This window comes from Staphylococcus sp. FSL K6-0223, assembly GCF_038008285.1.
The window spans coordinates 2,076,175-2,191,517 of record NZ_JBBOYX010000001.1 but is presented as its reverse complement, the minus strand read 5'-3'; the positions used below and the strand labels follow the sequence as shown (position 1 = coordinate 2,191,517).

Annotated in this window: 91 protein-coding genes, 10 tRNA genes, 10 rRNA genes, 1 other RNA gene and 1 other annotated feature (2 of these 113 only partly in view); of the genes, 104 read left to right on the top strand and 8 right to left on the bottom strand. The window is 34.8% G+C overall.

The annotated features are described in order from the left end of the window. Positions 1 to 301, top strand: partial view of a glutamine-hydrolyzing GMP synthase gene (gene guaA, locus MHI13_RS10870; RefSeq protein WP_017175183.1) — the final stretch only. Its footprint begins 1,241 nt before the window's first position; the window shows 301 of its 1,542 coding nt (coding positions 1,242-1,542); the start codon falls outside the window, past its left edge; its stop codon occupies positions 299 to 301. A 100-nt stretch (positions 302 to 401) separates the two neighbouring features. On the opposite strand, the gene MHI13_RS10865 is transcribed toward guaA, so the two are convergent. Further along, on the bottom strand, positions 402 to 929 hold the full coding sequence (locus MHI13_RS10865; protein WP_228451900.1) for a phosphatase PAP2 family protein: 528 nt from the start codon (positions 927 to 929) through the stop codon (positions 402 to 404). A gap of 788 nt (positions 930 to 1,717) precedes the next feature. Between MHI13_RS10865 and MHI13_RS10860 the strand changes: the two genes are divergently transcribed. The 7 genes from MHI13_RS10860 to MHI13_RS10830 all read left to right on the top strand — a co-directional run bounded on the left by MHI13_RS10860 (position 1,718) and on the right by MHI13_RS10830 (position 9,789). Continuing rightward, positions 1,718 to 3,217: an NADH dehydrogenase subunit 5 gene (locus tag MHI13_RS10860; protein WP_049420435.1), complete on the top strand. Its 1,500-nt coding sequence runs from the start codon at positions 1,718 to 1,720 to the stop codon at positions 3,215 to 3,217. A gap of 15 nt (positions 3,218 to 3,232) precedes the next feature. Next, positions 3,233 to 5,794 carry a DUF2309 domain-containing protein gene (locus tag MHI13_RS10855; protein WP_017175186.1) on the top strand — a complete coding sequence of 854 codons (2,562 nt, stop codon included), beginning with the start codon at positions 3,233 to 3,235 and terminating at the stop codon, positions 5,792 to 5,794. Positions 5,795 to 5,862: 68 nt separating this feature from the next. After that, positions 5,863 to 6,225, top strand: coding sequence for a DUF2294 domain-containing protein (locus tag MHI13_RS10850; RefSeq protein ID WP_002447992.1), 363 nt, complete (start codon positions 5,863 to 5,865; stop codon positions 6,223 to 6,225). A 363-nt stretch (positions 6,226 to 6,588) separates the two neighbouring features. Next, positions 6,589 to 7,260, top strand: coding sequence for a phosphatase PAP2 family protein (locus MHI13_RS10845; RefSeq protein ID WP_017175187.1), 672 nt, complete (start codon positions 6,589 to 6,591; stop codon positions 7,258 to 7,260). Between the two features lie 44 nt (positions 7,261 to 7,304). After that, entirely contained in the window at positions 7,305 to 8,036 is a 732-nt protein-coding gene (locus MHI13_RS10840; protein ID WP_017175188.1) for an alpha/beta hydrolase, read from the top strand. A 12-nt stretch (positions 8,037 to 8,048) separates the two neighbouring features. After that, positions 8,049 to 8,297: a hypothetical protein gene (locus MHI13_RS10835; RefSeq protein WP_017175189.1), complete on the top strand. Its 249-nt coding sequence runs from the start codon at positions 8,049 to 8,051 to the stop codon at positions 8,295 to 8,297. 163 nt (positions 8,298 to 8,460) lie between these two features. Next, positions 8,461 to 9,789, top strand: a complete 1,329-nt coding sequence (locus MHI13_RS10830) for a sodium-dependent transporter (protein ID WP_054105590.1) — start codon at positions 8,461 to 8,463, stop codon at positions 9,787 to 9,789. Between the two features lie 74 nt (positions 9,790 to 9,863). Here MHI13_RS10830 and MHI13_RS10825 read toward each other — a convergent pair whose 3' ends face one another. Continuing rightward, the gene (locus MHI13_RS10825; protein WP_017175191.1) at positions 9,864 to 10,394 is read right to left on the bottom strand and encodes a pentapeptide repeat-containing protein; all 531 of its coding nucleotides are present in this window, start codon (positions 10,392 to 10,394) and stop codon (positions 9,864 to 9,866) included. Between the two features lie 255 nt (positions 10,395 to 10,649). Here MHI13_RS10825 and MHI13_RS10820 point away from each other — a divergent pair, with 255 nt between their 5' ends. The 6 genes from MHI13_RS10820 to MHI13_RS10795 all read left to right on the top strand — a co-directional run bounded on the left by MHI13_RS10820 (position 10,650) and on the right by MHI13_RS10795 (position 16,949). Beyond that, entirely contained in the window at positions 10,650 to 11,546 is an 897-nt protein-coding gene (locus MHI13_RS10820; RefSeq protein ID WP_017175192.1) for a PLP-dependent cysteine synthase family protein, read from the top strand. Between the two features lie 2 nt (positions 11,547 to 11,548). Next, entirely contained in the window at positions 11,549 to 12,697 is a 1,149-nt protein-coding gene (locus MHI13_RS10815; protein ID WP_049379445.1) for a bifunctional cystathionine gamma-lyase/homocysteine desulfhydrase, read from the top strand. Positions 12,698 to 12,916: 219 nt separating this feature from the next. Beyond that, positions 12,917 to 13,939, top strand: a complete 1,023-nt coding sequence (locus MHI13_RS10810; protein WP_054105589.1) for a methionine ABC transporter ATP-binding protein — start codon at positions 12,917 to 12,919, stop codon at positions 13,937 to 13,939. Then, positions 13,940 to 14,599 (top strand): methionine ABC transporter permease, encoded by a 660-nt coding sequence (locus MHI13_RS10805; RefSeq protein WP_054105588.1) that lies wholly within the window; start codon positions 13,940 to 13,942, stop codon positions 14,597 to 14,599. It abuts the gene before it with no gap. A 41-nt stretch (positions 14,600 to 14,640) separates the two neighbouring features. Continuing rightward, positions 14,641 to 15,483, top strand: a complete 843-nt coding sequence (gene gmpC, locus MHI13_RS10800) for a dipeptide ABC transporter glycylmethionine-binding lipoprotein (RefSeq protein ID WP_054105587.1) — start codon at positions 14,641 to 14,643, stop codon at positions 15,481 to 15,483. 476 nt (positions 15,484 to 15,959) lie between these two features. After that, the gene (locus MHI13_RS10795) at positions 15,960 to 16,949 is read left to right on the top strand and encodes a LysM peptidoglycan-binding domain-containing protein (protein WP_049379447.1); all 990 of its coding nucleotides are present in this window, start codon (positions 15,960 to 15,962) and stop codon (positions 16,947 to 16,949) included. Positions 16,950 to 17,178: 229 nt separating this feature from the next. On the opposite strand, the gene MHI13_RS10790 is transcribed toward MHI13_RS10795, so the two are convergent. Then, positions 17,179 to 17,457 (bottom strand): hypothetical protein, encoded by a 279-nt coding sequence (locus tag MHI13_RS10790; protein WP_048762529.1) that lies wholly within the window; start codon positions 17,455 to 17,457, stop codon positions 17,179 to 17,181. A gap of 150 nt (positions 17,458 to 17,607) precedes the next feature. Here MHI13_RS10790 and MHI13_RS10785 point away from each other — a divergent pair, with 150 nt between their 5' ends. Beyond that, positions 17,608 to 17,991, top strand: coding sequence for an NUDIX hydrolase (locus MHI13_RS10785; protein ID WP_017175197.1), 384 nt, complete (start codon positions 17,608 to 17,610; stop codon positions 17,989 to 17,991). A gap of 66 nt (positions 17,992 to 18,057) precedes the next feature. Here MHI13_RS10785 and MHI13_RS10780 read toward each other — a convergent pair whose 3' ends face one another. The 3 genes from MHI13_RS10780 to gltC form a co-directional block, all read right to left on the bottom strand. Then, complete coding sequence (locus MHI13_RS10780) at positions 18,058 to 18,864, bottom strand: YibE/F family protein (RefSeq protein WP_049379448.1); 807 nt, start codon at positions 18,862 to 18,864, stop codon at positions 18,058 to 18,060. After that, the gene (locus tag MHI13_RS10775; protein ID WP_049379449.1) at positions 18,861 to 19,982 is read right to left on the bottom strand and encodes a YibE/F family protein; all 1,122 of its coding nucleotides are present in this window, start codon (positions 19,980 to 19,982) and stop codon (positions 18,861 to 18,863) included. Before MHI13_RS10775 ends, MHI13_RS10780 begins: the two co-directional genes overlap by 4 nt. A gap of 116 nt (positions 19,983 to 20,098) precedes the next feature. Continuing rightward, positions 20,099 to 20,995: a glutamate biosynthesis transcriptional regulator GltC gene (gene gltC / locus MHI13_RS10770; protein ID WP_054105586.1), complete on the bottom strand. Its 897-nt coding sequence runs from the start codon at positions 20,993 to 20,995 to the stop codon at positions 20,099 to 20,101. Positions 20,996 to 21,145: 150 nt separating this feature from the next. On the opposite strand from gltC, the gene gltB reads away from it, so the two are divergent. The 64 genes from gltB to rrf (MHI13_RS10450) all read left to right on the top strand — a co-directional run bounded on the left by gltB (position 21,146) and on the right by rrf (MHI13_RS10450) (position 85,235). Next, positions 21,146 to 25,654, top strand: coding sequence for a glutamate synthase large subunit (gltB, locus tag MHI13_RS10765; protein WP_070547804.1), 4,509 nt, complete (start codon positions 21,146 to 21,148; stop codon positions 25,652 to 25,654). An 18-nt stretch (positions 25,655 to 25,672) separates the two neighbouring features. Next, complete coding sequence (locus tag MHI13_RS10760) at positions 25,673 to 27,136, top strand: glutamate synthase subunit beta (protein WP_049382436.1); 1,464 nt, start codon at positions 25,673 to 25,675, stop codon at positions 27,134 to 27,136. Positions 27,137 to 27,194: 58 nt separating this feature from the next. Next, positions 27,195 to 27,287, top strand: a tRNA-Ser gene (locus MHI13_RS10755). A gap of 234 nt (positions 27,288 to 27,521) precedes the next feature. After that, positions 27,522 to 27,791, top strand: an RNA gene (gene ffs, locus MHI13_RS10750) — signal recognition particle sRNA large type. A gap of 316 nt (positions 27,792 to 28,107) precedes the next feature. Beyond that, a complete protein-coding gene (locus tag MHI13_RS10745) occupies positions 28,108 to 28,626 on the top strand; it encodes a GNAT family N-acetyltransferase (RefSeq protein WP_054105584.1) in 519 nt (172 codons plus the stop codon). A 72-nt stretch (positions 28,627 to 28,698) separates the two neighbouring features. Further along, positions 28,699 to 30,408, top strand: a complete 1,710-nt coding sequence (gene dnaX / locus MHI13_RS10740; RefSeq protein WP_017175207.1) for a DNA polymerase III subunit gamma/tau — start codon at positions 28,699 to 28,701, stop codon at positions 30,406 to 30,408. Positions 30,409 to 30,534: 126 nt separating this feature from the next. Further along, positions 30,535 to 30,852, top strand: a complete 318-nt coding sequence (locus MHI13_RS10735; RefSeq protein WP_002447964.1) for a YbaB/EbfC family nucleoid-associated protein — start codon at positions 30,535 to 30,537, stop codon at positions 30,850 to 30,852. Between the two features lie 7 nt (positions 30,853 to 30,859). Beyond that, positions 30,860 to 31,456 carry a recombination mediator RecR gene (recR, locus tag MHI13_RS10730; protein ID WP_002447967.1) on the top strand — a complete coding sequence of 199 codons (597 nt, stop codon included), beginning with the start codon at positions 30,860 to 30,862 and terminating at the stop codon, positions 31,454 to 31,456. A gap of 525 nt (positions 31,457 to 31,981) precedes the next feature. Next, a 16S ribosomal RNA gene (locus MHI13_RS10725) occupies positions 31,982 to 33,532 on the top strand. Between the two features lie 300 nt (positions 33,533 to 33,832). Next, positions 33,833 to 36,754 (top strand): 23S ribosomal RNA (locus MHI13_RS10720). Between the two features lie 67 nt (positions 36,755 to 36,821). Continuing rightward, positions 36,822 to 36,936, top strand: a 5S ribosomal RNA gene (gene rrf, locus MHI13_RS10715). Together the 16S, 23S and 5S rRNA genes form the textbook arrangement of a ribosomal RNA operon. Positions 36,937 to 37,130: 194 nt before the next feature. Beyond that, the gene (locus MHI13_RS10710; RefSeq protein ID WP_070519375.1) at positions 37,131 to 38,468 is read left to right on the top strand and encodes an aminotransferase class V-fold PLP-dependent enzyme; all 1,338 of its coding nucleotides are present in this window, start codon (positions 37,131 to 37,133) and stop codon (positions 38,466 to 38,468) included. Position 38,469: 1 nt separating this feature from the next. After that, complete coding sequence (tmk, locus tag MHI13_RS10705) at positions 38,470 to 39,087, top strand: dTMP kinase (RefSeq protein ID WP_049415672.1); 618 nt, start codon at positions 38,470 to 38,472, stop codon at positions 39,085 to 39,087. Between the two features lie 27 nt (positions 39,088 to 39,114). Beyond that, positions 39,115 to 39,444, top strand: coding sequence for a cyclic-di-AMP receptor (locus tag MHI13_RS10700; protein ID WP_002455851.1), 330 nt, complete (start codon positions 39,115 to 39,117; stop codon positions 39,442 to 39,444). Positions 39,445 to 39,621: 177 nt separating this feature from the next. Then, on the top strand, positions 39,622 to 40,548 hold the full coding sequence (locus MHI13_RS10695) for a DNA polymerase III subunit delta' C-terminal domain-containing protein (protein WP_019835402.1): 927 nt from the start codon (positions 39,622 to 39,624) through the stop codon (positions 40,546 to 40,548). Next, positions 40,549 to 41,352 (top strand): PSP1 domain-containing protein, encoded by an 804-nt coding sequence (locus MHI13_RS10690; RefSeq protein WP_017176431.1) that lies wholly within the window; start codon positions 40,549 to 40,551, stop codon positions 41,350 to 41,352. A gap of 16 nt (positions 41,353 to 41,368) precedes the next feature. Then, complete coding sequence (gene yabA, locus MHI13_RS10685; protein ID WP_017176430.1) at positions 41,369 to 41,761, top strand: DNA replication initiation control protein YabA; 393 nt, start codon at positions 41,369 to 41,371, stop codon at positions 41,759 to 41,761. A 121-nt stretch (positions 41,762 to 41,882) separates the two neighbouring features. Then, on the top strand, positions 41,883 to 42,608 hold the full coding sequence (locus tag MHI13_RS10680; protein WP_019835400.1) for a tRNA1(Val) (adenine(37)-N6)-methyltransferase: 726 nt from the start codon (positions 41,883 to 41,885) through the stop codon (positions 42,606 to 42,608). Next, a complete protein-coding gene (locus tag MHI13_RS10675) occupies positions 42,601 to 42,849 on the top strand; it encodes a GIY-YIG nuclease family protein (protein ID WP_017176428.1) in 249 nt (82 codons plus the stop codon). The genes MHI13_RS10680 and MHI13_RS10675 overlap by 8 nt, the downstream gene beginning before the upstream one ends. Before the next feature lies 1 nt (position 42,850). After that, positions 42,851 to 43,693 (top strand): 16S rRNA (cytidine(1402)-2'-O)-methyltransferase, encoded by an 843-nt coding sequence (rsmI, locus tag MHI13_RS10670; protein ID WP_019835399.1) that lies wholly within the window; start codon positions 42,851 to 42,853, stop codon positions 43,691 to 43,693. Between the two features lie 238 nt (positions 43,694 to 43,931). Then, positions 43,932 to 45,908 (top strand): methionine--tRNA ligase, encoded by a 1,977-nt coding sequence (gene metG, locus MHI13_RS10665; RefSeq protein ID WP_017176426.1) that lies wholly within the window; start codon positions 43,932 to 43,934, stop codon positions 45,906 to 45,908. A 23-nt stretch (positions 45,909 to 45,931) separates the two neighbouring features. After that, positions 45,932 to 46,702 carry a TatD family hydrolase gene (locus MHI13_RS10660; protein ID WP_017176425.1) on the top strand — a complete coding sequence of 257 codons (771 nt, stop codon included), beginning with the start codon at positions 45,932 to 45,934 and terminating at the stop codon, positions 46,700 to 46,702. A gap of 148 nt (positions 46,703 to 46,850) precedes the next feature. Then, entirely contained in the window at positions 46,851 to 47,399 is a 549-nt protein-coding gene (rnmV, locus tag MHI13_RS10655; RefSeq protein ID WP_025987191.1) for a ribonuclease M5, read from the top strand. A gap of 2 nt (positions 47,400 to 47,401) precedes the next feature. Further along, positions 47,402 to 48,292, top strand: coding sequence for a 16S rRNA (adenine(1518)-N(6)/adenine(1519)-N(6))-dimethyltransferase RsmA (gene rsmA, locus MHI13_RS10650; RefSeq protein WP_019835397.1), 891 nt, complete (start codon positions 47,402 to 47,404; stop codon positions 48,290 to 48,292). Between the two features lie 99 nt (positions 48,293 to 48,391). Then, positions 48,392 to 48,655: a biofilm formation stimulator Veg gene (gene veg / locus MHI13_RS10645; protein WP_002449940.1), complete on the top strand. Its 264-nt coding sequence runs from the start codon at positions 48,392 to 48,394 to the stop codon at positions 48,653 to 48,655. Positions 48,656 to 48,931: 276 nt separating this feature from the next. Next, positions 48,932 to 49,780 carry a 4-(cytidine 5'-diphospho)-2-C-methyl-D-erythritol kinase gene (gene ispE, locus MHI13_RS10640; RefSeq protein ID WP_054105268.1) on the top strand — a complete coding sequence of 283 codons (849 nt, stop codon included), beginning with the start codon at positions 48,932 to 48,934 and terminating at the stop codon, positions 49,778 to 49,780. Positions 49,781 to 49,794: 14 nt separating this feature from the next. Then, a complete protein-coding gene (purR, locus tag MHI13_RS10635) occupies positions 49,795 to 50,619 on the top strand; it encodes a pur operon repressor (RefSeq protein WP_002449943.1) in 825 nt (274 codons plus the stop codon). Between the two features lie 15 nt (positions 50,620 to 50,634). Then, entirely contained in the window at positions 50,635 to 51,015 is a 381-nt protein-coding gene (locus MHI13_RS10630; RefSeq protein ID WP_002449962.1) for a RidA family protein, read from the top strand. Positions 51,016 to 51,084: 69 nt separating this feature from the next. After that, a complete protein-coding gene (gene spoVG / locus MHI13_RS10625; protein WP_002449945.1) occupies positions 51,085 to 51,396 on the top strand; it encodes a septation regulator SpoVG in 312 nt (103 codons plus the stop codon). A gap of 262 nt (positions 51,397 to 51,658) precedes the next feature. Then, on the top strand, positions 51,659 to 53,014 hold the full coding sequence (glmU, locus tag MHI13_RS10620; protein WP_054105267.1) for a bifunctional UDP-N-acetylglucosamine diphosphorylase/glucosamine-1-phosphate N-acetyltransferase GlmU: 1,356 nt from the start codon (positions 51,659 to 51,661) through the stop codon (positions 53,012 to 53,014). A 211-nt stretch (positions 53,015 to 53,225) separates the two neighbouring features. Beyond that, the gene (locus MHI13_RS10615) at positions 53,226 to 54,191 is read left to right on the top strand and encodes a ribose-phosphate diphosphokinase (RefSeq protein WP_002449951.1); all 966 of its coding nucleotides are present in this window, start codon (positions 53,226 to 53,228) and stop codon (positions 54,189 to 54,191) included. Between the two features lie 172 nt (positions 54,192 to 54,363). Next, positions 54,364 to 55,029 (top strand): 50S ribosomal protein L25/general stress protein Ctc, encoded by a 666-nt coding sequence (locus tag MHI13_RS10610; RefSeq protein WP_054105266.1) that lies wholly within the window; start codon positions 54,364 to 54,366, stop codon positions 55,027 to 55,029. Between the two features lie 542 nt (positions 55,030 to 55,571). Beyond that, positions 55,572 to 56,144 carry an aminoacyl-tRNA hydrolase gene (gene pth / locus MHI13_RS10605; RefSeq protein WP_002449969.1) on the top strand — a complete coding sequence of 191 codons (573 nt, stop codon included), beginning with the start codon at positions 55,572 to 55,574 and terminating at the stop codon, positions 56,142 to 56,144. Continuing rightward, the gene (gene mfd, locus MHI13_RS10600; RefSeq protein WP_054105265.1) at positions 56,141 to 59,650 is read left to right on the top strand and encodes a transcription-repair coupling factor; all 3,510 of its coding nucleotides are present in this window, start codon (positions 56,141 to 56,143) and stop codon (positions 59,648 to 59,650) included. Before pth ends, mfd begins: the two co-directional genes overlap by 4 nt. Next, on the top strand, positions 59,634 to 61,208 hold the full coding sequence (locus tag MHI13_RS10595) for a polysaccharide biosynthesis protein (protein WP_054105264.1): 1,575 nt from the start codon (positions 59,634 to 59,636) through the stop codon (positions 61,206 to 61,208). Before mfd ends, MHI13_RS10595 begins: the two co-directional genes overlap by 17 nt. 2 nt (positions 61,209 to 61,210) lie before the next feature. Next, positions 61,211 to 62,401 (top strand): MazG nucleotide pyrophosphohydrolase domain-containing protein, encoded by a 1,191-nt coding sequence (locus tag MHI13_RS10590; RefSeq protein ID WP_054105263.1) that lies wholly within the window; start codon positions 61,211 to 61,213, stop codon positions 62,399 to 62,401. After that, entirely contained in the window at positions 62,398 to 62,679 is a 282-nt protein-coding gene (locus tag MHI13_RS10585; protein ID WP_017176416.1) for an RNA-binding S4 domain-containing protein, read from the top strand. The genes MHI13_RS10590 and MHI13_RS10585 overlap by 4 nt, the downstream gene beginning before the upstream one ends. Positions 62,680 to 62,714: 35 nt before the next feature. Beyond that, the gene (gene divIC / locus MHI13_RS10580; protein ID WP_017176415.1) at positions 62,715 to 63,110 is read left to right on the top strand and encodes a cell division protein DivIC; all 396 of its coding nucleotides are present in this window, start codon (positions 62,715 to 62,717) and stop codon (positions 63,108 to 63,110) included. A 134-nt stretch (positions 63,111 to 63,244) separates the two neighbouring features. Continuing rightward, positions 63,245 to 63,646: a S1 domain-containing RNA-binding protein gene (locus MHI13_RS10575; protein WP_017176414.1), complete on the top strand. Its 402-nt coding sequence runs from the start codon at positions 63,245 to 63,247 to the stop codon at positions 63,644 to 63,646. A gap of 207 nt (positions 63,647 to 63,853) precedes the next feature. Continuing rightward, positions 63,854 to 65,155, top strand: coding sequence for a tRNA lysidine(34) synthetase TilS (gene tilS / locus MHI13_RS10570; RefSeq protein WP_048683369.1), 1,302 nt, complete (start codon positions 63,854 to 63,856; stop codon positions 65,153 to 65,155). Continuing rightward, positions 65,156 to 65,695, top strand: coding sequence for a hypoxanthine phosphoribosyltransferase (gene hpt / locus MHI13_RS10565; RefSeq protein WP_017176412.1), 540 nt, complete (start codon positions 65,156 to 65,158; stop codon positions 65,693 to 65,695). A 283-nt stretch (positions 65,696 to 65,978) separates the two neighbouring features. Then, positions 65,979 to 68,111 (top strand): ATP-dependent zinc metalloprotease FtsH, encoded by a 2,133-nt coding sequence (gene ftsH, locus MHI13_RS10560; protein WP_070548252.1) that lies wholly within the window; start codon positions 65,979 to 65,981, stop codon positions 68,109 to 68,111. A 214-nt stretch (positions 68,112 to 68,325) separates the two neighbouring features. Continuing rightward, positions 68,326 to 69,210 carry an Hsp33 family molecular chaperone HslO gene (gene hslO / locus MHI13_RS10555; RefSeq protein ID WP_017176410.1) on the top strand — a complete coding sequence of 295 codons (885 nt, stop codon included), beginning with the start codon at positions 68,326 to 68,328 and terminating at the stop codon, positions 69,208 to 69,210. 196 nt (positions 69,211 to 69,406) lie between these two features. Then, positions 69,407 to 70,339, top strand: a complete 933-nt coding sequence (cysK, locus tag MHI13_RS10550) for a cysteine synthase A (RefSeq protein ID WP_002449949.1) — start codon at positions 69,407 to 69,409, stop codon at positions 70,337 to 70,339. A 181-nt stretch (positions 70,340 to 70,520) separates the two neighbouring features. Next, positions 70,521 to 71,324 carry a dihydropteroate synthase gene (gene folP, locus MHI13_RS10545; protein WP_002449966.1) on the top strand — a complete coding sequence of 268 codons (804 nt, stop codon included), beginning with the start codon at positions 70,521 to 70,523 and terminating at the stop codon, positions 71,322 to 71,324. After that, entirely contained in the window at positions 71,302 to 71,667 is a 366-nt protein-coding gene (gene folB / locus MHI13_RS10540; protein ID WP_048762009.1) for a dihydroneopterin aldolase, read from the top strand. The genes folP and folB overlap by 23 nt, the downstream gene beginning before the upstream one ends. Then, on the top strand, positions 71,667 to 72,146 hold the full coding sequence (gene folK / locus MHI13_RS10535; RefSeq protein ID WP_017176407.1) for a 2-amino-4-hydroxy-6-hydroxymethyldihydropteridine diphosphokinase: 480 nt from the start codon (positions 71,667 to 71,669) through the stop codon (positions 72,144 to 72,146). The genes folB and folK overlap by 1 nt, the downstream gene beginning before the upstream one ends. A gap of 161 nt (positions 72,147 to 72,307) precedes the next feature. Then, complete coding sequence (gene lysS / locus MHI13_RS10530) at positions 72,308 to 73,798, top strand: lysine--tRNA ligase (RefSeq protein WP_017176406.1); 1,491 nt, start codon at positions 72,308 to 72,310, stop codon at positions 73,796 to 73,798. 334 nt (positions 73,799 to 74,132) lie between these two features. Beyond that, a 5S ribosomal RNA gene (gene rrf, locus MHI13_RS10525) occupies positions 74,133 to 74,247 on the top strand. 10 nt (positions 74,248 to 74,257) lie between these two features. Then, positions 74,258 to 74,333, top strand: a tRNA-Val gene (locus tag MHI13_RS10520). A gap of 11 nt (positions 74,334 to 74,344) precedes the next feature. Beyond that, positions 74,345 to 74,420 (top strand) — tRNA-Thr (locus MHI13_RS10515). 5 nt (positions 74,421 to 74,425) lie between these two features. Then, positions 74,426 to 74,498: transfer RNA gene (locus tag MHI13_RS10510), tRNA-Lys, on the top strand. A 22-nt stretch (positions 74,499 to 74,520) separates the two neighbouring features. Further along, a tRNA-Gly gene (locus MHI13_RS10505) sits at positions 74,521 to 74,595 on the top strand. 7 nt (positions 74,596 to 74,602) lie between these two features. Then, a tRNA-Leu gene (locus tag MHI13_RS10500) sits at positions 74,603 to 74,691 on the top strand. Between the two features lie 11 nt (positions 74,692 to 74,702). Beyond that, a tRNA-Arg gene (locus MHI13_RS10495) sits at positions 74,703 to 74,779 on the top strand. Between the two features lie 23 nt (positions 74,780 to 74,802). Then, a tRNA-Pro gene (locus tag MHI13_RS10490) sits at positions 74,803 to 74,876 on the top strand. Positions 74,877 to 74,891: 15 nt separating this feature from the next. Then, positions 74,892 to 74,967 (top strand) — tRNA-Ala (locus MHI13_RS10485). Positions 74,968 to 75,089: 122 nt separating this feature from the next. Next, positions 75,090 to 76,640: ribosomal RNA gene (locus tag MHI13_RS10480) — 16S ribosomal RNA — on the top strand. A 300-nt stretch (positions 76,641 to 76,940) separates the two neighbouring features. Further along, positions 76,941 to 79,862: ribosomal RNA gene (locus MHI13_RS10475) — 23S ribosomal RNA — on the top strand. 67 nt (positions 79,863 to 79,929) lie between these two features. Further along, positions 79,930 to 80,044: ribosomal RNA gene (gene rrf / locus MHI13_RS10470) — 5S ribosomal RNA — on the top strand. Between the two features lie 215 nt (positions 80,045 to 80,259). Beyond that, positions 80,260 to 81,810: ribosomal RNA gene (locus tag MHI13_RS10465) — 16S ribosomal RNA — on the top strand. 99 nt (positions 81,811 to 81,909) lie between these two features. Further along, positions 81,910 to 81,986, top strand: a tRNA-Ile gene (locus tag MHI13_RS10460). A 145-nt stretch (positions 81,987 to 82,131) separates the two neighbouring features. Beyond that, a 23S ribosomal RNA gene (locus MHI13_RS10455) occupies positions 82,132 to 85,053 on the top strand. A gap of 67 nt (positions 85,054 to 85,120) precedes the next feature. Then, a 5S ribosomal RNA gene (gene rrf, locus MHI13_RS10450) occupies positions 85,121 to 85,235 on the top strand. Between the two features lie 199 nt (positions 85,236 to 85,434). Here rrf (MHI13_RS10450) and pdxR read toward each other — a convergent pair. Then, complete coding sequence (gene pdxR / locus MHI13_RS10445) at positions 85,435 to 86,805, bottom strand: MocR-like pyridoxine biosynthesis transcription factor PdxR (protein ID WP_019835672.1); 1,371 nt, start codon at positions 86,803 to 86,805, stop codon at positions 85,435 to 85,437. 95 nt (positions 86,806 to 86,900) lie between these two features. On the opposite strand from pdxR, the gene pdxS reads away from it, so the two are divergent. Next, entirely contained in the window at positions 86,901 to 87,788 is an 888-nt protein-coding gene (gene pdxS, locus MHI13_RS10440) for a pyridoxal 5'-phosphate synthase lyase subunit PdxS (RefSeq protein WP_017175298.1), read from the top strand. 3 nt (positions 87,789 to 87,791) lie between these two features. Then, positions 87,792 to 88,346, top strand: a complete 555-nt coding sequence (gene pdxT, locus MHI13_RS10435) for a pyridoxal 5'-phosphate synthase glutaminase subunit PdxT (RefSeq protein ID WP_017175299.1) — start codon at positions 87,792 to 87,794, stop codon at positions 88,344 to 88,346. Positions 88,347 to 88,383: 37 nt separating this feature from the next. Here pdxT and MHI13_RS10430 read toward each other — a convergent pair whose 3' ends face one another. Then, positions 88,384 to 89,598 (bottom strand): NupC/NupG family nucleoside CNT transporter, encoded by a 1,215-nt coding sequence (locus MHI13_RS10430; protein WP_049419862.1) that lies wholly within the window; start codon positions 89,596 to 89,598, stop codon positions 88,384 to 88,386. Positions 89,599 to 89,752: 154 nt separating this feature from the next. Here MHI13_RS10430 and MHI13_RS10425 point away from each other — a divergent pair, with 154 nt between their 5' ends. The 23 genes from MHI13_RS10425 to rpoC form a co-directional block, all read left to right on the top strand. Further along, entirely contained in the window at positions 89,753 to 90,214 is a 462-nt protein-coding gene (locus MHI13_RS10425; RefSeq protein ID WP_002449017.1) for a CtsR family transcriptional regulator, read from the top strand. Between the two features lie 31 nt (positions 90,215 to 90,245). Continuing rightward, on the top strand, positions 90,246 to 90,809 hold the full coding sequence (locus MHI13_RS10420; protein WP_017175301.1) for a UvrB/UvrC motif-containing protein: 564 nt from the start codon (positions 90,246 to 90,248) through the stop codon (positions 90,807 to 90,809). Then, positions 90,802 to 91,809, top strand: coding sequence for a protein arginine kinase (locus tag MHI13_RS10415; protein ID WP_017175302.1), 1,008 nt, complete (start codon positions 90,802 to 90,804; stop codon positions 91,807 to 91,809). Before MHI13_RS10420 ends, MHI13_RS10415 begins: the two co-directional genes overlap by 8 nt. Positions 91,810 to 91,824: 15 nt before the next feature. After that, positions 91,825 to 94,296 carry an ATP-dependent Clp protease ATP-binding subunit gene (locus tag MHI13_RS10410; protein WP_017175303.1) on the top strand — a complete coding sequence of 824 codons (2,472 nt, stop codon included), beginning with the start codon at positions 91,825 to 91,827 and terminating at the stop codon, positions 94,294 to 94,296. Positions 94,297 to 94,429: 133 nt separating this feature from the next. Next, positions 94,430 to 95,803: a DNA repair protein RadA gene (gene radA / locus MHI13_RS10405; RefSeq protein WP_017175304.1), complete on the top strand. Its 1,374-nt coding sequence runs from the start codon at positions 94,430 to 94,432 to the stop codon at positions 95,801 to 95,803. 22 nt (positions 95,804 to 95,825) lie between these two features. After that, positions 95,826 to 96,899: a PIN/TRAM domain-containing protein gene (locus tag MHI13_RS10400; RefSeq protein ID WP_070548012.1), complete on the top strand. Its 1,074-nt coding sequence runs from the start codon at positions 95,826 to 95,828 to the stop codon at positions 96,897 to 96,899. 277 nt (positions 96,900 to 97,176) lie between these two features. After that, the gene (gene gltX, locus MHI13_RS10395; RefSeq protein WP_017175306.1) at positions 97,177 to 98,631 is read left to right on the top strand and encodes a glutamate--tRNA ligase; all 1,455 of its coding nucleotides are present in this window, start codon (positions 97,177 to 97,179) and stop codon (positions 98,629 to 98,631) included. A 386-nt stretch (positions 98,632 to 99,017) separates the two neighbouring features. Then, complete coding sequence (cysE, locus tag MHI13_RS10390) at positions 99,018 to 99,647, top strand: serine O-acetyltransferase (protein WP_170999993.1); 630 nt, start codon at positions 99,018 to 99,020, stop codon at positions 99,645 to 99,647. Then, entirely contained in the window at positions 99,631 to 101,031 is a 1,401-nt protein-coding gene (gene cysS / locus MHI13_RS10385) for a cysteine--tRNA ligase (RefSeq protein WP_070519070.1), read from the top strand. Before cysE ends, cysS begins: the two co-directional genes overlap by 17 nt. A 1-nt stretch (position 101,032) precedes the next feature. Further along, the gene (locus MHI13_RS10380; protein WP_061544332.1) at positions 101,033 to 101,419 is read left to right on the top strand and encodes a Mini-ribonuclease 3; all 387 of its coding nucleotides are present in this window, start codon (positions 101,033 to 101,035) and stop codon (positions 101,417 to 101,419) included. An 8-nt stretch (positions 101,420 to 101,427) separates the two neighbouring features. Continuing rightward, positions 101,428 to 102,177 carry a 23S rRNA (guanosine(2251)-2'-O)-methyltransferase RlmB gene (gene rlmB, locus MHI13_RS10375; protein ID WP_037541103.1) on the top strand — a complete coding sequence of 250 codons (750 nt, stop codon included), beginning with the start codon at positions 101,428 to 101,430 and terminating at the stop codon, positions 102,175 to 102,177. Continuing rightward, positions 102,174 to 102,704, top strand: a complete 531-nt coding sequence (locus MHI13_RS10370; RefSeq protein WP_017175311.1) for an NYN domain-containing protein — start codon at positions 102,174 to 102,176, stop codon at positions 102,702 to 102,704. Before rlmB ends, MHI13_RS10370 begins: the two co-directional genes overlap by 4 nt. Before the next feature lie 67 nt (positions 102,705 to 102,771). Further along, the gene (locus MHI13_RS10365; RefSeq protein ID WP_017175312.1) at positions 102,772 to 103,362 is read left to right on the top strand and encodes a sigma-70 family RNA polymerase sigma factor; all 591 of its coding nucleotides are present in this window, start codon (positions 102,772 to 102,774) and stop codon (positions 103,360 to 103,362) included. A gap of 80 nt (positions 103,363 to 103,442) precedes the next feature. Next, positions 103,443 to 103,586: a 50S ribosomal protein L33 gene (rpmG, locus tag MHI13_RS10360; RefSeq protein WP_049336738.1), complete on the top strand. Its 144-nt coding sequence runs from the start codon at positions 103,443 to 103,445 to the stop codon at positions 103,584 to 103,586. Between the two features lie 43 nt (positions 103,587 to 103,629). Continuing rightward, a complete protein-coding gene (secE, locus tag MHI13_RS10355; protein WP_017175313.1) occupies positions 103,630 to 103,830 on the top strand; it encodes a preprotein translocase subunit SecE in 201 nt (66 codons plus the stop codon). Positions 103,831 to 103,847: 17 nt separating this feature from the next. Then, positions 103,848 to 104,396: a transcription termination/antitermination protein NusG gene (gene nusG / locus MHI13_RS10350; protein ID WP_017175314.1), complete on the top strand. Its 549-nt coding sequence runs from the start codon at positions 103,848 to 103,850 to the stop codon at positions 104,394 to 104,396. Positions 104,397 to 104,582: 186 nt separating this feature from the next. Beyond that, positions 104,583 to 105,005 carry a 50S ribosomal protein L11 gene (gene rplK / locus MHI13_RS10345; RefSeq protein ID WP_001832298.1) on the top strand — a complete coding sequence of 141 codons (423 nt, stop codon included), beginning with the start codon at positions 104,583 to 104,585 and terminating at the stop codon, positions 105,003 to 105,005. 206 nt (positions 105,006 to 105,211) lie between these two features. Continuing rightward, positions 105,212 to 105,907, top strand: a complete 696-nt coding sequence (gene rplA / locus MHI13_RS10340; RefSeq protein ID WP_017175315.1) for a 50S ribosomal protein L1 — start codon at positions 105,212 to 105,214, stop codon at positions 105,905 to 105,907. 128 nt (positions 105,908 to 106,035) lie between these two features. Continuing rightward, positions 106,036 to 106,189, top strand: a sequence feature (ribosomal protein L10 leader region). Between the two features lie 30 nt (positions 106,190 to 106,219). Then, positions 106,220 to 106,720 (top strand): 50S ribosomal protein L10, encoded by a 501-nt coding sequence (rplJ, locus tag MHI13_RS10335; RefSeq protein ID WP_002449049.1) that lies wholly within the window; start codon positions 106,220 to 106,222, stop codon positions 106,718 to 106,720. 39 nt (positions 106,721 to 106,759) lie between these two features. Next, on the top strand, positions 106,760 to 107,128 hold the full coding sequence (rplL, locus tag MHI13_RS10330) for a 50S ribosomal protein L7/L12 (RefSeq protein WP_002488409.1): 369 nt from the start codon (positions 106,760 to 106,762) through the stop codon (positions 107,126 to 107,128). Between the two features lie 171 nt (positions 107,129 to 107,299). After that, positions 107,300 to 107,908, top strand: a complete 609-nt coding sequence (locus MHI13_RS10325; RefSeq protein WP_017175316.1) for a class I SAM-dependent methyltransferase — start codon at positions 107,300 to 107,302, stop codon at positions 107,906 to 107,908. A 203-nt stretch (positions 107,909 to 108,111) separates the two neighbouring features. Continuing rightward, complete coding sequence (rpoB, locus tag MHI13_RS10320; protein ID WP_002449020.1) at positions 108,112 to 111,663, top strand: DNA-directed RNA polymerase subunit beta; 3,552 nt, start codon at positions 108,112 to 108,114, stop codon at positions 111,661 to 111,663. A 189-nt stretch (positions 111,664 to 111,852) separates the two neighbouring features. After that, positions 111,853 to 115,343: the 5' portion of a DNA-directed RNA polymerase subunit beta' gene (rpoC, locus tag MHI13_RS10315; protein WP_161795359.1), read on the top strand. Its footprint extends 103 nt past the window's final position; the window shows 3,491 of its 3,594 coding nt (coding positions 1-3,491); the start codon lies at positions 111,853 to 111,855; its stop codon lies off the right edge, out of view.

Genomic DNA, 115,343 nt, shown 5'->3' with positions numbered 1-115,343 from the left:
ATCTGATGCGATTTTACGTGAAGTGATTCGAGAAGAAGGTCTTGAAAGAGAGATTTGGCAATACTTCACAGTACTACCAGGTATTCAATCTGTAGGTGTTATGGGTGATTATCGTACGTATGATCATACAGTAGGTATTCGTGCTGTAACATCAATTGATGGTATGACAAGTGATTTTGCACGTATCGATTGGGAAGTATTACAAAAAATTTCTAGTCGTATAGTTAATGAAGTAGACCATGTAAACCGTGTCGTCTATGACATTACTTCTAAGCCACCAAGCACTATAGAATGGGAGTAGCCCATTAAAAAAAGCGAGCATTTTCGTGAGAAATGCTCGCTTTTTTTTATTAAATTCAATAATTTGGACGTTTATGATATTTTCTTTTTGATTGAAATGATTATCGTCTTTGTTGTAATGATGTTCTATGGTGTACTTTTTGAAGAATATATTGATACACCATCAATGATATGAATAACCATGAAAAACTAAAAAATATGCCGCCAACTACGTCAGTGAGATAGTGAGCATGGAAGTATAATCTTGAAAATAAAATACCTAACCATACTACAATTAACACCGTATTTATTATGCGTTTTACCCAGATAGTTCCTAATTTAGGGATAAGTACAAAAATAAGAGCAAAAATAACAATCGTACTTGTTAAAGCATGTCCGCTTGGGAATGAAAATCCTGCATCAATTGTTAAGTGATCATAAGGTCTTGAATGATGAATGATGTCTTTTAACGCAATACCTATGATACCTGCTGAAGCTACTGTTGTCGGTAACCATATTGCTAATAAGAAGCGTCGCTTAATTAAAACAATAGTTGCGATGATAAGGGTCAGGGTAATAAAGGTTGCAATATCACCGTATGATGCTAGAAACGTCATAAAGTCATTGAACCAATTACCTTTGAAATTCATTTTTGGTTCGCCAAATGTGTTTAAGAACCAATAGAATGATTGTAAATCTAATATATGTGTCCATAACGACTTAGTAAAAACCGAAAAAATAGTTATTAAAAAAATGAGACTACTTATTATAAATGAAATGGTTAATGTATATTGTTTATTTTGCATCAGTACTATACCTTTCTTTATTTTAATCTAGTTTAACTTGTTAAAGCGCTAAAGTTATCGATACAAAGAATGATTTAATATTAAAATAAATTTAAAGACAAAAAAGCTAAGGTAATCACAAAAATATGATAGTCATCCTTCATTATTCAAAAAAAGCAAATAAAATATTAAAAAACTTTACAAAAAAATTAAGCGTTTTCACAGAATTGTTACATGAATATTGAACAAAATATGTTATTTTATAAGTAATGAAGTAAATTCATTTTATCCGTGAGAGTTTGGGACATACTTTATCGTCTCAAACTCTTTTTATATATTAGAAATTTGACTTTTAGTTGATATTTTCATATATTATATTTAATATGCATTAAATTATACATAGGTTTATATCAAGCAATGAGACAAAAAGTATCATTCACTTTATTGTTTAATTGAAGGGTAAAACTGATGTACTTAAATCTAAATTATAGGTTGCTTAAAGAGCATTAATAAATATATTGAATGAGCATAAAAGAAGCCTACAATAGATAGTCGTCCTTTTTAATGGGATAAAACTAAACTATTGTAGGTGTTTTATTATATTATAAGCAATAGTTATATATAGGTTACAGTTTAAAAGTGGAGGAATGATAATGTTAAGTATGAGTAGTTTACTTATATTATTTTTTATAACGCTTATTATGGCAGCGTTAAGTGGGTTGATTGTTTTAATCCCCTCAGTTCCAGTTAAATACATAAGATTTCACTTAGCTTTACTTCTATTGCCAGTTATTGTAGGTATTGTAGGGTTAGTGACTATAAATGAAAGAGAAGTTATTGGCATATTTGCCTTAGATAAACTTGCTTGGTTAGTAGGTGCTTTTGTTTTAGCGTTAGGTTTTATTATTCAAAAGTTTTCAACGCGTTATTTATTAGGAGATCACAATTATCGTAAGTATTTTCCTTTATATACATTTATAACTGTTTTTGCTTCACTAGGATGGTTAAGCAATGACTTACGTTTAATGACTTTATGCTGGGGATTAACGTTATTTTGTTTAACGCAACTAATTAGATTGAATAAAACTTGGAAAGTTCCAGCGGAGGCAGCAAAAGTTTCTGCACGTTCCTTTATTATTGGATGGTTAGCGCTATTAATTGCGGTTATTTTGCTATACATAGGAACAGGAGAATGGACAATCGATCCTTCTCAAAATTATGACTATGCTCTAAATCATGGTCTAAAATTAGTTATTGATTTATTGCTTGTTGTTGCTGTTATTATTCCAGCTGCGCAATATCCATTTCAGAGTTGGTTAATTGAATCAGTTGTTGCGCCTACACCTGTATCAGCTATTATGCATGCCGGTATAGTTAATGCGGGGGGCATTATTTTAACGCGTTTTTCACCGATATTTGATAATTCTATTGCTCTTACAATATTATTAATTATTTCTAGTATGTCAGTATTGATTGGTTCGGGCATTAGTTTAGTACATGTTGATTATAAACGACAACTTGTTGGATCAACGATGAGTCAAATGGGTTTTATGCTCGTTCAATGTGCAATGGGTGTTTATTCAGCTGCGATTATCCATTTAATATTGCATGGTATATTTAAAGCTACATTATTCTTACAATCAGGCTCAGTTGTCAGACGATTTAATATACCAACTCCACCTAATATTAAGAAATCATATGGATGGATAATACTTGGAAGAGCTCTTGCATTGATTATTGCAATTGTATTTTTTATGACAAGTAACCATAGCCCATATATTTTGATTAGTGCATTTATCTTAGCTTGGTCTATCTCTGTATCATGGAATCAACTTGTAGCATTAAATAAAGGAGTAATGGGACGCTTTATAGGTATTACAATGATTGTAGTTGTTGCAATGGTTTATATTGTGACTCATCAAGTATTTGTTAATATACTCCATCATGTATATATGGCTCCTGCCCATCCACCGTTAATTAGTATTATCATTAGTATTGCAATTTTAGTGCTAGGTAGTATTTTTAGTATTTGGGTCGCTCGCCATCGTACATCTACAGCCTTTGCTAAAGTTTACTTATGGTTAATTAAAATTGGAGAAGCTAAATTTAAATCTGTAGAAAGCCATCCAAATTATTTAAAGAAATATTTATAAGAGGTGAACATTTACATGACTATTAATATAGAAGACGTTGTTCAATCTGCACGTCGTGTGATTACGCCACTTTCACCAATTTCAATCTTTGCAGCACGTAATCCATGGGAAGAACTTGAGTATCAAACCTTTGATCAAGTTGCACAATGGTTTAAACATGTGCGTGATATTGATTTATATCCAAGCCATGCTTCTGTAATGACGGCGCTTGAAAATGGTGAGATTGATAAACATATCGTTGAAGAAGAAGTACAACAAGCTATTCAATCTTATAAGACGGATATTCCTAAGACTCATGTGGATACGTACTGCAAAAATGCTATGAATATTAAAGATATTCCGAGAGATTTAATTACTAAAGAAGCCTATCTGAAATTAGAAGTCTCAAAACTCAAAAAAGTATTCGAAAATGAGTCATTTGCTTATGCACGTTCAAAAAGTGCAAATGCATTTAATGCTAAAGGCGAATCTTTAATGGATGAGTTAAATACTCATATTATTAAATGGTCAAAATTATATTTAGATACTTTCCAATCAAGTTGGACAATGCCTAAACGCGAAGAAGGGTTCTATGTAGCCTGGTTACATTTAGCGAAATATGATCCAATGTTGACTAAAACTCAACGTAAAATGATTAAGATGTTGCCACACAACTATGAAGACGCATTAATCATGGCACTTAATCATCTAGATATTGCTGAAGATGAATATGAATTTTATTTAACTGGACATCTTTTATCGTTACCAGGTTGGGCAGGTATGATGTATTATCGTGCTGAAAAACATGAACATGAAAAAGACTTATTAACTCAATATCTTGCAATACGCCTTACAATGGAATGTATTCTATTAGATACTGAAAAAATGAGCCGTCCGGCAGTCTTAAATGTTGAAAAAAGAATAAAAGAACTTGTGAGTAAATGGTTATATTATGGTGAAATGACGATTGATGAATGGGCTGAGATGTCTATTGAGGGTCAAATTGAACACTTGAAGTTTGCTCATGATTTTAATCCATTATACTTCAAGAAATTATGGTTAGAGGCTTGGGAAGAAACTCACGAACGCAAACTTGTTGAGATGATTTACGATAAATCGGTCAAGCGTGACAAACAACCTACAAAAGTACAACTTGCATTTTGTATCGATGTACGTTCTGAACCATTTCGTCGTCATTTAGAAAATCAAGGGCCATTTGAAACTATAGGAATTGCAGGTTTCTTTGGTTTACCTATACGAAAAAAAGCATTAGATGAACAGTTTAGTCATGATTCTTTACCAGTGATGGTACCTCCTGCATATACTATTAAAGAATATGCAGAGCGACATGCATTAAATACGTATAATCAACAGCAACATTCCATTACATCCATGTTTTATACTTTTAAATTAATGAAGAATAATGTGCTACCTAGTTTATTATTGCCAGAATTAAGTGGGCCATTTTTAAGTTTAAATACACTTGCAAGTACATTAATGCCAAAGAAAACAGGCGTATTTATTCGTAAATTGACTAAAAATTGGTTAAAAAAACCGAATGCTAAGCTAACGATTGATAGAGATCATCATGTACATAGTGATTTGCCTGTTGGATTTACTGAAGAAGAACAAATTGCTTTTACGAAACAAGCGTTACAATTAATGGATTTAACTACAAATTTTGCGCCATTAGTAGTACTTGGAGGGCATGGAAGCGAAACAAACAATAATCCCTACCATGCATCATTAGAATGTGGTGCTTGTGGAGGAGCTTCAAGTGGATTTAATGCGAAATTACTTGCCATGATGTGCAATTTACCTTTAGTACGTCAAGGGTTAGCCGCTGAAGGCATTCATATTCCGGATGAGACAGTATTTGTTGCTGCAGAACATAAAACATCAATTGATGAATTAGAATGGATTTACGTTCCCTCATTAACATCAGAAGCAAAGAAAGCATTTGATATTTTAGAAGAAGCCATGCCACGTGTAAGTTATCATGCAAATTTAGAACGTCTTGCTCAATTACCTCGTTTAAGCGATAGAGAATTGAAACATCCAATTGCGGAAGCACATCGCTTTGCAAATGATTGGAGCGAAATCCGTCCAGAATGGGGCTTAGCACGTAATGCAGAATTTATTATTGGGCAACGAAGTATTACAGAAGGTAGTAATTTAGAAGGACGTGCATTTTTACATAATTATGATTATGCGAAAGATCCTGATGGTCAATTACTAAATACAATTATTTCTGGTCCAGCACTCGTTGCACAGTGGATTAACCTACAGTATTATGCCTCTACAGTGGCACCACATTTTTATGGTAGCGGTAATAAAACAACACAATCTGTCACTTCTGGTGTTGGCGTTATGCAAGGGAATTCAAGTGATTTATTAGCTGGATTGCCATGGCAGTCTGTGATGGCAGGGGACAATAAAATTTATCATGCTCCAATTCGATTATTAGTCGTGATTCAAGCACCAGATCGTTATATACAACGTTTACTTAATGATAATATTAAGTTTAAACAAAAAGTCGATCATCAATGGGTACGTCTTGCAAGTATTGATGAAAAGGGTAGTTTTAAAGATTGGTAAGCTATTCGATTTTAATTTAAAAAATGATACACTAATGTTAATTAAACATTAGGAGATTTGTTATAGCAATGACGAAATCGAAAGGTATGTATGAAGCAGAAATTAGTAAAGCAATTACGCAATGGGAAAAAGATTTTCTTGGACGTGGTTCGTTGTCAGTAAAGACAGATATTCTACGAGATATGATTATCGTTAACTTACAAGGTATTTTGACGCCTGCGGAGTATCGTGTATGTGAAACTCAAGAGGGATTACTTAACATTAAACGTACACGCTCAGAACTGGTGGAATCTGGACAAGATGATTTAATGCAACTTGTTTTCAAAATCACAGGTACTGAAGTTAAAAGCTTCCATAGTGATTTAAGTACAATTACTGGTGAACGTATTATTGTTTTTAAATTAGATAAGAACCTTGAAAAATCACTTTAAAATAAAATGTTATAAGTACGAGAAGAGATTAGGAAATGTTATACAAAAAATAATTCCTAATCTCTTTTTTTACAAGCGAATTTTTATCATTTATTGTAAAATCTAACTAACATTAAAAGAGAGATAGAGATGCGAACGAATCAATTCAATCAGAACCTCTTACTCATTATCATTTGTCCGACTATTCTGATGCTAGAGGTATAAAAGGGCAATACGATCAATGAGTTAAGTTAAGTAGTCAACATATTGATGAATGAATGGTGTGATACATCTTCAAACTTTAATGAATATGAAGAACGGATATATTATTTGAAAGAGTTTTCATAAAATATTAGGATCAAATGTAGTAAAGGAAAAACAAATATGAAAAATAAATTAGAAGTATCGCCAACTAAAACTATTTCTATGTTTGTTGTTGGATTAATTATTTTTATAATAACGGCAATGAATGTCATTTATCATACCACACTAATGCAAAAATTAGATTTAAACTCATTACATGAGTTGACCAACTATTTTGGTAAACCTAGAAGACACTATGACGGTACAATTTGGCATAAAATGATGACGTTTTGTGCTAATTTTGGAGAAGTAAAATCCATTCTCTACATAACGTTATTTTTAGCACTTATCTTAATTTTTAAAAATTATAAACTTTCATTGTGGTTATTAGTTACGATTTATACAGGTACTTATGTTAATTTTTTAATTAAACAAATAATAGCTCGTCCTCGTCCGTATAACCATCTTTTAGTAGACCATGGATATTCATTTCCAAGTGGTCATTCAAATGCCAGTACATTATTTGCTTTAGCTATACTCTTAGTTGTTATTCCACTTATTAAAAACAAAGCGATACGATATAGTATTGCTATAGTTGTCGTTATATTTTGGATAGGCGTATTAAGTTGTAGGTTATATTTCCACGCTCACTATCTAACTGATGTCATTGGTGGTTTTTCGTTAGGAATGATTTGGGTTGCTTTATTTTCAATGACGTTACCACTCTTTAATATTAAATTAAGAAAGAAGTAAAGCTTAAGTTTCATAACATAAGTATTTTAAAAGGGGAGAATACTATGAAAATCAAATCACCACATCCGATTTATTTAGAAGGTTCAAGAAAAGAAGCGATATTATTACTTCACTCATTTACAGGAACTGTTCGTGATGTAAAACCATTAGCTAAGGCGCTTAATGAAGAAAACTTCACATGCTTTGCACCAAATTATCAGGGACATGGCTTACCTTTAGACCAATTTACTCAATTTACGATTCAGGATTGGTGGAATGATGTATTAGAAGGGTATCAATTTTTAAAAAATAAAGGGTTTGACACTATTTTTGTAACGGGGATCTCACTAGGGGGACTATTTACATTAAAGTTAGCTGAGTTATTTGATGTTTCTAAAATAGCAGTGATGTCTGCACCAAGTGAAAAAGAAGAAAAAAGTATTGCGTGGCGTATGGAACGTTATGGTCAGCGCATGAATCAATTATTGAAATTTGATGAAACTACTTCACAACAACAACTTGGAACAATTCAAGACTATCAACCACATATCGCAGAATTTAAAGCATTTATTGAGATAATTTCTAATGAATTAGAACGTATACATGTTCCCGCTCGTATTTTGTATGGTGGTAATGATGATGCCTTTTATCAAAATAGTGCCCATTATATTTTTAATCATATTGATAGTAATAACAAAGATTTAACATGTCATCCGTTAAGTCGTCATTTAATGACTTATGGAGATGGACATGAAGACGTTATCACTCAAGTTGTAACTTTTTTTAAATCTGAATAAAGGAGTAATAAGATGAAACGTACATTCTTACTTATATATACAACGGTTTCTGGAACTACTTATAAAGAATTTAAAACGTTCCAAGATGGTCCAGACTATGACACATGCATACAGCGTATTATTGATGAATTTGATGAATTGGCCTATTTATTTCTAAAAGATGACTCACAAGTTCATTACATTAATGTTGATCATATCGAAAGTTTGAATATTCAAGAAGTAGATGAAGGTCAATCCATAATATATGATTTTGAAAAATAAATGGAACAGTAAGTTTAAACGATAAGAATAGTTGAGAGATGTCATTTACATCTATTCTTATCTTTTTAATACTCATTTATATGCATATTGCACTATTTAGTCAGACATGTTAGAGTAGAACTTAATCGCACACATGCTTTAACGCGTTAAAGGGAGATAGAAAATGAGTAATCAATCACAATGGAAAACATCAACCGGATTTATTCTAGCAAGTGCTGGTTCTGCTATAGGATTAGGCGCAATGTGGAAGTTTCCATATATGGCTGGCATTTATGGTGGTGGCGCTTTTTTATTTTTATTTTTAATCTTTACTATTTTTGTAGGATTACCGTTACTGATTATGGAATTTACGGTAGGAATAATGGGGCGCACTTATACGACTCGAATTTATAGTAAATTAACAGGAAAAAAATGGTTAAATATTATTGGGTGGAATGGAAATTTAGCTGTTTTTATTTTATTCGGCTTTTATAGTGTTATCGGTGGCTGGATTGTTATATATATTGGGAATGTGTTTTTACAATTATTATCTGTTGAACATACGTCATTAACTCAAATTAAATTTGAAAAAATAATTAGTAACCCGTGGTTAACTGTGTTGGGACAGGGTATTTTTATTCTTTTAACAATGATTATCGTTATGCTAGGTGTAGAAAAAGGTTTAGAGAAAGCTTCTAAAATTATGATGCCCTTATTATTTATTTTTCTAATTATTGTTGTTGCTAAATCATTGACATTAGACGGAGCATTAGAGGGCGTTCGTTATATATTACAACCGAGAATAGAAGATATTTCAGTTAAGGGTGTCTTATTTGCATTAGGTCAATCGTTCTTTACACTATCCTTAGGCACGACAGGTATGATTACATATGCGAGTTATGCGCCTAAGGAAATGACGATTAAATCTTCCGCCATTTCAATTGTTATTATGAATATTTTAGTTTCTGTATTAGCAGGACTTGCAATATTCCCAGCTTTAAAAACATTTGGTTATGCACCTCAAGAAGGACCAGGACTCTTATTTAAAGTGTTACCGTTAGTATTTAATCAAATGGGCTTTGGTATTGTATTTTATTTAATTTTCTTAATTCTATTTTTATTTGCGGCATTAACGTCTTCTATTTCTTTATTGGAATTAAATGTCTCAAATTTCACTAAAAATGATAATACTAAACGAAAAGCTATATCAGTTATTGCAAGTATATTAGTATTTATTATTAGTATCCCAGCAACACTATCATTTAGCAGTTTAAGTGGAATTAAGTTTGGAGCGGGTACAATTTTTGATAATATGGATTTTATCGTATCGAATATCTTGATGCCATTAGGAGCATTAGGAACGACATTAGTTGTAGGTCAATTATTAGATAAACAAGCATTAAAAGAGAGCTTTGGGAAAGATAAATTTAAACTTTTTGTTCCATGGTATATTTTAATTAAATATATGATGCCCGTTATTATTATATTAGTTTTTATTGTTCAATTATTTTAACATTAACAAAAATAAACAGAGTCTAGAATACAAATCGTTGTTCTAGACTCTGTTTAGTATAAAGATAATTTGAATTACATATTTTCAAACGTAACATCTTGTTTATGTAATTCTTTTAATATTTTTTCAGGAATTGAAGAATTATTAATAGTGACATGTTTAAATATACAATCTTTTATTTTTACATTTTCAAAATGACACAAATCCATAGTGACATTTTCAAAAATCACTTTTTTAAACGTGACGTTATCAAATTTTACATTACGTATATTGCTATTTTTAAAAATAGAATGTTCAATCGTTAATGTATTAAAATGATTTTCATCAAATGAGGTAACAGTTAAATTTGATTTACTAATAAGCGTCTTGAAAAAATTTACATTTTCAAAGATACTTTTATCAAAATTACAATTGATCATTTTTGAATTTGAAATAGTGCTTACATTCCTAAAAATACCTTCGCTAAAATCACAATGTTTAAAGTGACTTTTATTTACTTCAATTTCGTCGTACATTGAGTTTCTAAATGTACTATTTTTATAATTTAAATTTTTATAATCATCCTTAGTAAAGACGGATAAAGATAAGTCTGCTTTAGATGTCATCATCGATTCTCCTTTGTACGTTGATTCATCGTAAAATTTAATTCATTTCCAGTAGTTCACTTTTATCATAATATGAGTACTTAAACGCAATAACTAATTACATTTTACATAAAGAATCTAGCTTTTTGCAATAAGATATAAGTTAGCGTATAATTCGTAGCGGTTGAGTAAGAATTAAAATTAAATATTGGAAATGAATATGATTATAGAAAGTAGGTATGTTCAGACATTACATGAGTGTATTGAACGAAAGATATGATTACTTATGATTTAATAGGACAAACGCCACTAGTATTATTAGAAAGTTTTAGCGATGAACATGTACAAATTTATGCGAAGTTAGAACAATTTAATCCTGGTGGAAGTATTAAAGATCGACTAGGGAAATATCTTGTAGAAACTGCGCTAAAAGAAAAACGTATTGTAAAAGGAGATACCATCGTTGAAGCTACAGCTGGTAATACAGGAATTGGATTAGCAATGGCCGCTAATCGTTATCATTTAAAGTGTGTGATTTTTGCCCCAGAAGGATTTTCAGAAGAAAAAATTTCAATTATGCGAGTATTGGGTGCTGAAATCAAACGAACACCTAAAAATAAGGGAATGATTGGTGCACAAAAAGAAGCGCGTCATTATGCTGACAAATACGATGCAGTATATATGAACCAGTTTGAAACTGAACATAATCCAGAAGCCTATACGCATACACTTGGAAAAGAAATTACAGAGGCATTACCACACATTGATTATTTTGTAGCTGGTGCTGGATCTGGAGGAACGTTTACCGGTGTAGCTAAACATTTACAACAATTTAATGTTAAAAATATTATTGTTGAACCTGAAGGCTCAGTCTTGAATGGTGGCAAAGCACATGCTCATGATATTGAAGGTATTGGCTCTGAAAAATGGCCGGTATTTTTAGAAAAATCTATCGTTGATGATATTATTACAGTTAGTGATAATCAAGGATTTGAAAATGTAAAACGATTAGCTAAACAAGAAGGACTACTTGTTGGTAGCTCATCTGGTGCAGCATTACAAGGTGCTTTAGATATTAAACGTCGTATTGATAAAGGTATTATTGTAACAATTTTTCCAGATGGCAGTGATCGTTATATGTCAAAAAAAATATTTGAATACAAAGGAGAATAATAATGAAGAAAAAAACACAAATGATTCATGGTGGACATACGACGGATGATTTTACTGGAGCAGTAACGACACCAATTTATCAAACAAGTACTTATTTGCAAGATGATATTGGTGATTTAAGACAGGGTTATGAATATTCACGTACTGCAAACCCAACACGTGCTTCTATTGAAAGCGTCATTGCGAATTTAGAAAATGGTAAACATGGATTTGCATTTGGTTCAGGTATGGCTGCGATTAGCGCTGTTATAATGTTATTAGATAAAGGTGATCATTTAATTTTAAATTCTGATGTGTATGGTGGAACTTATCGTGCTTTAACAAAAGTCTTTACACGATTTGGTATTGATGTTGATTTCGTTGATACTACAAATATTGAAAACGTAAAAGATTATATTAAACCAGAAACAAAAATGTTATATATCGAAACGCCGTCTAATCCTTTATTACGTGTGACAGATATTCGACGTGCAGCAGAAATTGCGACAGAAAATCAACTCATTTCTGTAGTCGATAACACATTTATGACACCGTACTATCAAAATCCGTTAGATTTTGGAATCGATATTGTATTACATTCAGCAACAAAATATATTGGTGGACACAGTGATGTTGTTGCAGGTTTAGTCGCTACATCTAATGATGAATTAGGTGAACGCTTAGCATTTATTTCTAACTCCACAGGTGGTGTATTAGGACCACAAGATAGTTATTTATTAATTCGAGGAATTAAAACACTAGGGTTACGTATGGAACAAATCAATCGTAACGTAGAAGGTATTGTGAAGATGTTACAAGAACACCCATCAGTACAACAAGTGTTCCATCCTAGTATTGAAAGTCATCTTAATCATGATATTCATATCGCTCAAGCAAGTGGTCATACTGGCGTTGTTGCATTTGAAGTCAAAGATACAGAAGCAGCTAAACAATTAATTCGTGAAACACACTATTTCACCCTTGCTGAAAGCTTAGGTGCGGTGGAAAGCTTAATTTCTGTACCTGCTTTGATGACACATGCATCTATTCCAGCAGATGTGCGTGCTAAAGAAGGAATTACAGATGGTTTAGTTCGATTATCAATCGGTATTGAAGACACTGAAGATTTAGTACAAGATTTAAAACAAGCGATAGATACGCTAAATAAATAGAATATAGTGAAAGTATTAATGCAAGAGTGCAATAGAAATTGAAACGATATTTATTGTACTCTTGTATTTTTATTATGATATTTGGAACTAAAAGAGTAATTCAATACTAAAAATATCTGAAATTTTCAATTTTTTAAAAAACTATATTGACGCATCCTCAACTTTTGCCTATACTTCATATCATACGAATTTAATCAGAATTAGATAAGGGTGAACATAGTGATTGAATTTCAGGGTGTAAATAAAGTATTTCGAAAGAAACGAGAAACCATCCATGCTTTAAAAGATGTTTCTTTTAAAATTGATGCGCGTGATGTGTTTGGTGTGATTGGTTATAGTGGTGCTGGTAAAAGTACACTAGTACGTTTAGTTAACCAATTAGAACAAGCTACAGAGGGCCATGTTATTGTAGATGGACATGATATTAATACATATAGTGAAAAAGAACTTCGCAACGTAAAAAAAGATATAGGAATGATTTTCCAACATTTTAATCTTTTAAATTCTAAAACCGTTTTTAAAAATGTAGCAATGCCATTGATACTGAGTCACAAAAGTAATTCTGAGATTAAAGAGAAAGTTGAAGAAATGCTAGAGTTTGTGGGACTTGCAGATAAGAAAAATCAATTTCCTGATGAGCTTTCCGGAGGACAAAAACAACGTGTTGCAATTGCAAGAGCACTTGTAACAAATCCTAAAATATTATTATGCGATGAAGCGACAAGTGCATTAGACCCTGCGACAACAAGTTCTATTCTTCAATTACTTAAAAATGTGAATGAAACATTTGGGGTTACGATTATGATGATTACTCACGAAATGAGCGTGATTCAAAAAATTTGTAATCGTGTAGCTGTAATGGAACACGGGGAAGTTGTAGAAATTGGTACAGTAAAAGATGTGTTTAGTCATCCAAAAACGAAAACAGCACAAAATTTTGTATCAACAGTTATTAGTACAGAGCCTTCTAAAGCATTACGTGCCTCATTTGAAAGAGCAGATAATCATTATACAGATTACAGACTTTTCTTAGATAAAAAGCAAATTGATTATCCATTAATGAACGAGTTAATACACCAATATGGTTTTAATGTAAATATTCTATTCTCATCTATGTCAGATATTCAAGATGAAACGATTTGTTATTTATGGTTACGCTTTGAACACGATGCACAATTTAGTCGTGACACGGTAGAATCATATTTTAATGAGCGACATATTCAATATGAGGAGGTGCGTTAAATGTTTGGTTCAAGCATAGAGTCATCTCAATTAATGCAAGCATTGTATGAAACACTTTATATGGTAACAGTATCATTAATTATTGGTGCATTGATTGGTATCCCATTAGGTATTTTACTTGTAGTCACTCGAAAACATGGAATCTGGCCTAATGTCGTTATTCACCAAATTCTTAATCCAATTATTAATATTTTAAGATCTATTCCATTCATCATTTTATTAATTGCAATTGTACCTTTTACTAAATTAGTTGCAGGTACGTCAATCGGTACAACAGCTGCAATTGTTCCACTTACAGTATATGTAGCACCATATATTGCGCGTTTAGTAGAAAATTCACTTTTAGAAGTAGAGGATGGCATTATTGAAGCAGCAAAAGCTATGGGAGCATCACCACTTCAAATTATTCGTCATTTTTTATTGCCTGAAGCATTAGGTTCACTTGTACTAGCTATTACTACAGCGATTATTGGTTTAATTGGTAGTACAGCTATGGCCGGTGCTGTAGGTGGCGGTGGTATTGGAGATTTAGCGCTTGTTTATGGTTACCAACGCTTTGATACATTGGTCATTATTATTACAGTTGTCGTTCTAGTTATTATCGTACAAATTATTCAGTCATTAGGTAACTTTATTTCTAGAATAATTCGCAGAAATTAGTTATTTAAATAAATTATTTTAATATTGGGAGGCAGTTTTTAATGAAGAGAATAATCGGTTTATTATTAGCATCTATTATTGTCCTTGCGGCATGTTCAGGCGGAGGAAATAGTAAGAAAGTAACAGTTGGCGTAGCATCAAATGATACTGTTGCTTGGGAAAAAGTAAAAGAATTAGCAAAAAAAGATGATATTGATTTAGAAATTAAGCACTTTTCAGATTATAACGTACCTAATAAAGCATTAAGTGATGGAGATATCGATATGAATGCATTCCAACACTTTGCTTTCTTAAATGAATATAAAAAAGCACATAAAGATGCAAAAATTGAAGCAATTAGTACAACCGTATTAGCACCTTTAGGCATCTATTCTAAAAAAGTAAAAGATATTAAAGATGTTAAAGATGGCGCGCAAGTGATGATTCCAAATGATGTTTCTAACCAAGCGCGTGCTTTAAAATTATTAGAATCAGCAGGACTTATTAAATTAAAAGATAACTTTGGTTTAAGTGGTACAACAAAAGATATTAAAGATAACCCTAAACATTTAAAAATTAAAGAAGTAGATGCTCAACAAACTGCACGTGCATTAGATGATGTTGATATTTCAGTTATCAACAATGGTGTAGCAACGAAAGCAGGCTTAGATGCTAAGAAAGATCCAATTTATTTAGAAAGTTCTACTTCAGATGCAGTTAAACCATACATTAATTTAATTGCCGTTAACTCAAAAGATAAAGATAATAAAACATACAAAAAAATTGTAGATCTATATCATAGTAAAGAAGCACAAGAAGCATTGAAAAAAGACACTAAAGATGGCGAAAAAGCAGTCGATTTATCTCAAAAAGAAATTAAAGACATTGAAGATAGCTTAAAATAGTGAGTTAAAAATTGTAGAATATCAATCGTTGTTTAGTCGTTTAGCATGTATCGTAGGTTAGTGAATTAAAAATACACATATATCAAGCTTTTTTCGACTCTTGGAGTGGGACAGCTAATTCAAACATGAATTCTGTCTCGCTCTTTTTTTATATCATTTTCAATAGTATCATAAATTTTTGATTAAATATAATCACATTAAAAAAATCCTTATTTGCGTTATGCAATAATTAGACTAAAGAAATTGATTTTTATAAAGTTTTAAATTTATAAGTATCGTACTAAAATTTCATCATTATGTAATCAAATTGAAATGGAATATTATGATGAAATATATTAATTTATATAAGTAGACTACTTGAGTAGAAAAAATTAAAGTTAAAGCACTAGAATTAACGTAATAAAACTAAGCGTTAATACAACAATTGTCATGAGGACATGTCAAAGATAAGCATAAAATTAAGGAGGCGCTTATTTATGAATAAAAAAGTTCTTGCAACAGCAATTATTGGAACTGGGGCATTTAGTACAATATTTGCACATCAAGCAGAAGCAGCAACAACTCACACCGTAAAAAGTGGAGAATCATTATGGTCTATTTCAAATCGCTATGGTATAACAATAGCTAAATTAAAATCATTAAATGGTTTGACATCAAATCTTATTTTTCCAAATCAAGTATTAACTGTTTCAGGCTCTAGTTCATCCCATTCTTATAGTAATAACTCAAGCAGTACATATACAGTAAAAAGTGGAGATAGTTTATCATCAATTGCTAGTCGCTATGGTACAACGTACCGCCATATTATGGAATTAAATGGACTTCATAGCTTTTTAATTTTTCCAGGTCAAACATTAAAAGTTTCAGGGACAGCACGTTCGAGTAGCCACACACAAAGTAGCTCAAATTCATCTAGTTCTTCAAGCTACTATACTGTGCGTTACGGTGATTCATTATCGGGCATCGCTTGGAAATATAATACGACATATCAAAATATTATGCGTTTAAATGGGTTAAATAATTTCTTTATTTACCCAGGTCAAACATTACGCGTAAGCGGCACAGCATCATCAAGTAGTAATACAAATAGTACAAGTTCATCATCAAATTATTATTATCATACACCGATTTTTAATCATAGAAATTTATATGATTGGGGTCAATGTACATGGCATGTCTTTAATCGTCGTGCTCAAATCGGTAAAGGTATTAGTACATATTGGTGGAATGCAAATAACTGGGATAATGCAGCTGCAAGAGATGGCTATAGAATTGATTATCATCCTACTGTAGGATCAATTGCTCAATCAGATGCTGGCTACTATGGTCATGTTGCATTTGTAGAACGCGTCAATAGTAATGGAAGTATTTTAGTATCTGAAATGAACTTTAGTGCAGGTCCAGGAATTTTAACATATCGTACAATTCCAGCCTATCAAGTTAGACAATATAAATTTATTCATTAGTAAAAAAATGAAGGAAATGGGACAGAATTCATTTTGAATCCGTCGTCCTACCTTGGCAACGTATCCCTAATTTGCGTTGGACATAGACTTTCTTATTGAAAGTCTTTATGTTGGGAATCCGGGACTAGAATTGAAAAAAGCTTGATACAAGCGTATTTTTACTTCAGTCATCGACTGCCAATATATTAAAAATGCCTAAGACAATTCATTATGTCTTAGGCTCGTTTTTTTATTCGAAATGATAATCTTCTTTCACTTTTCTAAAGCTTGAAGCTAAGCGTGTCACATTAACAATAAATGAGATAAATGATGTGAATTTACGGAATTTACGTGGTGATCTCATAGAAACTATAAAATCGAACACAGTACCCGCTGTGCTAAGTGCTAGTGATAGATAAACTAAATTTTTATTTTTTGCACTATATTTAAGTCCATTATATCCATCCACAATAAATCCTGCTGTACTTACTAAACTAGATAAGCGTGAAAGTTTTGATTGTTTTGCCATCATACAAGACCTCCATAAAAATAAAAAACAAATCTGAATGTTATACCACTCATTAAGAATTTGTCCCAATGTTTGTTTTAATGTATGTTAATATCATACTAAATTAAATTATTTTTTTGAAGTGAGAATATTTTAATAAGGATGAATAGAATGATTAAATGTGTATGTTTAGTGGAAGAAACAGAGGACCAAATTTTACTGGTACAAGTGCGTCACAGAGAAAAATATTATTTTCCTGGTGGGAAAATTGATGAAGGTGAAACGCTCTTAGAAGCTATTCAAAGAGAAATTGAAGAAGAACTACAACTTCATTTTTCTCAAGATGATTTTACATATATTGGAAAAGTGATTGGTGAAGCCTATCCTCAACCAAATACTTTGACCGAATTAAATGGATTTAAGGTTAATCGAAGTATTAATTGGAATGAAGTTCAAATTGATAATGAAGTTACTGATATTCGTTGGTTCAATAAATTTGATACACAATATATCGCACCAGCTGTAATTAAGTGGATTGAAACATTTTCAACATAAGTATTGAATAAATAAAACAGTGACATTTGATGCTTTCAATCATTAAATGCCACTGTTTGGTCTTTACTATTTTATATCTTCGTTTAAGGATGAAGTAGTAATGTGGTGATCTGTTTGTTTAAGTTGATGATATTTAATCAACCGAGCACTAACCCAAGCCGTGATAGGAATACTTAACGCGACTGCAATGCCACCTAATAAGATTGAGATAAACTCTTGAGCAAAAATTTTAGAATTTAAAATATGCCCAAATGAATAATGAAGTTGAAAAAACCAAAAGAATAATGTTAATTGTCCACCAAAATAAGCTAAATAAATTGTATTAGCGGAAGTAGCAAGAATTTCTCTGCCCACACGCATACCAGATTGAAATAATTCTTTACGAGAAAGATTAGGATTGGTTTCATTCAACTCATACATTGGTGAACTTATTGTAATCGTTAAATCTATTACAGCAGCGATGACAGCCAACATAATAGTAAAAACAGAGAATTGTAGCATATTTATATCAATATTCATTGAAAATATATAGGTTTCATCTTGTTGTTCTGTAGCAAAACCTTGTAGATGACCAAATTTTACAGATAAATAGACGCCTATGATAAGAAGCACTGTTGTTACTATCGTTCCGATAAATGCGGCTTGTGTTTTGATATTGTAACTATTTAAAATAAAAAGGTTACAAGCAGCAATCACAAGACAAAAAGTAAAGGCTATTAGGTAGATTGGCATGCCAAACAGAATGAAAACAATACTAATAATAAGAATAATAAAATTTAAAAATAAAGTGAGATAGGAAATGAGTCCTTTTTTACCGCCAAGCAAAACCATTAAAATAAAAAGTAATAGTGCGAGTAAAAAAATTGTAGTCATCGACTTACTCCTTTCCACTTAAATATAGTGACCATAAGTCCTATGGTTATAGGAATGGTCAATACAATACCGATACCACCAGTCAGTGCACGTGTCATTTCTAGAGACCAGTTCATAGATATTGTGTAAGTAAATGTATTCGCATTTTTTAAGTAAATTAATACCATAGCTAGACTACCTGATAAATATGAAAATAATAAGATATTGGTCATGGTACCCATAATATCTTGGCCAATATGACGTCCAGCTAAAGCCCAACGAGCCATTGAAATGTGAGGCGTACGCTGGAGAATTTCGTACATTCCACTAGAAATTGTAATGGCTACATCCATCACCGCTCCTAATGTTCCTATAAGAACAGAAGACATAAAGACATCTTTTGGAGGTAGCGTTAAAAAACTCATTGTTTCATATTTGATGCCATTACCACCTGTAAACTGAATTAATAATTCAGTAATCCCTACACATAAAAACGTTCCAGATAAAGTAGCAACTATCGTAACCCAAGTTCGTTTTTGCCACCCAGTTACTAATACTAATGTAAGAATAGTTGATAAAATAATGGCTATACTCATTAATAAAAATAAATTTGTACCTGAAAAAGTATTATGAATGCCTATGGAAACAATAATAAACGCAGTGTTAAATAGTAGAGATAGAATTGATTGTAACCCTACATTTTTGCCTACAATTAAAAGTGTCACGATAAATATGCCTACAATCGCCACAGTAAGGCCATCGCGTTTTTTTTCTAGAATGGTAGCGTCAGATGGACCTTTTTGTATATGTAATAATACTTTTTCGTTTTTAGCAAATTGCTCTGAATCTGCTTGAGATTTTACAAAATGATTATTAACAGTTGTGATCTCGTTTTTATACTTACCGTTTAGAATGCGTATAGTTAATCGTTGATTATATTTTGTGTCAGTATTATGATGCTCGTCTGTGACTTTTTGACCATGACTTGTTTCGATATTTGTGATTTTACCAATAGGTATTTGATAAAATGAAGCATTAAAAAATGTAAAAATAAATAATCCAATCATTATGAAAGTAACAATAATAATTAGACGATGAGTGTTTTTAATTTTAGAAACATGAAGTGTCTTTATATTCATTAAACCTAAACCTCTTTTTAATTATATAATTTACCCCTTTATTGCAATAAAGTAAATATATGCGTGTTCAAAATGATATTCAATCACATGTTATGTGTTAGTGTTCGTTACAAGACCTAGTGATATGTTGAAACTTTATTTAGCAATGTTTGAATGAGATGAAATAGATTAAAGATATCTACTTTTTTATTGTCTTTTTTAAATACCACACAAAATGAACGTTTTAATTCTGTATGTGATAAAGAGATATCCTCTAATTGTTCAGATGAATGATCCAACGATATATAATCAGGTAAGAGTAGATGGCCACGACGTTGTTTTAATAGATACTTACCAAGAGACTTTGTACCTAGTGTATATATAGGTACTTTAATTACAGATTCTAATCGTTTTTTAATAGAATCAGGAAAATCGTGAAGTGTATATAAAGGATTTTTTTCAAATTGTTTAAGTTGTGTTAAGGGCGGATTAAATGATAAGGCAATAGCATCGTCTTTAGGTACGTATAAATGATATGTTTCTTCATATAAAGACGTAATTGAAAGAGTTGAGTTTGCTTGTAGTTCAGGTGTATTCTCAACAATAGCTATATCAATTTTTCCTGAATTTAAATAGTCTACTATCTGAGTATGATTCATTAAACTAGGTATAATGTGACTATCATATTCTCTTTCAAACGTTTGAATAATAGGTGTAATCATATGAGAAGCATAACTTTCTTCAAAACCTAAATTGATATGATGAGCGTTTTTAAGTTGTTCTTGTTGAAAAAGTGCAACTGTTTCATCAAGTTGTTCTAGTATGTGAGTTGCTTGTGTTAGTAACGCTTTACCGTGCGAAGTAAGATATATATTGCGACCTTGTCTATCAAATAATGGGACTTGTAATTCTTTTTCAAGTAAATTGATTTGGCGACTAATTGCAGATTGAGCAATATTAAGTTCCAATGCAGCCTCAGAAATATGTTCACGGCGAGCCACTTCAACAAAGTATCGTAATTGTTTAATTTCCATATTTTACCTCCTTAATCTAAGTATATCGTAAATATTCTAATTATTAGAATGATATCATCTATTTAATATATTGTTCAGATAAATATTTTACATTATATTAATTGTTATTAACAGTAAATTTTCTGAAAATTCTCAAAAGGAGTGGGCATCGTGTTTAAAGATAGACTAAAAAGAGGATTATATGATTACCGTGAGGAACATGATGCATGTGGAATCGGTTTTTATGCCAATATGGATAATTTAAGATCTCACGATATTATTGAAAAGTCATTAGAAATGTTGCGTAGATTAGACCATCGAGGCGGTATTGGAGCTGATGGTATTACTGGTGATGGCGCAGGAATTATGACAGAAATTCCCTTCGAATTTTTTAAAAAACATACTCATTTCGACTTACCTAATGAAGGTGAATATGCGGTAGGTCTTTTTTTCTCTAATCAAAAAGTTTCAGGTACACAGCATGAAACTGTATTTAACCAATACTTTAACGATGAAGGATTGAAAGTAATTAGTTATAGAGATGTACCTGTAGATACACAAGCATTAGCAGAACATGTTGCTTCTACAATGCCTTATGTACAACAAGTGTTTGTAGATTTAAACCAACATGAAACGCCTGTTAAACAGCTTTATTTAGCACGTAAACAAATTGAACAATATGCAGAACGCGAACATTTAGATTTATATTTTACAAGTTTATCTCATAAAACGATTGTCTATAAAGGTTGGTTACGTTCAGATCAAATCAAGACGTTATACCTAGACTTAAACAATGAGGATTATCAATCAAAATTAGGACTTGTTCATTCTAGATTTAGTACGAATACATTCCCTAGTTGGAAACGTGCACATCCTAACCGACTTCTTATGCATAACGGAGAAATTAATACGATTAAAGGTAATGTTAACTGGATGCGTGCTCGTCAACGTCAACTTATTAATACTTTATTTGGTAAGGAAAGTGAAAAAATTCAAAATATTGTTGATGAAGACGGAAGCGACTCAGCTATTGTAGATAACGCGTTGGAGTTTTTAAGTTTAGCAATGGAGCCTGAAGAAGCGGCGATGTTACTTATACCAGAGCCATGGTTATATAATAAATCCAATGATGAACATGTACGTGCATTTTATGAATTTTATAGCTATCTAATGGAACCTTGGGATGGCCCAACAATGATTTCATTCTGTAATGGCGATAAAATTGGCGCATTAACGGATCGAAATGGATTACGACCAGGACGCTATACAATCACTAAAGATAATTTTATTGTTTTCTCATCTGAAGTGGGTGTGATTGATGTTCCAGAAGAAAACGTTGCTTTTAAAGGACAATTGAATCCTGGGAAATTATTGCTCGTTGATTTTAACTCTAATAAAGTCATCGAAAATAACGAACTTAAAACTCATATTGCACATAAATATCCTTATAAAGATTGGATTGATCAATACAAGATTGATTTAGAATTAGACAAAGTTCAATATCAACGTCAATTATTAGATGAAGCAACACTGTTTAAAGTACAAAAGCAGTTTGGCTACACTAAGGAAGATATTCATAAATATATGACAGATCTTTTGATAGGAAAAAAAGATCCTATTGGTGCCATGGGGTATGATGCGCCGCTCGCAGTACTAAATGAACGACCAGAATCATTATTTAACTATTTTAAACAACTATTTGCTCAAGTAACGAATCCACCTATCGATGCTTATCGTGAAAAAATTGTAACAAGTGAGTTATCTTATCTAGGTAGTGAAGGAAATTTACTTCATCCAGAACCGAATGTCTTAAATCGTATACAGCTTACTAAACCAGTTCTTACATTAAATCAATTAGATAAAATTGAACAAAGTAAGTTTAACGTGAAACATTTATCGACCCTGTATCAAGATATTTCACTCGAAGAAGCTTTAAATCATATAGGGGAAGAAGCGGTTCAATCTACAAAAGAAGGTTACACAATTTTAGTGTTAGATGATAGCGCACTTATCAATACAACTCAATCGTTGCATTATGCTATGCCGATGTTATTAGCTGTAAGTCATATTCATCAATTACTTATTAAAGAAGATTTACGTATGAGTACAAGTATTGTTGCTTTATCAGGTGAAACACGTGAAGTGCATCATGTTGCTTGTTTACTTGGATATGGTGCTAATGCAGTCATTCCCTACTTAGCACAACAAACGATTGCTCATTTAACTGATAGTCATCATCTTGAAGGTTCGATTTCTGAAAATGTTGAAACATATACAAATGTTTTATCAGAAGGCGTTATTAAAGTTATGGCTAAAATGGGTATTTCTACCGTTCAAAGTTATCAAGGCGCACAAATATTTGAAGCAGTAGGCTTATCTCAAAATGTGATTGACACTTACTTTACAGGAACACAATCTAAATTATCAGGATTAAGTATTGAACAAATTGATGAAGAAAATAGAAAACGTCAAAGTAATGAAGAAGAATATCTAGCTTCTGGTAGTAACTTCCAATGGCGTCAACAAGGACAACATCATGTATTTAATCCAACCACGATTCATTTATTACAACATGCCTGTCGTGAAAATGATTACGAGCAATTTAAAACATTTACTAATGCTGTCCATGAAAATAGACACGACCATTTACGTGATTTACTAGAATTTAAATCTCAATCATCAATTCCTATTGAGCAAGTAGAATCTGTAGAATCGATTGTAAAACGTTTTAACACAGGTGCTATGAGCTATGGTTCTATTTCTGAGGAAGCACATCAAACTTTAGCAAAAGCGATGAATAAATTAGGAGGAAAAAGCAATAGCGGTGAAGGAGGGGAAAATCCTAAACGATATGTCATTCAAGAAGATGGCAGTTATTTATCAAGTGCGATTAAACAAGTTGCATCAGGACGATTTGGTGTAACTAGTGAGTATTTACAACACGCTAAAGAATTACAAATTAAAGTGGCTCAGGGTGCAAAACCTGGTGAAGGTGGACAACTTCCTGGCACTAAAGTATATCCATGGATTGCTGAAACACGTGGATCTACACCAGGTATTGGGCTTATTTCTCCACCACCACACCATGATATTTATTCAATTGAAGATTTAGCGCAATTGATTCACGATTTGAAAAATGCAAATAAAGATGCTGATATTGCTGTTAAACTTGTATCTAAAACAGGTATAGGAACGATCGCTTCAGGGGTAGCTAAAGCATTTGCAGATAAAATTGTAGTCAGTGGTTATGACGGTGGTACGGGTGCATCTCCTAAAACAAGTATTCAACATGCCGGATTACCATGGGAGCTTGGTTTAGCAGAAACACATCAAACATTAAAGTTAAATGATTTACGTAGCCGTGTACGTTTAGAAACAGACGGTAAGTTATTAACAGGTAGAGATGTAGCATTAGCGTGTGCATTAGGAGCAGAAGAATTTGGTTTTGCAACTGCACCTCTTGTTGTTCTCGGATGTATTATGATGAGAGTGTGTCATAATGATACTTGTCCAGTAGGAATAGCAACGCAAAATAAAGATTTACGTGCGCTTTATAGAGGTAAAGCGGATCATGTTGTCAATTTTATGCATTTCGTCGCTGAAGAATTAAAAGAAGTTCTCGCGGAACTTGGCTTGAAAACAGTCGAAGAACTAGTAGGACGTACTGACTTATTACAACGTTCTCGTCATATTAATCCTAAATCTAAAGCTGCATCACTTGATATTGAGAAATTACTTCATGCAGTTGATGGACCGAACACAAAAGAAATAGCTCAAAATCATCATTTAGATATTGGGTTCGATTTAAATTATTTATATAAAGAGGCAAAACAAAGTATTGAAAATGGTGAAACATTCAAAGGACAATATACAATTAATAATACTCAACGAAATGTTGGTGTAATTACGGGTAGTTATATTACGAAGCAATATGGTAGTAAAGGTTTACCTGAAGAAACGATTATTGCAGAAACGATGGGCCATGCCGGTCAAAGTTTAGGTGCATTTGCTCCTAAAGGACTATTAATACATCATACTGGAGATGCTAATGATTATGTAGGTAAAGGGTTATCTGGTGGAACAGTCGTTGTGAAAGCACCAAAGCATGCTCGTGAAAATGAAATTATTGCAGGTAATGTATGCTTCTATGGAGCCTCTAGTGGTAAAGCCTATATTAATGGTAGTGCTGGAGAACGTTTCTGTATTCGTAATAGTGGTGTTGATGTAGTTGTTGAAGGAATTGGAGATCATGGTTTGGAATATATGACAGGTGGACATGTTGTTATACTTGGTGATGTTGGCAAAAACTTTGGCCAAGGTATGAGTGGTGGAGTATGTTATATCTTCCCAAGTGATATCGAAGCATTTAAAAAAGCGAACCAACTTCCAACATTAGCATTTAAACGCGTGCAACATGATGAAGAAAAGCAGTTACTTAAATCAATGTTAGAAGAACATTATCGTTATACAGAAAGTACAAAAGCTAAAGATATCTTAAATCAATTTGAGAATGTCACTGAACATGTCATAAAAGTAATTCCAAAAGATTATGAATTAATGATGCAAAAAATCGAGTTACAACATCGTCATTTATCAGAAGATAACGAAGCAAAATTAGCTGCATTTTATGATCATCGCACATCGATTGAAAAAGACTTGCAACCAGCTGTGATTTATTAAAGAAAGGAAGGAAAAGTTATGGGTGAGTTTAAAGGGTTTATGAAATATGAGAAACAATCATTAGCAGAATTGTCACTCATTGAACGTTTAGAAGGACACGAAGCGTTCCAACAACGATTTTCTAGAGAAGAAGCCTCTATTCAAGGGGCAAGATGTATGGATTGTGGAACGCCATTTTGTCAAACTGGACTTCCTTTCGGACGAGAAACAATTGGTTGTCCAATAGGAAATTATATACCTGAATGGAATGATTTAGTTTATCATCAAGACTTTAAAGAAGCATACGAACGTCTAAGTGAGACGAATAATTTTCCTGAATTTACAGGACGTATTTGTCCTGCACCATGCGAGCAATCATGTGTTATGAAAATTAATCGTGATTCTGTAGCAATTAAAGGTATCGAACGCACGATTATTGATGAAGCTTATGACAATGGATGGGTAAAACCAAAATATCCAAAAGAACACAAAAATCAGAGCGTGGCAATTGTTGGAAGCGGTCCTGCGGGATTAGCAGCTGCGGAAGAATTAAATCATTTAGGCTATCAAGTTACTGTCTTTGAAAGAGCAGCTGAGCCAGGTGGTTTATTAATGTATGGTATTCCAAATATGAAGTTAGACAAAACTGTGGTTCGACGTAGAATTGAAATCATGCGTGAGGCAGGTATTACTTTCAAGACAAATACTAATATCGGTGTAGATATAACACGTGATGAATTAGAAGAACAATTTGATGCGATTATATTATGTACTGGTGCTCAAAAAGCACGTGACTTGCCTTTAGAAGGTAGAATGGGACAAGGTATTCATTTTGCTATGGATTACCTTACCGAGCAAATGCAAGTTCTAAATGGTGAGATTGAAGAAGCTTCAATTACGGCTAAAGATAAAAATGTAATTGTTATAGGAGCAGGGGATACTGGAGCAGACTGCGTAGCAACTGCTTTACGCGAAAATTGTAAATCTATTGTACAGTTTAACAAGTATACAAAAGCACCAGAAGAAATTACATTTGAAAGTAACACGTCTTGGCCTTTAGCATTACCTGTATTTAAAATGGATTATGCTCATAAAGAATATGAAGCACGATTTGGAAGAGAGCCTCGTGCATATGGCGTTCAAACTATGCGATATGATGTAGATACGATGGGTAATATTCGCGGTGTTTATACCCAAATTTTAGAAGAAACACCTGAAGGTATGGTAGTGGTTGATGGTACAGAAAGACACTGGCCAGCAGATTTAGTATTATTATCAATCGGATTTGAAGGAACTGAAACAACAGTACCACGATCATTTGATATTAAAACTAAACAAAATAAAATTGTAGCAAATGAGCAGGATTATCGTACAAATCAAGAAAAAGTATTTGCTGCAGGAGATGCACGTCGTGGACAAAGTTTAGTTGTGTGGGCAATTAAAGAAGGACGAGCTGTAGCTAAATCAGTAGATCAATATCTCAAACAAAAAGTTTTAGCATAATAACATAAAAATATTGACTTCCAATGAATAATATTATATGATGGTTATTGTGTTCATTGGAGGAATACCCAAGTCCGGCTGAAGGGATCGGTCTTGAAAACCGACAGGGCCTTAACGGGCCGCGGGGGTTCGAATCCCTCTTCCTCCGCCATTATCATTAAAATCCAAGACTAATCAATATAAAGAAGATAAGCACTCAGTAACTTACTGAGTGCTTATTTTTATGTACTAAATTTTTAAAAAATCAAATCATTCAATGAATGAATTTTCTCGTCGACAAAATAAATAGTAATATTTTTGAATTGGTTTTTAACTTGAATGATTTATAAATAAATATACTATTTTACTTGCAACGTTAATACGTTTTATAGTATTATAAAACTTACCGTGCTAGGTGGGGAGGTAGCGGTTCCCTGTACTCGAAATCCGCTTTATGCGAGACTTAAATCCTTCGTTGAGGGTGTACTTTTGTGAAGTCTGCCCGAAGCACGAGGTGTTTGAAGATTTCGGTCCTATGCAATATGAACCCATGAATCATGTCAGGTCCTGACGGAAGCAGCATTAAGTGGACACTCATATGTGCCGTAGGGTAGCCGAGATTTAGCTATCGACTTCGGTAACGTTTATGATGTACACTCGATTCGAAGGTGCACGGTTATTTAATTTAAAATTAATCATTTCTATAAATAGATATACTTTACGAGTGACTTTAATTTAAAGTCACTCCTTTTTTATATAAACTATAGAAGAACTTAGAATACAGATAAAGATTCTTAAATCATTTAAATAAGTTGTTATCGAACAACTATAAACATCATACTTATATACAGATATTCAAAATAGGCATGTTGAGAAAAACAAACACCCTAAATTATTTTTATAATGAGGGTTATGGGTGTATACACTGATACATTTACTCAATTCATTTAATAGAAATATGATTAGAAACATGTTAATTATAGGGGGAAGTTATGCAAGTTTATTTAAGTACTTTAACTGAAATGGATTATATCGAGACTTTAGAAAAACTTGAAAAACATTATACTAATAACAAAGGTTTAGATGGTAAATCACATAGTAAAATAATTTCTAATTTAAGAAAACAATCTACATATAATTATGAATTAGAAGTTATTGCGAAAAAAGAAGATGGGGACATTATAGGGCACATCATGCTAAATGAAGTGAATCTCATTGATAATGAAGATACATTTAAAGTATTACAATTATCTTCTTTGATTGTAGCAACATCTTATCGAAACCAAGGTATAGGAAAAGCTTTAGTGCAAGCTGTAGAAGAGCGTGCGAAAGCTCATCATTATACTGCTATTATTGTAGATGATTGTCCTGAGTATTTTACAGCGTTAGGTTATGTATCAGCGGCACAACATCATATTATATCGAAAAATGATGATAAGTCTCTTTATGTGAAATTCTTGTGGGATCAATTAAGTGAATATCCACATGGGAAACTACAACCAATATCATAGAAGTATAAAAAATTAATATATCAAAGATATTGCATGATATAATTGATAAGTAATTGTATTGGAGGTGCGACTGTGAATTATCAAGCTTTATATCGAATGTTTAGACCTCAAAGTTTTAATGATGTTGTAGGTCAAGAACATGTCACTAAAACATTGAGAAATGCTATTTCAAAAGGAAAGCAATCTCATGCATATATTTTTAGTGGCCCAAGAGGAACTGGTAAAACAAGTATAGCTAAAGTGTTTGCTAAAGCTATTAACTGTTTAAATCCCCATGATGGTGAACCTTGTAATGAGTGTGCAGTATGTAAAGGCATTACACAAGGAACAAATGGTGACGTTATTGAAATTGATGCTGCTAGTAATAACGGTGTTGATGAAATTAGAAATATTAGAGATAAAGTTAAATACGCACCTAGTGAATCAAAATATAAGGTTTATATTATAGATGAAGTTCATATGCTTACAACAGGTGCTTTTAATGCTTTATTAAAAACATTAGAAGAACCTCCAGCACACGCTATTTTTATTTTAGCAACAACAGAACCGCATAAAATACCACCTACGATTATTTCACGTGCACAACGTTTTGATTTTAAAGCGATTAGTACCGAACAAATTGTCGAACGATTACGTTTTGTTGCACAAGAACAATCACTAGATTATGAGGAAGCGGCATTAGAATTTATTGCTAAAGCATCAGAAGGTGGTATGCGTGATGCATTAAGCATTATGGACCAAGCAATTGCTTTTGGAGATGAGCATCTTACCTTACAAGATGTATTAGACGTAACGGGTAGTGTAGATGAAGCATCGCTTAATGAATTATTTAACGATATCGTTAATGGAAATGTAAAAGAAGCATTTTCTCGTTATCATCACTTTGTATCTGAAGGTAAAGAAGTAAATAGACTTATTAATGATATGATTTATTTCGTAAGAGATACGATTATGAATAAAACAATCAATGAACAAACAAGTTACGATGCCTTAACTCAATTTGATTTAGAAACGTTATATCATATGATAGATATTATAAATGATACGCTCGTTTCTATTAGATTTAGTGTGAATCAGAATGTACACTTTGAAGTGTTATTAGTTAAATTAGCTGAAATGGTGAAAACAAATCCTACGAAAGTAGAAAATGTAGCAACAACGCCTGTTGCTACAGAACCTAATAATGAAGTGTTATTACAAAGAATGGAACAACTTGAAAATGAGTTAAAAACTCTAAAAGCACAAGGTATTTCACAGAGTAATAAAAAGCACACACAAACAAACACACATTCTAGAAATAAACGTCAAAGTAAAGCGGCATTTTCTATGACGCAGATAGCTAAAGTGTTAGATGAAGCAAATAAAGAAGATATTCAACTACTTAAAGAACATTGGCAAGAAGTAATTGATTATGCTAAAAGTAATGATAAAAAATCTTTAGTCAGCTTATTGCAAAACTCAATTCCAGTAGCAGCAAGTAGAAAACGTGTATTAATTCAATTTGATGAAGAAATACATTGTGAAATTGTTAATAAAGATGAAGAAAAAAGGAAAAACATTGAAAACGTCGTTTGTAATATCATTGATAAAAACGTTGAAGTAGTAGGTGTCCCTTCAGATCAATGGATGAGAGTGAGAAGCGAGTATATTAATCATAGAAAACAAAATGATCATCATTCTTCTGAAAGTACAAAAGATAATACTAAAGAGGAAACGTCTGATATTGCTCAAAAAGCGAGAGATTTATTTGGTGAAGATACTGTGAATATTATAGATGAATAATAAAATATATCAGTTTGTTTATAAGGTAAGTTGAATGAGTCATACATGACAATAAATATAAACGTATGTATAATGAAATATAAATTATAATAAAATTAATGTGAAAATTTAAGGAGGAAATGAATGATGCGCGGTGGCGGAAATATGCAACAAATGATGAAGCAAATGCAAAAAATGCAAAAGAAAATGGCACAAGAACAAGAAAAACTTAAAGACGAACGTATTGTAGGAACAGCTGGTGGCGGTATGGTTGCCGTAACTGTAACTGGTCATAAAGAAGTTGTAGATGTAGAAATTAAAGAAGAAGCAGTAGATCCAGATGATATCGAAATGTTACAAGATTTAGTTTTAGCTGCAACAAATGAAGCAATGAATAAAGCAGATAATTTAACGCAAGAACGATTAGGTAAACATACTCAAGGCTTAAATATTCCAGGAATGTAGGTTAAGTATGCATTATCCTGAACCGATTTCAAAACTTATAGATAGTTTTATGAAACTGCCAGGCATTGGTCCCAAGACGGCTCAACGTCTGGCTTTTTATACATTAGACATGAAAGAAGACGATGTCGTAAAATTTGCTAAAGCCTTAGTAGATGTTAAGCGAGAACTTACCTATTGTAGTATTTGCGGTCATATTACTGAAAAAGATCCGTGTTACATTTGTGAAGATAAACAAAGGGATCGTTCAATTATTTGTGTGGTTGAAGATGATAAAGATGTTATTGCAATGGAAAAAATGAGAGAGTATAAAGGCCTTTATCATGTATTACATGGATCTATCTCTCCAATGGATGGTATAGGACCTGAAGATATCAATATACCCACACTTATTGATAGATTAAAAGATGAAGAAGTTAAAGAACTTATATTAGCTATGAATCCAAACTTAGAAGGTGAATCGACCGCCATGTATATTTCAAGACTTGTAAAACCTATTGGAATAAAAGTAACGCGTCTTGCACAAGGATTATCAGTTGGTGGCGATTTAGAGTATGCTGATGAAGTAACGCTTTCTAAAGCAATTGCTGGTAGAACCGAAATGTAAATTTTTATGTGCTATTTATAGTAGATGAGTATTGAATAGCGAGGATATTCCGCCTTCAACAATACTAAATCACACTGTAAATAGCTTTTTTTAAAATTATTTTAAAAAATGTAAATTTTTAAAAGTTTGTTTTATGAGATAAAAGTAATGTAAAAAAAGTTATAAACTGAAAGAAAACAACTTTAATATTAACTATTAACAAATTATTTTATATAATGTTCGTGTTTTGTGGGTTAGTCTCTATCTTTCGCTCTTTGTAGTGTAATTTTTACCGTTGTACATTTGGGAGAAACCCTGTATAGTATTTATTTGTTGAGCGAAACAAATCAACGAACATTAAACACACAAAAAAATTAATTTAAAAAAGTTGTTGACTTTCATATCGATAGCGAGTATAATTAATTCTTGTGTTGAAGAAATGAACATTGAAAACTGAATGACAATATGTCAACGTTAATTCCAATAAAGTAACTTAAATGTTACAAACACTATTTAGTATTATGAGCTAATCAAACATCATAAATTTTTATGGAGAGTTTGATCCTGGCTCAGGATGAACGCTGGCGGCGTGCCTAATACATGCAAGTCGAGCGAACAGACGAGGAGCTTGCTCCTTTGACGTTAGCGGCGGACGGGTGAGTAACACGTAGGTAACCTACCTATAAGACTGGGATAACTTCGGGAAACCGGAGCTAATACCGGATAATATTTCGAACCGCATGGTTCGATAGTGAAAGATGGCTTTGCTATCACTTATAGATGGACCTGCGCCGTATTAGCTAGTTGGTAAGGTAACGGCTTACCAAGGCAACGATACGTAGCCGACCTGAGAGGGTGATCGGCCACACTGGAACTGAGACACGGTCCAGACTCCTACGGGAGGCAGCAGTAGGGAATCTTCCGCAATGGGCGAAAGCCTGACGGAGCAACGCCGCGTGAGTGATGAAGGTCTTCGGATCGTAAAACTCTGTTATTAGGGAAGAACAAACGTGTAAGTAACTGTGCACGTCTTGACGGTACCTAATCAGAAAGCCACGGCTAACTACGTGCCAGCAGCCGCGGTAATACGTAGGTGGCAAGCGTTATCCGGAATTATTGGGCGTAAAGCGCGCGTAGGCGGTTTTTTAAGTCTGATGTGAAAGCCCACGGCTCAACCGTGGAGGGTCATTGGAAACTGGAAAACTTGAGTGCAGAAGAGGAAAGTGGAATTCCATGTGTAGCGGTGAAATGCGCAGAGATATGGAGGAACACCAGTGGCGAAGGCGACTTTCTGGTCTGTAACTGACGCTGATGTGCGAAAGCGTGGGGATCAAACAGGATTAGATACCCTGGTAGTCCACGCCGTAAACGATGAGTGCTAAGTGTTAGGGGGTTTCCGCCCCTTAGTGCTGCAGCTAACGCATTAAGCACTCCGCCTGGGGAGTACGACCGCAAGGTTGAAACTCAAAGGAATTGACGGGGACCCGCACAAGCGGTGGAGCATGTGGTTTAATTCGAAGCAACGCGAAGAACCTTACCAAATCTTGACATCCTTTGACCCTTCTAGAGATAGAAGTTTCCCCTTCGGGGGACAAAGTGACAGGTGGTGCATGGTTGTCGTCAGCTCGTGTCGTGAGATGTTGGGTTAAGTCCCGCAACGAGCGCAACCCTTAAGCTTAGTTGCCATCATTAAGTTGGGCACTCTAAGTTGACTGCCGGTGACAAACCGGAGGAAGGTGGGGATGACGTCAAATCATCATGCCCCTTATGATTTGGGCTACACACGTGCTACAATGGACAATACAAAGGGCAGCGAAACCGCGAGGTCAAGCAAATCCCATAAAGTTGTTCTCAGTTCGGATTGTAGTCTGCAACTCGACTACATGAAGCTGGAATCGCTAGTAATCGTAGATCAGCATGCTACGGTGAATACGTTCCCGGGTCTTGTACACACCGCCCGTCACACCACGAGAGTTTGTAACACCCGAAGCCGGTGGAGTAACCATTTGGAGCTAGCCGTCGAAGGTGGGACAAATGATTGGGGTGAAGTCGTAACAAGGTAGCCGTATCGGAAGGTGCGGCTGGATCACCTCCTTTCTAAGGATATATTCGGAACATCTCGTAGAGATGATACGGAATAACGTGACATATTGTATTCAGTTTTGAATGTTTATTTTTAAACATTCATGATTAATTGAATATTGCATTGACTATTATATTTTGTTATAATACTTAATTGTGATTATTAATTAATGACATTGTACATTGAAAACTAGATAAGTAAGTAAATAGATTTTACCAAGCAAAACCGAGTGAATAGAGTTTTAAATAAGCTTGAATTCATAAAAAATAATCGCTAGTGTTCGAAAGAACACTCACAGATTAATAACTATATTAGATTAAGTTATTAAGGGCGCACGGTGGATGCCTTGGCACTAGAAGCCGATGAAGGACGTTACTAACGACGATATGCTTTGGGTAGCTGTAAGTAAGCGTTGATCCAGAGATTTCCGAATGGGGGAACCCAACACAAGTTATGTTGTGTTATCGACAAGTGAATTCATAGCTTGTCAGAAGGCAGACCCGGAGAACTGAAACATCTTAGTACCCGGAGGAAGAGAAAGAAAATTCGATTCCCTGAGTAGCGGCGAGCGAAACGGGAAGAGCCCAAACCAATAAGCTTGCTTATTGGGGTTGTAGGACACTCTATACGGAGTTACAAAGGAATATATTAAACGAATCATCTGGAAAGTTGAATCAAAGAAGGTAATAATCCTGTAGTTGAAAATATATTCTCTCTTGAGTGGATCCTGAGTACGACGGAGCACGTGAAATTCCGTCGGAATCTGGGAGGACCATCTCCTAAGGCTAAATACTCTCTAGTGACCGATAGTGAACCAGTACCGTGAGGGAAAGGTGAAAAGTACCCCGGAAGGGGAGTGAAAGAGAACTTGAAACCGTGTGCTTACAAGTAGTCAGAGCCCGTTAATGGGTGATGGCGTGCCTTTTGTAGAATGAACCGGCGAGTTACGATCTGATGCAAGGTTAAGCAGAAAATGTGGAGCCGTAGCGAAAGCGAGTCTGAATAGGGCGTATAGTATTTGGTTGTAGACCCGAAACCAGGTGATCTACCCATGGTCAGGTTGAAGTTCAGGTAACACTGAATGGAGGACCGAACCGACTTACGTTGAAAAGTGAGCGGATGAACTGTGGGTAGCGGAGAAATTCCAATCGAACTTGGAGATAGCTGGTTCTCTCCGAAATAGCTTTAGGGCTAGCCTCAAGTGATGATTATTGGAGGTAGAGCACTGTTTGGACGAGGGGCCCCTCTCGGGTTACCGAATTCAGACAAACTCCGAATGCCAATTAATTTAACTTGGGAGTCAGAACATGGGTGATAAGGTCCGTGTTCGAAAGGGAAACAGCCCAGACCACCAGCTAAGGTCCCAAAATATATGTTAAGTGGAAAAGGATGTGGCGTTGCCCAGACAACTAGGATGTTGGCTTAGAAGCAGCCATCATTTAAAGAGTGCGTAATAGCTCACTAGTCGAGTGACACTGCGCCGAAAATGTACCGGGGCTAAACATATTACCGAAGCTGTGGATTGTCCTTTGGACAATGGTAGGAGAGCGTTCTAAGGGCGTTGAAGCATGATCGCAAGGACATGTGGAGCGCTTAGAAGTGAGAATGCCGGTGTGAGTAGCGAAAGACGGGTGAGAATCCCGTCCACCGATTGACTAAGGTTTCCAGAGGAAGGCTCGTCCGCTCTGGGTTAGTCGGGTCCTAAGCTGAGGCCGACAGGCGTAGGCGATGGATAACAGGTTGATATTCCTGTACCACCTATAATCGTTTTAATCGATGGGGGGACGCAGTAGGATAGGCGAAGCGTACGATTGGATTGTACGTCTAAGCAGTGAGATTGAGTGTTAGGCAAATCCGGCACTCTTAAGATTGAGCTGTGATGGGGAGAGGAAATTGTTTCCTCGAGTCGTTGATTTCACACTGCCGAGAAAAGCCTCTAGATAGAGATTAGGTGCCCGTACCGCAAACCGACACAGGTAGTCAAGATGAGAATTCTAAGGTGAGCGAGCGAACTCTCGTTAAGGAACTCGGCAAAATGACCCCGTAACTTCGGGAGAAGGGGTGCTCTTTAGGGTGCAAGCCCAGAAGAGCCGCAGTGAATAGGCCCAAGCGACTGTTTATCAAAAACACAGGTCTCTGCTAAACCGTAAGGTGATGTATAGGGGCTGACGCCTGCCCGGTGCTGGAAGGTTAAGAGGAGTGGTTAGCTTCTGCGAAGCTACGAATCGAAGCCCCAGTAAACGGCGGCCGTAACTATAACGGTCCTAAGGTAGCGAAATTCCTTGTCGGGTAAGTTCCGACCCGCACGAAAGGCGTAACGATTTGGGCACTGTCTCAACGAGAGACTCGGTGAAATCATAGTACCTGTGAAGATGCAGGTTACCCGCGACAGGACGGAAAGACCCCGTGGAGCTTTACTGTAGCCTGATATTGAAATTCGGCACAGCTTGTACAGGATAGGTAGGAGCCTTTGAAACGTGAGCGCTAGCTTACGTGGAGGCGTTGGTGGGATACTACCCTAGCTGTGTTGGCTTTCTAACCCGCACCACTTATCGTGGTGGGAGACAGTGTCAGGCGGGCAGTTTGACTGGGGCGGTCGCCTCCTAAAAGGTAACGGAGGCGCTCAAAGGTTCCCTCAGAATGGTTGGAAATCATTCATAGAGTGTAAAGGCATAAGGGAGCTTGACTGCGAGACCTACAAGTCGAGCAGGGTCGAAAGACGGACTTAGTGATCCGGTGGTTCCGCATGGAAGGGCCATCGCTCAACGGATAAAAGCTACCCCGGGGATAACAGGCTTATCTCCCCCAAGAGTTCACATCGACGGGGAGGTTTGGCACCTCGATGTCGGCTCATCGCATCCTGGGGCTGTAGTCGGTCCCAAGGGTTGGGCTGTTCGCCCATTAAAGCGGTACGCGAGCTGGGTTCAGAACGTCGTGAGACAGTTCGGTCCCTATCCGTCGTGGGCGTAGGAAATTTGAGAGGAGCTGTCCTTAGTACGAGAGGACCGGGATGGACATACCTCTGGTGTACCAGTTGTCGTGCCAACGGCATAGCTGGGTAGCTATGTATGGACGGGATAAGTGCTGAAAGCATCTAAGCATGAAGCCCCCCTCAAGATGAGATTTCCCAACTTCGGTTATAAGATCCCTCAGAGATGATGAGGTTAATAGGTTCGAGGTGGAAGCGTGGTGACACGTGGAGCTGACGAATACTAATCGATCGAAGACTTAATCAATTTTTTCAAGTTTTGCGACGCAAATCTTTACTTACTATCTAGTTTTGAATGTATAATCATTCATTTGTCTGGTGACAATGGCAAGGAGGTCACACCTGTTCCCATGCCGAACACAGAAGTTAAGCTCCTTAGCGCCGATGGTAGTTGGACTGACGTTCCGCTAGAGTAGGACGTTGCCAGGCAAATCATTGTATGGATGCGATGAGCTGATATTGAGACCGTGAGGTCTCTTTTTTTATGTCGAAATTTAGAAAAAGTGCTGGGAGCTAATGAATTGAGAAGAGATCAAACAACAGAAATTGTAGCGTTTCTTTTATTTTTTTAAATTATCTATTAAAATAGGAGATATTTAAAGATATATGAGGAGAAGACTTAATTGAAATTACCTATCACTCAAAAACTTGATGATTTAATTCATCATCATGCTATCTCATTACATGTTCCAGGACATAAAAATATGACTATCGGTTATTTAGATGCATTATCTTTGAAAATGGATATGACTGAAATCACGGGTCTAGATGATTTACACCATCCAGAAAATACTATTTTAGAAAGTATGAATCGTGTGAATAAGCATCCTAATTATGATGCTTATTATTTAGTTAATGGTACAACTTCAGGCATTTTATCAGTTATACAAGCATTTACTCATATAAAAGGTCGTTATCTAATTAGCCGTAATGTACATAAATCAGTTTTTAATGCTTTAGATTTAACTCAACAGTCTGCAGATATTTTGCCTATGTACAGAAGTGATAAAAGTTACCAGTATTTAGCGCCTTTGATTGATACTAAAATGTTACGACATCAAAAACTCGCTGTCGTTACTTATCCAAATTATTATGGAGAATGCTTTGATATCAATCAGTGTGTTAAACAATTTCACGATTACAATATACCTGTTTTAATTGATGAGGCTCATGGTGCCCATTTTAATTTGAAACACTTTCCTAAATCAGCTTTAGAATCAGAAGCTGACTATGTTGTTCAATCGTATCACAAAACTTTGCCTACGCTTACTATGGGATCAGTATTATTTATTCATAAAAATGCACCTTTGAAAGATGAAGTTATTAAATATTTAGGTATTTTTCAAACTTCTAGTCCATCTTATTTAGTAATGTCGAGCATTGAACTAGCGCATCAATTTTATAATTCTTATGACAGTAGTCTCTTTTTCGAAAAAAGAAAACAATTTATTGAAACGTTAAGACAACAGCATTTTGAAGTTATTGAAGTCGAGGATCCATTAAAGCTTATTGTTCGAGCAAATGGGCATACGGGTTTTGAAGTACAACGTTATTTTGAAAAGAATCATATTTATATTGAATTAGCTGATGATTATCAAATACTCATTGTCTTACCATTGTGGCATTTTAATGATAGATATCCTTTCGAAACATTACTGCATAGAATAAAAACTATAAAATTACCTAAAAAAGCAAAAGAAAAGCTAGAGCCGGTTTTATTGCCGCTAGAAAAAAGTGTTTATGTATCAAAGTATATTAATCATGCATATTGGATAAATATTAATAAAGCACAAGATAAAGTATTAGCTCAACATATTGTGCCTTATCCTCCTGGAATTCCTGTGTTTTGGAAAGGAGAAAAAGTGACTAAAAATATGATAAAATTGATGCAATATTATCTTTCACATAGTGTACGTGTTGAAGGTATTAAAAACGATAAAATATTAGTTAAGGATGAATAATATGGCTGCATTTATAACGTTTGAAGGGCCTGAAGGTTCTGGGAAAACTACAGTGTTAAATCAGATTAATAAGTTGTTATCTGAAAATTATAATGTTATTTCTACTAGAGAACCAGGTGGAGTATCTACGGGGGAAGAAATACGTAATATCTTACTAGATGGTGAAAATATTGATATACGTACAGAAGCATTGTTATTTGCAGCATCTAGAAGAGAACATTTGGTTGAAAAAGTGATACCCGCTTTAAAAAATAATAAAGTAGTCTTATGTGATCGATATATTGACAGTTCTTTAGCATATCAAGGGCATGCACGGGGTATAGGTATAGAAGAAGTTAAAAAAATAAATGAATTTGCAATTAATGGACTTTATCCAGATTTAACAATTTATCTTGATATTGATGCTGAAGTGGGGAGAGAACGAATACTAAAAAATCAAAGAAGTCAGAATCGATTAGATAAAGAAACACTAACTTTTCATCAAAAAGTAATTGAGGGATATAAAACATTAATTAAAACTAATCCTGAGCGTTTTAAAGTAATTGATGCTACACAAAACATCGAAAGTGTCGTAAGTGATACTTATGAGATCATTTTAAGTTACTTAAAAAACTTATGATATAATAATATGGAGAGGTGTATTAAAATGAAAATGATTATAGCGATCGTTCAAGATCAAGATAGTCAAGAACTTTCAGACCAACTCGTAAAAAACAATTTTAGAGCTACTAAACTAGCAACAACTGGTGGCTTCTTAAGAGCAGGAAATACAACATTCTTATGTGGTGTAGATGATGAACGTGTTGATGAAGCGTTAACCGTCATTGATAATACGTGTGGTAATAGAGATCAACTTGTTTCACCAATGACGCCAATGGGTGGTAGTGCAGACTCTTACATACCTTATCCTGTTGAAGTTGAAGTTGGAGGCGCTACAGTATTTGTAATGCCAGTAGAAAAATTCCACAGATTCTAAGCTTAATTTAACAATTAAATAAAGTTTTAAAAGATAATTTTCAAAGAGCCTGAAACATATTTTTTATGTTATCGGCTCTTTATCATATACATCATAATTAATTGCTAAATGATAAATGCGACTGAAAAATTTAATGATATAATTTTAAAATGAACTATGAATAGGGAGTATGCAAATATGGAGGAATTACAAAAATTAGCTAATGCTTTTCATTCGAATAAATTATCACATGCCTATTTATTTGAAGGTGATGATGCACAATCAATGAAACATGTAGCAATGGAATTTGCACAACTTATTCTTTGTAATGGAAATGAACAATGTGAGTTGAAATTGCGTAATTTTAATCATCCTGATTTTACATATATATCCTCTGAAGAATCTACTATAAAAAAAGAACAAATTGAACAACTTGTACGCCAAATGAACCAATTACCTATTGAAGGTACATATAAAGTTTATATCATAGAAGACTTTGAAAAGTTAACAGTTCAAGGTGAAAATAGTATCTTAAAATTTTTAGAGGAACCTCCAGAAAATACTATTGCAATTTTAATTTCTACTAAACCAGAACAAATATTAAATACGATTCACTCTAGATGTCAACATATGTATTTTAAACCGAGTGACAAATCGCATTTTATCGATAAACTTGTTGATAATGGTATGAATCGGGCTATTGCTGAAATGTTAAGTTCATATACGACACAAATTGAGGTAGCCAAAGACCTTAATGAAGAGTATGATTTAATTGAATTAAGAAAAGTAATCGTTCATTGGTGCGAATTATTATTAACAAATAAACCAATGGCCTTGATTGGTGTTATTGATGTGTTAAAAAATGCTAAAAATCGAAAACTACAACTTCTTACTTTGTCTGTTATCAATGCTTTTTTTGAAGATATGATGCATGCTAAAGTCGGAATTGAGAACAATTTCATTTTTACTGATCTTAAACCACTAATTAAGGAATACACAACACGATTAACACTTAATCAAATGATATTAATGTATGATCAAATTACAGAAGCACATAAAAAATTGATACAGAATGTGAATCCGATGCTCGTATTTGAACAAATCGTAATTAAAGGTGTGAGTTAAATGCCAAATGTAGTAGGTGTGCAATTTCAAAAAGCAGGTAAATTGGAATATTATGCGCCGAATGATTTAAAATTAGACAGTGAAGACTGGGTTGTAGTCGAATCTAAACGAGGCATTGAAATAGGTATAGTAAAGTTAGCTTCAAAATGTGTAAATGATGAAGATGTGACATTACCGTTAAAAGATATTCTACGTATTGCAACTGAAGAAGATATACAACAATACAATCAAAATGAAGAAGATGCAGAGCAAGCACTAATTTTATGTAAACAGTTAGTGAAAGATCAAGACTTAGATATGCGCTTAGTGAATTGTGAGTATACTTTAGATAAATCGAAAGTCATTTTTAATTTTACTGCTGATGATCGTATCGATTTTAGAAAGTTAGTGAAAGTATTAGCTCAAAATTTAAGAACACGTATTGAACTTAGACAAATTGGCGTTCGTGATGAAGCAAAACTCCTAGGTGGAATTGGGCCATGTGGACGTTCATTATGTTGTTCAACATTTTTAGGAGATTTTCAACCGGTATCTATCAAAATGGCAAAAGATCAAAATTTATCATTAAATCCAACTAAAATTTCTGGTGCATGTGGACGTTTAATGTGTTGTCTTAAATATGAAAATGATTATTATGAGGAAGCTCGTGCACAATTACCAGATGTAGGCGATGAAATTCATACACCGGAAGGTACTGGACAAGTTGTAGGATTAAATATATTAGATATTTCGATGCAAGTGAAGATTGATGGTTTAGAGCAACCTTTAGAATATAAAATGGAGGAATTAGCTACATTTAATTAAGGAGAGTGTCTTTCTTTTGAATCGCAATGATTTATTCGAAAAAATTGTAAAATTAGAAAGTAACGTTAATGTATTAACTCAAGAGATGACTGAACTTAAATCTTTAGCTATTCAATTGATAGAAGAAAATGTAACGTTACAAGTAGAAAACGATAATTTAAAAGCGCTAATGGCTAAAAGTGAACAAGATGTTGAATCAACAAAAGTCAATAGTGAAAGTCAACATAATAAAAAATCAAATGAAAATGACTTTAAAAGTGCAATTAAAAATGTAAAAAAACCTTTACCAAGTAAAGACAATTTAGCTGTTTTGTATAGTGAAGGTTTTCATATTTGTAATGGCGAATTATTTGGTAAACATCGTTATGGTGAAGATTGTTTATTATGCATGAATGTTTTAAATAGTTAAATCCACAACAAAGAATGATAAATGGATGGTATAATTTTAATTTTTAGGAGAGATGAATTTCAACACAATAAAATTTCAGATTTTGTGTTGTGATACATCTCTTTTTTAGGAGATAACATATATGTTGAAGGAACAAGAAAGATTAGATGATTTAATTAAGGAGAACTTAAAAATCATTCAAAATGATGAGGTGTTTTCTTTTTCTACTGATGCACTTTTATTAGCACATTTTACTAAAGTACGAAAAAATGATAGCATTCTAGACTTGTGTGCCGGAAATGGTGTTATTGCTTTATTATTATCTGCAAAAAGTCATCAAAAAATAGAAAGTATTGAAATTCAAGAACAGTTGGCAGACATGGCTCAACGAAGCTTTAAATATAATCGATTAGAAGAGCGTTTATCTATGCATAATATGGATTTAAAAGATGTGTATCAAACGTTTAAACCCTCTCAGTTTACATTAATAACCTGTAACCCGCCTTACTTTAAACGTAATCAACTTCATCAACACCAAAAAGAAGCACATAAAATAGCACGACATGAAATTATGTGTAGTTTAGAAGATTGCATGTTTGCAGCACGGCATTTATTAAAACAGGGTGGACGTCTAGTTATGGTTCATCGTGCTGAACGACTTATGGATGTATTAACTGAAATGAGACAAGCTAATATCGAACCTAAACGTATTGTATTTATTTATAGTAAGCATGGTAAATCAGCAGTCACTATTGTTGTTGAAGGAAGAAAAAATGGTAATCAAGGTCTAGAGATTGCACCACCATTTTATATTTACAATGAAAATGGCGAATATAGTGAGCAAATGAAAGAGGTTTATTATGGGTAGTCACTTTGTATATATCGTACGTTGCAGTGATAACAGTTTATATACAGGGTATACGAATAATATTGAGGCACGTATAAATAAACACAATGCTGGGAAAGGTGCTAAATATACAAAAATAAGACGTCCGGTAGTGTTAGTATATCAAGAAATGTACGAGACAAAATCAGAAGCTTTACGTAGAGAATATGAAATTAAGACATTTACAAGACAAAGAAAACTAAAATTGATTGAGGAGGGATAATATGGCAACTTTATACTTAGTAGGGACACCGATAGGTAATTTAAGTGACATTACATTTCGAGCAATCGAAACGTTAAAACAGGTAGATATCATTGCGTGTGAAGATACGAGAGTAACTAAAAAGTTATGTAACCACTATGATATTACTACTCCATTAAAATCATATCATGAACATAATAAAGAGCAACAGACAGATTATTTAATTCAATTACTTAAAGAAGAAAATAATATTGCGCTTGTATCAGATGCAGGGTTGCCGTTAATTAGCGATCCAGGATATGAACTTGTTGTTGAAGCACATAAACATAACATTGCTGTAGAAACCATTCCAGGACCTAATGCAGGATTAACTGCACTAATGGCAAGTGGTTTACCTTCATTTACATATACTTTTTTAGGCTTCTTGCCACGAAAAGAAAAAGAAAAAGTGAATATTTTATCTCAACGAATGTATCAAGATAGTACTTTAATCATTTATGAGTCTCCATTTAGAGTGATTGATACACTAAAAGCGATTATTAAAGTAGATTCAAGAAGACGTGTAGCAGTAGGTCGTGAACTTACTAAAAAATTTGAACAAGTGGTTATGTTTGAAGTATCACAATTATTAGAAGCAATTGAAAATCAAGAGATTCCACAAAAGGGAGAATTTGTGATTTTAATTGAGGGGGCCAAAGCTCAAGAAACAAAACAATGGTTTGAAGATGTAACGATTATAGATCATGTTAATCATTATATTGAGACTCAAAATTTAAAACCTAAGAAAGCGATAAAAGTAGTCGCAGAAGAACGACAGATGAAAACAAGTGAGATTTATGATATTTATCATAATATTAAATCGTAAAATTAATAAAAACTTGTATCATAGTGATAGAAAAATACCATAAAATATTAATTTATGGTAATGTTAATAAGATACGACAATGTATATTCTATATGGGTTATAATGAATAAGATAGATGTTTTATGATGATGTGTCGTCACAAACGTTATATTAAATATTCATTAGAAAATAATTAAAAATTTAGATAAAATTTAAAGTGAACTAGTCATTAAGACATGAACGAAAGGGAGGACTACTGATGGCGAAAGAAACATTTTATATTACAACCCCTATTTATTATCCTAGTGGTAATCTGCATATCGGTCACGCATATTCTACAGTTGCTGGTGATGTAATTGCACGATATAAACGTATGCAAGGATATGATGTTCGTTATCTTACAGGTACAGACGAACATGGTCAAAAAATCCAAGAAAAAGCGCAAAAAGCAGGAAAAACAGAATTAGAGTATTTAGATGAAATGATTGCTGGAATCAAACGTTTATGGGCTAAATTGGAAATCTCAAATGATGATTTTATTAGAACTACAGAAGAACGTCATAAACAAGTGGTAGAAAAAGTATTTGAACGTTTATTAAAACAAGGTGATATTTATCTTGGTGAATATGAGGGATGGTATTCTGTCCCTGATGAAACGTATTATACTGAATCTCAACTTGTAGACCCTGTTTACGAAAATGGTAAAATCGCAGGTGGTAAAAGTCCAGATTCTGGACATGAAGTTGAATTAGTTAAAGAAGAAAGTTATTTCTTTAATATTAATAAATATACAGATCGTTTATTAGAATTTTACGATGCTAATCCTGATTTTATTCAACCTCCATCTAGAAAAAATGAAATGATTAATAACTTTATTAAACCAGGATTAGAAGACTTAGCAGTTTCACGTACGTCATTTGATTGGGGGGTAAGAGTTCCATCTAACCCTAAACATGTAGTTTATGTATGGATTGATGCTTTAGTAAACTATATTTCTTCTCTTGGATATTTATCAGATGATGATTCATTATTCCAAAAATATTGGCCAGCAGATGTACATTTAATGGCAAAAGAAATTGTTCGTTTCCATTCTATTATTTGGCCTATCTTACTTATGGCTCTTGATTTACCTTTACCGAAAAAAGTATTCGCGCACGGATGGATTTTAATGAAAGATGGAAAAATGAGTAAATCTAAAGGTAATGTAGTAGATCCTAATGTTCTCATTGATCGTTATGGTTTAGATGCTACACGCTATTACTTAATGCGTGAATTACCATTCGGATCTGACGGCGTATTTACTCCGGAGGCATTTGTTGAACGTACTAATTTCGACTTAGCAAATGATTTAGGTAACTTAGTTAACCGTACGATTTCTATGATTAATAAATATTTCCAAGGAGAGCTCCCTGCATATCAAGGACCAAAACATGAATTGGATGAAGATATGGAAGCATTAGCACTTGAAACTGTGAAGAACTTTCATGACAATATGGAAAGTTTCCAATTCTCAGTAGCATTATCTACAGTTTGGAAGTTAATAAGTCGAACAAATAAATATATCGATGAAACCACTCCATGGGTTTTAGCTAAAGATGAAAGTCAAAAAGATATGTTAGGAAATGTAATGGCACACTTAGTTGAAAATATTCGTTTTGCGACTGTATTATTGCGTCCATTCTTAACACATGCGCCTAAAGAAATTTTCAAACAATTGAATATTAATAATTCAGATTTATACGAATTATCAAGTTTAGAGCATTATGGTGCATTACAAGAACCAATTATGGTTACTGAAAAACCTTCTCCAATCTTCCCAAGATTAGATTCAGAGGATGAAATTGCATTTATTAAAGAATCAATGCAACCACCTAAATCTAATGAAGATGATAAAGAAGAAGTACCAAGTAAATCGCAAATTGATATTAAAGATTTTGATAAAGTTGAAATTAAAGCTGCAACTGTTATTGATGCAGAAAATGTACCGAAATCAGATAAATTATTAAAAATACAAGTTGATTTAGGAGCAGAACAACGTCAGATTGTTTCAGGTATTGCGAAATTCTATCGTCCAGAAGATATTATTGGTAAAAAAGTGGCTGTTGTAACTAACCTAAAGCCAGCAAAATTAATGGGTCACAAATCTGAAGGTATGATATTATCAGCTGAAAAAGATAAAGTATTAACGTTAGTAAGCTTACCGAGTGCAATTCCAAATGGTGCAATTATAAAATAAATATAGCCGTTAGGAGAGATAAAATGTTAATAGATACACATGTTCATTTAAATGACGAACAATATGATGAAGATTTAAGTGAAGTGATATCTCGTGCAAGAGAAGCAGGCGTTGACCGTATGTTTGTCGTGGGATTTGATACTAAGACAATTGAACGTACTATGGAACTGATTGATGAATATGACTTTATTTATGGTATTATCGGTTGGCATCCTGTAGATGCAATAGATTTTACTGAAGAACGTTTAGAATGGATTGAATCATTAGCTCAGCATCCTAAAATTATCGGTATTGGAGAAATGGGATTAGATTATCATTGGGATAAATCTCCAGCTGATGTTCAAAAAGAAGTGTTTAGAAAGCAAATTGCTTTAGCTAAACGCGTTAAGTTACCTATTGTCATTCATAATCGTGAAGCAACTCAAGATTGTGTAGATATTTTAATGGAAGAACATGCAGAAGAAGTTGGAGGCATTATGCATAGTTTTAGTGCATCACCTGAAATTGCAGATGTCATTATTAATAAACTTAATTTCTATGTGTCATTAGGCGGACCAGTCACATTCAAAAATGCAAAACAACCTAAAGAGGTCGCTAAACATGTTCCAATGGATCGCTTATTAGTTGAAACAGATGCACCTTATTTATCTCCACATCCTTATAGAGGAAAACGTAATGAACCTGAACGTGTCACGCTTGTTGCACAACAAATTGCAGATTTACGTGATATGACATACGAAGAGGTATGTCGTCAAACTACAGAAAATGCAGAAAGATTATTTAACTTAAATTAATAATCCTCAGTATGAGAAAGATGTAAAACATCATCTATCGTAATGCTATCTAATAGTGAATGACGATAATATGTGCATCTTTCTCATTTTTTATAGTATAACCGTTATAATAGAAATGAGATTAAGTGAAAGGTAATGGTAAATGAATATGAGAATAAATGAATTTATCGTTGTCGAAGGCAGAGATGACACAGAACGAGTTAAAACAGCTGTGGAATGTGATACGATTGAAACAAATGGAAGTGCCATTAATAGAGAAACGTTAGCAGTGATTCAGAATGCTCAAGAAACAAGAGGCGTGATTGTATTAACTGATCCTGACTTTCCAGGTGATAGAATTAGAAATATTATTACTGAACACGTACCAGGAGTTAAACATGCCTATGTCGATCGTGAAAAAGCGAAAAATAAGCGTGGAAAAATTGGGATAGAACATACACATCCTGAAGATATAAAGAAAGCCTTAATGCATGTGAGTTCTCCTTTTGAAGAAGGAGAGGAGTCGATAGATAAAAGTGTATTAATTGATTTAGGTTTAATTATTGGTAAAGATGCGAGACGTAAGAGAGAGATACTTGGACGTAAATTGCATATTGGACATTCTAATGGCAAACAATTACTAAAAAAATTAAATGCTTTTGGTTATACTGAAGAAGACGTACGACGTGCATTATCAATGGATAAGGAGAATAATTAAAGATGGATAGAAAAGATATAGCTACACCTTCTAGAACAAAAGAACTATTAAATCAATTTGACTTTAATTTTAAGAAAAGCTTAGGTCAAAATTTCTTAGTAGATGTTAATATTATTCATAAAATTATTGATGCAAGTCATATTGATAAGTCGACAGGTGTAATTGAAGTGGGCCCTGGTATGGGCTCATTAACAGAACAACTCGCTAAAAGTGCTAAAAAAGTGTTGTCATTTGAAATCGATCAACGTCTAATTCCAGTTTTAAAAGAAACACTTCATCCCTACGACAATGTAACAATTATAAATGAAGATATATTAAAAGCTGATATAGCTGCATCTGTGAACACGTATTTAAATGATTGCGATAAAATTATGGTAGTAGCGAATTTACCTTACTATATTACGACTCCGATTTTACTTAATTTAATGCAACAAGATATTCCCATTGATGGTTATGTAGTGATGATGCAAAAAGAAGTTGGAGAGCGTTTAAATGCAGAAGTAGGTACAAAAGCATATGGTTCTTTATCTATTGTGACTCAATATTACACAGAAACGAGTAAAGTACTCACTGTCCCTAAATCAGTGTTTATGCCGCCACCAAATGTTGACTCGATTGTTGTAAAATTGATGCAAAGAGAGGAACCTCTTGTTTCAGTAGACGATGAACAAGCTTTCTTTAAACTTGCAAAAGCTGCTTTTGCTCAAAGACGTAAAACGATTAATAATAACTATCAGAATTTCTTTAAAGATGGTAAAAAATATAAATCACAAATTCATCAATGGTTAGAAAACGCAAATATTGATCCTAAACGTCGTGGAGAAACCCTTTCTATACAAGATTTTGCACGATTGTATGAAGAAAAGAAAAATTTCCCAGAATTAGAAAATTAAATTGTTGACAAAGTGTCGCTACCTTGATAAAATTTAAATTTTATTTGACATATTACTTCAAAATGTGATATTATGTAACCTGTAGCGAGGTGGAGCAATATGCCAAAATCAATTTTGGACATCAAAAATTCTATTGATTGTCATTTAGGAAATCGTATTGTACTTAAAGCCAACGGTGGTCGAAAAAAAACAATCGAACGTTGTGGAGTGTTAAAAGAGACATATCCTTCAGTATTTATTGTTGAATTAGATCAAGATAAGCATAATTTTGAAAGAGTGTCGTATACATATACGGATGTTCTTACAGAGAATGTACAAGTTTCATTTGAAGAGGATAATCATCAAGAAGTAGTTGCACACTAAATTCGAACATATAAATATAGAGTTGTTTAGTGTACTACAAACTCTATCATTAAAAACATATTGGGTGTTGGGCTGTTTAAGTTCAACACTCTTTTTAATTCTTAATCTCTTTTAATAAAATAATAATTTAAATAAATCAAGATTTGCAGTTGAAATTAAGATCATTTATCTCCTAATTTATTAACTTTTAATTATAATTTATAATGTAACTATCAAATATTTTAAGTCTTTATGTTAAAATCATTTTAATACTATTGATGAAGAGAGGGCGGAAAAATGATATATGAAACGGCACCAGCCAAAATTAATTTGACGCTCGATACACTTTTCAAAAGAAATGATGGTTACCATGAAATTGCTATGATAATGACAACAGTAGATCTGAATGATAGATTGTCTTTTCAGAAAAGAAATGATAATAAAATTGTTGTAGATATAGAACATAACTATGTTACTAATAATCATAAAAATCTCGCCTACCAAGCAGCTAAACTGATGATGGAAACATATCAACTTAAACAAGGCGTCACGATTTCGATTGATAAAGATATTCCGGTTTCTGCTGGATTAGCTGGGGGATCAGCTGATGCTGCTGCTACGATGCGAGGAATTAATCGTTTATATGAATTAGGCGCATCTTTAGAAACACTAAGCCAATTAGGCCTTCAAATTGGGACAGATGTTCCATTTTGCATCTATAATAAAACTGCTATATGTAAAGGGAGAGGCGAAAAAATTAAATTTCTAGACAAACCTCCTTCTGCATGGGTGGTATTAGCAAAACCTAATCTTGGAATATCTTCTCCAGATATTTTTAAAGAACTTAATTTGAAAGATGATTATGATGTACATACAGAAATGTGTGAAGAAGCGATTAGACAGGGAGATTATATGAAATTGTGTAAGAGTTTATCTAATCGTTTAGAAACCGTTTCTATGTCCATGTATCCAGAAATTAAAAAAATTAAAAATAATATGTTGCGTTGTGGTGCTGATGGAGCACTAATGAGTGGGAGTGGACCTACTGTATATGCATTCGCTCAAAAGGAGAGCCAAGCAAAGAAAGTATATAATGCTGTAAATGGCTGTTGTAACGAAGTGTATTTAGTAAGATTATTAGGATAGAAAGGCTGGAACTTATGAGGTATAAAAGAAGTGAACGTATTGTCTTTATGACACAATATTTAATGAACCATCCAAATCAGTTAATTCCATTAACTTTTTTCGTGAAAAAATTTAAACAAGCAAAGTCATCGATTAGTGAAGACGTTCAAATCATCAAAAATACGTTCCAAAAAGAAAAATTAGGAACTGTAATTACAACAGCTGGCGCAAGCGGCGGTGTAACCTATAAACCAATGATGAGCAAAGAAGAAGCAATCGAAATTATAGAAGAAATCATTACGATGCTACAAGAAAAAGAGCGCTTATTACCAGGTGGATATTTATTTTTATCGGATTTAGTTGGGAACCCATCATTACTTAATAAAGTAGGGAAACTCATTGCTAGTATTTACATGGATGAGAAACTAGATGCAGTAGTGACGATCGCAACGAAAGGGATATCACTTGCCAATGCAGTAGCAAACGTATTAAATTTACCTGTAGTAGTTATTAGAAAAGACAATAAAGTTACTGAAGGTTCTACGGTTTCCATTAACTATGTTTCAGGCTCATCAAGAAAAATTGAAACGATGGTCTTATCGAAACGCACATTAGCCGAAAACTCAAATGTGTTAGTTGTAGATGACTTTATGAGAGCAGGCGGTTCAATAAATGGTGTAATGAATCTTATGAATGAGTTTAAAGCAGAGGTGAAAGGGGTATCTGTACTAGTAGAATCAAAAGAAGTAAAACAAAGATTGATTGAGGATTATACTTCTTTAGTCAAATTATCAGATGTTGACGAATATAATCAAGAATTTAAAGTTGAACCTGGTAATATCTTGTCTAAATTTTCTTAAAAGGAGTTATACACCATGAAAACAATTAATACTAATAAAGCACCTGAAGCGTTAGGACCATATTCTCATGCAATGGTCGTGAATAATTTAGTATTCACATCAGGACAAATTCCATTAGATACTGAAGGAAACATCGTAAGTAGCGATGTCAAAGAACAAACAAAACAAGTATTAGAAAATTTATCTGTTGTACTTGAAGAAGCAGGTTCTGATTTAAACTCTGTTGTAAAAGCAACCATTTTTATTTCTGATATGAATGAATTTCAACAAATTAATGAAGTTTATGGTAGCTATTTTAATGAGCATCAACCTGCGCGAAGTTGCGTAGAAGTGTCTCGCTTACCAAAAGACGTTAAAGTTGAAATTGAATTAGTAGGTAAAGTTAAAGGAATATAATTTACTTAATTAACACATTGTCATGCTTCTAACCACACAAAGATATATATACTAGGGGGGGCTCACTGCATGAAAGTGACAGATGTAAGACTTAGAAAAATACAAACAGATGGCAGAATGAAAGCACTCGTTTCTATCACATTAGACGAAGCTTTTGTAATTCATGATTTACGCGTAATCGAAGGCAACTCAGGTCTTTTCGTTGCTATGCCAAGCAAACGTACACCAGATGGTGAATTCCGCGATATCGCACATCCAATCAATTCAGAAATGAGACAAGAAATACAGGATGCTGTGATGAAAGTATATGATGAAACTGACGAAGTGATTCCAGATAAAAATGCTTCATCAGACGTAACAGAAGAATCAGACGAAGCTTAAAATAACAAAAAGCAAATCATATTTTTGATAATGCTTATTTTATTAATTATGTAAGCTAAATGACGTGGGCACGAAACTCTAAATTCAAACTTGAATTTTGTTTCGTGCTCATTTTTATTGTTTTATCGATATTTTTTAAAAATTAGATGCATGATGCAAATAATTAAACTCTGTTTACAAAATTTGTTAAATCTTGAAACTATAAGTTAAGTTAAATTATAATTACTTGTGAAGTGCAAATTTTATTGGAGGATTATTATTCATGCAAAGAAATGCAATCATATTAGCAGCTGGAAAAGGAACACGAATGAAATCAAAGAAATATAAAGTGTTACATGAGGTTGCTGGTAAACCAATGGTTGAACATGTACTGACAAATGTTAAAAAAGCGGGCGTAAATCAAATCGTCACTATTGTAGGTCACGGAGCAGAACAAGTAAAAGATACATTAGGTAATCAGTCATTATATAGTTATCAAAATGAACAATTAGGAACTGCACATGCTGTTAAAATGGCAGAAGAACATTTACATACTCAAGAAGGTACAACATTAGTGGTATGTGGAGATACACCACTTATTACTTCAGAAACTTTACAACGTTTAATTACACACCATGAAGAAACACAAGCACAAGTCACTGTTTTATCGGCTACAGCTCAGACGCCTTTCGGGTATGGGCGAATCGTACGTGATCAAAATCATCACCTTAATCGCATTGTAGAAGAAAAAGATGCAACAAATGCTCAAAAAGACATCAATGAAATCAGCTCAGGTATATTTGCATTTGATAATAAAACGTTATTCGAAAAACTTAAACAAGTTAAAAATGATAATGCACAGGGTGAATATTATTTACCCGACGTCGTTACTTTAATTTTAGAAGATAATGGCAAAGCAGAAGTGTATCATACTGATGACTTTGATGAAATTATGGGTGTAAATGATCGAATCATGTTAAGTCATGCTGAAAAAGCGTTGCAACATCGTATTAATCATCATCATATGAGAAATGGTGTTACAATCATTGATTCCAATACTACATTTATAGGTCCAGATGTAGAGATAGGTATGGATACTGTTATTGAACCAGGCGTACGTATCAATGGAAAAACATTCATCGGTGAAGATACACACGTTGGCCAATATTCAGAAATTAACAACAGTCGTATTGGCAACAAAGTTAATATTATACAATCAGTCATCAATGATTCTAGTGTAGGAAATAAGACCAAAGTTGGTCCATTTGCTCAATTAAGACCTGGTTCAAATCTAGGTGCTGAAGTTAAAGTGGGTAACTTTGTAGAAGTTAAGAAAGCAGAATTAAAAGATGGTGCAAAAGTATCACACTTAAGTTATATTGGCGATGCAGAAGTTGGTGAACGTACAAATATTGGTTGTGGTTCAATCACTGTTAATTATGATGGAGTAAATAAATTTAAAACAATCATTGGAAAAGACGCTTTCATTGGTTGTAACACGAATTTGATTGCTCCTGTAACAGTAGGAGATGGCGCTTTAATTGCAGCAGGATCGACGATTACAGATGACATACCTAAAGAAAGCTTAGCATTAGCACGCGCACGTCAAGTAACCAAAGAAGGTTACAATAAAAATTAAAGATTAATATAAGATACAAAAAGACTGTGTCATTTTTCTGTTAAAGGGAATAAATGAATATATAAATATAAAATTTTGAATGTATTACTATCATGCCAAGTTGAGTGATACGTAATAAACATATTATTGGTCAGTTTTTAGTGGAATATAGTAAAAATGCTAGAATTTTTATATAATAGTATTGTCTAAGTAAAAAATTGGAGGACTATAAATGTTAAATAATGAGTACAAAAATTCGTCTTTAAAGATTTTTTCTTTAAAGGGAAATGAACCATTAGCACAAGAGGTTGCTGATCGTGTAGGAATCGAATTAGGGAAATGTTCTGTTAAACGCTTCAGTGACGGTGAAATTCAAATTAATATTGAAGAAAGTATTCGTGGTTGTGATGTATTTATCATTCAACCGACATCTTATCCAGTTAACTTACATTTAATGGAATTACTAATTATGATTGACGCATGTAAACGTGCCTCTGCAGCAAATATCAATATTGTTGTTCCTTATTATGGTTATGCGCGCCAAGATAGAAAAGCGCGTAGTCGTGAACCAATTACTGCAAAATTAGTAGCAAATTTAATTGAAACTGCTGGTGCAAATCGTATGATTGCTTTAGACTTACATGCACCACAAATTCAAGGTTTCTTCGATATTCCAATCGATCACCTAATGGGCGTACCGATTATTGGACAATATTTTGAAAATGATCCTAACATCAACCCAGAAGAATGTGTTGTTGTATCTCCGGATCATGGTGGGGTAACACGCGCACGTAAATTAGCAGACATTTTAAAAACTCCGATTGCTATTATTGATAAACGTCGTCCTAAACCAAACGTGGCAGAAGTGATGAATATCGTTGGTGAAATTGAAGGACGTACAGCTATTATTATCGATGACATTATTGATACGGCAGGAACAATTACTTTAGCTGCTCAAGCATTAAAAGATAAAGGTGCGAAAGATGTATATGCTTGTTGTACACATCCTGTACTCTCAGGTCCTGCAAAAGAACGTATTGAAAATTCAGCGATTAAAGAACTTATTGTTACGAATTCAATCTTACTTGACGATAGTCAAAAACCATCAAACATCAAAGAATTATCTGTAGCTGGTTTAATAGCACAAGCTATTGTTCGTGTATATGAACGTGAGTCAGTAAGTGTATTATTTGACTAAAATTTACAAATGAGTTTGACTTATTATTTTTAAACATGTATAATTTATTCGTTCGTGATTTAACGAATAAATAAACACTTGCAAGCAATGTTTAAATTGATGGGCAAGTGAGGAGAAGTTAAGACAATATATTATTATTGTTTCAACTTGAAAATGAAAGGTGGAAATACGAATGGCTTCATTAAAGTCAATCATTCGTCAAGGTAAACAAACTCGTTCTGACCTTAAAAAATTACGTAATACAGGTAAAGTACCTGCTGTTGTTTATGGTTATGGTACTAAAAACACTTCAGTTAAAGTAGATGAAGTTGAATTCATCAAAGTCATCCGTGAAGTTGGACGTAACGGTGTTATTGATTTAGGCGTGGGTTCTAAAACAATTAAAGTTATGGTATCAGATTATCAATTTGATCCACTTAAAAACCAAATTACTCATATCGACTTCTTAGCTATTAACATGACTGAAGAACGTACTGTTGAAGTACCAGTTCAATTAGTTGGTGAAGCAGTTGGCGCTAAAGAAGGCGGCGTAGTTGAACAACCATTATTTGATTTACAAGTTACAGCAACTCCAGAAAATATCCCAGAATCAATTGAAGTAGATATCACTGATTTACAAATAAATGATAGCTATTCAGTTGCGGATATTAAAGTATCTGGTGACTTCACAATTGAAAACGATCCAGAAGAATCTGTTGTTACAGTAGTTCCTCCAACTGATGAACCTTCTGAAGAAGAAATCGAAGCAATGGAAGGTGAATCAGCAACTGAAGAACCTGAAGTAGCTGGTGAAGACCAAGAAGACGAAGAAAGTGAAGAAAATAAAGACGAAGAATAATTTCGTTGATGACTATGTATTCACTTTAAGTGAGAATGTCTTTAATTAAATTGATAGAAAGAGCCTGATACATGTTCATATGTAGAAGGCTTTTTCTTATGTATATCAGATATTTAAAAAATGAATGTTAAAATAAAATAAAGTTGAAGATTGATAACTTATAAAAGAGTGGGTTACGAAATCATTGAATTTCTTTCCTACTCTCTTTTTGTATTATATTGAGTAATATTATAAAATAAGGAGTAATCGACACATATTAAGTGAGAATGTCTTTAATTAAATTGATAGAAAGAGCCTGATACATGTTCATATGTAGAAGGCTTTTTCTTATGTATATCAGATATTTAAAAAATGAATGTTAAAATAAAATAAAGTTGAAGATTGATAACTTATAAAAGAGTGGGTTACGAAATCATTGAATTTCTTTCCTACTCTCTTTTTGTATTATATTGAGTAATATTATAAAATAAGGAGTAATCGACACATATTAAATTAAATGTTCAAATCAATCAAAAAGATGAACACAATGGAGGTTGCAACGTATGAAATGTATTGTGGGTCTTGGTAATATAGGTAAACGTTTTGAACGAACAAGACACAATATTGGCTTTGAAGTGATTGATTATATTTTAGATAAAAATCAATTTACATTAGATAAACAAAAATTCAAAGGCGCTTATACTATTGAACGTTTAAATGGGGATAAAGTGCTATTTATCGAGCCAATGACTATGATGAATTTATCAGGAGAAGCTGTAGGACCTTTAATGGATTACTATAATGTAGAAGTTGAAGATTTAATCGTTTTATACGATGACATGGATTTATCTCAAGGGCATATTCGTCTACGTCAAAAAGGGAGTGCAGGTGGACATAATGGAATGAAATCGATTATTAAACATTTAGGTACAGATCAATTTAAACGTATTCGTATTGGAGTAGGGAGACCAACGAATGGTATGTCAGTTCCAGATTATGTATTACAAAAATTTTCGAATGAAGAAATGATGACAATGGAAAAAGTAATTGAACATGCTGCACAAGCAGTGGAAGCATTTATTGAGACGTCTCGTTTCGATCATGTTATGAATGAATATAATGGAGAAGTCAATTGAGAACGATTATTTCTGACTATATTCAAGATGACAAACGATTCCAGGAACTTGACGAAGTCTTTGGCAACCAAAATATTTTAGTTACAGGTTTATCTCCCTCAGCCAAAGCAACCATTATTGCTGAAAAATACTTGAATGATGATAAGCAAATGCTATTAATCACAAATAATTTATATCAAGCAGACAAATTAGAAACTGATATATTGCAATACATTGATCATTCTGAAGTTTATAAATATCCAGTCCAAGATATTATGACAGAGGAATTTTCAACTCAAAGCCCACAACTTATGAGTGAACGTGTTAGAACTTTAACGGCATTATCTCATGATAAGAAAGGGTTATTTATCGTTCCTTTAAATGGTTTGAAAAAATGGTTAACTCCAGTAGAATTGTGGAAATATCATCAAATGACTTTAGAAGTTGGCGATGATATCGATGTGGATGAATTTTTAAATAAACTAGTCAACATGGGATATCGACGTGAGAGTGTCGTTTCTCACATTGGTGAGTTTTCTCTACGAGGCGGCATCATTGATATTTACCCCCTTATCGGTCAACCAGTTAGAATTGAATTGTTTGACACTGAAGTCGACTCGATTCGAGACTTTGATGTAGAAACACAACGTTCAAATGATAATGTTGAAAAGGTAGATATCACTACAGCGAGTGATTATATTATTACGGAAGATGTGATTAATCATCTTCAAACAGAATTACAAAAAGCATATGAACAAACACGTCCTAAAATTGATAAATCTGTACGAAATGATTTGAAAGAAACATATGAAAGTTTTAAATTATTTGAATCCACTTTCTTTGATCATCAATTACTTCGCCGTCTAGTTGCTTTTATGTATGACACACCTTCTACACTAATCGATTATTTCCAAAAAGATGCCATTGTAGTAGTTGATGAATATAATCGTATTAAAGAAACTGAAAAGACATTGACTACTGAAGTAGATGATTTTATCCAGAACTTAATTGAAAGTGGTAACGGATTTATTGGGCAGTCATTTATGGAATATGATGGGTTTGAAACGTTAATCAATCATTATCCAGTCACATATTTCACTTTATTTACATCGTCTATGCCAGTGAAGTTGCAACATATTATTAAATTTTCATGTAAGCCAGTGCAACAATTTTATGGACAATATGACATTATGCGTTCAGAATTTCAACGTTATGTAAGCAATAATTACACTATTGTAGTACTTGTAGAAACTGAAACGAAAGTTGAGCGTATTCAATCGATGCTTAATGAAATGCATATTCCTACTGTTACAAATATTCACTCAGAGATTGAAAGTGGACAAGCAATTGTAACAGAAGGTAGTCTATCAGAAGGTTTCGAACTGCCTTATATGCAACTTGTTGTAATTACGGAACGAGAATTATTTAAAACCAAACAGAAAAAACAACGAAAACGGACTAAAACAATTTCTAATGCTGAAAAAATTAAATCTTATCAAGATTTAAATGTTGGAGATTATGTTGTCCATGTGCACCATGGTGTGGGACGTTATTTAGGCGTTGAAACACTAGAAGTTGGAGACGTCCATAGAGATTATATTAAATTACAATATAAAGGAACCGATCAACTTTTTGTACCTGTTGATCAAATGGATCAAGTACAAAAATATGTTGCTTCAGAAGATAAATCGCCTAAATTAAATAAACTAGGCGGCTCAGAATGGAAAAAAACAAAAGCCAAAGTACAACAAAGTGTTGAAGATATCGCAGATGAACTTATTGCACTATATAAAGAACGAGAAATGTCAGTAGGTTATCAATATGGTGAAGATACGGCTGAGCAACATGATTTCGAAATGGACTTCCCATATGAACTTACACCAGACCAAGCTAAATCTATTGAAGAAATTAAAGAAGATATGGAAAAAGAACGTCCAATGGATCGCTTATTATGTGGAGATGTGGGTTACGGAAAAACTGAAGTTGCTGTACGCGCGGCCTTTAAAGCTGTCATGGAAGGCAAACAAGTTGCCTTTTTAGTGCCTACAACGATTCTAGCGCAACAACACTACGAAACATTGATTGAACGGATGCAAGATTTTCCAGTAGAAATTCAGTTGATTAGTCGATTCCGTACTGCTAAGGAAGTTAGAGAGACTAAAGAAGGTCTAAAATCTGGATACGTTGATATCGTTGTTGGAACACATAAACTATTGAGTAAAGACATTCAATATAAAGATCTAGGATTACTTATTGTCGATGAAGAACAACGTTTTGGCGTACGTCATAAAGAACGTATTAAAACATTGAAAACCAATGTAGATGTATTGACACTTACAGCCACGCCAATTCCAAGAACATTGCATATGAGTATGCTTGGTGTACGTGACTTATCTGTCATCGAAACACCTCCAGAAAACCGCTTCCCTGTACAAACCTATGTATTAGAGCAAAATAGTAATTTTATTAAAGAGGCTTTAGAACGTGAACTTTCTCGTGATGGACAAGTATTCTACCTTTACAATAAAGTACAGTCTATTTATGAAAAGCGTGAACAGTTACAAATGTTGATGCCAGAAGCAAACATTGCTGTTGCTCATGGACAGATGACAGAGCGAGATTTGGAAGAAACCATGTTGAGTTTTATTAATGGAGAGTACGACATTTTAGTTACAACAACCATTATAGAAACAGGTGTCGATGTGCCTAATGCGAACACATTAATCATAGAAGAAGCGGATCGTTTTGGTTTAAGTCAACTTTATCAATTACGTGGTAGAGTTGGACGTTCAAGTCGTATTGGATATGCTTACTTCTTACATTCTGCTAATAAAGTATTAACAGAAACAGCTGAAGAACGTTTACAAGCGATTAAAGAATTCACTGAATTAGGTTCAGGATTTAAAATTGCCATGCGTGATTTAAATATACGTGGAGCCGGTAATTTATTAGGTAAGCAACAACATGGATTCATTGATTCAGTAGGTTTTGATTTGTATTCTCAAATGTTAGAAGAAGCGGTAAACGAAAAACGTGGTATTACAGAAGAAACCCCTGATGCACCAGATGTTGAAATGGAATTACACTTAGACGCGTATTTACCAGCAGAGTATATTCAAAATGAACAAGCTAAAATAGAAATTTATAAGAAATTGCGTAAAGTTGAAACTGAAGAACAGCTTTTTGATGTGAAAGATGAATTACTTGATCGCTTCAATGATTATCCTGTAGAAGTAGAACGTTTATTAGAAATGGTAGAAATTAAAATACATGCTTTACATGCAGGCGTGACATTGATTAAAGATAAAGGAAAACAAATTGAAGTATTTCTTTCAACTAAAGGTACAGAACAGATAAATGGTGAAGAATTATTTAAACAAACTCAACCTTTAGGACGAACAATGAAGTTGGGTGTTAAAGAAGGTAAAATGCATATTACTCTAACAAAATCTAAACAGTGGTTAGAAAACTTAAAATTCTTAGTAAAATGTCTTGAAGGAAGTATGGAACTTGAGTACGAATTATAAATCGTCATCTGAAGTTTCATCTTCTTCTAAGAATTCACGACAACATTCAGCATTTAATGGCGTAGTGATTTTAACGCTTGCTTTAGTCATTGTTAAAGTATTAAGTGCAATTTATCGAGTTCCATATCAAAATATTTTAGGTGACTCTGGATTATATGCCTATCAACAAATTTATCCTATTGTAGCGCTAGGTATGATACTATCAATGAATGCAGTTCCTAGTGCTGTCACTCAAGTATTTGGAAGTCACAGTGGAACTGAAGTATTTTCAAAAACACTTCTAAGATTTCAAATGATAGGTCTTATTATTTTTAGTGTGATTTTAGTATTCTCCCATCCATTAGCACTGTTAATGGGAGATGCTCACTTAGCACCAATGCTAAAAATGGCAAGTTTTAGCTATTTGTTTATAGGAATTCTGGGTGTGATTAGAGGCTTTTATCAAAGTAGACAACAAATGAATATACCAGCTATTTCACAAGTAATAGAACAATGTATTCGTGTGTGTGTTATTATTATAGCTATTTTAATGTTTATGTTTAAAGAATGGACCATTTATCAAGCTGGAGCACTTGCAATATTAGCCTCAGCCCTTGGATTTTTAGGTTCTAGTCTATATTTATTAGCAACAAGACCTTTCCGATTACAATTAAATCAGCACTCATATCCTCTTCCTTGGAAACAGCTAATACTTGCGACTCTCGTATTTGCATTAAGTCAATTATTAGTTATTTTATGGCAATTTATAGATAGTTTTACAGTCGTTCATATACTACAAACATATGGTTTAGGATTTAGAGAAGCGATTATGCAAAAAGGGATCTATGATAGAGGTGCTTCATTTATTCAAATAGGTTTAATAGTGACAACTACATTTAGCTTTGTCCTAATTCCATTACTTACAGATGCAATGTCTGATCATAATCATGTTCTTATGAATCGTTATACAAATGCATCTTTAAAAATCACACTACTCATTAGCGTAGCAGCAGGTATAGGTCTTATTAATATACTACCGATGATGAACCATGTATTTTTCAAAACAGATCAATTAAGCTTCACACTTAGTATTTATATGCTTACTGTAATTGGTGTATCGCTTATCATGATGGACATCGCACTTTTACAAGTGATGAATCAAATTCGCCCTATTTTTATTGGTGTGATGTCAGGACTACTATTTAAAATTATCTTTAATGTGATTTTTATTCACTTTATGGGAATTTTAGGTGCAAGTATAAGCACAGTGCTTTCGCTTATGATATTTGTTACTATTTTACATTATGAGGTCGTTAAATATTATCGTTTTAATCGCATGCGCGCGTTTATTGTTAAATTGATGAGTGCGCTCATTATAATGTCAGTAGTCATACAGGGGTTGCGAATGCTATTACCTTCTGTAGGCCGTTTAGGAAGTCTAATTGAGTTGTTAATTATAGTAGGAATAGGGGGTCTCATATTCCTATTCCTTGTTATGTATATGAATATTTTAGGATATAAAGAATTAAAACACTTACCATTCGGCGATAAACTGTATCGCATAAAGAAAGGAAGATAGATATGACGCATACCCTTACCATTGTTGGTATAGGCAATCATAGTATGGATGATTTACCTTTAGGTGTCTATCGCTTTTTGAAACAACAACAGAGTATATATGCAAGGACACTCGAACATCCTGTTATTAAAGATTTAAAAAGTGACATTGAATTTAAAAGTTTTGATGACGTGTACGAAAAGTATGATCAATTTGAAGCGGTGTATCAACATATTGTTGAAACTTTAATAGAAGAAACGCATATACAAGATACTGTTTACGTAGTGCCTGGACATCCTCGTGTAGCTGAAACGACGACTGCTAAATTACTTGATTACAATAAAAATAATGATGATATACATGTAAAGATTTTAGGTGGGAAAAGTTTTATAGATGATATATTTGTCGCAATCGATGAAGATCCTAATGATGGATTTACATTATTAGATGGTACTATTTTGAAAGAAAACACATTAAATATTCGAACACATACTCTCATTACACAAGTATATAGTGCGATGATTGCAGCAGATGTTAAACTCACATTAATGGAACGTTATCCAGACGATTTTAAAGTGAAGATAGTTACAGGCGCTAATAGTCAAGGCGCTAAAGTATTAGAAGTACCGTTATTTGAGTTAGATCATAATGAGGATATGTTTAACAATCTGACAAGTGTATTTGTGCCTAAAATAACGCGTGATGAAGATATGTATACTGATTTTGATTTTGCAGTTTATATTATTGACCATCTAGTGGATGATGAAAAAGGCTGTCCGTGGGATCGTGTGCAAACGCACGAATCACTTAAACGTTATTTATTAGAAGAAACATTTGAATTGTTTGAAGCAATAGATAATGAAGATGATTGGCATATGATTGAAGAACTCGGAGATATCTTATTACAAGTGCTACTTCATGCGAGTATTGGTAAAAAAGAAGGATATATGGATATTAAAGAAGTTATTGAAAGTTTAAATGCTAAAATGATTCGTCGACATCCTCACATATTCGGAGATAAAACAGTTGAAACAATAGAAGATTTAAATGATGTCTGGAAGAATGCAAAAGCAAAAGAAGGTAAAATACCTCGTGTGAAATTTGAGAAAGTATTTGCAGACCATTTTATGACATTGTATGATAAAACCAAAAATAAGGATTTTAATGAAGAAACCCTTAAAAATTATTTACAACAAGGGGAGAATGATAAATGAGATTAGATAAATATTTAAAAGTATCAAGACTTGTAAAACGTCGTACACTTGCTAAAGAAATTAGTGATCAAGGACGTGTAACAATTAACGGTAATGTAGCTAAAGCTGGCACAGATGTAAAAGTGGAAGACGAATTAGTCATTCGTTTTGGACAAAAACGTGTAACGGTTAAAGTAACTGGATTAAGTGAACATGCCTCAAAAGAAAATGCTAAAAATATGTATGAACTGATTAAAGAAGAACGAGTTCAACCATCTGCACAATCTGAAGAAGTGTAGTCTATGATTGAAACGTTTAAAGGAGGTGACAAGTTATGAGTAAAAAGGTAGAACATATTGATAATCAATATACTTCAGAACGAAATCGAAAGAAACAACGTCAACAAAAACGAATGCGTGTCGTTCGTCGAAGAGTAACAGTTTTTGGAGGATTATTATTAGCGATTATTATTATTCTATCTATCATGCTTGTCTTCCAAAAACAAAGTAACAATCAAGCAACAATAGAACGAAAGCATAAAGAAGAACAATTTCAGAAGAAACAAGATGAGGAAATAGCATTAAAAGAAGAGCTTAATAATCTTAACGATAAAGATTATATAGAGAAAGTTGCTCGAGATGACTATTATTTAAGTAACAATGGAGAAATTATTTTTAAATTGCCTAATGATAAATCATCGTCTAATTCTAAATCCTCTAGTAATAATTAGAAAGAGTAGGCAACTTTAAAAATTAAAGTAAAACGCTTAATTTAAAATAATCGTTTTATAGCATTGTGTAAAGTTTAAAACAGGAATATAATAAGGTTAAAATTGAAACATTATCGGGAGGATTTATTTAGAATATGTCAATCGAAGTAGGAAACAAGCTAAAAGGTAAAGTGACAGGTATCAAAAAATTTGGTGCGTTTGTAGAATTACCTGAAGGTAAAAGTGGCTTAGTTCATATTAGTGAAGTTGCTGATAATTATGTTGAAAATGTAGAAGATCATTTATCAGTTGGAGATGAAGTGGAGGTAAAAGTTTTATCTATTGCAGATGATGGTAAAATCAGTCTCTCAATTAAAAAAGCGAAAGATCGTCCTCGTCGCCCACATCACAAATCTAATCAAAATAAACCGCCTCAACAAAAAGCAGAAGATTTTGAAAAGAAATTAAGTAATTTCTTAAAAGACAGTGAAGACAAATTGACTTCTATTAAACGTCAAACAGAATCAAGACGTGGTGGTAAAGGATCTAGACGTTAATTATATCTGTGTGAATAAATATAACTAAGTTAACGGAGCCCTGGTTCCAATCATTTATTCTAGATTAATATGTATTGATAATAACTTAAGTGCATAAGATCATGTAAGATCTATGCCAGGGGTGAGATAAAGAACTGAAATTAAAGTTCTATCTCACTCTTTTTTCGTTATATCAATTATTTAGCCTAAGTCAGGAGGTTCAGTAATGTGAAAGTGAAAACGTCTCTTTGGAAAAAGACGGATCATTTAGCTGTTGCAGTATCTACAGGGATTGATAGTATGTGTTTATTATATAAATTATTAAATGACTTATCACATTCATATCAATCTATAACATGCTTGCATGTAAATCATGGTTTGAGAGATGCATCTGTCGAAGAAGAACGATTTATTAAACAATTCTGCAAGCAACATCAAATCCCCTGTTATGTTAAACAGTTAGATTTATCTAAAATAGTAGAAAAAGGAAAAAGTATTCAATCTGAAGCGAGAGATTTACGTTATCAATGGTTTGATGAGATGATGAGCAAGATAAATGCTGATGTGTTATTAACTGCTCATCATTTAAATGATCAACTTGAAACGATTTTTTATCGCGTTTTTACTGGTCGATCAACACGCAATTCATTAGGGATGAATGAATGTACTGAGCGAAATCATTATTTTATTTGTCGTCCTCTGATAGAGACATATAAAAATGATATAAAACAATATCAAACCATTCACCATGTGCCTTTTTATGAAGATGAATCTAATCACCATAATAAATATGCAAGAAATGACATTCGCAATCGACTTTTACCAGCTATTGATGAAAATAAGGACTTCAATGTGGAACAATTATTAAAGTTGAAACATTGGCATGATATACAATTACAACTTACACAACAACGAATAAGTTGTTTTATAGAACAACATGTTAACATCCACCTTAATAAAGAACGTATACAATTATCTCGAGCGTCTTTTAATCAACTAGATGAAATTTCAAAAATGATTTTACTAGATCGTTTATTTGAGATGCTTCAGTTAAATAAATCGTTTTCAGAAAAAAATTATAATGAATGGTTCGAACAAATTGAGAGTAAACAATCTCAAATTAAAATTCCCCTCACTGAAAAATGGATAATTCAAATTGCATATGATAAATTTATAATAATGGCTCATTATGAACAATCTCTACTTGAAGAACAAATTGTTACACATCCTTATACATATCAATTTGGTCATTATTTAATTACAATTCATCCAAATGAGAATGATAAAGCAATAGATTGGCCTCTAACGATTCGAACACGTAGAGATGGAGATAAGTTTAAGTTAAATGGTAGTCATGGACATAAAAAAGTAAGTCGTTTATTTATTGATAAAAAAATTGATAGCATAGAACGTACACAAATACCCATCATTTTAGATGCAAAACAACGAGTGATAGCTATAGGACAACTTTATGTGACGACAAGCTTTAAACATATAATAGATATTAAAAAAATTGGAGATGACTCATAAATGAAAGATGATTTAAAAGATATTTTATTAACTGAAGAAGAAATCCAAGAAATTTGTAAAGATTTAGGTGAACAATTAACGAGAGATTACAAAGATAAACCACTTGTTTGTGTTGGTATCCTTAAAGGTTCAGTTATGTTTATGGCAGATTTAATTAAACGTATTGATACACATTTAGCAATTGATTTTATGGATGTTTCAAGTTATCACGGTGGTACAGAATCAACAGGAGAAGTACAAATTTTAAAAGACTTAAGTGCTTCTATTGAAAACAAAGATGTACTTATTATTGAAGATATTTTAGAAACAGGTACAACTTTAAAATCAATTACTGAATTACTACAATCACGCAAAGTTAACTCATTAGAAATCGTTACATTGTTAGATAAACCGAACCGTCGTAAAGCGGATATTGAAGCCAAATACGTTGGCAAAAAAATACCTGATGAGTTTGTAGTAGGATATGGTTTAGATTATGCTGAGCATTATCGAAATCTTCCTTACATTGGTACATTAAAACCGGAAATTTACAATAAATAAAATTTTATAATGTATTAGCAAATACAATAGATAGATTTTTAAATATAATAACTATACTAACGATATAAATTAGTGTAGACTCATTTTATATTCAAAATTGTCATTTTATGAAACGACTATACATAGATATGTAAAGCCGAAAACAAAGAATGAGTAAATGATGAATATAAAATAATTAACTAGAATTAGAAAAGCGCTACAAAAGTTGAAATACTAGCCTTTATAAGCTAGATTATGTTACAATTTTTGTTAGCTTTATTATAGAAATAGGAGGAAATGACGCATGCAGAAAGCTTTTCGCAATGTGCTAGTTATCGCAATTATTGGCGTTATTATATTCGGTGTTTTCTCATATATCAATGGTAATGGAAATACACCGAAACAACTTTCCTATTCACAGTTTGTAGAGAAATTGGATAAAGGTGATCTTAAAACTTTAGAAATCCAACCTGAACAAAATGTGTACTTGGTAAGTGGTAAAACTAAAAATGATGAAGATTATTCTTCAACGATTTTATACAATAACGAAAAAGATTTACAAAAAATAACAAGTGAAGCTCGTAGCCAAAAAGGATTAGATTTTACAGTTAAAGAAGAAGAAAAACAAAGTGTCTTTGTCAGTATGTTGACAACGCTTATTCCTGTATTAATTATTGCTTTCTTATTTATATTCTTCCTTAGCCAAGCACAAGGTGGCGGCGGTGGAGGTCGTATGATGAACTTTGGTAAATCCAAAGCAAAAATGTACGACAATCAAAAACGTCGTGTTCGCTTCTCAGATGTTGCTGGGGCAGACGAAGAAAAACAAGAGTTAATTGAAATTGTAGATTTCTTAAAAGATAATAAGAAATTTAAGAAAATGGGTTCAAGAATTCCTAAAGGTGTCTTACTTGTAGGCCCACCAGGTACAGGTAAAACATTATTAGCACGTGCCGTTGCAGGTGAAGCTGGAGCTCCATTCTTCTCAATCAGTGGTTCTGACTTCGTTGAAATGTTTGTAGGTGTTGGTGCAAGTCGAGTACGTGATTTATTTGAAAATGCTAAGAAAAATGCACCATGTATTATTTTCATAGACGAAATTGATGCTGTTGGTCGTCAACGTGGTGCAGGTGTTGGTGGCGGTCACGATGAACGTGAACAAACGCTTAACCAATTATTAGTTGAAATGGATGGTTTCGGTGAGAATGAAGGTATCATTATGATTGCAGCAACCAACCGTCCTGACATTTTAGACCCTGCATTATTACGTCCTGGTCGTTTCGATAGACAAATTCAAGTAGGTCGTCCAGATGTTAAAGGCCGTGAAGCGATTCTTCATGTTCATGCTAAAAACAAACCACTTGATGAAACTGTCGATTTAAAAGCTATTTCTCAAAGAACGCCTGGTTTCTCTGGTGCTGATTTAGAAAACCTATTGAACGAAGCATCATTAATTGCCGCACGTGAAGGTAAAAATAAAATTGATATGCGTGATATTGAAGAAGCAACAGACCGAGTGATTGCGGGTCCAGCGAAAAAATCTCGTGTTATTTCTGATAAAGAACGTAATATTGTAGCACATCATGAAGCAGGGCATACAGTCATTGGTATGGTACTTGATGAAGCAGAAGTTGTACACAAAGTAACGATTGTGCCTCGTGGACAAGCAGGTGGTTACGCAATGATGTTACCTAAACAAGACCGCTTCTTAATGACAGAACCAGAATTGTTAGATAAAATTTGTGGTCTTTTAGGTGGTCGTGTATCTGAAGATATTAACTTCCATGAAGTATCAACTGGTGCTTCAAACGACTTTGAAAGAGCAACACAAATTGCACGTTCAATGGTCACTGAATATGGTATGAGTAAGAAATTAGGACCTTTACAATTCTCTACAAGCGGTGGCGGTCAAGTCTTCTTAGGTAAAGATATGCAAGGTGAACCTAACTATTCAGGCCAAATTGCTTATGAAATTGATAAAGAAGTTCAACGTATTATTAAAGAACAATATGAACGTTGTAAACAAATTTTATTAGAACATGAATCACAATTGAAACTGATTGCTAAAACATTATTAACTGAAGAAACACTAGTAGCAGAACAAATACGTTCATTATTCTATGATGGTGTTTTACCAACAGTGGATTATGATGCAGCTAAAGTGGTAAAAGATGAAGATAGAGATGATTCTGAGTTCTCAAACGGTAAATATGGTAAATCTTATGGTGACATTCGTGAAGAACAACTTGAAGAAGGTCGTAAAGATGAAGCAGAAGACCGCAGAGAAGATGACAGAATCGATCATGATAGAAACAATCATCGTTCAGACCGTAATCAATCTCAAAATCATTCACAACGAAATGATAGAGATGAAACAGGTTATGAACAATCTCCAAATATAGAGCATCCAACAGATTCAAATCATAGAGAATCATAGTTAGTCATAAAAACTCTTTCGACTCGGGTTAAAAAATAACCTTAATCGAAAGAGTTTTTAATATGATATAGGAACATTATATACCCTAGAGCAAGTTACTTCATATTCTTAAATAAGCAGTGTAAAATAGATATTCTTAATAAAAGATTTAATATTAGATTTTAAAATAAATGAAACAAACGAAATAAAATAACATAAAGGAGAGATTAGAGTAATGACACATGATTATATTGTTAAATCATTGGCTTTTGATGGAGAAGTACGTGCGTATGCTGCATTAACAACTGAATCAGTTCAAGAAGGCCAAACACGTCACTATACATGGCCTACAGCTTCAGCAGCGATGGGGAGAACAATGACAGCAACGTTATTAATGGGGGCAATGTTAAAAGGAGATCAAAAGCTTACTGTCACAGTAGATGGTAAGGGCCCAATTGGTCGAATTATTGCTGATGCAGATGCACAAGGAAATGTCCGTGCATATGTTGACCATCCTCAAACCCATTTTCCACTTAATGATCAAGGTAAATTGGATGTAAGACGAGCAGTAGGTACTGAGGGTGCAATTCAAGTCGTTAAGGATGTAGGAATGAAAGATTATTTCTCAGGCGCAAGTCCAATCGTTTCTGGTGAACTTGGAGAAGATTTCACTTATTATTTTGCGACAAGTGAACAAACACCGTCATCAGTAGGATTAGGGGTACTTGTTAACCCTGATAATTCTATTAAAGCAGCGGGTGGATTTATTATACAAGTCATGCCAGGCGCTAAAGAAGAAACTATTACTAAATTAGAAAATGCAATTAACCAAATGCAGCCAGTTTCTAAATTGATTGAACAAGGCTTAACACCAGAAGGTATCTTAAATGAAATTTTAGGTGAAGAGAATGTACAAATTTTGGAAACAATGGATGCACAATTTGAATGTAATTGTAGTCACGAAAAATTCCTAAATGCAATTAAAGGTTTAGGTGAAGCAGAAATTGAAGATATGATTAAAGAAGATCATGGTGCTGAGGCCGTGTGTCATTTCTGTGGAAATAAATATCATTATTCTGAAGGCGAACTTCAAGAACTACTTGATACAATAAAAAAATAGTAGAATGTTGATGAGCAATAAGCGTATGTTTATTGCTCTTTTTTTATGGGAAAAACTAAATGTAACTAATGAAAGTAAAATATTACATCATATTTAAAGAAATATCTTTGTCTTTTTAGAAAATTCTGATAGAATATAGTTATATCCGATAGAAAAACTAAGTTTTAAATTAGAAAGTTAAAGGAGCGTTTTTTCGATGGCACAAAAACCTGTAGAAAATATTACACAAATTATTGGCAACACACCGGTAGTAAAATTAAGAAACGTAGTAGATGAAGATGCGGCAGATGTATATGTAAAATTAGAGTATCAAAATCCAGGTGGCTCTGTAAAAGACCGTATTGCTTTAGCAATGATTGAAAAAGCTGAAAAAGAAGGAAAAATTAAACCTGGTGATACAATTGTAGAACCAACAAGTGGTAATACTGGTATTGGTTTAGCATTTGTTTGTGCAGCTAAAGGTTATAAAGCAGTATTTACTATGCCTGAAACAATGAGTTCTGAACGTCGCAACTTATTAAAAGCATATGGTGCGGAATTAGTGTTAACACCTGGATCTGAAGCAATGAAAGGTGCTATTAAGAAAGCTAAAGAATTGAAAGAAGAACATGGTTATTTCGAACCTCAACAATTTGAAAATCCAGCTAACCCTGAAGTACATGCATTAACAACTGGTCCTGAATTAGTTGAACAATTTGAAGGCAAACAAATTGATGCTTTCTTAGCAGGTGTTGGTACTGGCGGTACACTATCTGGTGTAGGTAAAGTCTTAAAAGAGAAATATCCTAACGTTGAAATTGTAGCAATTGAACCAGAAGGATCTCCTGTATTAAGTGGTGGAGAACCTGGACCACATAAATTACAAGGTTTAGGTGCTGGCTTTGTACCTGATACTTTAAATACTAATATTTATGATAGTATCATTAAAGTTGGTAATGAAACTGCAATGGAAACATCACGTCGTGTGGCTAAAGAAGAAGGTATCTTAGCAGGTATTTCTTCAGGCGCAGCAATTTATGCAGCAATCGAAAAAGCAAAAGAGTTAGGTAAAGGTAAAACAGTTGTAACAGTATTACCAAGTAATGGTGAACGTTACTTATCTACACCATTATATTCATTCGATGACTAATGATGATATAAGTTGATATTTGAATATCATGTTTTAAATAAGAAATGGCTGGTTTCGTAAAAGGCGAAGCCAGCTATTTTTTAGTATAAAGGTTCTTTCAGTTAACAATACTGAAATATAGACTAAATGAGTGTATCATATGAGTATACATATTTATTTTTAAAACAAAGGATGATTGGTAGTGGGTAAAACAAAAATTATGGGAATCTTAAATGTAACGCCTGATTCATTTTCAGATGGTGGTCAGTATAATTCAATTGATAACGCAGTTACACGTGCTAAAGAAATGATTGATGAAGGCGTAGATATTATTGATGTAGGAGGCGTATCAACAAGACCTGGGCACACAGAAGTGTCTTTAGAAGAAGAAATGCAACGTGTAGTGCCAGTTGTAGAAGAATTAGTGAAACTAAATGTACAAATTTCCATAGATACATATCGCAGTGAAGTTGCTGAAGCTTGCCTAAGATTAGGGGCCACAATGATTAATGACCAATGGGCTGGATTATATGATCCTCATATTTTAGATGTAGTTGCTAAATATGAAGCGGAAATTGTGTTAATGCATAATGGAGATGGCCACCGTGACCAACCAGTTGTAGAAGAAATGCTATTAACACTTATAAAGCAAGCAAATAAAGCAGAAATGGCAGGGATTCCAAAACATAAAATATGGTTAGATCCTGGTATTGGATTTGCCAAAAGTAGAAAAGAAGAAAATGAAGTAATGGCTCGATTAGATGAATTAGTTGCTACAGAGTATCCTGTTTTATTAGCGACAAGTCGTAAACGTTTTATTAGAGAGATGATTTCTACTGATACGACACCAAAAGAAAGAGATGAGGCCACTGCTGCTACTACTGCCTATGGTATAATGAAAGGCATAAAAGCAGTTCGCGTACATAATGTTCAATTAAATGTACGTTTAGCTCAAGGTATAGATTTTTTGAAGGAGAATGAAAATGAACGACATGATCTTTCTTAAAGGGATGAAGTTTTATGGATATCATGGTGCACTCACAGCTGAGAATGAAATAGGTCAAATTTTTTTAGTAGACGTAACTTTAAAAGTAGACTTAACAAAAGCGGGTCAGACAGATAATGTTAAAGATACTGTGCATTATGGTGAAGTATTTGAAGATGTAAAAGATATTGTTGAAGGTCCACCTTGCAATTTAATCGAGCATCTAGCTGAACGTATTGCAAAACGTATAAATTCACACTATAATCGTGTAATGGAAACGAAAGTCAGAATCACTAAAGAAAATCCACCTATACCTGGTCATTACGATGGTGTGGGTATTGAAATAGTGAGGGAGAATCGTTAATGGTACAAGCATATTTAGGTTTAGGAAGTAATATTGGTGATAGAAAACAACAACTTCTTAAGGCAATTGATTTAATTGGAAACATTAAGGGTATAAAGGTAACAAAACAATCATCGATATATGAAACTGCACCGATTGGCTATACTGATCAGCCTAATTTCTTGAATTTGTGTTTAGAGATTGAAACCGAGTTGTCACCTCAGCAATTGCTTAAGCATTGTTTAGACATTGAACAACAACTGCATCGAGTAAGAGAAATACGTTGGGGTCCTAGAACATTAGATATAGATATCTTATTATATAGTGATAATATTATTGAAACAGACAATTTAAGTATACCTCACCCACGAATGCAAGAACGTGCTTTTGTACTTATACCGTTGAACGATATTGCATCGGACAAAAAGGATCCACGATTAAATCAGAAAATTCATGATTTAGTTTTTCCAGATGATACGGTTAAGAAATATAAAGATTAAGTGCTAAGATAAGTGCTTAAATTCTTAAGATATAAATATATTTTAAGAATTTAACTATGTGACTATGTATAAAATAGTGAATGGAAAATATTTTACAATATTTTTAATAAGTACATAACATCCATTAATAGTAAAACAGGAAGATTAAAGGAGAGAGAGTAATGTCAGAAGAAATGAATGACCAAATGCAGGTTCGTCGACAAAAATTACAAGAACTTATTGATTTAGGAATTGACCCATTTGGTAAACGCTTTGAACGCACAGCTACTGCAAGTGAATTAAAAGAAAAATGGGATCATTTTTCTAAAGAAGAATTACATGAAAAAGAAGACGAAAGTCATGTTTCTATTGCAGGGCGTTTAATGACAAAACGTGGTAAAGGTAAAGCAGGATTTGCACATGTACAAGATTTAACTGGTCAAATTCAAATTTATGTACGTAAAGATCAAATTGGCGAAGAACCTTTTGATAACCTTTGGAAAACAACGGATTTAGGTGACATTGTAGGTATTGAAGGTGTCATGTTTAAAACAAATACTGGCGAATTATCAGTAAAAGCAAAATCATTTACATTATTATCTAAAGCTTTAAGACCATTACCTGATAAATTTCATGGTTTACAAGATATTGAGCAAAGATATCGCCAACGTTATCTAGATTTAATTACTAACCAAGATAGTACTCGTACATTTATTAACCGTAGTAAAATCATCCAAGAAATGAGAAATTATTTAAATCAAAGAGGTTATTTAGAAGTAGAAACGCCAATGATGCATCAAATCGCTGGTGGTGCTGCAGCTCGACCATTTGTTACCCATCATAATGCACTAGATGCAACGTTATATATGCGTATTGCGATAGAATTACATTTAAAACGATTAATTGTAGGCGGATTAGAAAAAGTTTATGAAATTGGTCGTGTATTCCGTAATGAAGGTGTATCAACACGCCATAATCCTGAGTTTACTATGATAGAGTTATATGAAGCATATGCCGATTATCATGATATTATGGATTTAACAGAATCTATGGTTAGACATATTGCACAAACTGTATTAGGTTCAGCAAAAGTGCAATATAATGGCGAAGAAATTGACTTAGAATCAGATTGGAAACGACTTCATATTGTAGACGCTGTTAAAGAGGCTACAGGTGTAAACTTTTATAATGTGAAAACGGATGAAGAAGCTAAAGCATTAGCTAAAGAGCATGGTATCGAAATTACAGAAAACATGAAATATGGACATATTTTAAATGAATTCTTTGAACAAAAAGTTGAAGAAACATTAATTCAACCTACATTTATTTATGGACATCCAATTGAAATTTCTCCACTTGCTAAGAAAAATCCAGAAGATCCAAGATTTACTGATCGTTTCGAGTTGTTTATTGTAGGTAGAGAACATGCAAATGCTTTCACAGAATTAAATGATCCAATCGATCAACGTGAACGTTTTGAAGCACAACTTGTTGAAAAAGAACAAGGTAACGATGAAGCTCATGAAATGGATGAAGATTACATTGAAGCGCTTGAATACGGTATGCCACCAACAGGCGGACTAGGAATTGGAATTGATCGTTTAGTTATGTTGTTAACAGATTCACCATCTATTAGAGATGTATTATTATTCCCTTACATGAGACAAAAATAAGATCAATATAAATTAAAAGCGTTGCTTGCTAAGGTAAGCAACGCTTTTTTATGAAAAACAAAATGAAAAAAATTAATTAAAAAAGGACTAGATATTATATATATGATGTGGTAGTATACTATGAGTGTTCAAAAATTAAATCCTTTTTTAAAAATTAATTTAAAAAATCTTTAAAAACTTATTGACATTAAACTTTGATTATTATAAGATATAAAAGTCGTCAAAAACGAAAGTTAATTTTGTAAAACGCTTGTAAAAAGAATTTTAATAAAGTGTAAAATTAACTATTGAAAAATTAATTAATTAGTAATATACTTGTTTAAGTAAGTTGTTGTCTGGTGACAATGGCAAGGAGGTCACACCTGTTCCCATGCCGAACACAGAAGTTAAGCTCCTTAGCGCCGATGGTAGTTGGACTGACGTTCCGCTAGAGTAGGACGTTGCCAGGCTTACTTGATAGGAGAATTAGCTCAGCTGGGAGAGCATCTGCCTTACAAGCAGAGGGTCGGCGGTTCGAACCCGTCATTCTCCACCATTTACTTTTCAGCCGGCCTAGCTCAATTGGTAGAGCAACTGACTTGTAATCAGTAGGTTGGGGGTTCAAGTCCTCTGGCCGGCACCATCTTTGAGCCATTAGCTCAGTTGGTAGAGCATCTGACTTTTAATCAGAGGGTCAGAGGTTCGAATCCTCTATGGCTCACTCATACGATTTATTTTAATATGCGGAAGTAGTTCAGTGGTAGAACACCACCTTGCCAAGGTGGGGGTCGCGGGTTCGAATCCCGTCTTCCGCTCCATTATTTTGCCGGGGTGGCGGAACTGGCAGACGCACAGGACTTAAAATCCTGCGGTGAGAGATCACCGTACCGGTTCGATTCCGGTCCTCGGCACCAATTTAAATATAGCGCCCGTAGCTCAACTGGATAGAGCGTTTGACTACGGATCAAGAGGTTATGGGTTCGACTCCTATCGGGCGCGCCATTTAAAATTATCAATTTAATATACGGGAAGTAGCTCAGCTTGGTAGAGCACTTGGTTTGGGACCAAGGGGTCGCAGGTTCGAATCCTGTCTTCCCGACTTCTTTAAAAATATGGGGGCTTAGCTCAGCTGGGAGAGCGCCTGCTTTGCACGCAGGAGGTCAGCGGTTCGATCCCGCTAGTCTCCACCATTTAATTAATATCAAATGAACATTGAAAACTGAATGACAATATGTCAACGTTAATTCCAATAAAGTAACTTAAATGTTACAAACACTATTTAGTATTATGAGCTAATCAAACATCATAAATTTTTATGGAGAGTTTGATCCTGGCTCAGGATGAACGCTGGCGGCGTGCCTAATACATGCAAGTCGAGCGAACAGACGAGGAGCTTGCTCCTTTGACGTTAGCGGCGGACGGGTGAGTAACACGTAGGTAACCTACCTATAAGACTGGGATAACTTCGGGAAACCGGAGCTAATACCGGATAATATTTCGAACCGCATGGTTCGATAGTGAAAGATGGCTTTGCTATCACTTATAGATGGACCTGCGCCGTATTAGCTAGTTGGTAAGGTAACGGCTTACCAAGGCAACGATACGTAGCCGACCTGAGAGGGTGATCGGCCACACTGGAACTGAGACACGGTCCAGACTCCTACGGGAGGCAGCAGTAGGGAATCTTCCGCAATGGGCGAAAGCCTGACGGAGCAACGCCGCGTGAGTGATGAAGGTCTTCGGATCGTAAAACTCTGTTATTAGGGAAGAACAAACGTGTAAGTAACTGTGCACGTCTTGACGGTACCTAATCAGAAAGCCACGGCTAACTACGTGCCAGCAGCCGCGGTAATACGTAGGTGGCAAGCGTTATCCGGAATTATTGGGCGTAAAGCGCGCGTAGGCGGTTTTTTAAGTCTGATGTGAAAGCCCACGGCTCAACCGTGGAGGGTCATTGGAAACTGGAAAACTTGAGTGCAGAAGAGGAAAGTGGAATTCCATGTGTAGCGGTGAAATGCGCAGAGATATGGAGGAACACCAGTGGCGAAGGCGACTTTCTGGTCTGTAACTGACGCTGATGTGCGAAAGCGTGGGGATCAAACAGGATTAGATACCCTGGTAGTCCACGCCGTAAACGATGAGTGCTAAGTGTTAGGGGGTTTCCGCCCCTTAGTGCTGCAGCTAACGCATTAAGCACTCCGCCTGGGGAGTACGACCGCAAGGTTGAAACTCAAAGGAATTGACGGGGACCCGCACAAGCGGTGGAGCATGTGGTTTAATTCGAAGCAACGCGAAGAACCTTACCAAATCTTGACATCCTTTGACCCTTCTAGAGATAGAAGTTTCCCCTTCGGGGGACAAAGTGACAGGTGGTGCATGGTTGTCGTCAGCTCGTGTCGTGAGATGTTGGGTTAAGTCCCGCAACGAGCGCAACCCTTAAGCTTAGTTGCCATCATTAAGTTGGGCACTCTAAGTTGACTGCCGGTGACAAACCGGAGGAAGGTGGGGATGACGTCAAATCATCATGCCCCTTATGATTTGGGCTACACACGTGCTACAATGGACAATACAAAGGGCAGCGAAACCGCGAGGTCAAGCAAATCCCATAAAGTTGTTCTCAGTTCGGATTGTAGTCTGCAACTCGACTACATGAAGCTGGAATCGCTAGTAATCGTAGATCAGCATGCTACGGTGAATACGTTCCCGGGTCTTGTACACACCGCCCGTCACACCACGAGAGTTTGTAACACCCGAAGCCGGTGGAGTAACCATTTGGAGCTAGCCGTCGAAGGTGGGACAAATGATTGGGGTGAAGTCGTAACAAGGTAGCCGTATCGGAAGGTGCGGCTGGATCACCTCCTTTCTAAGGATATATTCGGAACATCTCGTAGAGATGATACGGAATAACGTGACATATTGTATTCAGTTTTGAATGTTTATTTTTAAACATTCATGATTAATTGAATATTGCATTGACTATTATATTTTGTTATAATACTTAATTGTGATTATTAATTAATGACATTGTACATTGAAAACTAGATAAGTAAGTAAATAGATTTTACCAAGCAAAACCGAGTGAATAGAGTTTTAAATAAGCTTGAATTCATAAAAAATAATCGCTAGTGTTCGAAAGAACACTCACAGATTAATAACTATATTAGATTAAGTTATTAAGGGCGCACGGTGGATGCCTTGGCACTAGAAGCCGATGAAGGACGTTACTAACGACGATATGCTTTGGGTAGCTGTAAGTAAGCGTTGATCCAGAGATTTCCGAATGGGGGAACCCAACACAAGTTATGTTGTGTTATCGACAAGTGAATTCATAGCTTGTCAGAAGGCAGACCCGGAGAACTGAAACATCTTAGTACCCGGAGGAAGAGAAAGAAAATTCGATTCCCTGAGTAGCGGCGAGCGAAACGGGAAGAGCCCAAACCAATAAGCTTGCTTATTGGGGTTGTAGGACACTCTATACGGAGTTACAAAGGAATATATTAAACGAATCATCTGGAAAGTTGAATCAAAGAAGGTAATAATCCTGTAGTTGAAAATATATTCTCTCTTGAGTGGATCCTGAGTACGACGGAGCACGTGAAATTCCGTCGGAATCTGGGAGGACCATCTCCTAAGGCTAAATACTCTCTAGTGACCGATAGTGAACCAGTACCGTGAGGGAAAGGTGAAAAGTACCCCGGAAGGGGAGTGAAAGAGAACTTGAAACCGTGTGCTTACAAGTAGTCAGAGCCCGTTAATGGGTGATGGCGTGCCTTTTGTAGAATGAACCGGCGAGTTACGATCTGATGCAAGGTTAAGCAGAAAATGTGGAGCCGTAGCGAAAGCGAGTCTGAATAGGGCGTATAGTATTTGGTTGTAGACCCGAAACCAGGTGATCTACCCATGGTCAGGTTGAAGTTCAGGTAACACTGAATGGAGGACCGAACCGACTTACGTTGAAAAGTGAGCGGATGAACTGTGGGTAGCGGAGAAATTCCAATCGAACTTGGAGATAGCTGGTTCTCTCCGAAATAGCTTTAGGGCTAGCCTCAAGTGATGATTATTGGAGGTAGAGCACTGTTTGGACGAGGGGCCCCTCTCGGGTTACCGAATTCAGACAAACTCCGAATGCCAATTAATTTAACTTGGGAGTCAGAACATGGGTGATAAGGTCCGTGTTCGAAAGGGAAACAGCCCAGACCACCAGCTAAGGTCCCAAAATATATGTTAAGTGGAAAAGGATGTGGCGTTGCCCAGACAACTAGGATGTTGGCTTAGAAGCAGCCATCATTTAAAGAGTGCGTAATAGCTCACTAGTCGAGTGACACTGCGCCGAAAATGTACCGGGGCTAAACATATTACCGAAGCTGTGGATTGTCCTTTGGACAATGGTAGGAGAGCGTTCTAAGGGCGTTGAAGCATGATCGCAAGGACATGTGGAGCGCTTAGAAGTGAGAATGCCGGTGTGAGTAGCGAAAGACGGGTGAGAATCCCGTCCACCGATTGACTAAGGTTTCCAGAGGAAGGCTCGTCCGCTCTGGGTTAGTCGGGTCCTAAGCTGAGGCCGACAGGCGTAGGCGATGGATAACAGGTTGATATTCCTGTACCACCTATAATCGTTTTAATCGATGGGGGGACGCAGTAGGATAGGCGAAGCGTACGATTGGATTGTACGTCTAAGCAGTGAGATTGAGTGTTAGGCAAATCCGGCACTCTTAAGATTGAGCTGTGATGGGGAGAGGAAATTGTTTCCTCGAGTCGTTGATTTCACACTGCCGAGAAAAGCCTCTAGATAGAGATTAGGTGCCCGTACCGCAAACCGACACAGGTAGTCAAGATGAGAATTCTAAGGTGAGCGAGCGAACTCTCGTTAAGGAACTCGGCAAAATGACCCCGTAACTTCGGGAGAAGGGGTGCTCTTTAGGGTGCAAGCCCAGAAGAGCCGCAGTGAATAGGCCCAAGCGACTGTTTATCAAAAACACAGGTCTCTGCTAAACCGTAAGGTGATGTATAGGGGCTGACGCCTGCCCGGTGCTGGAAGGTTAAGAGGAGTGGTTAGCTTCTGCGAAGCTACGAATCGAAGCCCCAGTAAACGGCGGCCGTAACTATAACGGTCCTAAGGTAGCGAAATTCCTTGTCGGGTAAGTTCCGACCCGCACGAAAGGCGTAACGATTTGGGCACTGTCTCAACGAGAGACTCGGTGAAATCATAGTACCTGTGAAGATGCAGGTTACCCGCGACAGGACGGAAAGACCCCGTGGAGCTTTACTGTAGCCTGATATTGAAATTCGGCACAGCTTGTACAGGATAGGTAGGAGCCTTTGAAACGTGAGCGCTAGCTTACGTGGAGGCGTTGGTGGGATACTACCCTAGCTGTGTTGGCTTTCTAACCCGCACCACTTATCGTGGTGGGAGACAGTGTCAGGCGGGCAGTTTGACTGGGGCGGTCGCCTCCTAAAAGGTAACGGAGGCGCTCAAAGGTTCCCTCAGAATGGTTGGAAATCATTCATAGAGTGTAAAGGCATAAGGGAGCTTGACTGCGAGACCTACAAGTCGAGCAGGGTCGAAAGACGGACTTAGTGATCCGGTGGTTCCGCATGGAAGGGCCATCGCTCAACGGATAAAAGCTACCCCGGGGATAACAGGCTTATCTCCCCCAAGAGTTCACATCGACGGGGAGGTTTGGCACCTCGATGTCGGCTCATCGCATCCTGGGGCTGTAGTCGGTCCCAAGGGTTGGGCTGTTCGCCCATTAAAGCGGTACGCGAGCTGGGTTCAGAACGTCGTGAGACAGTTCGGTCCCTATCCGTCGTGGGCGTAGGAAATTTGAGAGGAGCTGTCCTTAGTACGAGAGGACCGGGATGGACATACCTCTGGTGTACCAGTTGTCGTGCCAACGGCATAGCTGGGTAGCTATGTATGGACGGGATAAGTGCTGAAAGCATCTAAGCATGAAGCCCCCCTCAAGATGAGATTTCCCAACTTCGGTTATAAGATCCCTCAGAGATGATGAGGTTAATAGGTTCGAGGTGGAAGCGTGGTGACACGTGGAGCTGACGAATACTAATCGATCGAAGACTTAATCAATTTTTTCAAGTTTTGCGACGCAAATCTTTACTTACTATCTAGTTTTGAATGTATAATCATTCATTTGTCTGGTGACAATGGCAAGGAGGTCACACCTGTTCCCATGCCGAACACAGAAGTTAAGCTCCTTAGCGCCGATGGTAGTTGGACTGACGTTCCGCTAGAGTAGGACGTTGCCAGGCAACCACATTTGACCGACAGGTCTTTTTTTGTGGCTAATTAAATATTTTTAAAAATGTTGTTGACTTTCAAGTTAATAACGAGTATAATTAATTCTTGTGTTGAAGAAAATGAACATTGAAAACTGAATAACAATATGTCAACGTTAATTCCAATAAAGTAACTTAAATGTTACAAACACTATTTAGTATTATGAGCTAATCAAACATCATAAATTTTTATGGAGAGTTTGATCCTGGCTCAGGATGAACGCTGGCGGCGTGCCTAATACATGCAAGTCGAGCGAACAGACGAGGAGCTTGCTCCTTTGACGTTAGCGGCGGACGGGTGAGTAACACGTAGGTAACCTACCTATAAGACTGGGATAACTTCGGGAAACCGGAGCTAATACCGGATAATATTTCGAACCGCATGGTTCGATAGTGAAAGATGGCTTTGCTATCACTTATAGATGGACCTGCGCCGTATTAGCTAGTTGGTAAGGTAACGGCTTACCAAGGCAACGATACGTAGCCGACCTGAGAGGGTGATCGGCCACACTGGAACTGAGACACGGTCCAGACTCCTACGGGAGGCAGCAGTAGGGAATCTTCCGCAATGGGCGAAAGCCTGACGGAGCAACGCCGCGTGAGTGATGAAGGTCTTCGGATCGTAAAACTCTGTTATTAGGGAAGAACAAACGTGTAAGTAACTGTGCACGTCTTGACGGTACCTAATCAGAAAGCCACGGCTAACTACGTGCCAGCAGCCGCGGTAATACGTAGGTGGCAAGCGTTATCCGGAATTATTGGGCGTAAAGCGCGCGTAGGCGGTTTTTTAAGTCTGATGTGAAAGCCCACGGCTCAACCGTGGAGGGTCATTGGAAACTGGAAAACTTGAGTGCAGAAGAGGAAAGTGGAATTCCATGTGTAGCGGTGAAATGCGCAGAGATATGGAGGAACACCAGTGGCGAAGGCGACTTTCTGGTCTGTAACTGACGCTGATGTGCGAAAGCGTGGGGATCAAACAGGATTAGATACCCTGGTAGTCCACGCCGTAAACGATGAGTGCTAAGTGTTAGGGGGTTTCCGCCCCTTAGTGCTGCAGCTAACGCATTAAGCACTCCGCCTGGGGAGTACGACCGCAAGGTTGAAACTCAAAGGAATTGACGGGGACCCGCACAAGCGGTGGAGCATGTGGTTTAATTCGAAGCAACGCGAAGAACCTTACCAAATCTTGACATCCTTTGACCCTTCTAGAGATAGAAGTTTCCCCTTCGGGGGACAAAGTGACAGGTGGTGCATGGTTGTCGTCAGCTCGTGTCGTGAGATGTTGGGTTAAGTCCCGCAACGAGCGCAACCCTTAAGCTTAGTTGCCATCATTAAGTTGGGCACTCTAAGTTGACTGCCGGTGACAAACCGGAGGAAGGTGGGGATGACGTCAAATCATCATGCCCCTTATGATTTGGGCTACACACGTGCTACAATGGACAATACAAAGGGCAGCGAAACCGCGAGGTCAAGCAAATCCCATAAAGTTGTTCTCAGTTCGGATTGTAGTCTGCAACTCGACTACATGAAGCTGGAATCGCTAGTAATCGTAGATCAGCATGCTACGGTGAATACGTTCCCGGGTCTTGTACACACCGCCCGTCACACCACGAGAGTTTGTAACACCCGAAGCCGGTGGAGTAACCATTTGGAGCTAGCCGTCGAAGGTGGGACAAATGATTGGGGTGAAGTCGTAACAAGGTAGCCGTATCGGAAGGTGCGGCTGGATCACCTCCTTTCTAAGGATATATTCGGAACATCTCATAGAGATGATACGGATTAACGTGACATATTGTATTCAGTTTTGAATGTTTATTTTAAACATTTAAATATTTAATGGGCCTGTAGCTCAGCTGGTTAGAGCGCACGCCTGATAAGCGTGAGGTCGGTGGTTCGAGTCCACTCAGGCCCACCATTAAATTTGTACATTGAAAACTAGATAAGTAAGTAAATAGATTTTACCAAGCAAAACCGAGTGAATAGAGTTTTAAATAAGCTTGAATTCATAAAAAATAATCGCTAGTGTTCGAAAGAACACTCACAGATTAATAACTATATTAGATTAAGTTATTAAGGGCGCACGGTGGATGCCTTGGCACTAGAAGCCGATGAAGGACGTTACTAACGACGATATGCTTTGGGTAGCTGTAAGTAAGCGTTGATCCAGAGATTTCCGAATGGGGGAACCCAGCACAAGTTATGTTGTGTTATCGACAAGTGAATTCATAGCTTGTCAGAAGGCAGACCCGGAGAACTGAAACATCTTAGTACCCGGAGGAAGAGAAAGAAAATTCGATTCCCTGAGTAGCGGCGAGCGAAACGGGAAGAGCCCAAACCAATAAGCTTGCTTATTGGGGTTGTAGGACACTCTATACGGAGTTACAAAGGAATATATTAAACGAATCATCTGGAAAGTTGAATCAAAGAAGGTAATAATCCTGTAGTTGAAAATATATTCTCTCTTGAGTGGATCCTGAGTACGACGGAGCACGTGAAATTCCGTCGGAATCTGGGAGGACCATCTCCTAAGGCTAAATACTCTCTAGTGACCGATAGTGAACCAGTACCGTGAGGGAAAGGTGAAAAGTACCCCGGAAGGGGAGTGAAAGAGAACTTGAAACCGTGTGCTTACAAGTAGTCAGAGCCCGTTAATGGGTGATGGCGTGCCTTTTGTAGAATGAACCGGCGAGTTACGATCTGATGCAAGGTTAAGCAGAAAATGTGGAGCCGTAGCGAAAGCGAGTCTGAATAGGGCGTATAGTATTTGGTCGTAGACCCGAAACCAGGTGATCTACCCATGGTCAGGTTGAAGTTCAGGTAACACTGAATGGAGGACCGAACCGACTTACGTTGAAAAGTGAGCGGATGAACTGTGGGTAGCGGAGAAATTCCAATCGAACTTGGAGATAGCTGGTTCTCTCCGAAATAGCTTTAGGGCTAGCCTCAAGTGATGATTATTGGAGGTAGAGCACTGTTTGGACGAGGGGCCCCTCTCGGGTTACCGAATTCAGACAAACTCCGAATGCCAATTAATTTAACTTGGGAGTCAGAACATGGGTGATAAGGTCCGTGTTCGAAAGGGAAACAGCCCAGACCACCAGCTAAGGTCCCAAAATATATGTTAAGTGGAAAAGGATGTGGCGTTGCCCAGACAACTAGGATGTTGGCTTAGAAGCAGCCATCATTTAAAGAGTGCGTAATAGCTCACTAGTCGAGTGACACTGCGCCGAAAATGTACCGGGGCTAAACATATTACCGAAGCTGTGGATTGTCCTTTGGACAATGGTAGGAGAGCGTTCTAAGGGCGTTGAAGCATGATCGCAAGGACATGTGGAGCGCTTAGAAGTGAGAATGCCGGTGTGAGTAGCGAAAGACGGGTGAGAATCCCGTCCACCGATTGACTAAGGTTTCCAGAGGAAGGCTCGTCCGCTCTGGGTTAGTCGGGTCCTAAGCTGAGGCCGACAGGCGTAGGCGATGGATAACAGGTTGATATTCCTGTACCACCTATAATCGTTTTAATCGATGGGGGGACGCAGTAGGATAGGCGAAGCGTACGATTGGATTGTACGTCTAAGCAGTGAGATTGAGTGTTAGGCAAATCCGGCACTCTTAAGATTGAGCTGTGATGGGGAGAGGAAATTGTTTCCTCGAGTCGTTGATTTCACACTGCCGAGAAAAGCCTCTAGATAGAGATTAGGTGCCCGTACCGCAAACCGACACAGGTAGTCAAGATGAGAATTCTAAGGTGAGCGAGCGAACTCTCGTTAAGGAACTCGGCAAAATGACCCCGTAACTTCGGGAGAAGGGGTGCTCTTTAGGGTGCAAGCCCAGAAGAGCCGCAGTGAATAGGCCCAAGCGACTGTTTATCAAAAACACAGGTCTCTGCTAAACCGTAAGGTGATGTATAGGGGCTGACGCCTGCCCGGTGCTGGAAGGTTAAGAGGAGTGGTTAGCTTCTGCGAAGCTACGAATCGAAGCCCCAGTAAACGGCGGCCGTAACTATAACGGTCCTAAGGTAGCGAAATTCCTTGTCGGGTAAGTTCCGACCCGCACGAAAGGCGTAACGATTTGGGCACTGTCTCAACGAGAGACTCGGTGAAATCATAGTACCTGTGAAGATGCAGGTTACCCGCGACAGGACGGAAAGACCCCGTGGAGCTTTACTGTAGCCTGATATTGAAATTCGGCACAGCTTGTACAGGATAGGTAGGAGCCTTTGAAACGTGAGCGCTAGCTTACGTGGAGGCGTTGGTGGGATACTACCCTAGCTGTGTTGGCTTTCTAACCCGCACCACTTATCGTGGTGGGAGACAGTGTCAGGCGGGCAGTTTGACTGGGGCGGTCGCCTCCTAAAAGGTAACGGAGGCGCTCAAAGGTTCCCTCAGAATGGTTGGAAATCATTCATAGAGTGTAAAGGCATAAGGGAGCTTGACTGCGAGACCTACAAGTCGAGCAGGGTCGAAAGACGGACTTAGTGATCCGGTGGTTCCGCATGGAAGGGCCATCGCTCAACGGATAAAAGCTACCCCGGGGATAACAGGCTTATCTCCCCCAAGAGTTCACATCGACGGGGAGGTTTGGCACCTCGATGTCGGCTCATCGCATCCTGGGGCTGTAGTCGGTCCCAAGGGTTGGGCTGTTCGCCCATTAAAGCGGTACGCGAGCTGGGTTCAGAACGTCGTGAGACAGTTCGGTCCCTATCCGTCGTGGGCGTAGGAAATTTGAGAGGAGCTGTCCTTAGTACGAGAGGACCGGGATGGACATACCTCTGGTGTACCAGTTGTCGTGCCAACGGCATAGCTGGGTAGCTATGTATGGACGGGATAAGTGCTGAAAGCATCTAAGCATGAAGCCCCCCTCAAGATGAGATTTCCCAACTTCGGTTATAAGATCCCTCAGAGATGATGAGGTTAATAGGTTCGAGGTGGAAGCGTGGTGACACGTGGAGCTGACGAATACTAATCGATCGAAGACTTAATCAATTTTTTCAAGTTTTGCGACGCAAATCTTTACTTACTATCTAGTTTTGAATGTATAATCATTCATTTGTCTGGTGACAATGGCAAGGAGGTCACACCTGTTCCCATGCCGAACACAGAAGTTAAGCTCCTTAGCGCCGATGGTAGTTGGACTGACGTTCCGCTAGAGTAGGACGTTGCCAGGCAAATCATTGTATGGATGCGATGAGCTGATATTGAGACCGTGAGGTCTCTTTTTTTATTTTAAAATATATATCTATATATAACTAATTAAAAGATGACTAAATGAATATACACTAAGGATTGCTAGCATAGTGACTTTCTTAAAAAAGTTCACGTTCAATGACTACCAATCCAAAATGAGTCAGAACTTATTTCTTCTATTTAAACAGTAAGTGCTTTAATAAGCGCATTAACATGCTTCTCTAATTTTTCTTCTGGGATACCTCCAAAGCCAATTAAGAAGGTAGGAGGTTGTGCTTTTTTGTTGCTATAAGGATAAGGCGTTAATTTAAGATTGCATTTTTTCGTTCTTTTTATGCATTCATTTAATGTTAAATTATTTTTAACTACAAGTGTGAAGTGCATTCCTGTTAGTGCGCCTTCAATTTTCAATTGTCCTTTATATGGTGTTAGTTTTTCTAAAATAAAAGTTAATTTATTTTTATATATTCTTCTCATTTTATTAAGATGACGTTCAAAGCTACCAGTTGCCATAAATTGTGCTACCATATGTTGTAGATGTACAGGCACAGTATTGCTTTCAACGTATTTCATCTCTCGGAATAATTTTAGCAGTTTATTTGGTAAGACAATGTATGCCATACGACAACTTGGATAAAGCGATTTCGAAAATGTACTAATATATATTACTTTTTGTTTTTTATCTAAATTCTGTAATGCTGGAATAGGTTTTCCGAAATATCTAAATTCTGAATCATAATCATCTTCAATAATATATCGTTCTTTCTTTTGTTGTGCCCATTTTATAAGTTGTGTGCGCTTCTTTAAACTCATCACATATCCTGTTGGAAATTGATGAGATGGTGTGATATATAAAATATCATTATTTTTTTGGAAGACTTCATCGATATTAATTCCATCTTTTTCTACTCTAGCTTGTGTATAACTTATTCTATGCTTATCCAGTACATGTTTAATTGGTGGATAACTAGGTTGTTCTATAATAAATGATGAATCTTTTAATAAATCAGTGACCATATTTAATAATTGTTCAGTTGAAGAGCCAATTATGATTTGATCTGGATGACAAGATACTCCTCTACTATTAAATAAATAATGAGAAATTTGCTGTCTTAAGTTAAATTCTCCCTGAACGCTTCCTTTACTCAAAAGGGCAAGTTGCTCTTCTTCAAATACTTCTTTAGCATATCTTTTAAATAAATGGTTAGGAAAATGTTCAGCATCAATTTCAGCTAAATTGAATTGATACTGATACGTATTTTTCTGTGTAGTCTTATCAGTTTCTAATATATCACTTATTTCAGGGTAACTATTTGTTACTGGCAATGATTGAATTTCTGAAACATAATAACCTGAACGTGGTTTTGAGTATATAAATCCTTCATCTAAAAGTAACTGATAGGCATGCTCAATTGTAGTATGACTAAGTGATAAATGTTGACTCAACTGTCTTTTAGATGGAAATTTATCGTTTGATTCATATACACCTTCAATAATTTGTTTTTTTAGCTTTTCATATAAAGAAATATATAATGATTTTTTCTTCGTCATAAATCTGACCCCTAATTTTTTATTAAAATTGTACCTTTTTAAACATCAGTTTATATTTTAAAATGGATTTAATCAATTGAAAAGGGGTTTTATAAATGTCTAAAATTGTAGGATCTGAAAGAGTTAAACGCGGTATGGCTGAAATGCAAAAAGGCGGCGTCATTATGGATGTTGTGAATGCTGAACAAGCTAGAATCGCAGAGGAAGCTGGAGCAGTAGCAGTTATGGCCTTAGAACGCGTACCATCTGATATTAGAGCAGCTGGTGGTGTAGCACGTAGTGCCAATCCTAAAATTGTTGAAGAAGTAATGAATGCTGTTTCAATTCCAGTAATGGCTAAAGCACGTATTGGTCATATTACAGAAGCACGTGTATTAGAAGCTATGGGTGTAGACTATATTGATGAATCTGAAGTTCTTACTCCTGCAGATGAAGAATTTCATTTAAGAAAAGATCAATTTACTGTACCATTTGTTTGTGGTTGCCGTAATTTAGGTGAAGCAGCACGACGTATTGGCGAAGGTGCAGCGATGTTACGTACTAAAGGAGAACCTGGAACAGGTAATATTGTAGAAGCTGTACGTCACATGAGAAAAGTTAATTCTGAGGTTAGTCGTCTAACTGTAATGAATGACGATGAAATTATGACTTATGCCAAAGAATTAGGTGCACCATATAATGTATTAAAACAAATTAAAGAAGAAGGTCGTTTACCAGTAGTAAACTTTGCAGCGGGTGGTGTAGCAACACCTCAAGATGCTGCCTTAATGATGGAATTAGGTGCTGATGGGGTATTTGTGGGTTCAGGTATTTTTAAATCTGAAGCTCCAGAAAAATTTGCAAAAGCTATTGTTCAAGCTACAACTCATTATCAAGATTATGAATTAATTGGAAAATTAGCAGCTGAATTAGGAACTGCAATGAAAGGTTTAGATATAAATAAAATCTCATTAGAAGAACGTATGCAAGAGCGTGGTTGGTAATTTATGAAGATTGGTGTATTAGCGTTACAAGGTGCAGTACGTGAACATATTCGTCACATTGAATTAAGTGGTCACGAAGGTATAGCAGTTAAGAAAGTTGAACAATTAGATGAAATTGATGGTCTTATTCTCCCTGGTGGTGAATCTACAACTTTAAGAAGACTTATGGATTTATATGGCTTTAAAGAAAAATTACAACAATCTGATTTACCAATGTTTGGAACTTGCGCAGGTCTTATTGTGCTTGCAAAAGATGTAGAAGGTGAGACAGGATATCTAAAAAAATTAGATATTACTGTTGCGCGTAATTCCTTTGGTAGACAAGTAGATAGTTTTGAAGCTGAGTTAGATGTTAAAGGTATTGCAAAAGATATAGAAGGTGTCTTTATAAGAGCACCACATATTGTTAGTGTAGAAAATAATGTAGAAATATTAAGTTCTATTAGTGATAAAATAGTAGCTGTTAAGCAAGGGAAATACCTAGGGGTGTCTTTCCATCCAGAATTAACAGATGATTATCGTATAACTCAGTATTTTATTGAACATATAGTTAAATAAAAAAAAGCTTGAGATTAAAGTCTCAAGCTTTTTCTTATTAAATGAAGAATCCAGCGATAGCAGCTGAAATAAATGATACAAGTGTTGCACCGAATAATAACTTAATACCAAAACGTGCTACGACATCACCTTTTTCAGAGTTAAGTGATTTAATCGCACCAGAAATGATACCAATAGAACTAAAGTTAGCAAATGAAACTAGAAATACAGACGTAATACCTTTTGCATGTTCAGAAATATCCTTCAAGCTTCCAAGTGATTGCATAGCAACAAATTCATTAGATAATAATTTTGTTGCCATCACAGAACCTGATTTAACTGCATCCTGCCAAGGAACACCTGCTAAGAAAGCAAATGGCGCAAACACAAAACCAATTAACGTTTGGAAATCCCATTTGATTGCTCCGCCAGAAATTAAACTAAAAATACCACTTACAAGGCCATTTAATAAAGCAATGATTGCAATGTAGCCAATTAACATTGCACCAACGATAACTGCTACTTTGAAACCATCTAAAATATATTCACCTAACATTTCAAAAAATGATTGTTTTTTAGTTTCTGATTCATCCACTAGCAATTTATCATCTTCTTCATTAACTGTATAAGGGTTAATAATAGAAGCAATAATGAAGCCACCAAATAAGTTTAATACAACCGCTGTAACAACGTATTTAGGTTCAATCAATGTAAAATATGCACCGATAATAGATGCAGATACAGTAGACATTGCAGAAGCAGTTAAAGTATATAAACGTTGTTTAGGTATATATGGTAATTGTTGTTTTAATGAAATAAATACTTCAGATTGGCCAAGAATCGCAGCTGCTACTGCATTATATGATTCTAAACGCCCCATACCATTAATTTTAGAGATTAAGAACCCTAACACATTAATAATCCATGGAAGAATTCTAGTATATTGTAAAATACCAATTAATGCCGAAATAAATACGATTGGTAATAAGACACTAAAGAAGAATGGTGGATTTTTTGGATCTACAAATTTAAATCCTCCAAAAACAAAATTAACCCCTTCAGCAGCTTTTTGTAACAAATAGTTAAATCCATTTGAAATACCACCGATAATTGTAATACCAGCAGTCGTTTTCAAAAGAATAAATGCGAATATAAGTTGAATAATTAATAATAATCCAACATAGTGCCAACGAACATTCTTTTTATCTGAACTAAATAAAAATGCCAGCGCTAAAAAGACAATAATCCCAATGATCCCAATAAGAATATGCATGATTCTACTCCTTTAAAATTCTCTTTATCTTATATAATACAATAAAATAATAGAAGTAACATTAATATTTTTAAATAAAAAAAACAAATTGGTTGAAAAAGGTCAAAGTTGGTCATATAATATAGTCAAAGAAGGTCAAAAGGGGTGGTAAATCATGCACAACATGTCTGACATCATAGAACAATACATTAAACAATTATTTGAAGAAAGTAATGAAGATATGGTAGAAATTCAAAGAGCTAATATTGCTCAACGTTTCGATTGTGTGCCTTCTCAACTCAACTATGTTATTAAAACGAGATTTACAAATGAACATGGTTATGAAATAGAAAGTAAACGTGGTGGAGGAGGATATATCCGAATCACGAAAATTGAAAATAAAGATGCAACGGGTTATATTAATCATCTATTGCAATTAATTGGTCCTTCTATATCTCAACAGCAAGCATATTATATAATTGATGGTTTGTTAGATAAAGGATTAATTAGTGATAGAGAAGCAAGAATGATTCAAGTGATTATTGATCGTGAAACACTATCAATGGATGTTGTTTCTAGAGATATTATTAGAGCAAATATTCTCAAACGATTATTACCTATCATTAATTACTATTAATAAATAATAAAGAAATGCGAGGTGTCTATGTGTGCTTTGCGAAAATTGTCATTTAAATGAAGCAGAGGTTAAACTCACAGTAAAAAGTAAAGATGGTACCTCTGAAAAGTGGGTGTGTTCAGAATGTGCGCAAGGAGAGCAACCTTGGAATCAACAAGAACATGCTGCGTCACATTCAGAGTTTCAAGATGATATTGAAGAAGCCTTTGTAGTCAAACAAATCTTACAACATTTAGCAACTAAACACGGATTAAATTTTCATGAAGTAGCATTTCAAGAAGAAAAACGATGTCCTACATGTAATATGACATTGAAAGATATAGCTCATGTAGGTAAATTTGGATGTGCAAATTGCTATGCAGTATTTAAAGAGGATATTGTTGATATTGTAAGACGAGTACAAGGTGGACAATTTGAACATGTAGGCAAGATGCCTCGTTCTTCACATCATAAACTGGCAATAAAAAAACAAATTGAAGAAAAAACGAATTACTTAAATATATTAATTGAAAAGCAAAAATTTGAAGAAGCAGCTGTCATTAGAGATGAAATTAAAGCCTTGAAACATGAAAGCGAGATGGAGCATGATGAATGATATGGATGCACATATTAGTGAATGGATGAAAGAAACAGATGAATCTCCCATTGTAATGTCTTCGCGTATTCGTTTAGCACGTAATTTAGAAAATCATGTTCATCCTTTAATGTTTCCATCTGAACAAGCAGGTTTTAGAGTAATCAATGAAGTGCAAGATGCACTACCTAATTTATCTTTAATGCGTTTAGATACCATGGACCAACAAAGTAAGATGAAGTTAGTGGCTAAACATCTCATTAGTAAAGAATTGATTAAACAACCAGCTTCAGCGGTGTTATTAAATGACGATGAATCTTTAAGTATTATGATTAATGAAGAAGATCATATACGAATTCAAGCAATGGGTAATGATTTATCTCTGACAGATTTATATCAAAAAGCTTCAGAAATTGATGATATTCTTGATGAACAATTAGAAATTAGTTTCGATGAAGATTTAGGTTATTTAACTACTTGTCCTACAAATATTGGGACTGGAATGCGAGCAAGTGTGATGCTTCATTTACCTGGATTATCTATAATGAAACGTATGAATCGTATTGCACAAACAATTAATCGTTTTGGATTTACGATTCGAGGTATATATGGAGAGGGTTCACAAGTTTATGGTCATATTTATCAAATTTCAAATCAACTTACATTAGGTAAGACAGAAGAAGATATTATTGACCAGCTGACAGAAGTAGTTCAACAAATTATTAATGAAGAAATGCAAATTCGTGAACGTTTGACACAATATAGTGAATTAGAAACGCTTGACCGTATTTATCGTTCGTTAGGAATATTACAAAATAGCCGTATGATATCAATGGAAGAAGCGTCATATAGATTAAGTGAAATTAAGTTAGGCATAGATTTAGGATATTTAAATTTAAGTAACTTTAAGTTTAATGAATTAATGGTAAGTATCCAATCTGCGTTTTTATATAATGATGAAGATGAAAACGTATCTGTAAATGAAAAACGGGCAAATATATTAAGAAAACATACAAATTAGGAGGTTGTAAACGATATGTTATTTGGTAGATTAACTGAACGCGCACAACGTGTATTAGCACATGCACAAGAAGAAGCAATTCGTTTAAATCATTCGAACATTGGTACTGAGCACTTACTACTTGGATTAATGAAAGAACCAGAAGGTATTGCTGCTAAAGTACTTGAAAGTTTTAATATTACTGAAGATAAAGTTATTGAAGAAGTTGAAAAATTAATCGGTCATGGTCAAGAACATTCTGGTACGTTGCACTATACACCAAGAGCTAAAAAAGTCATTGAACTATCAATGGATGAGGCAAGAAAATTGCATCATAATTTTGTAGGTACAGAACATATTTTATTAGGTTTAATTCGTGAAAATGAAGGAGTAGCAGCACGTGTATTTGCTAACTTAGATTTGAATATTACAAAAGCACGTGCACAAGTAGTGAAAGCATTAGGTAGTCCTGAAATGAATACTAAAAATGCAACTGCAAATAAATCAAACAACACTCCTACATTGGATGGACTAGCACGAGACTTAACAGTTATTGCTAAAGACGGTACGTTAGATCCAGTTGTGGGTAGAGATAAAGAAATTACACGTGTTATTGAAGTATTAAGTCGTAGAACTAAAAATAACCCTGTACTTATTGGTGAACCAGGTGTAGGTAAAACAGCCATTGCTGAAGGTCTTGCACAAGCTATTGTAAATAATGAAGTGCCAGAAACGCTAAAAAATAAACGTGTAATGTCACTAGATATGGGAACAGTCGTGGCAGGTACTAAATATCGTGGTGAATTCGAAGAACGTTTGAAAAAAGTCATGGATGAAATCCATCATGCAGGTAATGTCATTTTATTCATTGATGAATTGCATACACTAGTTGGTGCTGGTGGCGCAGAAGGTGCAATTGATGCATCTAATATTTTAAAACCAGCGTTAGCGCGTGGTGAATTACAATGCATTGGTGCAACAACATTAGATGAATATCGTAAAAACATCGAAAAAGATGCTGCATTAGAACGTCGTTTCCAACCTATTCAAGTTGATGAACCTTCTGTAGAAGATACTGTTGCTATTCTAAAAGGTTTACGTGATCGCTACGAAGCTCATCATCGTATTAATATTTCTGATGAAGCACTGGAAGCGGCTGCTAAATTAAGTAACCGTTATGTATCTGATCGTTTCCTACCAGATAAAGCAATTGATTTGATTGACGAAGCAAGTTCAAAAGTGAGACTAAAAAGTCACACAACTCCAAATAATTTAAAAGAGATTGAACAAGAAATTGAAAAAGTTAAAAATGAAAAAGATGCTGCCGTCCATGCACAAGAATTTGAAAATGCAGCTAACTTAAGAGATAAACAATCAAAACTTGAAAAACAATATGAAGATGCTAAAAATGAATGGAAGACATCTCAAGGTGGACAATCAACGTCATTATCTAAAGAAGATATTGCTGAAGTTATTGCAGGATGGACAGGTATTCCATTAACTAGAATTAATGAAACAGAGTCAGATCGTTTGCTTAATTTAGAAGAAACATTACATGATCGAGTAATTGGACAAAACGATGCTGTAACTTCTATTAGTAAAGCAGTTCGTCGTGCACGTGCAGGCCTAAAAGACCCTAAACGTCCAATCGGTAGTTTCATTTTCTTAGGACCAACTGGTGTAGGTAAAACAGAACTTGCACGTGCATTAGCTGAATCAATGTTTGGTGAAGAAGACGCAATGATACGTGTTGATATGAGTGAATTTATGGAGAAACATGCTGTGAGTCGTTTAGTTGGAGCGCCTCCAGGTTATGTAGGCCATGATGATGGCGGTCAATTAACTGAAAAAGTTAGACGTAAGCCATATTCTGTTATCCTATTTGATGAAATTGAAAAAGCGCATCCAGATGTGTTTAATATCTTATTACAAGTACTTGATGATGGACATCTAACTGATACAAAAGGGCGTCAAGTTGATTTCCGTAATACTGTTATTATTATGACATCAAATGTAGGAGCACAAGAACTACAAGATCAACGTTTCGCTGGATTCGGTGGTGCATCTGAAGGACAAGATTATGAAACAATTCGTAGAACTATGATGAAAGAACTTAAAAATTCATTCCGTCCTGAGTTCTTAAACCGTGTAGATGATATTATTGTTTTCCATAAATTAACAAAAGATGAACTTAAAGAAATTGTGACTATGATGGTAAATAAATTAACAAAACGTTTATCAGAACAAGATATTAATATTGTAGTTACTGATAAAGCTAAAGAAAAAATTGCCGAAGAAGGATATGATCCAGAATACGGTGCTCGTCCATTAATTAGAGCAATACAAAAAACAGTTGAAGATAATTTAAGTGAATTGATACTTGATGGTAATCAAATTGAAGGAAAAGAAGTCACAATTGATCATGATGGTAATGAATTCAAATATGATATCCATGATAAACAAGAAAATAATATAGAAGATACAAAAGAACCAGCAACAGAAGAATAAAAAGAGCTTAAATTCAGAGTCTAGGAGTCATTAAATCCTAGACTCTTCTTTTCATTTATATATATATTTAAATTTGTCATTATAACTGGATACATATAAAATAGATATGTTCAAAAAAATCGGAGGTGCAGTTTTGGCCAAGAAAAAAGTAATTTTCGAATGTATGGCTTGTGGATATCAGTCTCCTAAATGGATGGGAAAATGTCCGAATTGTGGTGCTTGGAATCAAATGGAGGAAATTATTGAAAAGACTTCCAATCCAAAGCATGGCGTAAAAGCAAAAGAGACACAAGCAAAAGTACAGAAATTAAATAGTATTAAGCATGAGGCAACACCGAGAGTTCAAACGGACTCTAAAGAATTTAATCGTGTACTTGGTGGTGGAATTGTTAGTGGATCACTCGTACTGATTGGCGGCGACCCGGGTATTGGGAAATCTACATTATTATTACAGATTTGTGCATCGTTATCACAGAAACTTAATGTACTTTATATCACGGGTGAAGAATCACTAAATCAAACGAAATTGCGTGCAGATCGTCTAGAGGAAGACTCTAGTAATTTAAATGTACTAGCTGAAACAGATTTAGAAGTTATTCATCAAACCGTGGAACAAGAGCGCCCAGACATACTTGTTGTCGATTCAATTCAAACGATTTATCATCCTGAGATTAGTTCAGCACCTGGCTCAGTATCACAAGTTCGAGAAAGTACACAAAGTTTAATGAATATTGCAAAACAAATGAATATCGCAACTTTTATAGTAGGTCACGTAACAAAAGAAGGGCAAATTGCTGGTCCAAGACTATTAGAACATATGGTAGATACAGTTTTATACTTCGAAGGTGATGAACACCATGCTTATCGAATTCTAAGAGCAGTTAAAAATCGTTTTGGTTCAACAAATGAAATGGGTATTTTTGAAATGAAACAAAGTGGTTTGAAAGGGGTACAAAACCCTTCAGAAATGTTTTTAGAAGAACGCTCTACAAATGTTCCAGGATCAACAATTGTGGCTACTATGGAAGGCACACGACCACTATTGATTGAGGTGCAATCTCTAGTAACACCTACTACATTTAATAATCCAAGACGAATGGCCACAGGCATCGACCACAATCGACTTAGCTTACTTATGGCTGTTTTAGAGAAAAAAGAAAATTATCTTTTACAACAACAAGATGCTTACATTAAAGTAGCGGGTGGAGTGAGACTTACTGAACCGGCTGTAGATTTAAGTATTATTGTAGCGACTGCTTCAAGTTTTAAAGATAAAGCCGTAGATGGTTTGGATTGTTATATTGGTGAAGTGGGATTAACTGGTGAGGTAAGACGAGTATCGCGTATCGAGCAACGTGTACAAGAAGCGGCAAAACTAGGATTTAAGAGAGTGATTATTCCCCAAACGAATATAGGTGGATGGACATTCCCAGAAGGTGTTCAGGTCGTTGGTGTGACAACGGTACATGATGCCTTAACATATGCGTTTAGTAATCGCTCATCATAGGCATTTAAAGGGGTGATAACGTATGAAGGTATTAAAAGGAATTATTATTATAATCTACATCATTCTTGGTGCATCATTTGGAATCATATTAATTCCAGAAATTTTAAATGATTTAGGTATTAACAACCATCCCATTTATACTAATCATTATGTTGATGGTTTAATAGGGATGATTGTATTCTTTCTAATATTTGGGTTATTTATTAATAAAGTAACACGATTACTTAAAGAAGCTGAAATGTGGATTATGCAACGTAGTGCAGTTGAAATTTTGTTTGCTACACTAGGATTAGTCGTTGGTTTATTTATTTCAGTAATGGTTTCATTTATTTTAGAAATGATAGGAAATTCTATATTAAATCACCTTGTGCCTATTATTATTACATTATTATTATGTTATTTAGGATTCCAGTTTGGTTTGAAAAAGCGTGATGAAATGCTTATGTTTTTGCCAGAAAATATAGCACGTTCAATGTCTAAAAATAATATCAGCGCCATACCTAAACTGTTAGATACAAGTGCAATTATTGATGGAAGAATTTTAGATATTATTAAATGCGGATTTATAGATGGAGAAATTCTTATTCCTCAAGGAGTTATAAATGAATTACAAGTAGTTGCAGATGCTAATGATAGTATCAAACGTGAAAAAGGACAACGTGGATTAGATATTTTAAATCAACTTTATGATTTAGACTATCCAACTCGTGTGATTCATCCTCAAAAATCTCATAGTGATATTGACAAACTGTTAGTTGAATTAGCTCAAGTTTATCATGCTCATGTCATTACAACCGATTTCAACTTGAATAAGGTATGTCATGTTCAAGGGATTACTGCATTAAATGTTAATGATTTGTCAGAAGCAATTAAACCCAATGTTCATCAAGGTGACCGACTTAATATTTTATTAACTAAAATGGGTAAAGAACCTGGCCAAGGGGTAGGATATCTAGATGATGGAACAATGGTAGTTGTAGATCATGCCAAATCTCTTATAGGTAAACAGGTTGAATTAGAAGTCATTAGTTTATTACAAACATCATCTGGTCGTATTATATTTGCTAAGACTATAGAGGAGTCCTTAAGTGAATAGAGAAAAGGGTTTCATGTGAAACGTATTCATTTATAAATTATTGTATAACATTTTTCGCTATGAGATATTGATGAGTAACGTAACAACAACAGCAATAGACTTATCAAACCAGCCAATTAATGCTACAATAATAAGGAAATGCGAAGTTGATCTAAGTATAGATTAGAAGTTAAAGTTATTCAAAAACGATTCTTTAAAGATTGTTTGGGATAACTTTTTTCTAATGAAAGAAATTATTCGCTATAAAGAATGAATAACAAAATTAGGAGTGAAACGAATGAGTGAACGCGTAAGAGTAAGATATGCGCCAAGTCCAACTGGATATTTACACATCGGAAATGCAAGAACTGCATTATTTAATTATTTATTTGCTAAACATTATGATGGAGATTTTGTAGTACGTATTGAAGATACAGATAGTAAAAGAAATCTTGAAGATGGAGAATCTTCACAATTTGATAACTTAAAATGGTTAGGCTTAGATTGGGATGAATCTATCGATAAAGACAAAGGTCATGGTCCTTATCGTCAGTCTGAACGTGCAGACATCTATAATCCACTTATTCAACAATTATTAGATGAAGATAAAGCATACAAATGTTACATGACTGAAGAAGAATTAGAAGAAGAACGTGAAGCTCAAATTGCTCGTGGAGAAATGCCACGATATGGCGGTAAACATGCACATCTAACTGAAGAACAACGTCAACAATTTGAAGCTGAAGGACGCAAACCCGCTATTCGTTTCCGTGTTCCAAAAGATAAAACATATACATTTGATGATATGGTTAAAGGAGAAATTTCTTTTGACTCTAATAATATTGGAGATTGGGTTATCGTGAAAAAAGATGGCGTCCCTACGTATAATTTCGCGGTAGCAGTAGATGATCACTATATGGAAATTTCTGATGTTATTCGTGGAGATGATCATGTATCAAATACACCTAAGCAATTAATGATTTATGAAGCATTTGGTTGGGAATCACCACGTTTTGCGCATATGTCATTAATTGTAAATGAACAACGTAAAAAATTAAGTAAACGAGATGGCCAAATTTTACAATTTATCGAGCAATATCGTGATTTAGGTTATTTACCTGAAGCGTTATTCAATTTTATTGCTTTACTAGGTTGGTCTCCTGAAGGTGAAGATGAGATCTTTTCTAAAGAAGAATTCATTAAGATTTTTGATGAACAACGTCTTTCTAAATCTCCAGCAATGTTTGATAGACAAAAATTAGCTTGGGTTAACAACCAATATATGAAAACAAAAGATACAGAAACAGTATTTGAGCTTGCTTTACCACACTTGATCAAAGCAAATTTAATTCCTGAAAATCCAAGTGAAGAAGATAGAGAATGGGGACGCAAATTAATTGGTCTTTATCAAAAAGAAATGAGTTATGCAGGAGAAATTGTTCCGTTATCAGAAATGTTCTTCCATGATATGCCTGAATTAGGTGAAGAAGAACAAGAGGTATTAAATGGCGAACAAGTTCCTGAATTAATGTCTCATTTATATGGTAAATTAGAAGCGCTTGAACCATTTGAAGCTGCTGAAATTAAAAAAACGATTAAAGAAGTACAAAAAGAAACGGGTATTAAAGGTAAACAATTATTTATGCCTATTCGTGTAGCAGTGACTGGTCAAATGCATGGTCCTGAATTACCGAATACAATTGAAGTATTAGGAAAAGAAAAAGTACTATCTCGTTTAAAAAAATATGTTTAAAACAATGTTAATATAATAAGTCAGACACACATGTTTAAACTTGAAATTTTATAAAAAACTTCTTATGATAAAATTAAACATATGTTAGTTAAAGGATTAGTAAATATACGATAATGTTGTTAGAGAGTATGCGGTTGCTGTGAGCATATCATTATCTATATCGAATGCACCTTTGAATGTTCAATTAAATATAGAAATGAGTATGATAAGGTAGACTAGTATGTTCATCAACTTACTTTATCTAAAATGAAGAGTGGAACCGTGCAATAGCGCCTCTAGCAGTTAATGTTAGGGGCGCTTTTTTTAAATATTTGAATTATTATACATGGACTGTAAGATATTCATAATATATAGAAAATGGGGAGGCGAGCGTCTTGATAAAAAGAATGAAAGATGATGTAAAAATGGTATTTGAACAAGACCCTGCAGCACGTACAACATTTGAAGTAATCACAACTTATGCAGGCTTGCATGCGGTATGGAGTCACTTAATTGCACATAAATTATATAATAAAAAACACTACGTTTTGGCGAGAATGATTTCACAAGTATCTCGCTTTTTTACAGGAATTGAAATTCATCCTGGAGCAAAAATCGGAAAACGTCTATTTATTGATCATGGTATGGGTGTAGTCATTGGTGAAACATGTACGATTGGAGATAACGTAACGATTTATCAAGGCGTGACACTTGGTGGTACAGGTAAACAAAAAGGAAAGCGTCATCCAGATATTGGAGATAATGTTTTAATTGCAGCAGGATCAAAAGTTTTAGGAAATATCCAAATTAATTCTAATGTTAATATTGGTGCGAATTCAGTAGTCTTACAATCTGTGCCAAGTTATACAACAGTTGTAGGCATTCCAGGTCATATTGTTAAACAAGAAGGAAAACGAATTGGGAAAACATTTGATCATCGTAATTTGCCTGACCCTTTATTTGAACAAATTAAGCAACTAGAACGACAATTGGAAAAAGCTAAGAATGGAGAGATTAAAGATGATTACATTATATAATACTTTAACACGTCAAAAAGAGGTGTTTAAGCCTATTGAGCCTGGTAAGGTAAAAATGTATGTATGTGGACCTACAGTGTATAATTACATTCATATTGGTAATGCCCGTCCAGCAATTAATTATGACGTGGTACGTCGATATTTTGAATATAAAGGCTATACGGTTGATTACGTATCTAATTTTACTGATGTAGATGATAAACTCATTAATCGGTCTAAAGAATTAAATGAAAGTGTGCCAGAAATTGCTGATCGATATATCAAGGCATTCTATGAAGATGTAGGGGCACTTAATGTTAAAAGAGCGACATCTAATCCGCGAGTAATGAATCATATGGATGAAATCATTGACTTCATTAAACAACTTGTAGATGAAGGTTATGCATATGAAAGTAATGGAGATGTGTATTTTAGAACCCGTAAATTTGATGGATATGGTAAATTAAGTCATCAGTCTATTGATGATTTAAAAGTTGGCGCTCGTATAGAAGCAGGTGAACAAAAAGAGGATGCATTGGACTTTACGCTATGGAAAAAGGCAAAACCTGGAGAAATTAGTTGGGAGAGTCCATTTGGACAAGGACGTCCAGGATGGCATATTGAATGCTCTGTAATGGCTTATCATGAATTGGGGAAAACAATTGATATCCATGCAGGAGGATCAGATTTACAATTTCCACATCATGAAAATGAAATAGCGCAATCTGAAGCACACAATCACGCGCCTTTTGCTAATTATTGGATGCATAATGGTTTTATTAATATAGATAATGAAAAAATGAGTAAATCATTAGGTAACTTTATTTTAGTACACGATATTATTAAAGAAATTGATCCAGATGTATTACGTTTCTTCATGATCAGTGTTCATTATAGAAGTCCAATCAACTATAACGTTGAATTAGTAAATGCTGCTAAAAGTGGATTAGAGCGTATACGTAATAGTTATCAATTAATTAAAGAAAGAGAAGCAATCGCAACTGATTTAGAAACACAAACAGACTATATTGATCAAATTAATGATATTTTAAAACAATTTGAAGCTGTAATGGATGATGATTTTAATACAGCAAATGCTGTAACTGCATGGTATGATTTATCGAAATTAGCTAATAAATATGTGTTAGAAAATACAACATCTACTAAAGTAATTCAGCGCTTTAAAGAAGTATATCACATTTTTAGTGACGTATTAGGTGTGCCATTAGAAGGAAAAGAAAATGATGTATTACTTGATGAAGACATAGAAAAACTTATCGAAGAACGTAATGAAGCACGTAAAAATAAAAATTTTGCTCGAGCTGACGAAATTAGAGATATGCTAAAAGAACAAAATATTATTCTTGAAGATACGCCTCAAGGTGTAAGATTTAGAAGGGGTTAATATGGATGTAAAGCTATTAAACCCATTAACGTTAGCTTATATGGGAGATGCTGTATTAGACCAGCATGTACGTGAATATATTGTGCTTAAATTACAAAGTAAACCGAATCGCTTACACCAAGTATCGAAACAATATGTGTCTGCAAAAAGCCAAGCACAAACGCTCGAGGTATTAATAACAAAAGAATGGTTTACTGAAGAAGAACTAGATATTGTTAGAAGAGGCCGTAACGCTAAAAGTTATACGAAAGCTAAAAATACAGATGTACAAACGTATCGTAAAAGTTCAGGTTTAGAAGCTGTTATAGGATTTCTTTATTTAGACCATCGAAATGAACGATTAGATGCGTTACTTGATACGATTGTACAAATTGTTGATGAAAGGTAGTGAACATAGTGGAAGATATCGTTATTGTCGGTAGACACGCTGTTAAAGAAGCAATTGTGTCTGGTCATACAATAAATAAAATTTGGATACAAGAAGGAATAAGAAAGCAGCAAATTAATGATATTTTAAAAAATGCTAAAGCACAGAAATTGATTATACAAACTGTTCCAAAATCCAAATTAGATAATTTAGCAAATGCACCTCATCAAGGTGTAGCTGCACTGATTGCACCATACGAATATGCAGATTTTGATCAGTTTATTCAATCTCAAAAAGAAAAAGAAGGCCTTTCTACAATAATTATTTTAGATGGTTTAGAAGACCCACATAATCTTGGTTCGATCATTAGAACGGCAGATGCAAGTGGAGTAGATGGAGTTATTATCCCTAAGAGACGTTCTGTTGCGCTCACACAAACTGTCGCAAAAGCGTCAACAGGTGCGATTCAACATGTCCCAGTGATGCGTGTTACAAATTTATCAAAAACAATTGATGAGCTGAAAGATAATGGATATTGGGTAGCAGGAGCTGAAGCGGATAATGCTACAGATTATCGCAATATGGCTGCTGATATGCCATTGGCTATCGTAATTGGTAGTGAAGGGCAAGGTATGAGTAGATTGGTTAAAGATAAATGTGATTTCTATATTAAAATTCCTATGGTAGGCCATGTTAATAGCTTAAATGCTTCTGTAGCTGCTAGTTTAATGATGTATGAAGTCTATCGAAAACGACATCAAATTGGAGACACCCAATGAAAGATAGATATCTAATTATTGATGGTTACAATATGATTGGTCAATCAAGGGAATTGAGTAAAGTAGCAAGAGAAAGTTTAGAGGAAGCACGTGAACAACTCTTAGATGTGATTGCCAATTACAATGCAGTTGTCGCTGATGAGATTGTATGTGTATTTGATGCATATGAACAATCTGGTATAGAAAGAGAATACATGTATCATGGTGTTAAAACAGTTTTTACGAAAGAAAAAGAAACTGCAGATAGCTATATTGAGCGTTATGTATATAATTTATACAATAAACATACGACACATATTACAGTAGTGACTAGCGATATGAGCGAGCAACATGCTATTTTTGGAGCAGGTGCATATCGTGTTTCATCTAGAGAAATGTGGCGAGATTTAAAAGAGAATGCAATGACGGTTAGTAAATCAGTAGATGATTTTAATGAACGTAAACCAAGAACTCGAATTTCGTTATCAAAAGATGTACTTGCAGAATTTGAAAAAATACGACGAGGATATGGTAAAAAACATAAATAATACAGTCTTGATATTTAAAAGATGCGTCTTATACAATGTGCCTAACTTATAAAGAAAGGTTTTGTATATGACTTATCATTTTCGACAACTAGAAGATATATTTAAAGCTTTTCAATATAGCCAAAATACATTGGAGAAAGAACAGTTATTCGCAAATATAATGAATGTGATACGTCCTAAACTTATGATGAAGTTTAGAATGCTAGGTATAGATCATCAAGAACTGGAAGATTTAATTCAAGATACCTCGTTAAAGATATATTTAGCTTTACACACATTTAATTTTAATACGAATGTTCCATTCGAACATTATTTAAATCGTTTAGTTTATTCTGTAAAAAAAGATTTTTGGAGAAAACGTTATGCGTTTAATCAACGTCAACAATTGTTAATCAATGAATGTGTAGTAGAATATCGTTTGAATCAAATGATAAAAAGGACGGAAGAACTATATTTAACTAGATTAAGTAAAGAAGACTTGATAGATAGTTTTAAGAAGTTAAGTATGTTTGAAAGAGAAGTTGCAAATTTACTTCTACTTGATTATTCCCCATCAGAAATAGCGAAAAGACTAAATGTAAAAGATAAAGTAGTTTACAATAGTATTCAACGTTGTAAAATAAAAATGAAACAATATTTATTAAAATACAAATGTTAAGTATTTTAGTACGAGTTTGACAGTTTATTATAAGTTTATGTATAGTATACTGGTATTAATATGAGCAAAGGTGAATTGATGTGAGAAAAGTACCTTTAGTTTGTGAAATGTGTGGTAGCAGAAATTATAATGTACCTAAAAAAGAAACATCAGCTAAGAGATTACAACTGAAGAAATATTGTTCCAGATGTAATGAACACACGATGCATAAAGAATCAAAGTAATGAGTTTATAAGTATATACTTTGAAGAGCATGGAGGTAAGGTTATGGCTAAAGATAAAGACGCAAGTAAGAATAAAGAAAGTTTCTTCCAAGGCGTTAAAAGCGAAATGGAAAAAACAAGTTGGCCTACGAAAGAAGAACTTTTTAAATATACTGTCATTGTAGTAGCTACAGTAATTTTCTTTATGGTCTTTTTCTGGGTATTAGACGTAGGTATTGGTAATTTAATTGAATTATTTAGATAAGAGTAAGGAGTGACAACATGTCTGAAGAAGTTGGGACTAAGCGTTGGTACGCAGTGCATACGTATTCTGGATATGAAAATAAAGTTAAAAAGAATTTAGAAAAAAGAGTAGAATCAATGAATATGACAGAGCAAATTTTTAGAGTTGTCATACCTGAAGAGGAAGAAACACAAGTTAAAGATGGGAAAGCAAAAAAACAAGTTAAAAAGACATTTCCTGGGTATGTTTTAGTAGAACTTATTATGACAGATGAATCATGGTATGTTGTACGTAATACACCAGGTGTCACAGGATTTGTTGGTTCAGCAGGTGCAGGTTCAAAACCTAATCCATTACTTCCTGAAGAAATGAGATTTATCTTAAAACAAATGGGACTTAAAGAAAAAACAATTGATGTAGAATTAGATGTAGGTGAACAAGTCCGCATCAAATCAGGACCATTTGCAAATCAAGTTGGTGAAGTTCAAGAAATCGAAGCAGATAAATTTAAATTAACTGTATTAGTCGATATGTTTGGTAGAGAAACACCAGTTGAAGTAGAATTCGATCAAATAGAAAAATTATAATCATTTTAAATTATAAAGTATGATTTGCTTAAAAAGATGAAATTTTACTATTGATTTTTAATTAAGTTTAATGTTAAAATAATGTGGTCGCGTTTTTAGAACGCTCATTTCGTCACGAAATGTTTATGAGTGGGAGGGCAAAACTGAGCCCTGTGACCACATCACGATATCAAGGAGGTGCACATCGTGGCTAAAAAAGTAGAAAAAGTAGTTAAATTACAAATTCCTGCAGGTAAAGCGAACCCAGCACCACCAGTTGGTCCAGCATTAGGTCAAGCAGGTGTGAACATCATGGGATTCTGTAAAGAATTCAATGCACGTACACAAGAACAAGCAGGTTTAATCATTCCGGTAGAAATCAGTGTATATGAAGATCGTTCATTTACATTCATTACTAAAACTCCACCGGCTCCAGTACTACTTAAAAAAGCAGCTGGCGTTGAAAAAGGTTCTGGTGAACCAAACAAAACTAAAGTTGCTACAGTAACTAAAGATCAAGTACGTGAAATTGCTCAAACAAAAATGCAAGACTTAAACGCTGCAGACGAAGAAGCAGCTATGCGTATTATCGAAGGTACTGCACGTAGTATGGGTATCACTGTACAATAATTATTAAATGAAAATTAGTTTGAATTTGAAATAAACTGATAGACGATAGCAGGTAACAGAAACGACAACATATATTGTCTATGATTAGTCTTTAGTAAATTAATATTTATTATTGACATCATCTGTTATCTGCTCTTAACTTGTGTAAATCACACAAGTAAGCGTGGGAGGAAATTCCGCTAAAACCACTAAAGGAGGAACAATAAATGGCTAAAAAAGGTAAAAAGTATCAAGAAGCAGCTAATAAAGTTGACCGTACTAAATACTATAGTGTTGAAGAAGCAATTAAATTAGCTAAAGAAACTAGTATCGCTAACTTTGATGCATCAGTTGAAGTAGCATTCCGTTTAGGTATTGATACACGTAAAAATGACCAACAAATCCGTGGTGCAGTAGTGCTACCAAACGGTACTGGTAAATCACAACGTGTATTAGTTTTCGCTAAAGGTGATAAAATTACAGAAGCAGAAGAAGCAGGCGCAGATTACGTAGGTGAATCTGAATATGCTCAAAAAATCCAACAAGGTTGGTTCGACTTTGACGTAGTAGTAGCTACACCTGACATGATGGGTGAAGTTGGTAAATTAGGTCGTGTATTAGGACCTAAAGGTTTAATGCCAAACCCTAAAACTGGTACAGTAACTATGGACGTTAAAAAAGCTGTAGAAGAAATTAAAGCTGGTAAAGTTGAATATCGTGCTGAAAAAGCAGGTATCGTACATGCTACGATTGGTAAAGTATCTTTCGACGAAGAAAAATTAGTTGAAAACTTTAATGCTTTACAAGATGTTTTAGCTAAAGCTAAACCAGCATCTGCTAAAGGTACTTACTTCAAATCTGTTGCTGTAACTACAACAATGGGTCCTGGAGTTAAAGTAGATACTTCAGCATTTAAACTTTAATTTTAAATATATTAATAGATTATAGACTGGTAGATAATAATTGCTTATTTTGAAAAAGATAAGATACATTTTCTTCCAGTCTTTTTTTAAAAAAACAATTGACATATCACAATAAACAAGTTATATTATTTATTGTGATTATTTTACCTAAGACAGTAGGAGTTAATTTTTAACTTAAAACAATATCCTACCGAGGCTAAAATTGACTTGAACGTGATGATTATTATAATGATCTTTCAAGCACTTTTTGCCGTGGGTAGAAAGTGCTTTTTTTATTAAAAAAGCACCAAAAATAAAAATGGAGGTGTCTGAATGTCTGCTATTATTGAAGCTAAAAAACAACAAGTTGACGTTATCGCTGAACAACTTAAAAATTCAGTTTCAACTGTTATTGTGGACTACCGTGGTTTAACTGTTGCGGAAGTAACTGATTTACGTGCTCAATTACGTGAAGCTGGTGTTGAGTATAAAGTATACAAAAACACATTAGTTCGTCGTGCAGCTGAAAAAGCAGGTATCGAAGGCTTAGATGAATTCTTAACTGGTCCTACAGCTATCGCTACAACTACTGATGATGTAGTTGCTCCAGCGAAAGTGATCTCAGGATTTGCTAAAGAACATGAAGCTTTAGAAATTAAAACAGGCGTTATGGAAGGTAACGTTATCTCAGCAGAAGAAGTTAAAACTGTTGGTTCATTACCTTCACACGATGGTCTTGTATCTATGCTTTTATCAGTATTACAAGCTCCAGTACGCAACTTCGCTTATGCGGTTAAAGCTGTTGGAGAACAAAAAGAAGAAAGCGCTGAATAATTGCGCATAAAATTTTAAAATAAATGGAGGAATAATAAAATGGCTAATCAAGAACAAATCATTGAAGCAATTAAAGAAATGTCAGTATTAGAATTAAACGATTTAGTAAAAGCAATTGAAGAAGAATTTGGTGTAACAGCAGCAGCTCCTGTAGCAGCAGCTGGTGCAGCTGGTGGCGGAGACGCTGGTGCAGAAAAAACTGAATTTGACGTTGAATTAACTTCAGCTGGATCTTCAAAAATCAAAGTTGTTAAAGCAGTTAAAGAAGCAACTGGCTTAGGCTTAAAAGACGCTAAAGAATTAGTAGACAACGCTCCTAAAGTAATCAAAGAAGCTGTTGCTAAAGAAGATGCTGAAAAACTTAAAGAACAATTAGAAGAAGTTGGAGCTACTGTAGAATTAAAATAATTCTAGTATCTTAACTTAATATATAAGTAAATCATTTTAACTTAGTCACTTTAGAGTGAAAGCGTTAATGATTACTTGCATTCTTTGAGAAATTAAAACCCCGTTATTGTTGATAACGGGGTTTTAATTCATTTTCTAATCAAATAGATGAACAAATAAAGAGGTGAAATCATGAGTCACTACTATGATGAAAATCCTGAAGTACAAAGTGATGAAAAAACAATTCAATACTTTTATCATAAATCTCAGTTAAAACTAACGACAGATGCGGGCGTTTTTTCAAAAGGAAAAGTAGATTTTGGGTCTGATTTATTAGTACGAACGTTTTTAAATGAACATCCACCAGGTCCAAGTAAACGTATCATTGATGTTGGCTGTGGTTATGGTCCTATTGGTTTAATGATTGCTAAAGTGTCACCACACCATCAAATGACTATGGTGGATGTGAATCATCGAGCTTTACATTTAGCTGAAAAGAACAAAAAGCAAAATCAAATTGATAATGTCATCATTACAGAAAGTGATGGTCTGTCACAAGTTGAGAATGAATACTTTGACTTTGTATTAACAAATCCACCAATTAGAGCTGGGAAAAATGTTGTTCATCGAATCTTTGAAGAAGCATATCAAAAGCTAAAAAATCAAGGTGAACTCTATGTTGTCATTCAGAAAAAGCAAGGTATGCCTTCTGCTAAAAAGAAAATGGAAGAAATATTTAATAATGTAGAAACTGTGAACAAAAGTAAAGGGTACTATATATTGAAGAGCCAAAAAGGTTGATTTCAAAATGGTATTCTGATATAGTTATAAAATGTAAAAATTTATGTTCAACAAGTGTGTACTTTTACGCAAATTGAGCACGATAAACAAGAATAAGAGAAGAATCGAAAATGGTGTCATCAATTGTGTTGCCGTTTTCTTTTTGTCTTGTTATGTGAAATTTTGTGTATAAGTTCAACACAATATTTGAGGGGTGAATCTGTTTGGCAGGTCAAGTTGTCCAATATGGAAGACATCGTAAACGTAGAAATTATGCGAGAATTTCAGAAGTATTAGAATTACCTAACTTAATAGAAATTCAAACTAAATCTTATGACTGGTTCTTAAAAGAAGGTTTATTAGAAATGTTCCGTGATATTTCACCAATTGAAGATTTCACTGGAAACCTATCTTTAGAATTTGTGGATTATAGATTAGGTGAACCAAAATATGATTTAGAAGAATCAAAAAACCGTGACGCTACTTATGCTGCACCTCTTCGTGTTAAAGTACGTCTCATTATCAAAGAAACTGGTGAAGTTAAAGAACAAGAAGTTTTCATGGGTGACTTCCCATTGATGACGGATACTGGTACGTTCGTAATTAATGGTGCAGAACGTGTTATCGTTTCACAATTAGTACGTTCACCATCAGTATATTTTAATGAAAAAATAGATAAAAATGGACGTGAAAATTACGACGCAACGATTATTCCAAACCGTGGCGCGTGGTTAGAATATGAAACAGATGCTAAAGACATCGTTTACGTTCGAATTGATAGAACACGTAAATTACCTTTAACAGTATTATTACGTGCTTTAGGATTCTCTAGTGATCAAGAAATTATCGATTTATTAGGAGATAGTGAATACTTACGTAATACGCTTGAAAAAGATAGTACTGAAAATACTGAACAAGCTTTATTAGAAATCTATGAACGTTTACGTCCTGGTGAACCACCAACAGTTGAAAACGCAAAAAGCTTATTATATTCACGTTTCTTCGACCCTAAACGCTATGATTTAGCAAGTGTTGGTCGCTATAAAACAAATAAAAAGTTACACCTAAAACATCGTTTATTTAACCAAAAATTAGCTGAACCAATCGTTGACAGCGAAACAGGTGAAATTGTTGCTGAAGAAGGAACAGTTTTAGATCGTCGTAAATTAGACGAAATTATGAATGTTTTAGAGTCAAATGCAAACAGTGAAGTGTTCGAGTTAGAAGGTAGCGTTATTGATGAACCTGTAGAAATTCAATCAATTAAAGTGTATGTTCCAAATGATGAAGAAGAACGCACTACAACAGTGATTGGTAATGCATTACCTGATTCAGAAGTGAAATGTATTACACCAGCAGATATTATTGCCTCAATGAGTTATTTCTTTAACTTATTGAATGGTATTGGTTATACAGATGATATTGACCATTTAGGTAATCGTCGTTTACGTTCAGTAGGTGAACTGTTACAAAACCAATTCCGAATTGGTTTATCTAGAATGGAACGTGTCGTTCGCGAAAGAATGTCTATTCAAGATACTGATTCAATTACACCACAACAATTAATTAATATTAGACCTGTAATTGCTTCAATTAAAGAATTCTTTGGTAGTTCTCAATTGTCTCAATTCATGGACCAAGCTAACCCATTAGCAGAGTTAACACATAAACGTCGTCTTTCTGCTTTAGGACCTGGTGGTTTAACACGTGAACGTGCACAAATGGAAGTTCGTGACGTACACTATTCTCACTATGGTCGTATGTGTCCAATTGAGACACCAGAGGGACCAAACATTGGTTTAATTAACTCATTATCTAGTTATGCACGTGTAAATGAATTTGGTTTTATCGAAACACCATATCGTAAAGTAGATATTGATACAAATTCAATTACTGATCAAATTGATTATTTAACTGCTGATGAAGAAGATAGCTATGTAGTTGCACAAGCCAATTCTCGTTTAGATGAAAATGGTCGTTTCCTAGATGATGAAGTGGTATGTCGTTTCCGTGGTAACAATACTGTTATGGCAAAAGAAAAAATGGACTACATGGATGTATCACCTAAACAAGTAGTATCAGCAGCGACAGCTTGTATCCCATTCCTTGAAAACGATGACTCTAACCGTGCGTTAATGGGTGCGAACATGCAACGTCAAGCAGTACCATTGATGAATCCTGAAGCTCCATTTGTGGGTACAGGTATGGAACATGTGGCAGCTCGTGACTCTGGTGCAGCAATTACTGCAAAACATAGAGGTCGTGTTGAACATGTTGAGTCTAATGAAATCCTAGTTCGTCGTTTAGTTGAGGAAAATGGAACTGAACATGAAGGCGAATTAGACCGTTACCCATTAGCTAAATTTAAACGTTCAAACTCTGGTACTTGTTATAACCAACGTCCAATCGTTTCTGTAGGTGACGTTGTAGAATACAATGAAATTTTAGCTGATGGTCCTTCAATGGAATTAGGAGAAATGGCATTAGGTCGTAACGTCGTTGTAGGTTTCATGACTTGGGACGGATATAACTATGAGGATGCCGTTATCATGAGTGAACGATTAGTTAAAGACGATGTATATACTTCAATTCATATTGAAGAATACGAATCTGAAGCACGTGATACTAAATTAGGACCTGAAGAAATTACACGTGATATTCCTAACGTTTCTGAAAATGCACTTAAAAACTTAGACGATCGTGGTATTATATACGTCGGTGCAGAAGTTAAAGATGGAGATATCTTAGTTGGTAAAGTAACGCCAAAAGGTGTCACAGAATTAACTGCAGAAGAACGATTATTACACGCTATCTTTGGTGAAAAAGCAAGAGAAGTTCGCGATACTTCATTACGTGTGCCACATGGTGCAGGTGGTATCGTTCTAGACGTTAAAGTATTTAATCGTGAAGAAGGCGATGATACTTTATCACCAGGTGTGAACCAACTTGTTCGTGTATATATCGTTCAAAAACGTAAAATCCATGTTGGGGATAAAATGTGTGGTCGTCATGGTAACAAAGGGGTTATCTCTAAGATTGTTCCTGAAGAAGATATGCCTTACTTACCAGATGGACGTCCAATCGATATCATGTTAAACCCACTAGGTGTACCATCACGTATGAACATTGGACAAGTTTTAGAGTTACATTTAGGTATGGCTGCTAAAAACTTAGGTATTCATGTTGCTTCTCCAGTATTCGATGGTGCAAACGACGATGATGTATGGTCTACAATCGAAGAGGCTGGTATGGCACGTGATGGTAAAACAGTATTATATGATGGACGTACTGGTGAACCATTCGATAATCGTATTTCTGTTGGAGTAATGTATATGCTTAAACTTGCTCACATGGTTGACGATAAATTGCATGCGCGTTCAACTGGACCTTACTCACTTGTTACACAACAACCACTTGGTGGTAAAGCACAATTCGGTGGACAACGTTTCGGTGAGATGGAGGTATGGGCACTTGAAGCTTATGGTGCAGCATACACATTACAAGAAATCTTAACTTATAAATCTGACGATACTGTAGGTCGTGTTAAAACATACGAATCTATCGTTAAAGGTGAAAACATTTCAAGACCAAGTGTTCCTGAATCATTCCGAGTATTGATGAAAGAATTACAAAGTTTAGGTTTAGATGTAAAAGTTATGGATGAACATGATAATGAAATCGAAATGGCCGATGTTGATGATGAAGATGCAACTGAGCGCAAAGTAGATTTACAACAAAAAGATGTTCCAGAAACTCAAAAAGAAACTAACGAATAATAAAATTATAAATTTAAGATGAATAAACATGAGTTGCGTAATTTTAATCTCATCAAGATTTAGATTGCGCACTGATGTGCATCTTATGTATGTGATGTCAGTTTCAGTAAATGTAAATCAATCAAATAGCACAGCTAATCTAAATTGAAGGAGGTAGGCTCCTTGATTGATGTAAATAATTTCCATTATATGAAAATCGGTTTAGCCTCACCTGAAAAAATCCGTTCTTGGTCATATGGTGAAGTGAAAAAACCAGAAACAATTAACTATCGTACTTTGAAACCTGAGAAAGATGGTCTTTTCTGTGAAAGAATTTTTGGACCTACAAAAGACTGGGAGTGTAGTTGTGGTAAGTACAAACGTGTACGCTACAAAGGCATGGTTTGTGACCGTTGTGGTGTAGAAGTCACAAAATCTAAAGTTCGTCGTGAAAGAATGGGTCATATTGAATTAGCAGCACCTGTTTCTCACATTTGGTACTTTAAAGGTATCCCAAGTCGTATGGGTCTTTTATTAGATATGTCTCCAAGATCATTAGAAGAAGTTATTTATTTTGCTTCTTATGTGGTTGTAGATCCAGGTCCAACTGGATTAGAGAAAAAATCATTATTATCTGAAGCTGAATTCAGAGAATATTATGATAAATACCCAGGTCAATTTGTAGCAAAAATGGGTGCAGAAGGTATTAAAGACCTATTAGAAGAAATTGACTTAGATGAAGAATTAAAAGCATTACGTGATGAATTAGAATCAGCAACTGGACAAAGATTAACACGTGCAATTAAACGTTTAGAAGTTGTGGAATCATTTAGAAATTCTGGAAATAATCCTTCATGGATGATTTTAGATGTACTACCAATTATTCCACCAGAAATTCGTCCTATGGTTCAATTAGATGGTGGACGTTTTGCAACAAGTGATTTAAATGATTTATATCGTCGTGTTATTAACCGTAATAATCGTTTGAAACGTTTATTAGATCTTGGTGCTCCTGGTATCATCGTTCAAAACGAAAAACGTATGTTACAAGAAGCAGTAGATGCACTAATCGATAATGGTCGTCGTGGTCGTCCAGTAACTGGTCCAGGTAATAGACCATTGAAATCTTTATCACATATGTTAAAAGGTAAACAAGGTCGTTTCCGTCAAAACTTACTTGGTAAACGTGTTGACTACTCAGGTCGTTCAGTTATCGCGGTAGGACCAAACTTAAAAATGTATCAATGTGGTCTTCCAAAAGAAATGGCACTTGAATTATTTAAACCTTTCGTCATGAAAGAATTAGTTCAACGTGAAATCGCAACAAACATTAAAAATGCGAAAAGTAAAATTGAACGCATGGATGATGAAGTATGGGATGTATTAGAAGATGTCATTAAAGAACACCCAGTATTACTTAACCGTGCGCCAACGCTTCACAGATTAGGTATTCAAGCTTTCGAACCTACTTTAGTAGAAGGGCGTGCAATCCGTTTACATCCACTTGTAACAACAGCTTATAACGCTGACTTTGATGGTGACCAAATGGCGGTACACGTACCATTATCTAAAGAAGCACAAGCTGAAGCACGTATGTTAATGTTAGCGGCACAAAATATCTTGAACCCTAAAGATGGTAAACCAGTTGTTACACCATCACAAGATATGGTATTAGGTAACTATTACTTAACTTTAGAACGTAAAGATGCTGTAAATACTGGTATAATCTTTAATGATACAAATGAAGTACTTAAAGCATATGCAAATGGTTATGTTCATCTACACACTCGTATAGGTTTACATGCGCGTTCACTTAATAACCCTACATTTACAGAAGAACAAAATAATAAAATTTTAGCTACTTCTGTAGGTAAAGTGATCTTTAATGAAATCATTCCAGATTCATTTGCATATATTAATGAGCCTACTCAAGAAAACTTAGAAGATAAAACACCTGATAAATATTTTGTTGATCCAACACAATTAGGTGAAGGTGGTCTTAAAGCTTACTTCGAAGAGCAAGAACTTACTGCACCTTTCAACAAAAAATTCTTAGGTAATATTATTGCTGAAGTATTTAACAGATTTAGCATCACAGATACATCAATGATGCTTGATCGCATGAAAGACTTAGGATTCAAGTTCTCATCTAAAGCTGGTATTACAGTTGGTGTATCTGATATCGTAGTACTTCCAGATAAACAACAAATTTTAGATGAACACGAAAAATTAGTAGAACGTGTATCTAAACAATTTAATCGTGGTTTAATCACTGAAGATGAACGTTACAATGCAGTTGTTGAAATTTGGACAGATGCTAAAGATCAAATTCAAGGCGAATTAATGCAATCACTTGAAAAAACAAACCCAATCTTTATGATGAGTGACTCAGGTGCCCGTGGTAACGCATCTAACTTCACACAATTAGCCGGTATGCGTGGATTAATGGCTGCGCCATCAGGTAAAATTATTGAGTTACCAATTACTTCATCATTCCGTGAAGGTTTAACAGTATTAGAATACTTCATCTCAACTCATGGTGCGCGTAAAGGTCTTGCCGATACAGCACTTAAAACAGCCGATTCAGGTTATCTTACTCGTCGTCTTGTTGATGTTGCACAAGATGTTATCGTTCGTGAAGAAGATTGTGGTACGGACCGTGGTTTATTAGTTTCTGATATTAAAGAAGGTACAGAAATGATTGAACCATTTATCGAACGTATTGAAGGCCGTTATTCTAAAGAAACAATTCGTCATCCTGAAACGGATGAAATCATTATTCGTCCTGATGAATTAATCACACCTGAAATTGCTAAGAAAATTACAGATGCAGGTATTGAAAAAATGTATATCCGTTCAGCATTTACATGTAATACTCGTCATGGTGTATGTGAAAAATGTTACGGTAAAAACCTTGCTACAGGTGAAAAAGTTGAAGTAGGTGAAGCAGTTGGTACTATTGCCGCTCAATCAATTGGTGAGCCTGGTACCCAACTTACAATGCGTACCTTCCATACAGGTGGGGTAGCAGGAAGCGATATCACTCAAGGTCTTCCTCGTATCCAAGAGATCTTTGAGGCACGTAACCCTAAAGGTCAAGCGGTAATTACTGAAATCGAAGGTGTCGTTGAAGATATTAAATTAGCAAAAGATCGCCAACAAGAAATTGTAATTAAAGGCGCTAATGAAACACGATCTTATCTTGCTTCAGGTACTTCAAGAATTAAAGTAGAAATTGGCCAATCAGTAGAACGTGGAGAAGTATTAACTGAAGGTTCTATTGAACCTAAGAACTTCTTAGCTGTTGCTGGTTTAAACGCGACTGAAAGCTACTTACTTAAAGAAGTACAAAAAGTTTATCGTATGCAAGGTGTAGAAATTGATGATAAACACGTTGAAGTAATGGTTAGACAAATGTTACGTAAAGTAAGAATTATTGAAGCTGGTGACACTAAACTTCTACCAGGTTCATTAGTAGATATTCATAACTTTACTGATGCAAATAGAGAAGCGTTTAAAGAACGTAAACGCCCAGCTACTGCAAAACCAGTATTACTTGGTATTACTAAAGCATCTCTTGAAACAGAAAGCTTCTTATCTGCGGCTTCATTCCAAGAAACTACTCGTGTACTTACTGATGCTGCTATTAAAGGTAAACGCGATGACTTACTTGGACTTAAAGAGAATGTTATTATCGGTAA

Coding starts and splice junctions, on each gene's coding strand:
- MHI13_RS10830 (WP_054105590.1), top strand. CDS start 8,461: ATGAGTAATCAATCACAATGGAAAACATCAACCGGATTTATTCTAGCA.
- MHI13_RS10760 (WP_049382436.1), top strand. CDS start 25,673: ATGGGTGAGTTTAAAGGGTTTATGAAATATGAGAAACAATCATTAGCA.
- rsmA (WP_019835397.1), top strand. CDS start 47,402: ATGGATAGAAAAGATATAGCTACACCTTCTAGAACAAAAGAACTATTA.
- secE (WP_017175313.1), top strand. CDS start 103,630: ATGGCTAAAGATAAAGACGCAAGTAAGAATAAAGAAAGTTTCTTCCAA.
- MHI13_RS10815 (WP_049379445.1), top strand. CDS start 11,549: ATGAAGAAAAAAACACAAATGATTCATGGTGGACATACGACGGATGAT.
- ftsH (WP_070548252.1), top strand. CDS start 65,979: ATGCAGAAAGCTTTTCGCAATGTGCTAGTTATCGCAATTATTGGCGTT.
- purR (WP_002449943.1), top strand. CDS start 49,795: ATGAGGTATAAAAGAAGTGAACGTATTGTCTTTATGACACAATATTTA.
- rnmV (WP_025987191.1), top strand. CDS start 46,851: ATGAGAATAAATGAATTTATCGTTGTCGAAGGCAGAGATGACACAGAA.
- gmpC (WP_054105587.1), top strand. CDS start 14,641: ATGAAGAGAATAATCGGTTTATTATTAGCATCTATTATTGTCCTTGCG.
- hpt (WP_017176412.1), top strand. CDS start 65,156: ATGAAAGATGATTTAAAAGATATTTTATTAACTGAAGAAGAAATCCAA.
- MHI13_RS10795 (WP_049379447.1), top strand. CDS start 15,960: ATGAATAAAAAAGTTCTTGCAACAGCAATTATTGGAACTGGGGCATTT.
- MHI13_RS10840 (WP_017175188.1), top strand. CDS start 7,305: ATGAAAATCAAATCACCACATCCGATTTATTTAGAAGGTTCAAGAAAA.
- glmU (WP_054105267.1), top strand. CDS start 51,659: ATGCAAAGAAATGCAATCATATTAGCAGCTGGAAAAGGAACACGAATG.
- pdxS (WP_017175298.1), top strand. CDS start 86,901: ATGTCTAAAATTGTAGGATCTGAAAGAGTTAAACGCGGTATGGCTGAA.
- cysS (WP_070519070.1), top strand. CDS start 99,631: ATGATTACATTATATAATACTTTAACACGTCAAAAAGAGGTGTTTAAG.
- MHI13_RS10610 (WP_054105266.1), top strand. CDS start 54,364: ATGGCTTCATTAAAGTCAATCATTCGTCAAGGTAAACAAACTCGTTCT.
- folB (WP_048762009.1), top strand. CDS start 71,302: ATGAACGACATGATCTTTCTTAAAGGGATGAAGTTTTATGGATATCAT.
- MHI13_RS10690 (WP_017176431.1), top strand. CDS start 40,549: ATGCCAAATGTAGTAGGTGTGCAATTTCAAAAAGCAGGTAAATTGGAA.
- cysE (WP_170999993.1), top strand. CDS start 99,018: ATGAAAGATGATGTAAAAATGGTATTTGAACAAGACCCTGCAGCACGT.
- MHI13_RS10325 (WP_017175316.1), top strand. CDS start 107,300: ATGAGTCACTACTATGATGAAAATCCTGAAGTACAAAGTGATGAAAAA.
- MHI13_RS10425 (WP_002449017.1), top strand. CDS start 89,753: ATGCACAACATGTCTGACATCATAGAACAATACATTAAACAATTATTT.
- rplL (WP_002488409.1), top strand. CDS start 106,760: ATGGCTAATCAAGAACAAATCATTGAAGCAATTAAAGAAATGTCAGTA.
- MHI13_RS10850 (WP_002447992.1), top strand. CDS start 5,863: ATGACGAAATCGAAAGGTATGTATGAAGCAGAAATTAGTAAAGCAATT.
- MHI13_RS10660 (WP_017176425.1), top strand. CDS start 45,932: ATGTTAATAGATACACATGTTCATTTAAATGACGAACAATATGATGAA.
- MHI13_RS10735 (WP_002447964.1), top strand. CDS start 30,535: ATGCGCGGTGGCGGAAATATGCAACAAATGATGAAGCAAATGCAAAAA.
- MHI13_RS10700 (WP_002455851.1), top strand. CDS start 39,115: ATGAAAATGATTATAGCGATCGTTCAAGATCAAGATAGTCAAGAACTT.
- MHI13_RS10695 (WP_019835402.1), top strand. CDS start 39,622: ATGGAGGAATTACAAAAATTAGCTAATGCTTTTCATTCGAATAAATTA.
- MHI13_RS10675 (WP_017176428.1), top strand. CDS start 42,601: ATGGGTAGTCACTTTGTATATATCGTACGTTGCAGTGATAACAGTTTA.
- MHI13_RS10370 (WP_017175311.1), top strand. CDS start 102,174: ATGAAAGATAGATATCTAATTATTGATGGTTACAATATGATTGGTCAA.
- MHI13_RS10855 (WP_017175186.1), top strand. CDS start 3,233: ATGACTATTAATATAGAAGACGTTGTTCAATCTGCACGTCGTGTGATT.
- ispE (WP_054105268.1), top strand. CDS start 48,932: ATGATATATGAAACGGCACCAGCCAAAATTAATTTGACGCTCGATACA.
- MHI13_RS10780 (WP_049379448.1), bottom strand. CDS start 18,864: ATGACTACAATTTTTTTACTCGCACTATTACTTTTTATTTTAATGGTT.
- MHI13_RS10615 (WP_002449951.1), top strand. CDS start 53,226: ATGTTAAATAATGAGTACAAAAATTCGTCTTTAAAGATTTTTTCTTTA.
- MHI13_RS10805 (WP_054105588.1), top strand. CDS start 13,940: ATGTTTGGTTCAAGCATAGAGTCATCTCAATTAATGCAAGCATTGTAT.
- hslO (WP_017176410.1), top strand. CDS start 68,326: ATGACACATGATTATATTGTTAAATCATTGGCTTTTGATGGAGAAGTA.
- gltC (WP_054105586.1), bottom strand. CDS start 20,995: ATGGAAATTAAACAATTACGATACTTTGTTGAAGTGGCTCGCCGTGAA.
- pth (WP_002449969.1), top strand. CDS start 55,572: ATGAAATGTATTGTGGGTCTTGGTAATATAGGTAAACGTTTTGAACGA.
- divIC (WP_017176415.1), top strand. CDS start 62,715: ATGAGTAAAAAGGTAGAACATATTGATAATCAATATACTTCAGAACGA.
- MHI13_RS10590 (WP_054105263.1), top strand. CDS start 61,211: ATGACGCATACCCTTACCATTGTTGGTATAGGCAATCATAGTATGGAT.
- MHI13_RS10865 (WP_228451900.1), bottom strand. CDS start 929: ATGAATTTCAAAGGTAATTGGTTCAATGACTTTATGACGTTTCTAGCA.
- MHI13_RS10380 (WP_061544332.1), top strand. CDS start 101,033: ATGGATGTAAAGCTATTAAACCCATTAACGTTAGCTTATATGGGAGAT.
- MHI13_RS10415 (WP_017175302.1), top strand. CDS start 90,802: ATGAATGATATGGATGCACATATTAGTGAATGGATGAAAGAAACAGAT.
- MHI13_RS10585 (WP_017176416.1), top strand. CDS start 62,398: ATGAGATTAGATAAATATTTAAAAGTATCAAGACTTGTAAAACGTCGT.
- rplA (WP_017175315.1), top strand. CDS start 105,212: ATGGCTAAAAAAGGTAAAAAGTATCAAGAAGCAGCTAATAAAGTTGAC.
- MHI13_RS10845 (WP_017175187.1), top strand. CDS start 6,589: ATGAAAAATAAATTAGAAGTATCGCCAACTAAAACTATTTCTATGTTT.
- veg (WP_002449940.1), top strand. CDS start 48,392: ATGCCAAAATCAATTTTGGACATCAAAAATTCTATTGATTGTCATTTA.
- spoVG (WP_002449945.1), top strand. CDS start 51,085: ATGAAAGTGACAGATGTAAGACTTAGAAAAATACAAACAGATGGCAGA.
- MHI13_RS10680 (WP_019835400.1), top strand. CDS start 41,883: ATGTTGAAGGAACAAGAAAGATTAGATGATTTAATTAAGGAGAACTTA.
- MHI13_RS10400 (WP_070548012.1), top strand. CDS start 95,826: ATGAAGGTATTAAAAGGAATTATTATTATAATCTACATCATTCTTGGT.
- MHI13_RS10745 (WP_054105584.1), top strand. CDS start 28,108: ATGCAAGTTTATTTAAGTACTTTAACTGAAATGGATTATATCGAGACT.
- MHI13_RS10410 (WP_017175303.1), top strand. CDS start 91,825: ATGTTATTTGGTAGATTAACTGAACGCGCACAACGTGTATTAGCACAT.
- MHI13_RS10835 (WP_017175189.1), top strand. CDS start 8,049: ATGAAACGTACATTCTTACTTATATATACAACGGTTTCTGGAACTACT.
- pdxT (WP_017175299.1), top strand. CDS start 87,792: ATGAAGATTGGTGTATTAGCGTTACAAGGTGCAGTACGTGAACATATT.
- nusG (WP_017175314.1), top strand. CDS start 103,848: ATGTCTGAAGAAGTTGGGACTAAGCGTTGGTACGCAGTGCATACGTAT.
- metG (WP_017176426.1), top strand. CDS start 43,932: ATGGCGAAAGAAACATTTTATATTACAACCCCTATTTATTATCCTAGT.
- MHI13_RS10575 (WP_017176414.1), top strand. CDS start 63,245: ATGTCAATCGAAGTAGGAAACAAGCTAAAAGGTAAAGTGACAGGTATC.
- recR (WP_002447967.1), top strand. CDS start 30,860: ATGCATTATCCTGAACCGATTTCAAAACTTATAGATAGTTTTATGAAA.
- lysS (WP_017176406.1), top strand. CDS start 72,308: ATGTCAGAAGAAATGAATGACCAAATGCAGGTTCGTCGACAAAAATTA.
- MHI13_RS10820 (WP_017175192.1), top strand. CDS start 10,650: ATGATTACTTATGATTTAATAGGACAAACGCCACTAGTATTATTAGAA.
- MHI13_RS10630 (WP_002449962.1), top strand. CDS start 50,635: ATGAAAACAATTAATACTAATAAAGCACCTGAAGCGTTAGGACCATAT.
- tmk (WP_049415672.1), top strand. CDS start 38,470: ATGGCTGCATTTATAACGTTTGAAGGGCCTGAAGGTTCTGGGAAAACT.
- MHI13_RS10790 (WP_048762529.1), bottom strand. CDS start 17,457: ATGGCAAAACAATCAAAACTTTCACGCTTATCTAGTTTAGTAAGTACA.
- folK (WP_017176407.1), top strand. CDS start 71,667: ATGGTACAAGCATATTTAGGTTTAGGAAGTAATATTGGTGATAGAAAA.
- rsmI (WP_019835399.1), top strand. CDS start 42,851: ATGGCAACTTTATACTTAGTAGGGACACCGATAGGTAATTTAAGTGAC.
- MHI13_RS10825 (WP_017175191.1), bottom strand. CDS start 10,394: ATGACATCTAAAGCAGACTTATCTTTATCCGTCTTTACTAAGGATGAT.
- rplJ (WP_002449049.1), top strand. CDS start 106,220: ATGTCTGCTATTATTGAAGCTAAAAAACAACAAGTTGACGTTATCGCT.
- MHI13_RS10365 (WP_017175312.1), top strand. CDS start 102,772: ATGACTTATCATTTTCGACAACTAGAAGATATATTTAAAGCTTTTCAA.
- cysK (WP_002449949.1), top strand. CDS start 69,407: ATGGCACAAAAACCTGTAGAAAATATTACACAAATTATTGGCAACACA.
- MHI13_RS10775 (WP_049379449.1), bottom strand. CDS start 19,982: ATGAATATAAAGACACTTCATGTTTCTAAAATTAAAAACACTCATCGT.
- MHI13_RS10785 (WP_017175197.1), top strand. CDS start 17,608: ATGATTAAATGTGTATGTTTAGTGGAAGAAACAGAGGACCAAATTTTA.
- MHI13_RS10860 (WP_049420435.1), top strand. CDS start 1,718: ATGTTAAGTATGAGTAGTTTACTTATATTATTTTTTATAACGCTTATT.
- gltX (WP_017175306.1), top strand. CDS start 97,177: ATGAGTGAACGCGTAAGAGTAAGATATGCGCCAAGTCCAACTGGATAT.
- MHI13_RS10430 (WP_049419862.1), bottom strand. CDS start 89,598: ATGCATATTCTTATTGGGATCATTGGGATTATTGTCTTTTTAGCGCTG.
- pdxR (WP_019835672.1), bottom strand. CDS start 86,805: ATGACGAAGAAAAAATCATTATATATTTCTTTATATGAAAAGCTAAAA.